This window comes from Variovorax sp. GW821-FHT10C12 (genome assembly GCF_059415405.1).
On sequence record NZ_JBWKNE010000001.1, the window covers coordinates 1,100,315 to 1,212,271 of the forward strand.

At 67.9% G+C, this 111,957-nt stretch carries 110 protein-coding genes and 1 tRNA gene (1 of these 111 running past the window's edge); 75 read left to right on the forward strand and 36 right to left on the reverse strand.

The features are described 5' to 3' along the window. Window positions 1-349: 349 nt before the first annotated feature. Window positions 350-434: transfer RNA gene (locus tag AC07OH_RS05290), tRNA-Leu, on the reverse strand. A gap of 81 nt (window positions 435-515) precedes the next feature. Between AC07OH_RS05290 and rnr the strand changes: the two genes are divergently transcribed. Both rnr and AC07OH_RS05300 read left to right on the forward strand, forming a co-directional pair. Then, window positions 516-2,783 (forward strand): ribonuclease R, encoded by a 2,268-nt coding sequence (gene rnr, locus AC07OH_RS05295; protein WP_489056915.1) that lies wholly within the window; start codon window positions 516-518, stop codon window positions 2,781-2,783. A gap of 63 nt (window positions 2,784-2,846) precedes the next feature. After that, on the forward strand, window positions 2,847-3,611 hold the full coding sequence (locus tag AC07OH_RS05300) for an SDR family oxidoreductase (RefSeq protein WP_495299846.1): 765 nt from the start codon (window positions 2,847-2,849) through the stop codon (window positions 3,609-3,611). A 9-nt stretch (window positions 3,612-3,620) separates the two neighbouring features. Here the strand turns inward: AC07OH_RS05300 and AC07OH_RS05305 are convergent, their stop codons facing one another. Continuing rightward, window positions 3,621-5,084, reverse strand: coding sequence for an NAD(P)H-hydrate dehydratase (locus AC07OH_RS05305; protein WP_495299847.1), 1,464 nt, complete (start codon window positions 5,082-5,084; stop codon window positions 3,621-3,623). A 43-nt stretch (window positions 5,085-5,127) separates the two neighbouring features. On the opposite strand from AC07OH_RS05305, the gene AC07OH_RS05310 reads away from it, so the two are divergent. After that, on the forward strand, window positions 5,128-5,547 hold the full coding sequence (locus AC07OH_RS05310; protein ID WP_495299848.1) for a hypothetical protein: 420 nt from the start codon (window positions 5,128-5,130) through the stop codon (window positions 5,545-5,547). On the opposite strand, the gene AC07OH_RS05315 is transcribed toward AC07OH_RS05310, so the two are convergent. Together AC07OH_RS05315 and AC07OH_RS05320 are read right to left on the reverse strand one after the other, a co-directional pair. Continuing rightward, window positions 5,537-6,790, reverse strand: a complete 1,254-nt coding sequence (locus AC07OH_RS05315; RefSeq protein WP_495299849.1) for a D-amino acid dehydrogenase — start codon at window positions 6,788-6,790, stop codon at window positions 5,537-5,539. The two genes, AC07OH_RS05310 and AC07OH_RS05315, sit on opposite strands and share 11 nt — an antisense overlap. Window positions 6,791-6,847: 57 nt before the next feature. After that, complete coding sequence (locus AC07OH_RS05320; protein WP_495299850.1) at window positions 6,848-8,170, reverse strand: amidase; 1,323 nt, start codon at window positions 8,168-8,170, stop codon at window positions 6,848-6,850. A gap of 205 nt (window positions 8,171-8,375) precedes the next feature. On the opposite strand from AC07OH_RS05320, the gene rpsB reads away from it, so the two are divergent. From rpsB to AC07OH_RS05425, 21 genes are all read left to right on the forward strand, one after another. Further along, on the forward strand, window positions 8,376-9,131 hold the full coding sequence (rpsB, locus tag AC07OH_RS05325; RefSeq protein WP_095745188.1) for a 30S ribosomal protein S2: 756 nt from the start codon (window positions 8,376-8,378) through the stop codon (window positions 9,129-9,131). Between the two features lie 81 nt (window positions 9,132-9,212). Continuing rightward, the gene (gene tsf / locus AC07OH_RS05330) at window positions 9,213-10,136 is read left to right on the forward strand and encodes a translation elongation factor Ts (RefSeq protein WP_489056909.1); all 924 of its coding nucleotides are present in this window, start codon (window positions 9,213-9,215) and stop codon (window positions 10,134-10,136) included. Window positions 10,137-10,235: 99 nt separating this feature from the next. Beyond that, window positions 10,236-10,958, forward strand: coding sequence for a UMP kinase (gene pyrH / locus AC07OH_RS05335; protein WP_307693738.1), 723 nt, complete (start codon window positions 10,236-10,238; stop codon window positions 10,956-10,958). An 11-nt stretch (window positions 10,959-10,969) separates the two neighbouring features. Beyond that, complete coding sequence (frr, locus tag AC07OH_RS05340) at window positions 10,970-11,530, forward strand: ribosome recycling factor (RefSeq protein ID WP_062471609.1); 561 nt, start codon at window positions 10,970-10,972, stop codon at window positions 11,528-11,530. Window positions 11,531-11,538: 8 nt separating this feature from the next. Next, complete coding sequence (gene uppS, locus AC07OH_RS05345) at window positions 11,539-12,264, forward strand: polyprenyl diphosphate synthase (protein ID WP_495299851.1); 726 nt, start codon at window positions 11,539-11,541, stop codon at window positions 12,262-12,264. 23 nt (window positions 12,265-12,287) lie between these two features. Continuing rightward, window positions 12,288-13,133, forward strand: a complete 846-nt coding sequence (locus AC07OH_RS05350) for a phosphatidate cytidylyltransferase (protein ID WP_495299852.1) — start codon at window positions 12,288-12,290, stop codon at window positions 13,131-13,133. Next, the gene (ispC, locus tag AC07OH_RS05355; RefSeq protein ID WP_495299853.1) at window positions 13,130-14,317 is read left to right on the forward strand and encodes a 1-deoxy-D-xylulose-5-phosphate reductoisomerase; all 1,188 of its coding nucleotides are present in this window, start codon (window positions 13,130-13,132) and stop codon (window positions 14,315-14,317) included. Before AC07OH_RS05350 ends, ispC begins: the two co-directional genes overlap by 4 nt. A 21-nt stretch (window positions 14,318-14,338) precedes the next feature. Continuing rightward, window positions 14,339-15,715 carry an RIP metalloprotease RseP gene (gene rseP / locus AC07OH_RS05360; protein WP_495300959.1) on the forward strand — a complete coding sequence of 459 codons (1,377 nt, stop codon included), beginning with the start codon at window positions 14,339-14,341 and terminating at the stop codon, window positions 15,713-15,715. A 38-nt stretch (window positions 15,716-15,753) separates the two neighbouring features. After that, window positions 15,754-18,183: an outer membrane protein assembly factor BamA gene (bamA, locus tag AC07OH_RS05365; RefSeq protein WP_495299854.1), complete on the forward strand. Its 2,430-nt coding sequence runs from the start codon at window positions 15,754-15,756 to the stop codon at window positions 18,181-18,183. Beyond that, on the forward strand, window positions 18,184-18,729 hold the full coding sequence (locus tag AC07OH_RS05370) for an OmpH/Skp family outer membrane protein (protein ID WP_489056903.1): 546 nt from the start codon (window positions 18,184-18,186) through the stop codon (window positions 18,727-18,729). Between the two features lie 14 nt (window positions 18,730-18,743). Then, window positions 18,744-19,721: a UDP-3-O-(3-hydroxymyristoyl)glucosamine N-acyltransferase gene (gene lpxD / locus AC07OH_RS05375; protein WP_495299855.1), complete on the forward strand. Its 978-nt coding sequence runs from the start codon at window positions 18,744-18,746 to the stop codon at window positions 19,719-19,721. Further along, on the forward strand, window positions 19,718-20,200 hold the full coding sequence (fabZ, locus tag AC07OH_RS05380; RefSeq protein WP_255221048.1) for a 3-hydroxyacyl-ACP dehydratase FabZ: 483 nt from the start codon (window positions 19,718-19,720) through the stop codon (window positions 20,198-20,200). Before lpxD ends, fabZ begins: the two co-directional genes overlap by 4 nt. A 25-nt stretch (window positions 20,201-20,225) precedes the next feature. Continuing rightward, window positions 20,226-21,014, forward strand: a complete 789-nt coding sequence (gene lpxA / locus AC07OH_RS05385; protein ID WP_495299856.1) for an acyl-ACP--UDP-N-acetylglucosamine O-acyltransferase — start codon at window positions 20,226-20,228, stop codon at window positions 21,012-21,014. 10 nt (window positions 21,015-21,024) lie between these two features. After that, window positions 21,025-22,173: a lipid-A-disaccharide synthase gene (gene lpxB, locus AC07OH_RS05390; protein ID WP_495299857.1), complete on the forward strand. Its 1,149-nt coding sequence runs from the start codon at window positions 21,025-21,027 to the stop codon at window positions 22,171-22,173. Beyond that, complete coding sequence (gene rnhB, locus AC07OH_RS05395; RefSeq protein WP_495299858.1) at window positions 22,145-22,876, forward strand: ribonuclease HII; 732 nt, start codon at window positions 22,145-22,147, stop codon at window positions 22,874-22,876. Before lpxB ends, rnhB begins: the two co-directional genes overlap by 29 nt. A 7-nt stretch (window positions 22,877-22,883) precedes the next feature. Beyond that, a complete protein-coding gene (locus AC07OH_RS05400; RefSeq protein WP_495299859.1) occupies window positions 22,884-23,669 on the forward strand; it encodes a TrmH family RNA methyltransferase in 786 nt (261 codons plus the stop codon). 142 nt (window positions 23,670-23,811) lie between these two features. Continuing rightward, window positions 23,812-24,996 (forward strand): glutamine-hydrolyzing carbamoyl-phosphate synthase small subunit, encoded by a 1,185-nt coding sequence (gene carA, locus AC07OH_RS05405; RefSeq protein WP_495299860.1) that lies wholly within the window; start codon window positions 23,812-23,814, stop codon window positions 24,994-24,996. Continuing rightward, the gene (carB, locus tag AC07OH_RS05410) at window positions 24,989-28,237 is read left to right on the forward strand and encodes a carbamoyl-phosphate synthase large subunit (protein ID WP_495299861.1); all 3,249 of its coding nucleotides are present in this window, start codon (window positions 24,989-24,991) and stop codon (window positions 28,235-28,237) included. The genes carA and carB overlap by 8 nt, the downstream gene beginning before the upstream one ends. Before the next feature lie 15 nt (window positions 28,238-28,252). Next, a complete protein-coding gene (gene kdoO, locus AC07OH_RS05415) occupies window positions 28,253-29,122 on the forward strand; it encodes a Kdo hydroxylase KdoO (protein WP_495299862.1) in 870 nt (289 codons plus the stop codon). A gap of 66 nt (window positions 29,123-29,188) precedes the next feature. Next, the gene (gene greA, locus AC07OH_RS05420; protein WP_489056894.1) at window positions 29,189-29,665 is read left to right on the forward strand and encodes a transcription elongation factor GreA; all 477 of its coding nucleotides are present in this window, start codon (window positions 29,189-29,191) and stop codon (window positions 29,663-29,665) included. A 5-nt stretch (window positions 29,666-29,670) separates the two neighbouring features. Further along, window positions 29,671-30,093, forward strand: coding sequence for a DUF4149 domain-containing protein (locus AC07OH_RS05425; protein WP_495299863.1), 423 nt, complete (start codon window positions 29,671-29,673; stop codon window positions 30,091-30,093). A 37-nt stretch (window positions 30,094-30,130) separates the two neighbouring features. Here the strand turns inward: AC07OH_RS05425 and AC07OH_RS05430 are convergent, their stop codons facing one another. Both AC07OH_RS05430 and AC07OH_RS05435 read right to left on the reverse strand, forming a co-directional pair. Then, window positions 30,131-30,850: a glycosyltransferase gene (locus AC07OH_RS05430; RefSeq protein WP_167395020.1), complete on the reverse strand. Its 720-nt coding sequence runs from the start codon at window positions 30,848-30,850 to the stop codon at window positions 30,131-30,133. Between the two features lie 41 nt (window positions 30,851-30,891). Further along, entirely contained in the window at window positions 30,892-31,371 is a 480-nt protein-coding gene (locus AC07OH_RS05435; protein WP_062471564.1) for a YhbY family RNA-binding protein, read from the reverse strand. A gap of 33 nt (window positions 31,372-31,404) precedes the next feature. On the opposite strand from AC07OH_RS05435, the gene AC07OH_RS05440 reads away from it, so the two are divergent. The 5 genes from AC07OH_RS05440 (at window position 31,405) to AC07OH_RS05460 (ending at window position 36,909) form a co-directional block, all read left to right on the forward strand. Next, window positions 31,405-32,073: an RlmE family RNA methyltransferase gene (locus AC07OH_RS05440; RefSeq protein ID WP_495299864.1), complete on the forward strand. Its 669-nt coding sequence runs from the start codon at window positions 31,405-31,407 to the stop codon at window positions 32,071-32,073. Window positions 32,074-32,239: 166 nt separating this feature from the next. Then, window positions 32,240-34,156 (forward strand): ATP-dependent zinc metalloprotease FtsH, encoded by a 1,917-nt coding sequence (gene ftsH / locus AC07OH_RS05445; protein WP_489056891.1) that lies wholly within the window; start codon window positions 32,240-32,242, stop codon window positions 34,154-34,156. 115 nt (window positions 34,157-34,271) lie between these two features. Then, window positions 34,272-35,084, forward strand: coding sequence for a dihydropteroate synthase (gene folP / locus AC07OH_RS05450; protein ID WP_495300960.1), 813 nt, complete (start codon window positions 34,272-34,274; stop codon window positions 35,082-35,084). Beyond that, a complete protein-coding gene (glmM, locus tag AC07OH_RS05455) occupies window positions 35,081-36,418 on the forward strand; it encodes a phosphoglucosamine mutase (RefSeq protein ID WP_492696042.1) in 1,338 nt (445 codons plus the stop codon). The genes folP and glmM overlap by 4 nt, the downstream gene beginning before the upstream one ends. Continuing rightward, window positions 36,415-36,909, forward strand: coding sequence for a GNAT family N-acetyltransferase (locus AC07OH_RS05460; RefSeq protein WP_495299865.1), 495 nt, complete (start codon window positions 36,415-36,417; stop codon window positions 36,907-36,909). The genes glmM and AC07OH_RS05460 overlap by 4 nt, the downstream gene beginning before the upstream one ends. Window positions 36,910-37,012: 103 nt before the next feature. Here AC07OH_RS05460 and AC07OH_RS05465 read toward each other — a convergent pair whose 3' ends face one another. The 9 genes from AC07OH_RS05465 to lexA all read right to left on the reverse strand — a co-directional run bounded on the left by AC07OH_RS05465 (window position 37,013) and on the right by lexA (window position 46,208). Then, window positions 37,013-38,290, reverse strand: a complete 1,278-nt coding sequence (locus AC07OH_RS05465) for an acyl-CoA dehydrogenase family protein (RefSeq protein ID WP_492678849.1) — start codon at window positions 38,288-38,290, stop codon at window positions 37,013-37,015. Window positions 38,291-38,324: 34 nt separating this feature from the next. Next, window positions 38,325-39,431 carry a phosphotransferase gene (locus AC07OH_RS05470; protein WP_495299866.1) on the reverse strand — a complete coding sequence of 369 codons (1,107 nt, stop codon included), beginning with the start codon at window positions 39,429-39,431 and terminating at the stop codon, window positions 38,325-38,327. Window positions 39,432-39,441: 10 nt separating this feature from the next. Next, window positions 39,442-40,161: a Crp/Fnr family transcriptional regulator gene (locus AC07OH_RS05475; protein ID WP_056581250.1), complete on the reverse strand. Its 720-nt coding sequence runs from the start codon at window positions 40,159-40,161 to the stop codon at window positions 39,442-39,444. Window positions 40,162-40,221: 60 nt separating this feature from the next. Continuing rightward, on the reverse strand, window positions 40,222-41,001 hold the full coding sequence (locus AC07OH_RS05480; protein WP_062471537.1) for an oxepin-CoA hydrolase, alternative type: 780 nt from the start codon (window positions 40,999-41,001) through the stop codon (window positions 40,222-40,224). Between the two features lie 11 nt (window positions 41,002-41,012). Further along, complete coding sequence (locus tag AC07OH_RS05485; protein ID WP_495299867.1) at window positions 41,013-42,533, reverse strand: 3-hydroxyacyl-CoA dehydrogenase; 1,521 nt, start codon at window positions 42,531-42,533, stop codon at window positions 41,013-41,015. A gap of 133 nt (window positions 42,534-42,666) precedes the next feature. Then, a complete protein-coding gene (locus AC07OH_RS05490) occupies window positions 42,667-43,827 on the reverse strand; it encodes an MFS transporter (RefSeq protein WP_495299868.1) in 1,161 nt (386 codons plus the stop codon). Window positions 43,828-43,831: 4 nt separating this feature from the next. Next, window positions 43,832-44,839 carry a D-2-hydroxyacid dehydrogenase family protein gene (locus AC07OH_RS05495; protein WP_489056884.1) on the reverse strand — a complete coding sequence of 336 codons (1,008 nt, stop codon included), beginning with the start codon at window positions 44,837-44,839 and terminating at the stop codon, window positions 43,832-43,834. Window positions 44,840-44,997: 158 nt separating this feature from the next. Beyond that, the gene (locus AC07OH_RS05500; protein WP_495299869.1) at window positions 44,998-45,381 is read right to left on the reverse strand and encodes a hypothetical protein; all 384 of its coding nucleotides are present in this window, start codon (window positions 45,379-45,381) and stop codon (window positions 44,998-45,000) included. Window positions 45,382-45,524: 143 nt separating this feature from the next. Beyond that, window positions 45,525-46,208: a transcriptional repressor LexA gene (gene lexA / locus AC07OH_RS05505; protein WP_056581233.1), complete on the reverse strand. Its 684-nt coding sequence runs from the start codon at window positions 46,206-46,208 to the stop codon at window positions 45,525-45,527. Window positions 46,209-46,281: 73 nt separating this feature from the next. On the opposite strand from lexA, the gene AC07OH_RS05510 reads away from it, so the two are divergent. Further along, window positions 46,282-47,268, forward strand: coding sequence for an asparaginase (locus tag AC07OH_RS05510; protein ID WP_495299870.1), 987 nt, complete (start codon window positions 46,282-46,284; stop codon window positions 47,266-47,268). Between the two features lie 13 nt (window positions 47,269-47,281). Here the strand turns inward: AC07OH_RS05510 and adk are convergent, their stop codons facing one another. The 6 genes from adk to AC07OH_RS05540 form a co-directional block, all read right to left on the reverse strand. After that, window positions 47,282-47,938, reverse strand: a complete 657-nt coding sequence (gene adk / locus AC07OH_RS05515; RefSeq protein ID WP_056581227.1) for an adenylate kinase — start codon at window positions 47,936-47,938, stop codon at window positions 47,282-47,284. Between the two features lie 135 nt (window positions 47,939-48,073). After that, window positions 48,074-48,847 carry a 3-deoxy-manno-octulosonate cytidylyltransferase gene (gene kdsB, locus AC07OH_RS05520; protein WP_495299871.1) on the reverse strand — a complete coding sequence of 258 codons (774 nt, stop codon included), beginning with the start codon at window positions 48,845-48,847 and terminating at the stop codon, window positions 48,074-48,076. Then, window positions 48,844-49,026: a Trm112 family protein gene (locus AC07OH_RS05525; protein WP_013541700.1), complete on the reverse strand. Its 183-nt coding sequence runs from the start codon at window positions 49,024-49,026 to the stop codon at window positions 48,844-48,846. The genes kdsB and AC07OH_RS05525 overlap by 4 nt, the downstream gene beginning before the upstream one ends. Next, entirely contained in the window at window positions 49,007-50,002 is a 996-nt protein-coding gene (gene lpxK, locus AC07OH_RS05530) for a tetraacyldisaccharide 4'-kinase (RefSeq protein ID WP_495299872.1), read from the reverse strand. The genes AC07OH_RS05525 and lpxK overlap by 20 nt, the downstream gene beginning before the upstream one ends. Then, window positions 50,003-50,428, reverse strand: a complete 426-nt coding sequence (locus AC07OH_RS05535) for an ExbD/TolR family protein (protein ID WP_062471507.1) — start codon at window positions 50,426-50,428, stop codon at window positions 50,003-50,005. It lies immediately after the preceding gene. Window positions 50,429-50,442: 14 nt separating this feature from the next. Then, complete coding sequence (locus tag AC07OH_RS05540) at window positions 50,443-51,075, reverse strand: MotA/TolQ/ExbB proton channel family protein (RefSeq protein WP_070060550.1); 633 nt, start codon at window positions 51,073-51,075, stop codon at window positions 50,443-50,445. 312 nt (window positions 51,076-51,387) lie between these two features. On the opposite strand from AC07OH_RS05540, the gene xseA reads away from it, so the two are divergent. Both xseA and AC07OH_RS05550 read left to right on the forward strand, forming a co-directional pair. Further along, window positions 51,388-52,701 carry an exodeoxyribonuclease VII large subunit gene (gene xseA / locus AC07OH_RS05545; protein ID WP_495299873.1) on the forward strand — a complete coding sequence of 438 codons (1,314 nt, stop codon included), beginning with the start codon at window positions 51,388-51,390 and terminating at the stop codon, window positions 52,699-52,701. Between the two features lie 50 nt (window positions 52,702-52,751). Next, the gene (locus AC07OH_RS05550) at window positions 52,752-53,333 is read left to right on the forward strand and encodes a superoxide dismutase (protein WP_095745206.1); all 582 of its coding nucleotides are present in this window, start codon (window positions 52,752-52,754) and stop codon (window positions 53,331-53,333) included. Between the two features lie 66 nt (window positions 53,334-53,399). Here AC07OH_RS05550 and AC07OH_RS05555 read toward each other — a convergent pair whose 3' ends face one another. The 3 genes from AC07OH_RS05555 to AC07OH_RS05565 form a co-directional block, all read right to left on the reverse strand. Beyond that, window positions 53,400-53,870 carry a DUF192 domain-containing protein gene (locus AC07OH_RS05555; RefSeq protein ID WP_495299874.1) on the reverse strand — a complete coding sequence of 157 codons (471 nt, stop codon included), beginning with the start codon at window positions 53,868-53,870 and terminating at the stop codon, window positions 53,400-53,402. A 91-nt stretch (window positions 53,871-53,961) separates the two neighbouring features. After that, window positions 53,962-54,147 carry a hypothetical protein gene (locus AC07OH_RS05560; protein ID WP_062471496.1) on the reverse strand — a complete coding sequence of 62 codons (186 nt, stop codon included), beginning with the start codon at window positions 54,145-54,147 and terminating at the stop codon, window positions 53,962-53,964. A gap of 153 nt (window positions 54,148-54,300) precedes the next feature. Beyond that, entirely contained in the window at window positions 54,301-54,639 is a 339-nt protein-coding gene (locus AC07OH_RS05565) for a hypothetical protein (RefSeq protein ID WP_062471494.1), read from the reverse strand. 219 nt (window positions 54,640-54,858) lie between these two features. Between AC07OH_RS05565 and icd the strand changes: the two genes are divergently transcribed. The 9 genes from icd to AC07OH_RS05610 all read left to right on the forward strand — a co-directional run bounded on the left by icd (window position 54,859) and on the right by AC07OH_RS05610 (window position 66,292). Then, window positions 54,859-56,118 carry an NADP-dependent isocitrate dehydrogenase gene (gene icd / locus AC07OH_RS05570; RefSeq protein ID WP_489056875.1) on the forward strand — a complete coding sequence of 420 codons (1,260 nt, stop codon included), beginning with the start codon at window positions 54,859-54,861 and terminating at the stop codon, window positions 56,116-56,118. 360 nt (window positions 56,119-56,478) lie between these two features. Beyond that, on the forward strand, window positions 56,479-58,839 hold the full coding sequence (locus AC07OH_RS05575; protein WP_495299875.1) for an AAA family ATPase: 2,361 nt from the start codon (window positions 56,479-56,481) through the stop codon (window positions 58,837-58,839). After that, a complete protein-coding gene (locus AC07OH_RS05580) occupies window positions 58,836-59,420 on the forward strand; it encodes a hypothetical protein (protein WP_495299876.1) in 585 nt (194 codons plus the stop codon). Before AC07OH_RS05575 ends, AC07OH_RS05580 begins: the two co-directional genes overlap by 4 nt. 140 nt (window positions 59,421-59,560) lie before the next feature. Then, window positions 59,561-59,920, forward strand: a complete 360-nt coding sequence (clpS, locus tag AC07OH_RS05585; RefSeq protein ID WP_070060554.1) for an ATP-dependent Clp protease adapter ClpS — start codon at window positions 59,561-59,563, stop codon at window positions 59,918-59,920. 67 nt (window positions 59,921-59,987) lie between these two features. Next, window positions 59,988-62,309, forward strand: a complete 2,322-nt coding sequence (gene clpA / locus AC07OH_RS05590) for an ATP-dependent Clp protease ATP-binding subunit ClpA (protein WP_070060555.1) — start codon at window positions 59,988-59,990, stop codon at window positions 62,307-62,309. Between the two features lie 101 nt (window positions 62,310-62,410). Beyond that, entirely contained in the window at window positions 62,411-63,859 is a 1,449-nt protein-coding gene (gene cls, locus AC07OH_RS05595) for a cardiolipin synthase (protein ID WP_495299877.1), read from the forward strand. Beyond that, window positions 63,860-65,299, forward strand: a complete 1,440-nt coding sequence (gene sbcB, locus AC07OH_RS05600; protein ID WP_495299878.1) for an exodeoxyribonuclease I — start codon at window positions 63,860-63,862, stop codon at window positions 65,297-65,299. 20 nt (window positions 65,300-65,319) lie between these two features. Continuing rightward, on the forward strand, window positions 65,320-65,754 hold the full coding sequence (locus tag AC07OH_RS05605; protein WP_495299879.1) for a DUF3574 domain-containing protein: 435 nt from the start codon (window positions 65,320-65,322) through the stop codon (window positions 65,752-65,754). Then, on the forward strand, window positions 65,741-66,292 hold the full coding sequence (locus tag AC07OH_RS05610; RefSeq protein WP_495299880.1) for a GNAT family N-acetyltransferase: 552 nt from the start codon (window positions 65,741-65,743) through the stop codon (window positions 66,290-66,292). The genes AC07OH_RS05605 and AC07OH_RS05610 overlap by 14 nt, the downstream gene beginning before the upstream one ends. On the opposite strand, the gene AC07OH_RS05615 is transcribed toward AC07OH_RS05610, so the two are convergent. Both AC07OH_RS05615 and AC07OH_RS05620 read right to left on the reverse strand, forming a co-directional pair. Next, window positions 66,289-66,798, reverse strand: a complete 510-nt coding sequence (locus AC07OH_RS05615) for a GNAT family N-acetyltransferase (RefSeq protein ID WP_495299881.1) — start codon at window positions 66,796-66,798, stop codon at window positions 66,289-66,291. The genes AC07OH_RS05610 and AC07OH_RS05615 overlap by 4 nt on opposite strands. A gap of 10 nt (window positions 66,799-66,808) precedes the next feature. Continuing rightward, window positions 66,809-67,873 (reverse strand): DUF72 domain-containing protein, encoded by a 1,065-nt coding sequence (locus tag AC07OH_RS05620; RefSeq protein WP_495299882.1) that lies wholly within the window; start codon window positions 67,871-67,873, stop codon window positions 66,809-66,811. Window positions 67,874-67,934: 61 nt separating this feature from the next. On the opposite strand from AC07OH_RS05620, the gene AC07OH_RS05625 reads away from it, so the two are divergent. From AC07OH_RS05625 to AC07OH_RS05660, 8 genes are all read left to right on the forward strand, one after another. Beyond that, entirely contained in the window at window positions 67,935-69,413 is a 1,479-nt protein-coding gene (locus tag AC07OH_RS05625; RefSeq protein WP_495299883.1) for a sensor histidine kinase, read from the forward strand. Next, window positions 69,410-70,063 carry a response regulator transcription factor gene (locus tag AC07OH_RS05630; protein WP_492683769.1) on the forward strand — a complete coding sequence of 218 codons (654 nt, stop codon included), beginning with the start codon at window positions 69,410-69,412 and terminating at the stop codon, window positions 70,061-70,063. The genes AC07OH_RS05625 and AC07OH_RS05630 overlap by 4 nt, the downstream gene beginning before the upstream one ends. Window positions 70,064-70,179: 116 nt before the next feature. Continuing rightward, a complete protein-coding gene (locus AC07OH_RS05635) occupies window positions 70,180-70,680 on the forward strand; it encodes a GlcG/HbpS family heme-binding protein (protein ID WP_056581174.1) in 501 nt (166 codons plus the stop codon). Continuing rightward, the gene (locus AC07OH_RS05640) at window positions 70,680-71,378 is read left to right on the forward strand and encodes an ankyrin repeat domain-containing protein (protein ID WP_070060562.1); all 699 of its coding nucleotides are present in this window, start codon (window positions 70,680-70,682) and stop codon (window positions 71,376-71,378) included. The genes AC07OH_RS05635 and AC07OH_RS05640 overlap by 1 nt, the downstream gene beginning before the upstream one ends. A 65-nt stretch (window positions 71,379-71,443) precedes the next feature. Beyond that, the gene (locus AC07OH_RS05645; protein WP_495299884.1) at window positions 71,444-72,079 is read left to right on the forward strand and encodes an FMN-binding negative transcriptional regulator; all 636 of its coding nucleotides are present in this window, start codon (window positions 71,444-71,446) and stop codon (window positions 72,077-72,079) included. A gap of 7 nt (window positions 72,080-72,086) precedes the next feature. Beyond that, window positions 72,087-72,305: a hypothetical protein gene (locus tag AC07OH_RS05650; RefSeq protein ID WP_493192396.1), complete on the forward strand. Its 219-nt coding sequence runs from the start codon at window positions 72,087-72,089 to the stop codon at window positions 72,303-72,305. Next, window positions 72,295-73,401 carry a tRNA adenosine(34) deaminase TadA gene (gene tadA, locus AC07OH_RS05655; RefSeq protein ID WP_495299885.1) on the forward strand — a complete coding sequence of 369 codons (1,107 nt, stop codon included), beginning with the start codon at window positions 72,295-72,297 and terminating at the stop codon, window positions 73,399-73,401. The genes AC07OH_RS05650 and tadA overlap by 11 nt, the downstream gene beginning before the upstream one ends. Beyond that, window positions 73,398-74,375: an LD-carboxypeptidase gene (locus AC07OH_RS05660; protein WP_495299886.1), complete on the forward strand. Its 978-nt coding sequence runs from the start codon at window positions 73,398-73,400 to the stop codon at window positions 74,373-74,375. The genes tadA and AC07OH_RS05660 overlap by 4 nt, the downstream gene beginning before the upstream one ends. 52 nt (window positions 74,376-74,427) lie before the next feature. On the opposite strand, the gene AC07OH_RS05665 is transcribed toward AC07OH_RS05660, so the two are convergent. Next, a complete protein-coding gene (locus tag AC07OH_RS05665; protein WP_489056860.1) occupies window positions 74,428-74,763 on the reverse strand; it encodes a hypothetical protein in 336 nt (111 codons plus the stop codon). 332 nt (window positions 74,764-75,095) lie between these two features. Between AC07OH_RS05665 and AC07OH_RS05670 the strand changes: the two genes are divergently transcribed. The 3 genes from AC07OH_RS05670 to AC07OH_RS05680 all read left to right on the forward strand — a co-directional run bounded on the left by AC07OH_RS05670 (window position 75,096) and on the right by AC07OH_RS05680 (window position 76,924). Further along, a complete protein-coding gene (locus tag AC07OH_RS05670; protein WP_489056859.1) occupies window positions 75,096-76,046 on the forward strand; it encodes an adenylate/guanylate cyclase domain-containing protein in 951 nt (316 codons plus the stop codon). A 111-nt stretch (window positions 76,047-76,157) separates the two neighbouring features. Beyond that, a complete protein-coding gene (locus tag AC07OH_RS05675) occupies window positions 76,158-76,508 on the forward strand; it encodes a hypothetical protein (protein WP_495299887.1) in 351 nt (116 codons plus the stop codon). Between the two features lie 185 nt (window positions 76,509-76,693). Continuing rightward, window positions 76,694-76,924, forward strand: a complete 231-nt coding sequence (locus tag AC07OH_RS05680) for a hypothetical protein (protein WP_489056857.1) — start codon at window positions 76,694-76,696, stop codon at window positions 76,922-76,924. Window positions 76,925-76,941: 17 nt separating this feature from the next. Here AC07OH_RS05680 and AC07OH_RS05685 read toward each other — a convergent pair whose 3' ends face one another. From AC07OH_RS05685 to AC07OH_RS05705, 5 genes are all read right to left on the reverse strand, one after another. After that, on the reverse strand, window positions 76,942-77,301 hold the full coding sequence (locus tag AC07OH_RS05685; RefSeq protein WP_070060569.1) for a response regulator: 360 nt from the start codon (window positions 77,299-77,301) through the stop codon (window positions 76,942-76,944). 85 nt (window positions 77,302-77,386) lie between these two features. After that, window positions 77,387-78,604: a hybrid sensor histidine kinase/response regulator gene (locus AC07OH_RS05690; protein ID WP_495299888.1), complete on the reverse strand. Its 1,218-nt coding sequence runs from the start codon at window positions 78,602-78,604 to the stop codon at window positions 77,387-77,389. After that, window positions 78,594-79,208, reverse strand: coding sequence for a chemotaxis protein CheB (locus AC07OH_RS05695; RefSeq protein WP_492683760.1), 615 nt, complete (start codon window positions 79,206-79,208; stop codon window positions 78,594-78,596). The genes AC07OH_RS05690 and AC07OH_RS05695 overlap by 11 nt, the downstream gene beginning before the upstream one ends. Then, window positions 79,205-80,035 (reverse strand): CheR family methyltransferase, encoded by an 831-nt coding sequence (locus AC07OH_RS05700; RefSeq protein ID WP_062480071.1) that lies wholly within the window; start codon window positions 80,033-80,035, stop codon window positions 79,205-79,207. Before AC07OH_RS05700 ends, AC07OH_RS05695 begins: the two co-directional genes overlap by 4 nt. A 47-nt stretch (window positions 80,036-80,082) precedes the next feature. Next, window positions 80,083-83,583: a response regulator gene (locus AC07OH_RS05705; RefSeq protein WP_495299889.1), complete on the reverse strand. Its 3,501-nt coding sequence runs from the start codon at window positions 83,581-83,583 to the stop codon at window positions 80,083-80,085. Window positions 83,584-83,724: 141 nt separating this feature from the next. On the opposite strand from AC07OH_RS05705, the gene AC07OH_RS05710 reads away from it, so the two are divergent. The 6 genes from AC07OH_RS05710 (at window position 83,725) to bioD (ending at window position 90,733) form a co-directional block, all read left to right on the forward strand. Continuing rightward, entirely contained in the window at window positions 83,725-86,067 is a 2,343-nt protein-coding gene (locus AC07OH_RS05710) for an ATP-dependent DNA helicase (RefSeq protein ID WP_495299890.1), read from the forward strand. Then, the gene (locus AC07OH_RS05715; protein WP_495299891.1) at window positions 86,045-86,665 is read left to right on the forward strand and encodes an alpha-ketoglutarate-dependent dioxygenase AlkB; all 621 of its coding nucleotides are present in this window, start codon (window positions 86,045-86,047) and stop codon (window positions 86,663-86,665) included. Before AC07OH_RS05710 ends, AC07OH_RS05715 begins: the two co-directional genes overlap by 23 nt. An 83-nt stretch (window positions 86,666-86,748) precedes the next feature. Further along, window positions 86,749-87,033 carry a plasmid stabilization protein gene (locus AC07OH_RS05720; protein WP_495299892.1) on the forward strand — a complete coding sequence of 95 codons (285 nt, stop codon included), beginning with the start codon at window positions 86,749-86,751 and terminating at the stop codon, window positions 87,031-87,033. Window positions 87,034-87,331: 298 nt separating this feature from the next. After that, the gene (bioA, locus tag AC07OH_RS05725) at window positions 87,332-88,759 is read left to right on the forward strand and encodes an adenosylmethionine--8-amino-7-oxononanoate transaminase (protein ID WP_495299893.1); all 1,428 of its coding nucleotides are present in this window, start codon (window positions 87,332-87,334) and stop codon (window positions 88,757-88,759) included. Beyond that, entirely contained in the window at window positions 88,743-89,975 is a 1,233-nt protein-coding gene (gene bioF / locus AC07OH_RS05730) for an 8-amino-7-oxononanoate synthase (protein WP_495299894.1), read from the forward strand. Before bioA ends, bioF begins: the two co-directional genes overlap by 17 nt. Next, entirely contained in the window at window positions 89,972-90,733 is a 762-nt protein-coding gene (gene bioD, locus AC07OH_RS05735; protein ID WP_495299895.1) for a dethiobiotin synthase, read from the forward strand. The genes bioF and bioD overlap by 4 nt, the downstream gene beginning before the upstream one ends. Here bioD and AC07OH_RS05740 read toward each other — a convergent pair. Continuing rightward, window positions 90,716-91,768 (reverse strand): aldo/keto reductase, encoded by a 1,053-nt coding sequence (locus AC07OH_RS05740; RefSeq protein ID WP_495299896.1) that lies wholly within the window; start codon window positions 91,766-91,768, stop codon window positions 90,716-90,718. The two genes, bioD and AC07OH_RS05740, sit on opposite strands and share 18 nt — an antisense overlap. A gap of 236 nt (window positions 91,769-92,004) precedes the next feature. Here AC07OH_RS05740 and AC07OH_RS05745 point away from each other — a divergent pair, with 236 nt between their 5' ends. Beyond that, entirely contained in the window at window positions 92,005-92,988 is a 984-nt protein-coding gene (locus tag AC07OH_RS05745; RefSeq protein ID WP_062482185.1) for an AraC family transcriptional regulator, read from the forward strand. Window positions 92,989-93,163: 175 nt separating this feature from the next. Continuing rightward, window positions 93,164-94,393: a class I SAM-dependent methyltransferase gene (locus AC07OH_RS05750; protein WP_307638263.1), complete on the forward strand. Its 1,230-nt coding sequence runs from the start codon at window positions 93,164-93,166 to the stop codon at window positions 94,391-94,393. Window positions 94,394-94,414: 21 nt separating this feature from the next. Here the strand turns inward: AC07OH_RS05750 and AC07OH_RS05755 are convergent, their stop codons facing one another. Next, entirely contained in the window at window positions 94,415-94,621 is a 207-nt protein-coding gene (locus AC07OH_RS05755) for a dodecin (RefSeq protein WP_062482179.1), read from the reverse strand. 176 nt (window positions 94,622-94,797) lie between these two features. Here AC07OH_RS05755 and AC07OH_RS05760 point away from each other — a divergent pair, with 176 nt between their 5' ends. From AC07OH_RS05760 to AC07OH_RS05810, 11 genes are all read left to right on the forward strand, one after another. Next, a complete protein-coding gene (locus AC07OH_RS05760; protein WP_062482175.1) occupies window positions 94,798-94,998 on the forward strand; it encodes a hypothetical protein in 201 nt (66 codons plus the stop codon). A gap of 115 nt (window positions 94,999-95,113) precedes the next feature. After that, the gene (locus tag AC07OH_RS05765; RefSeq protein WP_495299897.1) at window positions 95,114-96,121 is read left to right on the forward strand and encodes an LLM class flavin-dependent oxidoreductase; all 1,008 of its coding nucleotides are present in this window, start codon (window positions 95,114-95,116) and stop codon (window positions 96,119-96,121) included. Between the two features lie 34 nt (window positions 96,122-96,155). Further along, a complete protein-coding gene (locus AC07OH_RS05770; protein WP_495299898.1) occupies window positions 96,156-97,496 on the forward strand; it encodes an LLM class flavin-dependent oxidoreductase in 1,341 nt (446 codons plus the stop codon). Beyond that, a complete protein-coding gene (locus AC07OH_RS05775; protein ID WP_495299899.1) occupies window positions 97,496-98,716 on the forward strand; it encodes a M20 aminoacylase family protein in 1,221 nt (406 codons plus the stop codon). The genes AC07OH_RS05770 and AC07OH_RS05775 overlap by 1 nt, the downstream gene beginning before the upstream one ends. Continuing rightward, window positions 98,713-99,249 carry a GNAT family N-acetyltransferase gene (locus AC07OH_RS05780; protein ID WP_495299900.1) on the forward strand — a complete coding sequence of 179 codons (537 nt, stop codon included), beginning with the start codon at window positions 98,713-98,715 and terminating at the stop codon, window positions 99,247-99,249. Before AC07OH_RS05775 ends, AC07OH_RS05780 begins: the two co-directional genes overlap by 4 nt. Next, window positions 99,246-101,069: an amino acid ABC transporter permease/ATP-binding protein gene (locus AC07OH_RS05785; protein WP_495299901.1), complete on the forward strand. Its 1,824-nt coding sequence runs from the start codon at window positions 99,246-99,248 to the stop codon at window positions 101,067-101,069. The genes AC07OH_RS05780 and AC07OH_RS05785 overlap by 4 nt, the downstream gene beginning before the upstream one ends. A 39-nt stretch (window positions 101,070-101,108) precedes the next feature. After that, the gene (locus AC07OH_RS05790; protein WP_495299902.1) at window positions 101,109-102,032 is read left to right on the forward strand and encodes an ABC transporter substrate-binding protein; all 924 of its coding nucleotides are present in this window, start codon (window positions 101,109-101,111) and stop codon (window positions 102,030-102,032) included. Between the two features lie 12 nt (window positions 102,033-102,044). Further along, window positions 102,045-102,971, forward strand: coding sequence for an ABC transporter substrate-binding protein (locus AC07OH_RS05795; RefSeq protein WP_370869878.1), 927 nt, complete (start codon window positions 102,045-102,047; stop codon window positions 102,969-102,971). A 19-nt stretch (window positions 102,972-102,990) separates the two neighbouring features. Next, the gene (locus AC07OH_RS05800; protein ID WP_487847004.1) at window positions 102,991-104,034 is read left to right on the forward strand and encodes an LLM class flavin-dependent oxidoreductase; all 1,044 of its coding nucleotides are present in this window, start codon (window positions 102,991-102,993) and stop codon (window positions 104,032-104,034) included. Window positions 104,035-104,153: 119 nt separating this feature from the next. Beyond that, entirely contained in the window at window positions 104,154-105,104 is a 951-nt protein-coding gene (locus tag AC07OH_RS05805; protein WP_495299903.1) for a sulfurtransferase, read from the forward strand. A 127-nt stretch (window positions 105,105-105,231) separates the two neighbouring features. Next, entirely contained in the window at window positions 105,232-106,443 is a 1,212-nt protein-coding gene (locus AC07OH_RS05810; protein WP_495299904.1) for a YeeE/YedE thiosulfate transporter family protein, read from the forward strand. 88 nt (window positions 106,444-106,531) lie between these two features. Here the strand turns inward: AC07OH_RS05810 and AC07OH_RS05815 are convergent, their stop codons facing one another. Further along, on the reverse strand, window positions 106,532-107,332 hold the full coding sequence (locus tag AC07OH_RS05815; protein ID WP_495299905.1) for an alpha/beta fold hydrolase: 801 nt from the start codon (window positions 107,330-107,332) through the stop codon (window positions 106,532-106,534). 7 nt (window positions 107,333-107,339) lie between these two features. Beyond that, on the reverse strand, window positions 107,340-107,948 hold the full coding sequence (locus AC07OH_RS05820) for a TetR/AcrR family transcriptional regulator (protein WP_495299906.1): 609 nt from the start codon (window positions 107,946-107,948) through the stop codon (window positions 107,340-107,342). 216 nt (window positions 107,949-108,164) lie between these two features. Here AC07OH_RS05820 and AC07OH_RS05825 point away from each other — a divergent pair, with 216 nt between their 5' ends. The 4 genes in view from AC07OH_RS05825 to AC07OH_RS05840 are tightly spaced (at most 19 nt apart) and all read left to right on the forward strand, a layout consistent with a single transcriptional unit that may run on beyond the window. Beyond that, the gene (locus tag AC07OH_RS05825) at window positions 108,165-109,754 is read left to right on the forward strand and encodes an ABC transporter substrate-binding protein (protein ID WP_495299907.1); all 1,590 of its coding nucleotides are present in this window, start codon (window positions 108,165-108,167) and stop codon (window positions 109,752-109,754) included. A gap of 7 nt (window positions 109,755-109,761) precedes the next feature. Next, window positions 109,762-110,727 carry an ABC transporter permease gene (locus tag AC07OH_RS05830; protein ID WP_101491495.1) on the forward strand — a complete coding sequence of 322 codons (966 nt, stop codon included), beginning with the start codon at window positions 109,762-109,764 and terminating at the stop codon, window positions 110,725-110,727. A 19-nt stretch (window positions 110,728-110,746) separates the two neighbouring features. After that, window positions 110,747-111,688, forward strand: a complete 942-nt coding sequence (locus AC07OH_RS05835) for an ABC transporter permease (protein WP_495299908.1) — start codon at window positions 110,747-110,749, stop codon at window positions 111,686-111,688. After that, window positions 111,685-111,957, forward strand: partial view of a dipeptide ABC transporter ATP-binding protein gene (locus AC07OH_RS05840; protein ID WP_495299909.1) — the 5' portion only. Its footprint extends 1,488 nt past the window's final position; only the first 273 of its 1,761 coding nucleotides appear in the window; the start codon lies at window positions 111,685-111,687; its stop codon lies beyond the right edge, outside the window. The genes AC07OH_RS05835 and AC07OH_RS05840 overlap by 4 nt, the downstream gene beginning before the upstream one ends.

A 111,957-nucleotide genomic window follows, 5' to 3' on the forward strand; every position in this document is an offset into this window, starting at 1 on the left:
CAGAAGAGGACTCGAACCTCCACGATGTTACTCGCTAGTACCTGAAACTAGTGCGTCTACCAATTCCGCCATCTGGGCTGATTTTGCTTCTCAGCAAAGACTACGATTATATACACAAATTTGGCGCGCTCTTTTGAGCGAGTCGAAATTTCAGCTTCTGCGCGACACCGCTCGTGCGGCGGGTGTCCTGCCGAAGGCGGGTGGGTGCGATCGTGCGTGCATGGCCGGCGTCGAGGGGCGTGATCTGACGATCGCGTCGCCCGTTTGATGCAGTTTCGAGCGGCCATGAAAAAAGCCACCGGAGACCGGTGGCTTCAATCGGATGACCTGGTAAAGGTCTGTTTAAACTTGGTGCCCAGAAGAGGACTCGAACCTCCACGATGTTACTCGCTAGTACCTGAAACTAGTGCGTCTACCAATTCCGCCATCTGGGCCCACATGACTGCAGAAGCAGCCACGTTTTGAATTTCAGGAAAGAAGGAGATCATATCAAAAATAATGTCACTTCCAGCAGCTTGTTGGACGAAATCGAAGGAACTGTTCAAGGACATCGCGACGGGCACGGCTTCGTGCAGCGCGACGATGGCGAGGCAGACATCTACCTGCCGCCGAATGAGATGCGCGCGGTGTTGCACAAGGATCGCGTCAAGGCGCGCATCGTGCGACAGGACCGTCGCGGCCGCCCCGAGGGGCGCGTGGTCGAGATCGTCGAGCGACCCGAGCAGCCCATCATCGGCCGCTTGCTGCACGAAGGCGGGATCTGGCTCGTTGCACCGGAAGACAAGCGCTACGGCCAGGACGTCCTGATCCCGAAGGGCGCGACCGGCCCCGCCAAGGTGGGCCAGGTCGTGGTCGTTCAGCTCACAGAGCCGCCGGCCTTGTTCGGCCAGCCCGTGGGCCGCGTGAGAGAAGTGCTGGGCGAGATCGACGACCCCGGCATGGAAATCGAGATCGCCGTGCGCAAGTACGGCGTGCCGCATGAGTTTTCCGCGGAGTGCCTGGCGCAGGCCAAGGCGTTGCCCGAGAAGGTGCGCCCCGCCGACAAGAAGGGCCGCATTGACCTCACCGACGTGCCGCTCGTCACCATCGACGGCGAAGACGCCCGCGACTTCGACGACGCCGTGTACTGCGAGCCCGCGAAGGTGGGCCGCGGCAAAGGCTGGCGCCTGCTGGTCGCCATCGCCGACGTCAGCGCCTATGTGCAGACCGGCTCCGCCATCGACATCGATGCGTACGACCGCGCCACCAGCGTCTACTTCCCGCGCCGCGTGATTCCGATGCTGCCCGAGAAGCTGTCAAACGGCCTGTGCTCGCTCAACCCCGAGGTCGAGCGCCTGTGCATGGTGTGCGACATGCTGGTCGCGGCCGACGGCGAGATCTACGCCTACCAGTTCTACCCGGCCGTGATGTTCAGCCATGCGCGCTTCACGTACACCGAAGTCGCGGCCATCCTCGGCAACACGCGCGGCCCCGAAGCCGCCAAGCGCAAGGAGCGCGTCAAGGACCTGCTGAACCTCGCCGACGTCTACAGGGCCCTGCTCAAGCAGCGCGGCAAGCGCGGCGCGGTCGACTTCGAAACCACCGAGACGCAGATCATTTGCGACGACGCCGGCCGCATCGAGAAGATCGTGCCGCGCACGCGCAACGAGGCGCACAAGATCATCGAAGAGGCGATGCTGGCCGCCAACGTCTGCAGCGCCGACTTCATCGCCGAAGGCAAGCACCCGGGCCTGTTCCGCGTGCACGAAGGCCCGACGCCCGAGAAGAAAGAAATCCTGCGCGGCTACCTGAAGGCCATGGGCGTGGGCTTGAGCATCACCGACGATCCGCGTCCCGGTGAGTTCCAGGCGATCGCCGAAGCCACCAAGGAGCGTCCTGACTCGCAGCAGATCCACACCATGCTGCTGCGCTCGATGCAGCAGGCAATCTACACGCCGTTCAACAGCGGCCACTTCGGCCTGGCCTACGAGGCCTACACGCACTTCACGAGCCCGATCCGGCGCTACCCCGACCTGCTGGTGCATCGCGTGATCAAGGCGATCCTCGGCAAGACGCGCTACCAGTTGCCGATGCTGCCGACGCCCGGCGAGGCGCATGCCAAGCTGGCCAAGCGCCTGGCTTCGCGCGTGAAGGCGCCAACGACCAAACCGCAAAAGGCCACGATTGCGCCGACCAAGGAAGTGCTGGCATGGGAAGCGGCGGGCCTGCATTGCAGCGCCAACGAGCGCCGCGCCGACGAGGCCAGCCGCGACGTCGAGGCCTGGCTCAAGTGCAAGTACATGCGCGAGCACCTCGGTGAGGAGTACGGCGGCGTGGTCACGGCGGCCACCACCTTTGGCATCTTCGTCACGCTCGACGCGATGTACGTCGAAGGCCTGGTGCACATCACCGAGCTAGGCGGCGAATACTTCAAGTTCGACGAGATGCGCCAGGAGCTGCGCGGCGAGCGCACCGGCATCCGCTATGCCATCGGCACGCGGGTGCGGGTGCAGGTGAGTCGCGTCGATCTCGATGGCCGCAAGATCGACTTCCGCCTCGTGCGCGAAGGCGAAGACCTGACCTCGCGTGCCATGAAGGACAAGGGCAGCGCACCGGTGAAGGCGTCGGCCAAGCGAAGCGCCCGCCACAAGGCGGAGGCCGGTGGCGAGTCACGCTCGGAGCACGGTGGCGGCGCTGCCGTGGCGCCCGCCGGCCCGCAATCGGCGATGCAGGCCTTCAAGTCGGCGGTGAAGAAAGCCGCCAACAAGATGCAGGGCAAGGGGCGCAAGCCCCGCCGTGGATGAGATGCGCCGTGCACACTACGTGTTTACCGTGTGTATGGACCAGCTGAAAAGGAGACATGAAGCATGAGCGTGGAAATCAACAAGGGCCGCATCGCGATCGTCACGGGCGCGGGGTCGGGCATCGGCCGCGCGGCCGCGCTGGCCTTGCTGGCTGACGGCTGGAGCGTGGCCCTTGCGGGGCGTCGCCTCGAACCGCTGGAGCAGGTGGCGGAAGAGTCGGGCGCTGGTGCGCGCGCCTTCGCGGTGCCCACCGACGTGGCCAATGCCGAGTCGGTGCAGGCGCTGTTCGGGGCCACGGTCGAGCGCTTCGGGCGCGTCGACCTGCTGTTCAACAACGCCGGCGTGGGCAACCCGCCGGGCCCGTTCGAGGACTGGACGCCCGAGCAGTGGAAGGGCGTGGTGGACATCAACCTCACCGGCATGTTCTTCTGCATCCAGCAGGCCTTCCGCACGATGAAGGCGCAGACGCCGCGGGGCGGCCGCATCATCAACAACGGGTCGATCTCGGCGACCACGCCGCGGCCGAATTCGGCGGCCTACACCTCGACCAAGCACGCGGTCGAAGGCTTGACCAAGACCGCGTCGCTCGATGGTCGCAAGTACGACATCGCGGTGGGGCAGGTGGACGTGGGCAATGCCATGACCGAGCTGGCCGCGCGCATGGCCACCGGCGTGCCGCAGGCCAGCGGCGAGCTCGCGATCGAGCCGCTGATCGACGTCAAGATCGTCGGCCAGTCGGTGCTCTACATGGCGAACCTGCCGCTGGAAGCCAACGTGCTCTTCCACACCATCATGGCCACGAAGATGCCCTTCGTCGGGCGCGGCTGAGTCCTGCGCTCAGCGGGGTGTGCGGCGGGCCAGCGCGCTTGCCGTGAGCGGGGCCGCATCGGCCGGCCACGTGTCGGCGATGTGGCCGTGCTGCCAGACGGCCTCGCACGCTGCCTCGAAGGCGGGGCGGCCCCTCGCGAGCGCCGCGCCGATCATGCCGGCGAGCACATCGCCGGTGCCTGCGGTGGCGAGACGGGCATTGCCGGTCGGAGTGATGGCCGGCGGCTCGTTGCCCGCATCGGCAATCACCGTTCCTGAACCCTTGAGCACCGTCACTGCACCGAAGCGCGATGCCAGCGCGCGAGCCGCGGCGAGGCGGTTCGCCTGCACGCCGCCTGTCGTGTCGCCGAGCAGGCGTGCGGCTTCCAATGGATGCGGCGTGAGTACGGTGGGCGCGCCGGTCTGGCCTCGCGCGATCAATTGCGTCTGAAGTGAGGGGGCGGCGGCGATGGCGTTGAGCGCGTCGGCGTCGAGCACCAGTGCAGAGGCCGTCGACAGCACGCGCGGCAGCAGTTCGCGCACGGCATCGCCGCCCCCGCAGCCGCACACGACCGTCATGCCGGCGAGGTCCAGCGCGTGGGCGTCGCGCAGCATCAGCTCCGGCTGCGAGGTGTCGACGGGCGCTGCGCGGGGATCGAGCAATCCGACGAACACGCGTCCCGCGCCCGCATGGAGCGCGGCCGAGCCGGCCAGCAGCGCGGCCCCCGCCATGCCCGAGGCGCCGCCGATCACTGCGACGTCGCCGTAGCTGCCCTTGTGGGAGGCGTGGGTGCGCGGCTGGATATCGGGCGTGCCTGCGAGGCGGGCTGTCGGTCGCTCCTGGGCGAAGGCGCTGCAACCCAGGTCATCGAACCACACCGTGCCGGCCGCATCGCGGCCCTGGGCCGTGAACAAGCCGGGCTTCAGTGTGAGGAAGGTGAGGGTGGCGCGAACTGATCGCGATGGGTGATTGGCGCCAGGAGCTAACGTGCCGGTGTCGGCGTCAAGGCCCGAGGGCACGTCGAGACTCAGCACTGGTTGCGTGTCCTCGTGCATCCGCGCGATCCATTCGGCCATCGTTCCTGAGGGCGGGCGGGTCGATCCGATGCCGAGCAGGGCATCCATCGCCAGTTCGAAGCTCGATGGAGGCTCCGAAGCGAAGGTGACGCCCGCATCGCGCGCACGCTGCAGCGACGACTTGGCATCCGGCGGCAGCCGGGCTTCATCGCCCACGAAGGTGACGACCGGAAAGAAGCCCCGATGCCGCAATTGCGCTGCGGCTTCGAAGCCATCGCCGCCGTTGTTTCCGGGGCCGCAGGCGATCCAGATCGTTCGCGCGTGCGGCGCGAGCGCCATCGCGAGCCGTGCCGCGGCGAGGCCTGCACGCTGCATCAGCGTGTGAGGGGGCAGGGCGGAGGTCGCCGCCTGCTCGATGCGACGCGTGGCGGCGATGTCGAACAGGTCGGCGGCGCTGGCGGACGTGATGCGATGCATCGGGCCATTGTGCCGCCGACGCCGCGCCTCCTATCATCGACCGATGACGCTCAAGACCTTCGGCTGGTTGCTGGTTCTGCTGCTGGCGTGCCTAGCCGGGTTCATCGGCACGGCCGTGGCGATGACGGCCGGCGCGGCCTGGGCGGTCGGCCTGCTGGTCGTGGTGTGGGGGCTGTTCCTGTTGGTCGAGGTGTTGCGCCGGGTGCCGCTGCGCGACGTCGCCTGGGCGCTGGGCGTGGGCTATGGCATCGGCGTCATCCGGTGGCTCGACGTGCCGGTCGAAGCGGGGTCCGGCACGCAGTGGCTGATGCTGGGCGTGGACTTGGTGGTGCTGGTGTTCTTCGGACTGATTGCGCCAGCTGTCCTGGGGTTGATCGCCCAACGCTGGGCGCCCCGGCCCGAACTGTCGGCGGAAAAACCGGCCACCCCCGAGCAACTGCGCCGCTGGAGCCCTAAAGACTGAGCCGCTCGATCCCCAGGCCTTCGAGGTCGATGCCGGGGTCTTGTCCGCTGATCAGGTCGCCGAGCACGCGTGCGCTGCCGCACGACAGCGCCCAGCCGCTCGAGCCGTGGCCCAGGTTGAGCCACACGCCGGGAATGCCGCTGGCACCCAGTACCGGTGGGCCGTCGGGCAGCATCGGTCGCGCGCCTTTCCATTGCTGGATGCCCGACTGCAGCGTGGCTGCGCCCGGAAACCAGTCGTGCAGCACCTTGTAGAGCGTCTGGATCGCGGCCGGGCTCATGGCGTCGGGCGAGCCGCCGATCTCGGCGCTGCCGGCCACGCGCACGCGCTGGCCCAGGCGGGAGATCGCGACCTTGTAGCGTTCGTCCATCACCGCGCTGCGCGGCGCGTTGAGCGGCTCGCGCACCGGGGCGCTGACCGAGTGGCCGTAGACCGGCGCCAACGGAATGCGCAGTCCCAGCGGACGCAGCAGCGCGGCAGACGACAGGCCGGCGCACACCACGATGGCGTCGAACTGCAGCGCGTCCGAACCGCTGGCGAGCGTCAGCGAAGTGGGGGCCGCGCGGCTCAGCGGTGCGATATCGCAGTTGAAATGAAACTGTGCGCCCAGCGCCTCGGCCTCCCACTTGAGCAGCAGCGCGAACTGGCGGCAGTTCGCGACCTCGTCTTCCGGCAGGTAAATCGCGCCGGCCAGCGGGGTGTCGGGGTTGAGCGCGGGCTCGATCAGGCGGGCCTCGTCGGCGTCGACCTCGCGGAACACGCTGCCGGCCGAGCGCAGCACTTCCAGGCCGGGCTGAATCAGTTTTTTCTCGCGCTTGGAGCGCAGCAGCACCAGGTAGCCGTCGCTGCGTTCGTAGCTCAGCTCGCGTGCTTCGGTCACCGCGTGCAGCCGGGTGCGGCTGTAGAAGGCCAGCCGTTGCATGCGGGCGCGGTTGGCCAGGTAGGTCTCGAGCTTGCAGGCCTTCTGCCAGCGCGACATCCAGCCGAGGTCGCGCGTGCTCAGCGGCCAGCGCAGCTTGATGGCGCCGTGCGAGGACAGCAGCGAGCGCAGCACCTTGCCGCGCATGCCCGGTGCGGCCCATGGTGTGACGTAGCCGGGGGCGACTACGCCCGCGTTGGCGAAGCTGGCCTCTTCGGCGGCGGCGCCGCGGCGCTCGAACACGGTCACTTCATGGCCGTCGGAGACCAGTTCCCAGGCGGTGGTGACGCCGACGATGCCGGCGCCCACGATCGCGATTTTCATTGAAATGTTCTAGATAAAGGAGGCGGCTGACGCCCGTGAGGCGGGCGGTGACAGCGGTTATTTCTGTAGCGTGCGTTCGGCCTGGAGCGCCACCGCGAGCACGGCGTCGTCGTGCATTGCGCCGTGCCACAGCATCAGGCCGACCGGCAGTTCGCCGGCGACGTGGCAGGGCAGTGAGATGGCGCAGCCGTCGAGCATGTTGACGATCGACGGGTTGCGCAGCAGCAGCGCGTTGACGCGGAAGAACTCGTCGTCGCGCTCGGCACCCGGTGCGACGCTGGCGATGGACGGCGCGGTGATCGGCACGGTCGGCGACAGCACGGCGTCGAACGGCGCCAGCGCCTTCTCCACGCGGGCGATCCAGTCGCGGCGGGCGTGAATCAGGTCGATGTACTCGTGTGCCTTCATGCTGGCGCCGCGCAGGATGCGCTGCGCCACGCGCGGGTCGTAGCCGGCGCCGCTGCGCTCCAGCAGGAGCCGGTGCCATGCGTATGACTCGGCCGCCGAGAAACCGCCGGTGGCGTTGATGGACTGCAGGTCGGCCAGTTCGGGCAGCACGATTTCCTGGACATGGGCGCCGGTGGCGCGCAGGGTGGCGAGGGTGCGCTCGAAGGCTGTGGCCACGGCGGGCGCGAGGTCGTCGAGGAAGACGTTCTTCACGACGGCCAGCCGGTAGGCCGACAGTGGTGCCGAGCCGGGCGTCACCTGCTGCGCCGAGAGGATTTCGTGCGCGGTGATGGCATCGCGCACCGACCGGGTCATGGCGCAGACGGTGTCGAGCGTGGTCGACAGCGGCAGGGCGCCGTCGGCCGGCGTGAGGCGGGCGGTGTTCTTGAAGCCGACGATGCCGTTCAGCGCGGCCGGAATGCGGATCGAGCCGCCGGTGTCGGAGCCCAGGCCGATGAAGGCCGCGCCGCTCCCCACCGAAATCGCCGCACCGGACGACGATCCGCCCGGAATGCGCGGCGTGGCGGTGTCGCTCACGTTGGCGGGTGTTCCGTGGTGCGGGTTGACGCCGACGCCGGAAAAGGCGAACTCCGTCATATTGGTGCGCCCGGTCAGCACGCCGCCAGCGGCGCGCAGTCGCGCCACGGCGAGCGAATCGGTCGGGGCGGCCGGCGCATGCGCGAGCACGGCCGAACCGGCGGGCGTCGGCTGGCCGGCGGCATCGAACAGGTCCTTGCTGGTGAAGGCGAGCCCGGCGAGGCGGCTTTCAGGCGCCGATGCGGCGGCGGCCACGCGGGCCTCGTCGAACATCGTGCGGGTGAAAACGTGGGCGCAGGCCGAGGATTCGGAGAGGGCGATGGCGCGCTCCATTTCGGTGCGCGCATCGGAACCGCCAGCCAGAAGGGTGAGACGGGTGGCGTGAAGGTCGTTCATGGCTTCGAGGGTACCTTGGAACGGCTCGGTTCGAGGGAGGAGGGGGTGGCCGCCGTGCTATACTCTTTGGGTTTCGCTGGTTATGCGACAGTTTTGTCGCCGCCAGTCAAGCACATCCGCAAACCGGCCCAATCAAGGTGTTGCGACCCCGTCGAAGGGGTGCAAAACGGGCTGGATTTTAGACCCAACCTTTGGAGTAAATTCAATGTCGACCACCATGCGCGAAATGCTGGAAGCCGGTGTCCACTTCGGTCACCAAACCCGCTTCTGGAACCCCAAGATGGCTCCGTTCATCTTCGGTCATCGCAACAAGATTCACATCATCAACCTGGAAAAGTCGCTCCCGATGTTCCAGGATGCGATGAAGTACGCCAAGCAACTCACGGCCAACCGCGGCACGATCCTGATGGTCGGCACGAAGCGCCAAGCCCGTGAAATCGTGGCTGCAGAAGCTCGCCGCGCCGGCGTGCCTTTCGTCGACACCCGCTGGCTCGGCGGCATGCTGACCAACTTCAAGACCGTCAAGACCTCGATCAAGCGTCTGAAGGACATGAAGGCCCAGCAAGAAGCCGGTCTCGACAGCCTGAGCAAGAAAGAACAGCTCACGTTCTCGCGCGAAATCGCGAAGCTCGAGAAGGACATCGGCGGCATCCAGGACATGGCTGCGCTGCCGGACGCGATCTTCGTGATCGACGTGGGCTTCCACAAGATCGCCGTGGCCGAAGCCAAGAAGCTCGGCATTCCGCTGATCGGCGTGGTTGACTCCAACCACTCGCCCGAAGGCATCGACTACGTGATCCCCGGCAACGACGACTCGTCGAAGGCTGTTACGTTGTACGCCCGCGGCATCGCCGACGCCATCATCGAAGGCCGCAACAGCGCCGGCGGTGATGTGGTCAAGGCCGTTGCCGAAGGCAATGGCGACGAATTCGTCGAAGTCGAAGAAGGCGCTTCGGCCTGATTGGTGCTCTCGCGAGCCTGAAGAAGGGGCTTTGGTGCCCCTTTTTTTTAACCTGATTTTTGGATTTACGGAGATACACAAATGGCTGCAATCACCGCAAGCATGGTCGGCGAACTGCGCGCGAAGACCGATGCGCCCATGATGGAATGCAAGAAGGCCCTGACGGAGGCCGACGGCAACATGGAAAAGGCCGAAGAGCTGCTGCGCATCAAGCTCGGCAACAAGGCTGGCAAGGCATCGGGTCGCGTCACCGCTGAAGGCGTGGTCACGGCTTTCGTCGACGGCGCTGCCGGCGGCATGATCGAAATCAACTGCGAAACCGACTTCGTCACCAAGAACGACAGCTTCCTGGCTTTGGCCAACGCTGCCGCGATGCTGGTTGCCAAGAACAACCCTGCAGACATCGCTGCACTGGGTGCGCTGGCCTATGAGCAAGACGGTTTCGGCCCCACGCTCGAAGACGTGCGCAAGGGCCTGATCGGCAAGATCGGCGAGAACATGAGCTTCCGCCGCTTCAAGCACTTCACGGGCAACGGCAAGCTGGCGTCGTACCTCCACGGCACGCGCATCGGCGTGATGGTGGAGTTCGAGGGTGACGACACGTCGGCCAAGGACGTGGCAATGCACATCGCCGCCATGAAGCCGGTCGCCATCCAGGCATCGGACGTGCCTGCCGAGCTGATCGAAAAAGAGCGCGCCGTGGCCGCAGGCAAGGCTGAAGAAGACCGCAAGGTTGCTGAAGCCGAAGGCAAGAAGCCGCAGCCGGCCGACATCGTTGCCAAGCGCATCGAAGGCGGCGTGCAGAAGTACCTCAAGGAAGTCTCGCTGCACAACCAGCCGTTCGTGAAGAACGACAAGCAGACCGTCGAGCAGATGCTCAAGGCCGCCAACACCACGATCAAGGGCTTCACCCTGTACGTGGTCGGCGAAGGCATCGAGAAGAAGGTCGACGACTTCGCCGCAGAAGTCGCGGCCCAGGTCGCTGCTGCCAAGGCTGCCGCCTGATCCGGCTGTCCTTCAAGCGGCGGTGCGCGACAGCGTGCCGCCGCTTTTTCACCGCCACGTTTTACACTCGCCCCCGCCAACCCTCTAAGGAAAATGCCCATGTCTGATGCCCGCCCAGCCCACAAGCGAATCTTGTTGAAGCTGTCGGGTGAGGCACTGATGGGCGACGACGCCTTCGGCATCAACCGCGCCACCATCGTGCGCATGGTCGAAGAGGTGGCAGAAGTCGTGAACATGGGCGTCCAGGTGGCGGTCGTGATCGGCGGCGGCAACATCTTCCGCGGTGTCGCGGGAGGCTCCGTCGGCATGGACCGCGCCACGGCCGACTACATGGGCATGCTGGCCACTGTGATGAACTCGCTGGCCCTCGCTGACGCGATGGACAAGCAGGGCCTCGTGGCCCGCGTGATGTCCGCCATTGCCATCGAGCAGGTGGTCGAGCCCTATGTGCGCCCCAAGGCCCTGCAGTACCTCGAAGAGGGCAAGGTCGTGGTGTTCGCTGCCGGTACCGGCAACCCCTTCTTCACGACCGACACGGCCGCCGCGCTGCGCGGTGCCGAAATCGGCGCCGAGCTGGTGCTCAAGGCGACCAAGGTGGACGGCGTGTACACGGCCGATCCGAAAATCGACCCTCATGCAACCCGCTACGCCACGTTGAGTTTCGACGAGGCGATCGCCAAGAACCTCGGCATCATGGACGCCACGGCCTTCGCGCTGTGCCGCGACCAGAAGCTGCCGATCAAGGTGTTCTCGATCCTCAAGAACGGCGCCCTCAAGCGCGTCGTGATGGGCGAGGACGAGGGCACGCTGGTGCATGCCTAGGAGTAAATGAGATGACCATTGCAGACATTCGCAGTGCGACCGACGCGAAGATGAACCAGTCGCTCGCCGCCTTCCAGAACAACCTCACCAAGATCCGCACGGGCCGCGCCAATTCGGCGCTGCTCGACTCGATCCACGTCGAGTACTACGGCTCGCAGGTGCCGCTGAGCCAGGTGGCCAACGTGTCGGTGCTCGATTCGCGCACCATCAGCGTCCAGCCCTGGGAAAAGGGCATGGGCGCCAAGATCGAGAAGGCCATCCGCGAAAGCGACCTGGGCCTGAACCCGGCCTCGATGGGCGATCTGATCCGCGTGCCGCTGCCCGCCATGAGCGAAGAGCGCCGCAAGGAAATGACCAAGCTGGTCCGCAACGAAGGCGAGAGCGCCAAGATCGCCACGCGCAACCTGCGCCGTGACGCGAACGAAGCGGTCAAGAAGCTCGTGAAGGACAAGCTGGCTTCGGAAGACGACCAGAAGCGCGCCGAAGGCGACATCCAGAAGGTCACCGACAAGCACATCGCGGAAATCGACCGTCTGGTCGCCGCGAAAGAAGCGGAGATCATGGCCGTTTGAGGCTTCGCATGGCCTCCTCGCCGCAGACGACGACCCCTCCGCACCACGTTGCCATCGTCATGGATGGCAACGGCCGGTGGGCCACCAAGCGCTTCCTGCCTCGCGTGGCGGGGCACAAGCAGGGCGTGGAGTCGCTGCGGCGCTGTGTCAAGGCCTGCGCCGACCGCGGCGTGGGCGTGCTCACCGTGTTCGCGTTCTCCTCGGAGAACTGGAACCGTCCTCCTGAAGAAGTCTCCGGGCTGATGCAGCTGATGGTCGGGGCGCTGGCGCGCGAAGTGCCGCGCCTCAACGCCGACGGCGTGCGGCTGCATTTCGTGGGCGAACGCGCCGGCCTGTCCGACAAGATGGTGGCCGGCCTGGTGTCGGCCGAGCAGACCACGGCCCACAACACGCGTCTGATTCTCAACATCTGCTTCAACTACGGCGGGCGCTGGGACATCGCGCGCGCCGCGGCCAAGCTCGCCGAGCAGGGCCTGCCCATGACCGAGATGAACCTCGATCGCGCCATGGCGCTGGCCCACGTGCCCGACCCCGACCTGTTCATCCGCACGGGTGGGGAGCAGCGGCTGTCGAATTTCCTGCTTTGGCAGAGTGCCTACGCCGAGCTGTTCTTCAGCGACAAGCTGTGGCCCGAGTTCGACGAAGCCGCACTGGATGAGGCCATCGCCGCGTTCCAGGGCCGCGAGCGTCGTTTCGGCCGGACCTCGGCGCAGGTTTCGGCTTCCGCGGCCTGACACGGCCCGATACCACCTTCCGCATGCTCAAACAACGCATCCTCACGGCGATCGTGCTGCTCGCGATCCTGCTGCCAGCGCTGTTCTATCGAAACCACATTCCCTTTGCCTGCGTGATGCTGGTGCTGATCGGCGCCGCCGCGTGGGAGTGGGGGCGCCTGAACGGCTACGGGCAGGGCATGTCGCTGTTCCTCGGCGCCGAGATGGTGGCGCTGTGCGGGTTGTCGTGGGGGCTGGGCCTGCTGGAGCAGCGCCTGTTCCTGATGTGGATGTTGGCCAGCGCGGCCTGGGTGCTCGGCGGCGCGGCACTGCTGCGCGTCGCGGTGCCCGGCTGGCCCCGCATTCCGCGTGGGCTGCGGCTGGTGGGTGGCCTGCTGGCGCTGTGGGTCGCATGGCTCGCGGCGGTGCAGGCGCGCATGGTCGGCATCAACTTCCTGCTGTCGATCCTGGTGCTGGTCTGGGTGGCGGACGTGTTCGCCTATTTCGCCGGCCGCGCCTTCGGCCTGAAGTTCACGCGCGCCAAGCTGGCGCCCGCCATCAGTCCCGGCAAGAGCTGGGAAGGTGTCTGGGGCGGCATGGCCGGCGTCATCGTGCTGGCGTTCGCCTGGGTCTGGGCCGACAAGAGCCTGGGCGCCATGGTGCCCAGCCTCTACACCCGCCTGCATGAGCGCGGCTGGTGGCTGCTGTTGATCGGGGCGGTGTTCCTGGCGGCGATGAGCGTCGTCGGCGACCTCGTCGAATCGCTGATCAAGCGCAGCGCCGGCGCCAAGGACAGCAGCCGTCTGCTGCCCGGCCACGGCGGCGTGCTCGACCGCGTGGATGCCCTCTTGCCGGCACTTCCCATTGCCATGATGCTGGCTTTCCTGTGAACACTCCCAAACAACGTGTCACGGTGCTCGGCTCGACCGGTTCGGTCGGTGTCAGCACGCTCGACGTCATTGCCCGTCACCCCGAACGCTTCGAGGTGTTTGCGCTCTCGGCGGCCACCAAGGTCGACGAGCTGCTGGCCCAATGCGCGCGCTTTTCGCCGCGCTTCGCCGTCATGGCGAGTGCGCCGCATGCCGCGCTGCTGGCCGAAAAGCTCAAGCAGAACAGCCTGCCGACCCGTGTCCTGATGGGCGACGATGCTCTCGAAAGAATAGCGTCGGAGGACGAAGTCGATGCCGTGATGGCCGCCATCGTCGGTGCTGCCGGCCTCGCGCCATGCCTGGCCGCCGCGCGCGCCGGCAAGCGCCTGCTGCTGGCCAACAAGGAGGCCCTGGTCGTCGGCGGCGAGCTGTTCATGCGCACGGTGCAGGAGGGCGGCGCCACGCTGCTGCCCATCGACAGCGAGCATTCGGCCATTTTCCAGTCGCTGCCCGAAGACCCGTCCACCTGGGCGCGGCGCATCGACAAGATCATCCTGACGGCGTCGGGCGGCCCGTTCCGCACCCGTGCGCCCGACACGCTGGGCGCCGTGACGCCCGAGCAGGCCTGTGCCCACCCCAACTGGGTCATGGGCCGCAAAATTTCGGTCGACTCGGCCACGATGATGAACAAGGCGCTCGAGGTGATCGAGGCGCGCCACCTGTTCGGCGTGTCGCCGGAGCAGATCGAGGTCGTCATCCACCCGCAGAGCGTGGTCCATTCGATGGTGCAGTTCACCGACGCCTCGGTCATCGCCCAACTCGGCACGCCCGACATGCGGGTGCCGATCGCGGTTGGCCTGGCCTGGCCGGAGCGCATCGAAAGTGGGGCGGCGCGGCTCGATTTCCGCCAGATGGGCTCGCTGACCTTCGACACGCCCGATCCTGCGCTGTTCCCCGGGCTGGGGCTGGCATGGCAGGCTCTGCGTGCCGCTTCGGGCACCACGGCGGTGCTGAACGCGGCCAACGAGGTGGCGGTGGCCGCCTTCCTTGACCGGCGCCTGCGCTTCGATCGCATTCATGCGGTCAACCTGGAAACTTTGGAGGCGGTCATGCCCTCCAAGCCGGCATCGCTGGCCGACCTGCTGGCGCTCGACGCCAGCGCCCGCGAAGCGGCCAATGCCGCCGCGGCACGTTTCGCGGCCTGATTCCCTACTGCGCAGAGGACCCTGATGCTCACCGTCATAGCTTTTGTGGTCGCCCTCGGCGTCCTCATCGCGGTCCACGAATACGGCCACTACCGCGTCGCCGTGGCCTGCGGCGTCAAGGTGGAGCGCTTCTCGGTCGGCTTCGGCAAGGCGATCCTTCGATGGCAGCCCAAGCGCCAGCACCCGGGGCAGCAGACCGAGTTCGTGATCGGCGCTTTCCCGTTTGGTGGTTACGTCAAGATGCTCGACGAGCGCGAAGGCCCCGTGGCGCCCGAGGAGCGGCACCGCGCCTTCAACACCCAGCCGCTGCGCTCGCGTGCCGCCATCGTGGCCGCCGGCCCGATCGCCAACCTGTTGCTGGCGGTCGTGCTGTACACGGCGGTCAACTGGATCGGCGTCGACGAGCCCGTGGCCAAGCTGGCCCGACCGGTGGCGGCGTCGTTGGCCGAAGCGGCCGGCCTGCGCGGCGGTGAACACATCACCCAAGCCGGTTTCGACGGCGACCTGTCGCCGGTTCAGTCCTTCGAAGACCTGCGCTGGCGCATGACGCGCGGCGCGCTCGACGGCCGCGACCTCACGCTCGAAGTGGCAGGCGAGGGCGGCCGGCCCGGCCGCCAGCTGGTCCTGCCGCTGAGCCGCATGGAGGCCAAGGACGCAGATCCGCAGATGTTCCGCAAGATCGGCGTGGTCGCACCGCTGACCCGCCCTGAGATCGGCGAGGTCATGGCGGGCAGCGCGGCCGAGCGCGCGGGCCTTCGCAACGGCGACCGGGTCCTCCGCATCGGCGACACCCCGATCCTCGACGGACAGCAGCTGCGTGAAGTCATTCGCGCCTCGCTCGATGCCACCGGCCAGGCGCGCACGCAGACCTGGCAGCTCCAGCGCGACAGCCAAGCGCTGTCGCTCGAGGTCAAGCCCGAAGTGCGCGAGGAGGGCGCGGCCAAGGTCGCGCGCATCGGCGCCTACGTCGGCGCACCGCCCGAGATGGTCACGGTCCGCCAGGGGGTGGTCGATGGCATCTGGCGCGGCGTGGTGCGCACCTGGGAGGTGTCGGCACTCACGGTTCGCATGATGGGCAAGATGCTGATCGGCGAGGCTTCGATCAAGAACCTGAGCGGTCCCTTAACAATTGCTGACTACGCGGGCAAGTCCGCGAGCCTCGGTTTGACGCAGTATCTGGTCTTTCTCGCTCTCATCAGCGTGAGTCTCGGGGTGCTCAACCTGATGCCGCTGCCGGTCCTCGATGGGGGGCACCTGATGTATTATCTTTGGGAGGGCCTGACCGGGAAAAGCGTCTCCGACGCCTGGATGGAACGGCTGCAGCGCGGCGGTGTCGCCTTGCTGCTGGTGATGATGTCGGTCGCACTCTTCAACGACGTCACACGGCTCTTTGGTTAACTTTCTGCCGGCCCTTTCCGTGCCGGCTCAATTCACAGATGAACACAAACTTCAGTCGCTTTCGCCTGCGTAGCGTTGCCGCGGTGGTGGCCAGCGCGCTGGCAGCCACGGCCGCCTGGGCCGTCGAGCCTTTCACGGTGCGCGATATCCGCGTCGAAGGCTTGCAACGCGTCGAGGCCGGCACGATCTTCGGGTCGCTGCCCCTGCGTGTGGGCGACACCTACAGCGACGAACGCGGCTCGGCCGCGATCCGCGCGCTGTTCGACCTGGGGTTGTTCAAGGACGTGCGCATCGACGTCAACGGCAACGTGCTGGTGGTGATCGTCGAAGAGCGGCCCACCATCGCCGACGTCGACTTCGTCGGCGCCAAGGAATTCGACAAGGCGGCGCTGCAGAAGGCGCTGCGTGAAATCGGGCTGGCCGATGGCCGCCCGTACGACAAGGCGCTGGCCGACCGCGCGGAGCAGGAGCTCAAGCGCCAGTACGTGAGCCGCAGCCTCTACAACGCGAACGTCGTGACCACCGTCACGCCCATTGAGCGCAACCGCGTGAACCTGACGTTCACCGTGACCGAAGGCGAGTCCGCCCGCATCCGCGAAGTGCACGTGGTCGGCAACAAGGCCTTCAGCGAATCGACGCTGCTGAGCCTGTTCGACCAGGACAGCGGCGGCTTCATGAGTTGGTACACCAAGTCGAACCAGTACTCGCGCGCCAAGCTCAACGCCGACCTCGAGACGCTGAAGAGCTACTACATCACCCGCGGTTACCTCGAGTTCCGCATCGATTCGACCCAGGTCGCCATTTCGCCGGACCGCAAGGACCTGAGCGTCACGGTGAACATCACCGAAGGCGAGAAGTTCGTGGTGGCGGGCATCAAGCTCGATGGCAACTACCTCGGCCGTGACGACGAGTTCAAGTCGCTCATCACCATCAAGCCCGGCGAGCCCTACAACGGCGAGCAGGTCACCGAGACCACCAAGGCCTTCAGCGACTACTTCGGCACCTTCGGCTACGCCTTCGCCCGTGTGCAGGCGCGCCCGGATATCGACCGCGTGAACAATCGCGTCACGCTGACGCTGCAGGCCGAGCCCGCGCGCCGCGTGTACGTGCGACGCGTGTCGGTCGGTGGCAACAACAAGACCCGCGACGAAGTGATTCGCCGCGAGTTCCGTCAGTTCGAAGCCTCGTGGTACGACGGCGACAAGATCAAGGTCTCGCGCGACCGTGTGGACCGCCTGGGCTTCTTCACCGAAGTGAACGTCGAGACCCAGGAAGTGCCGGGTTCGCCCGACCAGGTCGACCTGACCGTCAACGTGGCCGAGAAGCCCACCGGCACGCTGCAGCTGGGCGCCGGCTACTCGAGCGCCGAAAAGGTCGCGCTGACCTTCGGCATCTCGCAAGAGAACGTGTTCGGCTCGGGCAACTTCCTGGGCGTGCAGGTCAACACAAGCAAGTACAACCGCACGCTGTCGCTGACCACCACCGATCCGTACTTCACGAAGGATGGCATCTCGCGCACGATCAGCGTCTACCACACCACGACGCGTCCGTACTCCACGAGCGAAGACGGCGACTACAAGCTGGTGAACCAGGGTGCAGCGATCCGTTTCGGCGTGCCGTTCAGCGAACTCGACACCGTCTTCTTCGGCGTCGGCCTGGAACGCTATGCGTTCGACCCGAACCGCTCGGCACTCGCCGGCCTCACCACGCCGCAGTCGTACCTCAACTACTTCCAGTGCGCGAGGGACGCGACCGGCTGGTTCGTCACGGGCTGCGACCAGAAGAGCGTCTGGGGGGTGCCTCTGACCGTGGGCTGGGGCCGCGACAGCCGCGACAGCGCGCTGGTCCCGACCACCGGCCGCCTGCAGCGTGCCAATCTCGAGCTGGGCGTGGGCGGGGACATGAAGTACCTCAAGAGCAGCTACCAGTACCAGCAGTTCTTCGCGATCAACAAGCAGTACACCTTCGCCATCAACGGCGAGGTTGGCTATGCCAAGGCGTTCGGCGGCAAGACGTACCCGATCTTCAAGAACTTCTACGCCGGTGGCCTGGGTTCGATCCGCGGCTTCGAGCAGAACTCGCTGGGCCCGCGCGACCAGCCGCTGCTCGGCCAGACCGAAGGCGCGGCACTGGGCGGCACCAAGAAAGCCATCTTCAACGCCGAGCTGAGTACGCCGTTCCCCGGTGCCGGCAACGACCGCACGCTGCGCCTGTACGGCTTCTTCGACGTCGGCAATGTGTTCGGTTCCCGTGCACCCAACGTGACGGACGAACAGTGGAAGGCCCAGAAGAAGCTGCGCGCCTCGGTCGGCCTTGGCATCAGCTGGATCTCGCCGCTGGGCCCGCTGCGCCTGGCGTATGCCTTCCCCGTCAAGTCCCAGAAGGAAGTGCTGAATGAACAAGGCTTCGTCGTGATCCCGAAGGATAGAATTCAGCGCCTCCAATTCCAGATCGGAACGTCTTTCTAAATGAAGCAATTGATTCGTGCCGCAGCCGGCGCGTTCCTGATTCCCGCTTTTGCCCTGGTGGCTGCGCCCGCGCAGGCCCAGGAAAGCTTTCGCATCGGTTTCGTGAACCCCGACCGCGTGCTGCGTGAAGCGCAGCCGGCCAAGGCCGCGCAAGCCAAGCTCGAGGCCGAGTTCCTCAAGCGCGAAAAGGACCTGACCGTGCAGGGCGAAGCGCTGAAGACGGCGTCTGAGAAGTTCGAGCGCGAGGCACCGACCCTGTCGGAAAGCCAGCGCGCCTCGCGCCAGCGTTCGCTGGTCGACCAGGACCGCGACTTCCAGCGCAAGCGCCGCGAGTTCCAGGAAGACCTGAACGCGCGCAAGAACGAAGAGCTTCAGCAGGTCTATGAGCGCGCCAACCGTGTGGTCAAGCAGGTCGCTGAAACCGAAAAGTACGACGCCATCCTCCAGGAAGCGATCTACATCAACCCGAAGCACGACATCACGGACAAGGTGATCAAGGCGCTGAACGCGTCGGTCGGCTCCTCTGCGCCTGCGGCCGGCAAGTAACGCCGCGAACCGGCGTGTCGCTGCAGCTCGGAGCCATCGTTGACGCCCTCGGGGGCGAGCTTCATGGAGATGCCACGCTGTCCATCGAGCGGCTCGCGCCGCTGCAGAATGCACAGCCCGATGCGCTCAGTTTCCTGAGCCATCCCAAATACCAGCAGGAACTGGCCGCCTCCAAGGCAGCCTGTGTCATCGTGTCGACCGCCATGCGCGAGGCCGCCGCGGCGCGTGGCGCCTACATCGTCACGCCCGACCCGTACTACTACTTTGCGCGCCTGACGCAGCTGTGGAAAGCGCACCATGCGCGCCCGGAAGCCGATCGCATCCATCCCTCCGCCGTGATCCATCCCGAAGCCCATGTCGACGTCACCGCGCGCATCGGTGCGCTGTGCGTGGTGGAGCGGGGCGCGCGCATCGGCGCGGACACGGTGCTGAAGTCGCGCGTCACTGTGAGCGAAGACTGCGTCATCGGCGACCGCTGCCTGCTGCATCCCGGCGTGGTGATCGGGGCCGACGGCTTCGGCCTCGCGCCGCACCAGGGCGCCTGGGTCAAGATCGAGCAGCTGGGCGCGGTGCGCATCGGCAACGACGTCGAGATCGGTGCCAACACCTGCATCGACCGCGGCGCGCTCGACGACACCGTGATCGAAGACGGCGTGAAGCTCGACAACCTGATCCAGATCGGCCACAACGTGCGCGTCGGCAAGCACACGGCGATGGCGGGCTGCGTCGGCGTGGCCGGCAGCGCCACCATCGGCGCTCACTGCACCTTTGGCGGCGGTGCCATCGTGCTGGGCCACCTCACGGTGGCCGACGGCGTGCATGTGTCGGCGGCGACCGTGGTGACACGCTCTATCCGCAAGGCCGGCCAGTACACCGGCATGTTTCCGATCGATGACAATGCGAACTGGGAAAAGAATGCGGCAACACTCAAGCAGTTGCACAGCCTGCGCGAACGACTGAAGGCGCTGGAAAAAGCCCCCTCGAAACAATGACGACGATGCAGGAACAGAACACCATGACGGACACGACGCTCGATATCCACCAAATTCTCAAGTTGCTGCCGCATCGCTACCCGTTTCTGCTGGTGGACCGGGTGTTGAGCATGGAAAAGGGCAAGCGCATCACGGCCCTCAAGAACGTGACGATGAACGAGCCTTTCTTCAACGGCCACTTCCCGCACCGTCCGGTGATGCCGGGCGTGCTGATGCTCGAAGCCATGGCGCAGGCCGCGGCGCTGCTGTCGTTCCGTTCGCTGGACATCGTGCCCGACGACAACACGGTCTACTACTTTGCGGCCATCGACGGCGCGCGCTTCAAGCGCCCCGTGGAGCCGGGCGACCAGCTCACGCTGGAAGTCGAGATCGAGCGCATGAAGGCCGGCATCTCGAAGTTCAAGGGCCGCGCGCTCGTGGGCAGCGAACTGGCGTGCGAAGCCTCGCTGATGTGCGCCATGCGCCAGATCAACAGCTGATCCGGCGCATCGTCTCTTGCAAGGCATGACCCAGGTTCATTCGACCGCGATCGTCGACCCGAAGGCCCAGCTCGACGCCTCGGTGTCGGTCGGTCCGTACACCGTGATCGGCCCGCACGTGCGGATCGGCGCGGGCACCACCATCGGCCCGCACTGCGTGATCGAGGGGCGCACCACCATCGGCCGCGACAACAGGATCTTCCAGTTCTCGTCGCTCGGTGCGATTCCCCAGGACAAGAAGTACGCGGGCGAGCCGACCGAGCTCACCATCGGCGACCGCAACGTGATCCGCGAGTTCTGCACCTTCAACCTCGGCGTGCCCGGGGCGGGGGGCATCACGCGTGTCGGCAACGACAACTGGATCATGGCGTACACGCACATCGCGCACGACTGCCGGGTCGACAACCACACCACGCTGTCCAACAACACCACGCTGGCAGGGCATGTGCACCTCGCCGACTGGGTCACCATTGGCGGCCTGACCGGCATCCACCAGTTCGTGTCCATTGGCGCCCATGCCATGGTCGGCTTCGCGAGCGCAGTGACGCAGGACGTACCGCCCTTCATGCTGGTCGACGGCAATCCACTGGCGGTTCGCGGCTTCAACGTCGTGGGCCTGCGCCGGCGCGATTTCTCGGCGCAGCGGCTCGCGGCGGTCAAGCAGATGCACCGTCTGCTGTACCGGCAGGGCAAGACGCTCGAAGAGGCACGCGCCGGCATTGCCGCGCTCACGGCGGAAATGCCCGAAGCCGCCGGCGATGTCGCGCTGATGGAGGCCTTCCTCGCTCATTCAACGCGCGGCATCGCGCGCTGACATGGGCGCGATGAGCACGAACGAACAGCGCCGCTTCGCGCTGGTCGCGGGCGAAGCGTCTGGCGACCTGCTCGCCGGCTTGCTGCTCGATGGCCTCGAGGCCCGCTGGCCTGCCTTGCAGACCGTCGGCATCGGCGGCCCGCGCATGCTGGCCCATGGCTTCCAGAGCTGGTGGCCGCAGGAAAAGCTGGCCGTACGCGGCTACATCGAGGTGCTTCGGCACTACGCCGAGATCGCCGGCATCCGCCGCCAGCTCAAGGCCCGGCTGCTGCGCGAGCGCCCCGAGCTGTTCATCGGCGTCGACGCACCCGATTTCAACCTCGACCTCGAAGCCGGCCTGCGCAGCGAGGGCATCAAGACCGTCCACTTCGTCTGCCCCTCGATCTGGGCCTGGCGCGCCGACCGCATCGACAAGATCCGCGCCGCCGCCGACCACGTGCTGTGCATCTTCCCGTTCGAGCCCGAACTGCTCGAAAAGCAGGGCGTGGCCGCGAGCTACGTGGGCCATCCGATTGCCAACGTGATCCCGATGACGCCCGACCGCGCCGCCGCCCGCGCCGCACTGGGGGTGGACCCCGAGGCGCAGGTCGTTGCGCTGCTGCCTGGCAGCCGGCGTTCCGAGATCCGTTACCTCGCGGCCCGCTTCTTCGCGGCCGCGGCGCTGATGCAGAAGGCCAAGCCGAAGCTGCAGTTCATCGCGCCGATCCTGCCGGGGTTGCGCGCCGAGGTCGAAAGCCTGCTGCAGGCCGCCGGCATGGCAGGGCGAGTGACGCTGCTCGACGGCCAGTCGCATGCCGCGCTCGCCGCCTGCGACGTCACGCTGATCGCCAGCGGCACGGCTACGCTCGAGGCTGCGCTGTTCAAGCGGCCGATGGTCATCGCCTACAACATGAACGGGCTCTCGTGGCGCCTCATGCAGCGCAAGCAGCTGCAGCCCTGGGTCGGGTTGCCGAACATCCTGTGCCGCGAGTTCGTGGTGCCCGAGTTGCTGCAGGAAGCCGCCTCGCCCGAGGCCCTGGCCAACGCCACGCTCGAATGGCTCGACGTGCCCGCGAAGACGCAGGCGCTGCAACAAAGATTTTCAGCGCTGCATGTGCAATTGCAGCGCGACACGCCCACACTGTGCGCCGATGCGATCCAGAAAGTTCTTGAAGGCTGAGCAGGCCCCGCTGGTGTGGGACGCGCCCGGCTTGATGGCGGGCGTCGACGAGGCAGGGCGCGGGCCACTGGCCGGCCCCGTGGTGGCTGCGGCCGTGATCCTTGACGACTTGCGCCCGATCCGCGGCCTGGCCGACTCCAAGACGCTCACGGCGCTGCAGCGCGAACGCCTGCACGACCAGATCCTCGCCAAGGCGCTGTGCTGCTCCATCGCCCAGGCCTCGGTCGAGGAGATCGACAGCCTCAACATCCTGCAGGCCACCATGCTCGCGATGCGTCGCGCGGTCGAAGGCCTGCGGCTCAAGCCCGTCAAGGTGCTGGTGGACGGCAACCGGCTGCCCCGGCTCGACGTGCTGGCCGAGGCCATCGTCAAGGGCGATGCGCGGGTCAAGGCGATCTCGGCCGCATCCATCCTGGCCAAGGTGCACCGCGACCGGCTCTGCACGCAACTGCACGACGAATTTCCGCACTACGGCTTCGCCGGTCACAAGGGCTACGGCACGCGCGAGCACCTTGAGGCGCTCCAGCGTCACGGCGCCTGCGTGCACCACCGCCGCTCGTTCAGCCCGGTGGCGGCGGCGCTGGCGCGCACGGCCGCTGCAACGTCAGGCGTCAACGTCATGGCCGGCGAGGTTTCGGTCGCCCACGTGATCGGCGCCGCCGAGAACCACAGCGCACGCCTCGATCCGCGCGCCGCCCTCTGAGCCTGCCATGACCACCGACACCGGCCCGAGCCACATCAGCTCGCGCGACAACCCCTTGCTCAAGGATCTGCGCAAGCTCGCGCAAGACCCGGGCGCCTATCGCAAGCTCGGCCGGCTCTGGCTCGAAGGCGATCACCTATGCCGCGCGGCGCTGGCCCGCGGCGTCCGGCCGGCAGTGGCCGTGTTTTCAGAAGCGTTTTGGCCCTCGGCGCCCGCCGAATGGGTACAGAGCGCTATCAAAACGGTAGTAGTCGCCGACGACCTGCTGCGCGCAGTGAGTGGCCTGGAGTCGCCCGCGCCGATGGGCTTCGTGCTCGAGCTGCCGCCGCGACCCGAAATCCTGCCCGACGCGCCGAGCGTGGTGCTCGACCGCCTGCAGGATGCCGGCAATGCCGGCTCGATCCTGCGCAGCGCGGCGGCTTTCGGTTTCACCCAGGTGATCGCGCTCAAGGGCACGGCCGCGCTGTGGGCGCCGAAGGTGCTGCGCGCCGGCATGGGGGCCCACTTCGGCCTGCGGTTGGTCGAAGGCGTGGACATCGACGCGCTCGATGCGCTGCGGGTGCCGCTGGTTGCCACGAGTTCACACCGGGGCGAATGGCTGCACAAGGCCGAATTGCCGCACCCTTGCGCCTGGCTGATGGGGCACGAAGGGCAGGGCGTCTCGGCCGCGCTGGAAGCCCGAGCGAGCCACCACATCCGCATCGCGCAGCCGGGCGGCGAGGAGTCGCTCAACGTGGCGGCGGCTGCCGCCATCTGCCTGCACGCAAGCGGAGCAGCCCTGCAGGCCAAATAACACACCCAGTCCGAGCTACAATCGGGGGCTTACTCGCAAATCAGCGTCGCCCGGCCGCCTTCAACGCCAAAATCCCCTTAAGCAGCAGTCCGCAGGCAACGCGCCTGGGGCTCCGGGCGACCGTAACCATCCGGAGAACCCAGTGCTTTTGTCTCTCAAGGGAAGTTTCCCGCCCGCCATCCTGGCGCTCGCAGACGGCACGGTCTTTCTCGGCAACTCGATCGGAGCCGCCGGCTCCACGACCGGTGAAGTGGTGTTCAACACCGCGATGACCGGTTACCAGGAAATCCTCACCGACCCCAGCTACTGCCAGCAGATCGTCACCCTGACGTATCCGCACATCGGCAACTACGGCGTCAACGGCGAGGACATCGAAGCCGACAAGATCCATGCCGCAGGCCTGATCATCAAGGACCTGCCCCTCGTCGCGTCCAACTTCCGCAAGACCGCCACGCTGACCGAGTACCTCGTGTCCGGCCACACGGTGGCCATTGCGAACATCGACACCCGCAAGCTCACGCGCCACCTGCGCACCCACGGCGCGCAGAACGGCTGCATCCTGGGCCTGGCCGCGGGCGAGACCGTGACGCAGGCGCTGATCGACAAAGCCATCGCCGCCGCCAAGGCCGCGCCGAGCATGGCCGGCCTCGACCTGGCCAAGGTGGTGTCGGTCACGCAGACCTACGAATGGACCGAAACCGAGTGGAAGCTCGGCGCGGGCTACGGCGTGCAGATCACGCCCAAGTTCCACGTTGTCGCCTTCGACTACGGCGTCAAGAAGAACATCCTTCGCATGATCGCGCAGCGCGGCGCACGCATCACCGTGGTGCCGGCGCAAACGCCCGCGGCCGACGTGCTCAAGCTCAAGCCCGATGGCATCTTCCTGGCCAACGGCCCCGGCGACCCGCAGCCCTGCGACTACGCCATCAGCGCCGTCAAGGAACTGATCGAGACCGGCATTCCCACCTTCGGCATCTGCCTGGGCCACCAGATCATGGCGCTCGCCTCGGGCGCCAAGACCTTCAAGATGAAGTTCGGCCACCACGGCGCGAACCATCCGGTGAAGGACCTGGACAACGGCCGCGTGAGCATCACCAGCCAGAACCACGGCTTTGCAGTCGACGAGAAGTCGCTGCCGGCCAACCTGCGTCCCACCCACATCAGCCTGTTCGACAACACGCTGCAGGGCCTGGCGCGCACCGACAAGCCCGCGTTCTGCTTCCAGGGCCACCCGGAAGCCTCGCCGGGCCCGCACGACATCGGCTACCTGTTCGATCGCTTCACGGCACTCATGGAAAAGCACAAGACGGAGCACAAGAATGCCTAAGCGCACCGACCTCAAATCGATCCTCATCATCGGCGCCGGCCCGATCATCATCGGCCAGGCCTGCGAGTTCGACTACTCCGGCGTGCAGGCCTGCAAGGCGCTGCGCGAAGAGGGCTACAAGGTCATCCTGATCAACAGCAACCCCGCGACGATCATGACCGACCCGGCCACGGCCGACGTCACCTACATCGAGCCGATCACTTGGCAGACGGTCGAGAAGATCATCGCCAAGGAACGCCCCGACGCGATCCTGCCGACCATGGGCGGCCAGACCGCGCTGAACTGCGCGCTCGACCTGTGGCGCAACGGCGTGCTCGACAAGTACACGGGCGCGGCCACCAACAAGCCGGTCGAACTCATCGGCGCCACGCCCGAAGCCATCGACAAGGCCGAAGACCGCCTGAAGTTCAAGGACGCGATGACCAAGATCGGTCTCGGTTCGGCGCGCTCGGGCATCGCGCATACGATGGACGAGGCCTGGGCCGTGCAGAAGACGCTCGGCTTCCCGACCGTGATCCGCCCCAGCTTCACGCTCGGCGGCACCGGCGGTGGCATCGCCTACAACCCGGACGAATTCGAGACCATCTGCAAGCGCGGCATCGAAGCCTCGCCGACCAACGAGCTGCTGATCGAAGAGTCGCTGCTCGGCTGGAAAGAGTACGAGATGGAAGTCGTGCGCGACAAGGCCGACAACTGCATCATCGTCTGCTCGATCGAAAACCTTGACCCGATGGGCGTGCACACCGGTGACTCGATCACCGTGGCACCCGCGCAGACGCTGTCCGACAAGGAATATCAGATCCTGCGCAACGCCTCGCTGGCCGTGCTGCGCGAGATCGGCGTCGACACCGGCGGCTCGAACGTGCAGTTCTCGATCAACCCGAAGGACGGCCGCATGGTCGTCATCGAGATGAATCCGCGCGTGTCGCGCTCCTCGGCGCTGGCCTCCAAGGCCACGGGCTTCCCGATCGCCAAGGTCGCGGCCAAGCTGGCCGTGGGCTACACGCTCGACGAGCTGCGCAACGAAATCACCGGTGGCGCCACGCCCGCGTCGTTCGAACCATCGATCGACTACGTGGTCACCAAGATTCCGCGTTTTGCCTTCGAAAAATTCCCGCAGGCCGACTCGCGTCTCACCACGCAGATGAAGTCGGTGGGCGAAGTGATGGCCATGGGCCGCACCTTCCAGGAATCGTTCCAGAAGGCCCTGCGCGGCCTCGAAGTGGGCGTCGACGGCCTGAACGAGAAGACGCAGGACCGCGAAGTGCTCGAGAAGGAACTGGGCGAGCCCGGTCCCGAGCGTATCTGGTACGTGGGCGATGCCTTCGCCATGGGCCTGAGCGTGGACGAGGTGTTCGCGCTGACCAAGATAGACCCGTGGTTCCTGGTGCAGATCGAAGAGATCGTGAAGATCGAACTCGAGCTGGAAACCAAGTCGCTGGAAGACATCGACAAGGACACGCTGCTGGCGCTGAAGAAGAAGGGCTTCTCCGACCGTCGCCTGGCCAAGCAGCTCAAGACCACCGACACGGCCATCCGCGAGAAGCGCCGCGCCCTGGGCGTGCGACCGGTCTACAAGCGCGTGGACACCTGCGCGGCTGAGTTCGCGACCAACACGGCCTACATGTACTCGACCTACGAGGACGAGTGCGAAGCCGACCCGACGGACAAGAAGAAGATCATGGTGCTCGGCGGCGGTCCCAACCGCATCGGCCAGGGCATCGAGTTCGACTACTGCTGCGTGCACGCCGCGCTCGCCATGCGCGAAGACGGCTACGAGACCATCATGGTCAACTGCAACCCCGAGACCGTGTCGACCGACTACGACACCTCCGACCGCCTGTACTTTGAGCCGCTGACGCTCGAAGACGTGCTGGAGATCGTCGATAAGGAAAAGCCGCTCGGCGTGATCGTGCAGTACGGCGGCCAGACGCCGCTCAAGCTCGCACTCGACCTCGAAGCCAACGGCGTGCCGATCATCGGCACCTCGCCCGACATGATCGACGCGGCCGAAGACCGCGAGCGCTTCCAGAAGCTGCTGCACGAGCTGGGCCTGCGCCAGCCGCCGAACGCCACCGCGCGCACCGAACCCGAAGCGCTCGAAAAGGCTGCGGCCCTGGGCTATCCGCTGGTGGTGCGCCCGAGCTACGTGTTGGGCGGCCGCGCGATGGAAATCGTGCACGAGCAACGCGACCTCGAGCGCTACATGCGCGAAGCGGTCAAGGTGAGCAATGACTCGCCGGTGCTGCTCGACCGCTTCCTGAACGACGCCGTCGAATGCGATGTCGACTGCATCCGCGACGCCGAAGGCGGCACGCTGATCGGCGGCGTGATGGAGCACATCGAACAGGCCGGCGTGCACTCGGGCGACTCCGCCTGCTCGCTGCCGCCTTACAGCCTGAACGCCGACACCATCGCCGAACTGAAGCGCCAGAGCGCCGCCATGGCCAAGGCGCTGAACGTGGTCGGCCTGATGAACGTGCAGTTCGCGATCCAGCAGAAGGATGGCAAGGACGTCATCTACGTGCTCGAAGTGAACCCGCGTGCCTCGCGCACCGTGCCGTACGTGAGCAAGGCCACGGGCATCCAGCTCGCCAAGGTGGCGGCACGCTGCATGGCAGGCCAGTCGCTGGCGTCGCAGGGCATCACGAAGGAAGTCACGCCGCCGTACTTCAGCGTGAAGGAAGCCGTGTTCCCGTTCGTCAAGTTCCCGGGCGTGGACACCATCCTCGGCCCCGAGATGAAGTCGACCGGCGAAGTGATGGGCGTGGGCAAGACCTTCGGCGAAGCCTTCGTGAAGTCGCAGCTCGGCGCGGGCACGCACCTGCCGAAGTCGGGCAAGGCCTTCATCTCGGTGAAGAACAACGACAAGGCACGTGCCGTCGAAGTGGCGCGCGGCCTGGCCAAGCTGGGCTTCGAACTGGTCGCCACCAAGGGCACCGCCGCGGCCATCAGCGCCGCCGGCATCGCCTGCGAGACGGTCAACAAGGTGACCGAAGGCCGCCCGCACATCGTGGACATGATCAAGAACAACGAGATTGCCTTGGTCATCAACACGGTGGAAGAGCGCCGCAACGCGATCACCGACTCGCGCCAGATCCGCACTTCAGCGCTGCTGGCCCGTGTGACCACCTTCACCACGATCTTCGGTGCCGAAGCCGCGGTCGAGGGCATGGGCTTCATGGACGAGCTGGGTGTGATCTCGGTGCAGGAGATGCACGCGCAGCTGGCTGCTGCCTGATCGGGCGCCGCCGTCATGGAAACGCAGCTGGTCGAACTGGACCTCGCGGACTGGAATGCGGCCACGCCCAACGAGGCGTGGATCGCGGAACTGGAAGCCGGCAAGGTGCTGTACTTCCCTCGGCTGGGCTTCGAGCTGCTGCCTGAAGAGCGCAGCCTGCTGACGCCCAGCCTGCTGTCGCCCGACGTGCGCAACATCAGCCTGGACGCCACCGGCAAGCTCAAGGGCGCCGTGGGCGACGAGGCGGTGCAGCGCGCCACGGCGGCGATGGTGGGGCGCTTTCGGGCGCAGGCGCAGCAGCTCATCCATGGCCTGCTGCCGCACTACACGCCGGCCTTGCGCCTGGCGCCGACCAGCTACCGGCCGGCCCAGGTCGAGACGCGCGTGCAGTCGTGGCGCGCCGACGATCGGCGCCTGCACGTCGATGCGTTCCCGTCGCGTCCCAACTACGGCGAGCGCATCCTGCGTGTGTTCACCAACGTCAACCCCGATGGCGCACCGCGCGTGTGGCGTGTGGGCGAGCCTTTCGAGGACATCGCCAAGCGCTTCCTGCCGCGGGCCAAGCCTTATGCGCGCTGGCAGGCCAAGCTGCTGCAGGCGCTGCACGTCACCAAGTCGTTCCGCAGCGAGTACGACCACCTGATGCTGCAGCTGCACGACGGCATGAAGTCGGACATGGCGTACCAGGAAAACTCGCCCCAGGAAACGGCCAAGTTCCCGCCCGGTTCGGTGTGGGTGTGCTTCTCGGACCAGACCTCGCACGCCGTGATGGCGGGCCAGTACATGCTCGAGCAGACCCTTCATCTGGCCGCATCGAAGCAATACAATCCAGATTCGAGCCCGCTCGCCATCCTGAGCCGGCTGACCGGACGCAATCTCGTCTGATCTGTCCCCCCAATCGACCGCCGAACGGCATCGTTCGGCGGTTTCGCTTTATGGAGAACCAACTGCATGGCCACCATTCCGATCACCAAGCGCGGCGCTGAAAAACTGCGCGCCGAACTGCACCAGCTCAAGACGGTCGACCGTCCCTGGGTCATCAACGCCATTTCCGAGGCACGTGCCCAGGGCGACCTGAGCGAAAACGCCGAGTACGAAGTCGCCAAGGACCGCCAGGGCTTCATCGAAGGCCGCATCCAGGAAGTCGAAGGCAAGCTCTCGGCCGCCCAGATCATCGATCCGAGCGAGCTGGATGCCGGCGGCAAGGTGGTGTTCGGCTCGACCGTCGAACTCGAGGAAGAAGAGTCGGGCGAAGCCGTCAAGTACCAGATCGTGGGCGAGGACGAAGCCGACCTGAAGCTCGGCCTGATCAACATTTCGAGCCCGATCGCACGCGCGCTCATCGGCAAGGAAGAGGGCGACACGGCCGAGGTGCAGGCGCCGGGCGGCCTCAAGCGGTACGAGATCGTGGCGGTCAGCTACCTCTGAACCGGATGAAAGACCGCGTCGCGCTGATGCTGGCGGCCCTGTGGTGGGGCAGCCTCACCACGATCGGCTTCCTGGTCGTGCCGATGCTGTTCGCGAAGCTCGGCAACCCGGCGGTGGCAGGCAATTTTGCCGCCCAGCTGTTCGAGGCGCAGAGCTGGATCGCCATCGGCTGCGGACTGATCCTGCTGATCCATTTCCGCCAGAAGGCCGACGACGGCATGACCCAACCGGTGTTGACCGCCATCTTCCTGGTGCTGGCAGCGTTGCTGCTGGCGCTGCTGCAGCAGTACGCCGTGGCGCCGCGCATCGTGGCGCGCGACAACCTCAAGCTGTGGCATGCCGTGGGCACGGGCATGTACTTCGTTCAGTGGGCCTGCGCCGGCACGTTGCTGTGGCGCATGGGCGGCGCCGTTCGGGCGCCACGCTGAACCGGGGCGGCGACGCGCATCGCCGCCTCCGGCCTGGTTACTCTTTCCAGTGCTTGGCGACCCAGCTCGCCGGCCGGATGTAGCGGAAGGCGCGGTTGCGCCGCCCCGCCAGCGCATCGGGCGGGTTGCACTCGCCGTGGAACACCATCACACGGGCGCCTTCGGGCACGAAGGGCTCTTCCCAGTAGTTGGTCGGCCAGGTCGGGATGCCGTGGTACTTGAAGCTCGGGCACCAGGCGGCCGGCCAGTAGGCCAGCTTGCCCTGCTTGTGCAGCACGTCCGACAGGTAGGCCTGCTCGTTGCGGTATTCGGCCTGCACCTTGTCCATGTTGGCGCGGAAGTACGCCAGCACGTCGGCGTGGGCGCCCAGCTCGAAGCGGTAGACCGATGAATTGCCCGTGATCCGCTCACGCCGCCAGGGGCGGGCGTAGTCGTGAATGATCAGGAACTCGCCGGGCTGCTCGAAGAAGGCGTCCAGGCTGCCGACGATCACCACGTCGACGTCCAGGAAGAGGGCGGTGCCGCGCAGGCCGTGCAGGTCCTGCTCGAAGGTCGTGAGCTTCTTCCAGGCGCCGTCGCGCTGGCCCGGGGCCAGCTGGAGGTTGAGCGGCGGAATGGGCAGGCACGTCACTTCGGGGCGGATGCCGTTGCCGTCGTCGGTCAGGCAGACGAACTTGAAGTCGCCGCTGAGGTGGCGGCGCACCATGGCGTAGAGCCGGTTGACGTACTCGGGGCCGTACTTGGTGCCCCACTTCATGCAGAGGATATGGCGCTGGGCGCCTTGCGCTGCCACCAAGTTCAGTCCGCCTGGTTGCGTTTCTTGGCCGACAGCGGACGCTTGGCCTTGGCGCGCTTGATGGTGCCGCCAGGGGTGAGGCGCTGGTTGCCGAGCACGCGCAGGGTCTTGATTTCGGGGCGCTGGCCGCCACGCTTGCTGTACTTGACGATCTTGACGTCGCGCGGGCCGGGCATGCGGTCTTCGTCGATGACACGCTCTTTTTCGGGCTTCGGGCGCCACAGCACGAGCAGCTTGCCGATGTGCTGGATCGGGGCGGCGTCGAGCTCGTCGGCGAGCTCCTGGAGCATGGCGTCGCGGGCGAGACGGTCGTCGGAGAAGACGCGCACCTTGATCAGGCCATGGGCCTTCAGGGCCGCGTCGGCCTCCTTTTTCACGGCAGGGGTGAGCCCGTCTCCACCGACCATGACGATCGGATCCAGGTGGTGAGCTTCGGCGCGGTGCACCTTGCGCTCGGCAGGGGTAAGTTGAATGGCGGGCATCCCCGTATTATCGACGCGTACACGAACACCCTCATGAGCACCAAAGCCAAAAGCAAAAAAGTCAACAAGGCGTGGCTTCACGACCACATCAACGACCCCTACGTGAAGCTCGCGACCAGAGAGGGCTACCGCGCCCGCGCGGCTTACAAGCTCAAGGAAATCGACGAGTCGCTCGGGCTGGTCAAGCCCGGCCAGCTGGTGGTCGACCTCGGCTCGACCCCCGGTGCCTGGAGCCAGTACCTGCGGCGGCGCATGTCGCCGGGCGGGGCGGCGGTCGGCGACCTCAACGGCACCATCATTTCGCTCGACCTGCTGCCGATGGAGCCCATCGAAGGCGTGACCTTCCTGCAGGGCGACTTCCGCGAAGACGCACTGCTGGCGCAGCTCCTGGCGGTGCTGGCTGGCCGCAAGGCCGACCTTGTGGTGTCCGACATGGCACCCAACCTGTCGGGCATCCATTCGGCCGATGCGGCCCGCGTGGCGCACCTGATCGAACTGGCCATCGACTTCGCCCAGAACCACATGAAGCCCGAAGGGGCATTGGTGGCCAAGGTATTCCATGGCAGCGGGTATGACGAATTGGTCCAGATGTTCAAGGCCAATTTCCGCGTCGTGAAGCCGCTCAAACCGAAGGCGTCGCGTGATAAATCGGCCGAAACCTTCCTCATCGGCAGGGGATTGAAGGCGCTCGATACGCATTGATACCTTGCCGCAGCGTGCCCTCCAGGGGCGCAAACCCTTGTCAGCCTATGGCTGCTATAGGGAAATGTCCGCTTTTCGCAGCTTGAAAAGCCTAAAATGGGGCGCAATTGCGTACCCTCAGCGCGTATTTCATATTCCCGTCACGCGCTTTCGACTGGAGCTTCGTTTGAACAATCAGTGGTTTTCCAAAGTTGCCGTATGGCTCGTCATTGCCATGGTGTTGTTCACTGTGTTCAAGCAGTTCGACACCCGCGGTGGCGTCGGCTCGGGAACGGTGAGCTATTCCGAGTTTTTGGACCAGGTCCGCAACAACCAGATCAAGAGCGCCATCATTCCTGAAGGCGCCGGTGGCGGCGAAATCGTCGCGGTCACCAACGACGATCGCAAGATCCGCACGACCGCCACGGTCCTCGACCGCGGCCTCGTGGGCGACCTGATCGACCACGGTGTCAAGTTTGACGTCAAGCCGCGCGAAGAAGGCTCGCTCCTCATGACCTTGCTGGTCAGCTGGGGCCCGATGCTGCTGCTGATCGGCGTCTGGATCTATTTCATGCGCCAGATGCAGGGCGGCGGCAAGGGCGGGGCGTTCAGCTTCGGCAAGAGCAAGGCCCGCATGATGGACGAGAACAACAACACGGTGACCTTCGCCGACGTCGCAGGCTGCGACGAGGCGAAAGAAGAAGTCCGTGAAGTCGTCGACTTCCTGAAAGACCCGCAGCGCTTCCAGAAGCTCGGCGGCCGCATTCCGCGCGGTTTGCTGCTGGTCGGCCCTCCGGGCACCGGCAAGACGCTGCTGGCCAAGTCGATCGCCGGCGAAGCCAAGGTGCCGTTCTTCTCGATCTCGGGTTCCGACTTCGTTGAAATGTTCGTCGGCGTGGGCGCGGCCCGTGTGCGCGACATGTTCGAGAACGCCAAGAAAAACGCACCCTGCATCATCTTCATCGACGAAATCGATGCGGTGGGCCGTCAGCGCGGCGCCGGTCTCGGCGGCGGCAACGACGAGCGTGAGCAAACCCTCAACCAGATGCTGGTCGAGATGGACGGCTTCGAAACCAACCTCGGCGTGATCGTGGTGGCTGCCACCAACCGCCCCGACATCCTGGACGCCGCGCTGCTGCGCCCCGGCCGTTTCGACCGTCAGGTGTACGTCACGCTGCCGGACATCCGCGGCCGCGAACAGATCCTCGGCGTGCACATGCGCAAGGTCCCGCTGGGCCAGGACGTCAACCCGAGCGTCATCGCCCGCGGCACGCCCGGCATGTCGGGTGCCGACCTGGCCAACCTGTGCAACGAAGCTGCCCTGATGGCCGCCCGCCGCAATGCGCGTGTGGTCGAGATGCAGGACTTCGAGAAGGCCAAGGACAAGATCTTCATGGGCCCCGAGCGCAAGAGCATGGTCATGCCCGAGGAAGAGCGCCGCAACACGGCCTACCACGAGTCCGGCCACGCCCTCATTGGCAAGCTGCTCCCCAAGTGCGACCCGGTCCACAAGGTCACGATCATTCCGCGTGGCCGCGCCCTCGGCGTGACCATGAGCCTGCCGGCACAGGACCGCTACAGCTACGACCGCGAGTACATGCTGAACCAGATCAGCATGCTGTTCGGTGGCCGCATTGCTGAAGAAGTGTTCATGCATCAGATGACCACCGGCGCCAGCAACGACTTCGAGCGCGCGACCTCCATCGCCCGCGACATGGTCACGCGCTACGGCATGACCGACGCGCTGGGCCCGATGGTCTATGCCGAGAATGAGGGCGAAGTGTTCCTGGGTCGTTCGGTCACCAAGACCACGAACATGAGCGAACAGACCATGGAAAAGGTCGACGGCGAAGTGCGCCGCATCATCGACGAGCAGTACGCCTTGGCGCGCCGCCTGATCGAAGAGAACAGCGACAAGATGCACGCGATGGCCAAGGCGCTGCTCGAATGGGAAACCATCGACAGCGAACAGCTCGACGACATCATGGCCGGCCGCGCACCGCGTCCGCCCAAGGACTGGACGCCGCGCATCCCGCCTTCGGGCAGCGGCGGCAGCGGCGGCACGCCGGCCGTCACGACCGACCCGGCGCCCACTGCGGCCTGAGGTGGGCTTGCAATCAAGCAATAACGGGGCCCCTGGCCCCGTTTTCCATGGTGAGCCAGATGGTGCGGTTTGGCAGACCTCGCGCTTCAGGATTGATCTCGCGCAGCCGCGCGTGATGGGCATCGTCAACGTCACGCCCGATTCCTTTTCCGACGGTGGCGCGCATGCGTCCACAAGCACTGCGCTGGCGCATTGCGAGCAGTTGCTGAAAGAGGGCGCCGACATCCTCGACATCGGCGGCGAATCGACCCGCCCCGGCAGCCCGGCCGTGCCGCTCGACGCCGAGCTGGCGCGCGTGCTGCCCGTGGTGCGCGAGGCCGTGAAGCTGAACGCGCCGCTGTCGATCGACACCTACAAACCCGAGGTGATGCGGGCCGTGCTCGATCTGGGCGCGGACATCGTCAACGACATCTGGGCGCTGCGCCAGCCGGGCGCGCGCGAGGCCGTGGCGGCGCACCCGACCTGCGGCATCTGCCTGATGCACATGCACCGCGACCCGCAGACCATGCAGGCGCTGCCGATGCAGGGTGACGTGATTCCCGAGGTGCTGGCTTTCTGGGACGAACAACTGGCGCCCCTGACAGCGCTGGGCATCGATCCCGCGCGCATCACGCTCGATCCGGGCGTCGGTTTCGGCAAGAGCGTGGCGCAGAACTTCGCGCTCCTCGGTCGGCAGCGGGAATTGTTGGCAACCGGTTACCCCTTGTTGCTAGGTTGGTCCCGCAAGTCCTCCATCGGGGCCGTCACCGGCATCGACAATGCATCCGGGCGTACCGTGCCCAGCGTGGCAGCCGCCGTGCTGGCCGTGGACCGGGGCGCAGCGGTCGTGCGGGTGCACGACGTGCGCGACACCGTCGCCGCCCTCGCCGTATGGCGTGCCATGCGCGCGGAAGCACCGCAAGAACACCTTCAAAGAGCAACAACATGACCCGCAAGTATTTCGGCACCGACGGCATTCGCGGCACGGTCGGCCAATCGCCCATCACCCCCGATTTCGTGCTGCGCCTCGCACACGCCGTCGGCCGCGTGCTCAAGAAAACCCAGGCCCGTCCCACGGTGCTGATCGGCAAGGACACCCGCATCTCGGGCTACATGCTCGAGTCGGCGCTCGAGTCGGGCTTCAACTCCGCCGGCGTCGATGTGGTGCTGCTCGGCCCGCTGCCCACGCCGGGCGTGGCTTACCTCACGCGCGCTCAGCGCGCCAGCCTGGGCGTGGTGATCAGCGCCAGCCACAACGCCTTTCCCGACAACGGCATCAAATTCTTCAGCGCGCAGGGCACCAAGCTCGACGACGCCTGGGAGCTGGCCGTCGAGGCCGCGCTCGAAGAAGAACCCGTCTGGGTGGATTCGGCCAATCTGGGCAAGGCCCGCCGCCTCAACGATGCGGACGGCCGCTACATCGAGTTCTGCAAGAGCACCTTCGCCAACGACCTGTCGCTGCGCGGCATGAAGCTGGTGGTCGATGCGGCCCACGGCGCGGCCTACCAGGTGGCGCCGAATGTGTTCCACGAACTGGGGGCGGACGTTACCAGCATCGGCTGCGCACCCGACGGCCTCAACATCAACAAGGGTTTCGGCGCCACGCACCCCGAGGCACTGGTCGCCACCGTGACGGCGCAGAAGGCCGACTACGGCATCGCCCTCGATGGCGACGCCGACCGGCTGCAACTGGTCGATGCCAGCGGTCGCCTGTTCAACGGCGACGAGCTGCTGTACCTGATGGTGGCCGAGCGCATCGCGCGCGGCGAGAAGCCGGCGGGCGTGGTCGGCACGCTGATGACCAACAAGGCTGTCGAGATGGCCCTGCGCGCGCAGGACATCGAGTTCGTGCGCGCCAAGGTCGGCGACCGCTACGTGCTCGAGGAGCTCGACAAGCGCGGCTGGCTGCTCGGCGGCGAAGGCTCCGGCCACCTGCTGGCGCTCGACCGCCACACCACGGGCGACGGCATCGTCAGCGCGCTGCAGGTGCTGCAGGCCTGCGTGCGCAGCGGCAAGACGGTGGCACAACTGCTCGAAGGCGTCACGCTGTTCCCGCAGACGCTCATCAACGTGCGCCTCGCGCCCGACCAGGACTGGAAGAGCAACCAGGCGCTCGCCAGCGAAACCAAGCGCATCGAAGCCGAACTGGGCGATGCGGGCCGCGTGCTGATCCGTGCGAGTGGCACCGAGCCGCTGGTGCGCGTGATGGTCGAAGCGCGTGATCCGAAGCAGTCGCAGTCTTGCGCCGAGCGCCTCGCGGCCACGCTCAAGCCCGCCGCATGACGACGGCGAGCCGCATTGAAATCCGCCTGGCCGACTACCGCGATCCGCTGCAGGCTGCGGCCGTGGTCGAACTGCTCGACAGCTACGCGCGAGACCCCGCCGGCGGTGGCACACCGCTGCCGGCATCCGTGCGCGAAGGCCTGCCCGCTGCGCTCGCCGCGCGTCCGCAGGCGTTCAGCGTACTGGCCTTCGACGGCGACACGCCCGTCGGCCTGATCAACTGCATCGAAGGTTTTTCGACCTTCGCCTGCCAGCCGCTGGTGAATGTGCACGACGTGGTCGTGCGCGCCAGCCACCGCGGCCAGCGCGTGGCGCAACAGATGTTCGCGCAGGTCGAGCAGGAAGCCCGCCGGCGCGGCGCCTGCAAGCTCACGCTCGAGGTGCTGTCGGGCAATGCGCCCGCGCTGCGCAGCTATGAGCGCGAAGGCTTCGTCAGCTACCAGCTCGATCCGGAATTCGGCCACGCCGTCTTCCTGCAGAAGAAGCTCTGACCGAACCAGGCCAATGAAAATGCCGCCGACGCGCAAGGCGTGGGCGGCATGGCCAGATGAGAAAGAGAAGGGCGCGGCAATCGCGCCCTTTCTTTTGTCTGGATCAGAAGCGCGTGACAGGCGCGTCGGCGGTGGCACCCGACTTGTCGGCGGCGTACTTGCCCAGCTCCCACTTGGCGATCGCGTTGCGGTGCACTTCGTCCGGACCGTCGGCAAAGCGCAGCGTGCGTGCGCCAGCGTAGGCCGCGGCCAGCGGGAAGTCGTCGCACATGCCGCCGCCGCCGTGGACCTGCATGGCCCAGTCGATGACCTGGCAGGCCATGGTGGGCGCCACCACCTTGATCATGGCGATCTCGGTGCGCGCGACCTTGTTGCCGGCCACGTCCATCAGCCAGGCGGCCTTCAGCGTGAGCAGGCGGGCCATGTCGATCTTGCAGCGCGCTTCAGCGATGCGTTCCTGCGTGACGGTCTGCGAGGCGACGGTCTTGCCGAAGGCCACGCGCGACGAGGCGCGCTTGCACATCAGCTCGAGCGCGCGCTCGGCCAGGCCGATCAGGCGCATGCAGTGGTGAATGCGTCCGGGGCCAAGGCGGCCTTGTGCGATCTCGAAGCCGCGGCCTTCGCCCAGCAGGATGTTGCCGACGGGCACGCGCACGTTCTCGAAGTACATCTCGACGTGGCCGTGCGGCGCGTCGTCGTAGCCCATCACGTTCAGCGGGCGCACGATGCGGATGCCCTTGGCGTCGGCCGGCACGATAACCATGCTCTGCTGCGAGTGCTTGGGCGCTTCGGGATCGGTCTTGCCCATGGTGACGAACACGGCGCAGCGCGGGTCGGCGGCGCCGGAGATCCACCACTTGTGGCCGTTGATGACGTACTCGTCGCCCTGGCGCTCGATGCGGGTGGCGATGTTGGTGGCATCGCTGGAGGCGACGTCGGGTTCAGTCATCGCGAAGGCCGAGCGGATCTGGCCTTCGAGCAGCGGCTTGAGCCAGCGCGCCTTGATCTCTTCCGAGCCGTAGCGGGCGATGGTTTCCATGTTGCCGGTGTCGGGCGCCGAGCAGTTGAAGGCTTCGGAGGCCCATGGCACGCGGCCCATGATCTCGGCCAGCGGGGCGTATTCCTGGTTGGTCAGGCCCGCGCCCTCATAGCCCGAGGCCGAGGCGCTGTCGACCGGCAGGAACAGGTTCCACAGGCCCTGGGCCTTGGCTTTGTCCTTGAGCTTCTCGACGGTCTTCAGGGCGCTCCAGCGCTTGCCGGCGACCGTGTTGGCGGCCAGTTCGGCGCTGTACTCGGCTTCGGCCGGGTAGATGTGGTCTTCCATGAAGGCGAGAACGCGCTTCTGAAGCTCCTTGGTTTTGGCCGAATATTCGAAATCCATGCTGTCTCCTAGTGGGGTTAAGGGGGAGGGCTGGCTATGCCTTTTGGGCAAATTGCCAGGCCATCTCGGCCATCGGCCGTGCGCCACGGGCGGACGCCACGGCTTGCTCGCTCGATGCGGTACCGGCTTCGACCCGTTTCGCAATGCCCTGCAGGATGGCAGCCATGCGGAACAGGTTGTAGGCCTGGTAGAAATTCCAGTCGGGCGCCAGCGCCTCGGGCGTGCTGATGCGCGTGCGCTCGCAATAGCGGGCGATGTATTCGCTCTCGGTGGGAATGCCCAGTGCCGCCACATCCACGCCGCCGATGCCGCGGCCGGTGGTGGGGGGCATGTGCCACGACATGCAGTGGTAGCTGAAGTCGGCGAGCGGATGGCCCAGCGTGGAGAGTTCCCAGTCGAGCACCGCGATGATCCGCGGCTCGGTCGCGTGGAACATCACGTTGTCCAGGCGGTAGTCGCCATGCACGATCGAGACCTTGGTCTCGTCGCGTGCGCTCGCCGGCATGTGGGCGGGGAGCCAGTCGATCAGCCGCTCCATGGCCTCGATGGGCTGCGACAGCTCGCCGGCGCCGTCGGCCGACGCCTTGTACTGCTTGCTCCAGCGGCCGATCTGGCGCTCGAAATAATTGCCGGGCTTGCCGTAGTCGCCCAGGCCGCGGGCGGCGAAGTCGACCGTGTGCAGCGCCGCGATGACGCGGTTCATCTCGTCGTAGTAGGCCGCGCGTTCGGCGTTGCTGAAGCCGGGCAGCGACTGGTCCCACAGCACGCGGCCCTGCATGAACTCCATGATGTAGAAGGCGCGGCCGATGATGGCCTCGTCTTCGCACAGGCAGTACATGCGCGGCACGGGCACATCGGTGCCCTGCAGGCCGCGCATGACCTTGTATTCGCGCTCGACCGCATGGGCCGAAGGCAGCAGCTTGGCGACCGGGCCGGGTTTGGCGCGCATCACGTAGCTCTGCGTGGGCGTGACGAGCTTGTAGGTCGGGTTGGACTGACCGCCCTTGAACATCTCGACCGTCAACGGACCCTGGAAGCCCTCGAGGTTCTTTTCGAGCCAGGCCGCGAGCGCGTCCACGTCGAAGGTGTGCTGTTGGGACACCGCACGGGTGCCGATGAAACTGGAGAAGTCCTGGCTCATGTCGATTCTTTTAGTTGTCTGCTACGGAGATTTGCATCAGCGCCGAGCGGTCCAGCACGACCAGTCCGGCCGGCTCGATGCGGATGGTGCCCTCGCGCTCCATCGTCTTGAGTTCCTGGTTGACCCGCTGGCGCGAAGCGCCGAGCAGTTGCGCGAGTTCTTCCTGCGCCAGTTGCAGGCCGATGCGCGTCTGGCTGCCGTCGTCCAGGCTCGGCACGCCGTAGCTGCGCACCAGATGAATGAGTTGCTTGGCCAGGCGTGCGCGCAAGGGCAGGGTGTTGAGGTCTTCCACCAGCCCGAACAGCGTGCGGATGCGGCGCGCCTGCAGCCGCATCAGCGCTTCGTACAGCTCGACGTGCGTGGCCAGGATCTTCTGGAAATCGGCCCGCGCCACGCACAGCACGGTGGTGTCGCCATGCGAGTACGTGTCGTGCGTGCGACGTTCCCCGTCGAACATCGCCACATCGCCGAACCAGATGCCCGGCTCGACGTAGGTCAGCGTCACCTGCTTGCCCGACACCGCGGTCGAGCTCACGCGCAACGCCCCCTTGGCACAGGCGATCCAGTGCTCGGGCGGGTCGCCGCGCGCGGCGAGCAGGTCGCCGTCCTTGTAGCGTTTGACAAAGGCGCATCGGAGGATGTCGTGCCGTAGCGATGGAGATAGGGAAGAAAACCAGCGACCACTGTTGATCGCTTCACGTTCTTCGATGGTAAGAATGGGGTCGTCCATGGTCTGTCCTCTCGGCGACTGAAAAGCTGTGGGGTGTCTCGGGAGCGACGCCGTCAGGCGTCACTCGTAGCGAGGCGGTGTCTTGTCGAGGAACGCGGCAATGCCGATGCCCGCGTTCGCGTGGTGCAGGTTGCGCACGAAATGATCGCGCTCCTGCGATAGCTGCGACGCCAGTGTGGCGCCGCGCGCGTCGCTCAGCAGCTCCTTGATGCTGGCCAGCGAGTTCGGCGCGCGAGCGTTCAGGCGGGTGGCCAGGGCCAGCGCGCCGGCCAGCGCCTGCCCGCTGTCGGTGAGCTCGTTGACGAGGCCGAAGGCATGCAGGCGCGCGGCCTCGATGCGCTCGCCGTTCATCAGCCATTCGCTTGCCAGCTGGCGCGGCAGTGCCTGCCCGAGGTGCCAGCTGAGGCCGCCGTCGGGCGAGAGCGCCACGTTGCTGTACGAGGCCGCGAACACGGCGTCGCGCGCGGCCACGACGAAGTCGCAGGCCAGCGCGAGCGAGAAGCCGGCGCCGGCTGCCGCACCTTCGACGGCCGCGATGACCGGCTTGGGGAAGGTGCGGATCGAATCGATCCAGTTGTGCAGGCCCTCGATGCTCTCGGCCTGCACGGAGCGGTCGAGCTGGCGGTTGGCCAGCAGCCGCTGCAGCGAGCCACCGGCGCAGAACCAGGCGCCTTCGCCCACGATGACGACGCTGCGGATCTCGTCGCTGCTCTCGGCGCCGTTCAGCGCCTCGATGCCGGCGGCGTAGATCTCGGGGCCCAGCGCATTGCGCTGGGTCGGGTTGACGATGGTCAGCACCATGGTGCTGCCTTCGCTGGTGCTCTTGAGTTCGGCGGTCATGGTGTGCGTGCTTATTCTTCTTCGTGCAGCAGGCTCAGGCCCAGCGCGCCGCGGCGGCGCAGCCACGGGCTCGGGCGATAGCGCGGGTCGCCATACACGGTCTGCAGGTTGAACAGCACCTCGAGCATGTTGGTCGGTCCGTACAGGTTGCCCATGGCGAGCGGGCCGCGCGGGTAGCCCAGCCCCAGCTGCACGGCGGTCTCGAGGTCGGCCGGCGTGCACACGCGCTGCTGGCACATGTCGGCGGCGATGTTGACGATGGCGCCGATCACGCGCTGCGTGACGAAGCCGCCGCTGTCGCGGATCACGCTCACGGCCTTGCCGTCGCGCGCGAAGAGGGCGTGCGCGGCGTCGCGCACGTCGCGGCGCGTGGCCGGGTTGGTGGCCAGCACGCGGCGCTTGGTGGCGACGTCGTCGATGAGCATGTCGATGCCGACGGTGCGCGTGGCGTCCAGCCGCTCGACGGCCGCGACCGTCGTCACGTCGAAGCCCAGCGGCGCGACCAGGATGATCGACTGCGGTGCGGGAGCGCTGCCGCTGTCGATCTGCGCGCCCAGCGTGTTCACCAGGCGCAGCAGCTCGGCGCGGCGCGCGGCGCGCGGCGACACCCAGACCGCGGGCGTGCCTTCGATCACCGGCGCCGGTGCTTCGGGTGTCTGCTGCATCACGCCGTTGTCGTAGCGGTAGAAGCCCTCGCCGGTCTTGCGGCCCAGCGCGCCGGCGGCCAGGCGCTGCGCGGTGATCACGCTCGGGCGGAAGCGCGGCTCTTCGAAGTACTGGTGGTAGATCGACTCCATCACCGGGTGCGACACGTCGAGCGCCGTGAGGTCGAGCAGCTCGAACGGGCCGAGGCGAAAGCCCGCCTGGTCCTTGAGGATGCGGTCGATGGTGGCGAAGTCGGCCACGCCTTCGCCGACGATGCGCAGCGCCTCGGTGCCGTAGCCGCGGCCCGCGTGGTTGACGATGAAGCCGGGCGTGTCCTGCGCCTGCACGGCGCTGTGGCCCATCTGCGCCGCGTAGCCGGCCAGTTTCTGGCAGACCTCGGGCGAGGTCTTGAAGCCCGCCACCACCTCGACCACCTTCATCAGCGGCACCGGGTTGAAGAAGTGAAAGCCCGCAAAGCGCGCGGGGTGCTGCAGGCCGGCCGCGATGGCCGTGACCGACAGCGACGAGGTGTTGGTGACCAGCGTGGCGGTGGGCGCGACCACGTCCTCGAGCTCGCGGAACAGCGTGCGCTTGACCTCGAGGTTCTCGACCACGGCCTCGACCACGAGGTCGCAGCCTGCGAGCGCCTGCATGCCGTCGACTGCCTTCACGCGGGCGACGTAGGCGTCGCGCGTGGGGGCGTCGATCTTGCCCTTCTCGTGCAGCTTGTTCCATTGGGCGGCGAGGGCTTCGCGGCCACGCTCGGCGGCGCCGGCGAAGCTGTCGAGCAGCAGCACTTCGCTGCCCGCCTGGGCGGCGATCTGCGCGATGCCGCGCCCCATGGCGCCGGCGCCGATCACGCCGATTCGGGGGTAGTTCACTGTCATGGGATCAAGGTTCTCATGGGTTGGTGGGTGTCCGGGGCGGCCGCGCCGGCGCGGGTGCGCGGCGCGGACGAAAGCTCCGATTTTGCAATCTCGCGGGAGGCCCGCGCCCCGGGTGTTACGCGGGGCATCGGAATCAGGCCGGGCGGCGGCTGCGGTCGATGGCGATGCTCAGGCCCATCGCCAGCAGCATCAGTGCAAAACCGACCCGGCTCATCCACTCGGTGGCGTCGTTCGCCAGCAGCCAGCCGCCCAGTGCCGCACCCAGGGCCTGGCCGATGTAGATGCCCGAGCTGTTGAGCGCCACCGAGCCCGGCGCCAGGGCGGGCGCCAGCCCCACGAGGCGCGCCTGCTGCGAGGAATTGGTGGCAAAGCAGCCCAGGCCCCAGGGCACGAGCACCACCGCGAGCCATGCGAGCGTGCTGGCCAGCGGCCACAGCAGCAGGCTCAGCGCGATCAGCCCGGTCGTCAGCAACACCATGCGCCCGGCGCCGACGCGGTCGATGTAGCGGCTGACCACCATGTTGCCCAGCAGGCCGAAAGCGCCGAACAGCGCCCACATCAGGCTCAGCGTGTTGGCGTCGGCGCCGAAGCCCTGCTTGAGCAGCGGGCCGAAATAGCTGAACAGCACGAACTGGCCGACACCCTGCAGCGCCGTGACCGACACGATGCCCATCAGCACCGGGCTGCGCAGCACGCGCGACCAGGCGGCGGCCGTGAGCGCGGCGGGCCGGATGCCGTTGGGCAGCGTGAACCACACCGAGGCGGCGCTCACGACACTGAGCGCAGCGATGGCCATGAAGGCCATGCGCCAGCCCAGGTGGCCGCCGATCAGCGCGCCGATCGGCAGGCCCAGCACCGAGGCCACCGACCAGCCGAGAAAGACGAAGGTCACGGCGCGCCCGCGCTGCTCGGGCGGCACCAGCATGCCGGCGCAGGCCGCGGCCTGGGGCGTGAAGATGGCGGGGGCGATCACCGTCAGCATGCGCACCGGCAGCAGTGCGCCGAAGCTGGGCATGAGCGCCGCAACCACGTGCCACGCGGCGTACCAGAGCAGGGTGAGGGCGAGCAGCTTGCGGCGGTCCCAGCCGGCGACCGCAGCGGCCAGCAGCGGGGCGCCCAGGCACATCACGAAGGCGGCTGCAGTGATCAGCTGGCCCGCCGTGGCGACCTGGATCGCCAGCGAGACGCTGATTTCATTGAGGGTGCCGGGCACGACCATCACGCCCGTGCCGATCACGAAATTGCCGGCCAGCAGCGCCCAGAGCGCGCCTCGCTGCGGCGCGGGCCGGCTCATGAACTCACCGGCGAACCTGCAGCGCGCCGGGATTCACGATGTTCGTGGGGTTGCCGTTGATGTAGCTCACGACGTTGTCGAACGCCTGGCCGAAGTAGCTCTCGTAGCTTTCCTGCTCCACGTAGCCGATGTGCGGCGTGCAGATACAGTTTTCGAGGCGCAGCAGCGCATGGCCCTGCAGCGGCGGCTCGCTCTCGAACACGTCGATGGCGGCCAGTCCGGGGCGCCCGCGGTTGAGTGCGGCCAGCAGGGCATCGGCCTCCACCAGCTCGGCGCGCGACGTGTTGACGAACAGCGCCGTCGGCTTCATGCGGGAGAGGTCTTCGAGCTTGACGAGGCCCTGGGTGTCCTCGTTGAGCCGCAGGTGCACCGACAACACGTCGGCCGCGGCAAAGAATTCGTGACGGCTCTGTGCCACCTGGAAGCCGTCGGAGCGCGCCTTGGCGCAGCTGGCCTCGCGGCCCCAGATCACGACCTGCATGCCGAAGGCCTGCCCGTAGCGGGCCACCAGCTGGCCGATGCGGCCGTAGCCCCAGATGCACAGCGTCTTGCCCTTGAGCACCGAGCCCACGCCGAAATTCGGCGGCATCGACGCCGACTTGAGGCCCGACTGCTGCCAGGCCCCGTGCTTGAGGTTGCTGATGTACTGCGGCAGGCGGCGCATGGCCGCCATGATCAGCGCCCAGGTGAGTTCGGCGGGCGCCTGCGGCGAGCCCGAGCCTTCGGCCACCGCCACACCGCGTTCGGTGCAGGCCGTGACGTCGATGTGGCCGCCGACGCGGCCGGTTTGGGAAATCAGCTTGAGCTTGGGCAGCTTCTCGATCAGTTGGCGAGAGATCTGGCTGCGCTCGCGGATGAGCACGATGACGTCCGCATCCTTGAGGCGAACCGACAGTTGGCCGATGCCCTTGACCGTGTTGGTGTAGACCTTGGCGGCATAGGCGTCCAGTTTGGCGGCGCACTGCAGCTTGCGCACGGCGTCCTGGTAATCGTCGAGGATCACAATGTTCATGGCATGCCATTGTGCCTCGCAGCATCGGCACGTCGCACGTGTGAACGTTTGGATACCCCGTGCCAGATGGCGCCCGGGAGGCCTGTTTCAGGCCGTTGGGGGTGAATCCGCCATGCGCGTGCGGGGCGCGCAGGCACGGCGGGCTCGTTCGCACCTTCTCAGTGCAGGTGGCTGGGGCGGGGCGTGCCGCTCCCGGTTTCCGCAGCTTCCAGAGCGGCGAGCCGGTCGAGTTCGGCGCACACGTCGGCCATGCGGCCGGAAATCACGACCCGGTTGGCGCAGCCGCGCTGCGAGCCTTGCCGATCGACCACACGGACCACGCGCAGCGGGCGGGCGGGTGTCGCGGCGGCGGATGGCGATGTGGCCGGCGCCGGGCCGCCGGCGGTGCGTGCCGTGCAGGCCGGGCGAATGGCCACGTAGCGCAGACCGGCTGCAGCGTCGCTGCTGTCACCGTGCGACGGGCGGCGGGCGGGCATCCAGCGGGTCGCCAGCGATTGCAGGGGCGACCAGAGGTCGGCGATGGCGAGGAGGGCGATTCCCATGTGAACTCCAAAAAAGTATGAGGTTGAACACAGGCAGGATTTCTTGAATCGGCCGCAACAGGGTGATGGCGACTTCACGCCATACGCCCGCCACCTGTCGCGGCCGGATGAGGTGCTGCTGCCGTTGGCAGCAGGCCCGAGACCTACATCAGCATGGTGTTGCGGATGAGGCCGACCGCGAGGCCTTCGATTTCGAAGGGCTCGCCGGGCTGGACGATGATGGTCGGGTAGTCGGGGTTTTCGGCGTGCAGCTCGATCACCTGTTTGTTGCGCTTCAGGCGCTTCACGGTGACTTCTTCGCCGAGGCGGGCCACCACGATCTGGCCGTTGCGTGCTTCCTTGGTGGCCTGCACGGCGAGCAGGTCGCCGTCCATGATGCCGGCGTCGCGCATGGACATGCCGCGCACCTTGAGCAGGTAGTCGGGCTGGCGCTGGAACAGCGTGTTCTCGACGTAGTAGGTCTGGTCGACGTGCTCTTGCGCGAGGATGGGCGAACCCGCCGCCACACGGCCGATGAGCGGCAGCGCGAGCTGGGCCATGCCGGGCAGCGAGAGCGAGAACTGGTTGCCTTCGCGGTGGCGCGTTTCGTGTAGCGAGCGCAGCGCATCGCCCTTGAGGCGGATGCCGCGCGAGGTGCCGCTGACGAGCTCGATGACGCCCTTGCGGGCCAGCGCCTGCAGGTGCTCTTCGGCGGCGTTGGCCGACTTGAAGCCCAGCTCGTTGGCGATTTCGGCGCGCGTGGGTGGCGCGCCGGTGCGTGCGATGGCGGCCTGGATCAGGTCCAGGATCTGCTGCTGGCGGGCGGTAAGCTTCACTGCGAACTGCATAGTGGTTTCCTTGCGGCACTGGCTAGATATCCAGTACCTGTATTTTTAACCAGTTTTCAAAAGTTGACAAGCCATGACTCATTCCTCTTCGTCCGAGACGCGCCGCGTGGTGGTGCTGGGCACCGGCGGCACCATTGCCGGCAAGGCTGCCAGCAGCGGCGACAACATCGGCTACACCGCCGGGCAGGTGGGGGTGGCGGACCTGCTGGGCGGCATCGAGGCGCCGGCCGGCGTGACGCTGGTGGCGGAGCAGGTCGCGCAGCTCGACAGCAAGGACATGGACGCCGACACCTGGCGCCAGCTGGCCGCGCGCTGTGCGCACTGGCTGGCGCAGCCCGACGTGGCGGGCATCGTGGTCACGCACGGCACCGACACGCTGGAGGAAACCGCCTTCTTCCTGCACGCCGTGCTGGCGCCCGCCAAGCCGGTGGTGCTGACGTGTGCGATGCGTCCGGCGACGGCCCTGTCGCCTGATGGTCCGCAGAACGTGCGCGACGCGCTCGTGCTGGCTTCGACGCCTGGCGCGCGGGGCGTGACGGTGGTCTGCGCGGGCACGGTCCACAGCGGCCTCGATGTGCAGAAGGTGCACACCTATCGCCTCGATGCCTTCGCGTCGGGCGATGCGGGGCCTGTCGGGTATGTGGAAGAGGGTGAGGTGCGGCGCGTTCGCGCGTGGCCGCAGGGGGCGCCGTTCGATGCGGCGCGGCTGGCGGCCGTGGCGAAGCCGTGGCCCTGCGTCGAGATCGTCATGAGCCACGCGGGTGCGAGCGGTGCGATCGTCGAGGCGCTCCTGCTTCCGTCGGCTGAACCCTTGCGCGGACTGGTCGTGGCCGCGACCGGCAACGGCACGGTGCACCACGCGCTGGAAGCTGCGGCGCTGAAGGCGCAGGCCGCCGGCGTGGCGGTGCTGCGCGCCACGCGCTGCACGAACGGACGCATCCTGCCGAAACCCGGGGATGGGCTGCGGGATGCGGGTGCACTCACGCCGGTGAAGGCGCGGGTCGCGCTGGTGCTGGAACTGTTGGGAGTGGCTGCCCTGCCAGAGTCGGAGGGCGGCTAAGAAGGCTGACGGATCAGCTGTTCAATGCGGCAAGCGCGCGCTGCGTGATCTCGTCGACCGTGCCCACGCCCTGGATGGCGCGGTACTTCGGCGCGGCGGCCGGATCGGCCTTGGCCCAGGCCGAGTAGTAGTCGACCAGCGGACGGGTCTGCTGGCTATAGACGTCGAGCCGCTTGCGCACGGTCTCTTCCTTGTCGTCTTCGCGCTGGATCAGCTCTTCACCGGTCACGTCGTCCTTGCCTTCCACCTTCGGCGGATTGAACTTGACGTGGTAGGTGCGGCCCGATGCCGGGTGCGAGCGACGACCGCTCATGCGTTCGATGATGTCGCCGAAGGGCACATCGATCTCGAGCACGTAGTCGAGCTTGACGCCGGCCGCCTTCATGGCGTCGGCTTGCGGAATGGTGCGCGGGAAGCCATCGAACAGGAAGCCGCCGTTGCAGTCGGGCTGCGCGATGCGTTCCTTCACGAGGTTGATGATCAGGTCGTCGCTGACCAGTGCACCCGAATCCATGATCGTCTTGGCCTGCAGCCCGAGGGGGGTGCCTGCCTTGACGGCGGCGCGCAACATGTCGCCGGTCGAAATTTGGGGAATGCCGTATTTCTGGCAGATGAAGGTCGCTTGCGTGCCTTTGCCTGCTCCGGGCGCGCCCAGCAAAATAAGTCTCATGGTGTCCTCGGAAGGTTCTTAGATTTTGTGTCGCGCCCCATGCGCGCCCTCAGGCGCGCCGAGGCGGAATTGCGTCGAGGATAGCATGCGTGCCCGTGACAAATTGCCGCCGTTCCCTCGGGGACGGCGGGCAGTTCACGCAGGCGAGCCGGCTGCGAAGACCGCGCGCACGCGCGCCAGGTCTTCGGGCGTGTCGATCCCGGGGCCCGGGGCGACATCGCTCACATGCACCGCGATGCGGTGCCCGTGCCACAGCGCGCGCAGCTGTTCGAGCGCTTCGGTGGCTTCGACGGGTGCTGGCGACAGCAACGGAAATTGCCGCACGAAGCCCGCGCGATAGCCGTAGATGCCGATATGGCGCAGCGGTGCGGGGCTGGGCAGCACCGTGGGCGCCGCACCGCCCGAAGAACCGTCGCGCCACCAGGGGATCGGTGCGCGGCTGAAATAGAGCGCATGACCTTGTGCGTCGAGCACGGCCTTCACGACGTTCGGGTTCATGAAGTCGGCCAGCGAATCGATCGCGTGGACGGCGGTGCTCATGGCGGCCTGCGGGCGCGCGGCCAGCGTGGCGGCGACGGCGTCGATCAGCGCGGGGTCGATCAGCGGCTCGTCGCCCTGCACGTTGACGACGATCGCGTCGCCATCGAGCCCGAGTTGTTCGCAGGCTTCGGCCAAGCGGTCGGTGCCGCTGGCGTGGTCCTGGCGGGTCAGCAGGGCCTCGACACCGTGCGCCTTGCAGGCTTCGATGATGGCGGCGTCGTCGCCGGCCACCACCACGCGAAGGGCGCCGGACTGGCGGGCGCGTTGCGCCACGCGCACGACCATCGGCAGGCCGGCGATGTCGGCCAGCGGTTTGTTGGGAAGTCGCGTCGAAGCCAGCCGGGCCGGCACCAGAACGGTGAAGCTCACAGGCCCAGCTCTTCGTCGGACAGCGTGCGGGCCTCGTTCTCGAGCAGCACCGGGATGCCGTCGCGCACCGGGTAGGCGAGTCGCGCACTGCGCGAGCAGAGTTCCTGCTTCTCGGCGTTCCAGGTCAGCGGGCCCTTGGTGACGGGGCAGACGAGCAGTTCAAGCAGCTTGGTATCCATCGAGCGATGATAGCTTCGCGTCGAGGGCGGCGAAGAACGCCGGCGAGGGTTCGAAGTGCAGCGGCACGGCGAGCGCGTCGGGCGCCTGATGCCAGAGCTTGACGGCGTCTTTCTCCGTGCAGACAAGCGGCAGGGCGGAGCCGGCCGGGCGTTGCCAGCCGGTGAAGTCGTGGTGGTCGGGCAGCGCGAGGGTGTCTGCGAGCGTCAGGCCACGTGCGTGCAGCATCGTGAAGAAGGCTTGCGGCCGGGCGATGGCAGCAAGCGCGATCACGGGCTGGCCGGCGAGCGTGTCGAGCGGGATGCGGCGGCCATCCTTCGCGAGGGCGTACGGCGCCAGTTCGCGGGTGGCGGTGTAGCCATCGGCGAAGGCGGGCCGCTCGCCGCTGTGCAGCAGCAGGTCGCAATGGCGCGGCCACGGCTCGCGCAGGGGGCCGGCGGGCAACAGCCAGCCGTTGCCGATACCGCGGTCGTCGAACACGCAGATCTCGATGTCGCGCGCCAGCGCCAGGTGCTGAAGGCCGTCGTCGCTGACGATGATTTGGGTGGCCGGGTGCTGTTCGAGCAGGGCGCGTGCGGCCTCGATGCGCTGCCGGGCCACGAAGACGGGCGCGCCGGTGGCATGGTGGATCAGCGCGGGCTCGTCGCCGATGTCCTGCGGATCGCTGTCGGGCAGGACTTCGCGGCAGTCGTCTGTACGCCGGCCATAGCCCCGCGACACCACGCCCACGCGCAGCCCGCGCGCCTGAAGATGGCACACGACGGCCATCACGACCGGTGTCTTGCCGGCCCCGCCTGCGATCACGTTGCCGACCACGATTACAGGAACCGGCACGCGTCCGGTCTTCTGCCAGCCCCATCGGTAAAAGGCGCGCCGCAGCGCGAAGAGGGCGCCATAGACCAGCGACAGTGGCCACAGCAGGCAGGCCAGCGCACCGCGGCGCAGCCAGGCATCCTGCAGCCGCGCGCCGGTCGACACTCAGTGACCGGCCTGGGCCGTCGACTGGGCGGCGAAGGTGATCTGCATCAGGCCGGCGCGGCGCGCAGCCTCCATCACCGTCACCACGGCCTGGTGCGGGCTGGCGGCATCGGCGCTGATGATCACGACGCTGTCCTTGCCACCGGTGGCGGCAGCACCGAGCGCGGCGGCCACGGTGTCGACGCTGCGGTCCGCCAGCGGCGACTTGTTGATCACGTAGCGGCCGTCGGCCGACACCGCCACGATCACCTCTTTCGGGTAGTCGCGCTGGGCGTCGACGTCCGCGGTCGGCAGCCGCAGCTGCATCTCGGTGAACTTGCTGTAGGTGGTCGACAGCATCAGGAAGATCAGCACGACCAGCAGCACGTCGATGAACGGGATCAGGTTGATCTCCGGCTCGTCGCGCGCGCCGTGGCGAAACTGCATGCGGCCACGCGAGCTCATTTGCGCAGGGCGTTCAGGTGGCGTGCGAAGCGCTCACCCGAGAGTTCGAGGTTCAGCAGGTACTCGTCGACGCGGCTGCGGAAGTAGCGCCAGAAGATCAGCGTCGGAATGGCCACGATCAGGCCGAAGGCGGTGTTGTACAGCGCGATCGAGATGCCGTGCGCCAGCTGCGCCGGGTTGCCCGAACCGACGGCACCGCTGCCGGGCGACTGCGAGCCGAAGATCTCGATCATGCCGATCACCGTGCCCAGCAGGCCGAGCAGCGGCGCGGCCGAGGCGATGGTGGCCAGCGCCGGCAGATAGCGCTCCAGCTTGTGCGCCACGGTGCGGCCCGAGGCCTCCATGGCGGCGCGCAGGTCTTCTTCGGTGCAGCGCGGGTTGGCGTTCAGCGCGCGCAGGCCGGCGGCCAGCACCTGGCCGAGCATCGAGTTGCTTTCCAGTTTGGTCACGACGTCGGGGCCGGGAACCGCGCCGCGCGACACGGTGATGGTCTCGTCCAGCAGCTTCGGCGGCAGGACCTTGACGGTCTTGAGGCTGGTGAAACGTTCAATGACCAGCGCGAGTGCGATGACCGAACAGGCGAGCAATGGCCAGATTGGCCAGCCCGCGGCAACAATGATGGAAAACAAGAAAATCCTCCGGCCCGTAGACTGCAAATGCGCGGCGATTATCCACCGAGCCACCATCGGCTCGCGGCTTGTTTGCGTGTCGGCAAGGACGCACAGATTCTGTGGATAACTTTGTGATTAACCCGTGGCGCAATGTCTCCGAACCCGCATGGGACGGGCTTTTCGTTAGATCGATTGAATTTTGAGCAGCACTTTTTTTAATGAAATCAACAGCTTGCACGAGAACTCGTGCATCTGTTCCACCATACCCCTCCAAAGTGGGGGGCGCAGCGCCCGTTGTGGAAGAGTGGCCGTCGGTGGCGGAGGGACGCGATGAGCTTCATGGAGCCGAATGCAGCGCCCGGGCCGCGCGTGTGGGCCGTGGGCGCGCTGTGCCGCGCGGTGGCCGATGCGCTCGACGCGCGTTTCAACCCGGTCTCGGTGCGCGGAGAAATTTCGGGTTTCTCGCGTGCGTCGAGCGGTCATTGCTATTTCTCGCTCAAGGACGAATCCGGCCAGCTGCGCTGCGCGATGTTCCGCCGGGCGGCCGGCCTGCTCGACTTCACACCGCGTGACGGCGACCAGGTCGAGGTGCGTGGTCGGCTGGCGGTGTACGAGCCGCGCGGCGACCTGCAATTGGTGGTCGAAAGCCTGCGGCGCGCGGGGCAGGGCGCGCTGTTCGAGCAGTTCCTGCAGCGCAAGGCGCGCCTCGAAGCCGAGGGCTTGTTCGATCCGGCGCGCAAGCGGGCGCTGCCGTCCATGCCGCGTGCAGTGGGCGTCGTCACCTCGCTGGGCGCCGCGGCGTTGCATGACGTCGTGACCGCGCTGCGGCGGCGCGTCCCACATATTCCCGTGGTGCTGGCGCCGGCGGCAGTGCAGGGCACCAGCGCGCCGGGCGAGCTGGTGCGCGCCTTGCAGTCGCTCTACACGCTGGAGCCGGCCGTCGACGTGATCCTGCTGGTGCGCGGCGGTGGCTCGATCGAGGACCTCTGGGCCTTCAACGACGAAACGCTGGCGCGCACCATCGTGCAAAGTCCCGTGCCTGTGATCAGCGGCGTGGGGCACGAAACCGATTTCACGATTGCCGACTTCTGCGCCGACCTGCGCGCGCCGACACCCACGGCCGCCGCCGAACTCGTCAGCGCGCCGCGCGACCTGTGGCTCGGGGCGCTCGACCTGCTCGACGAACGGCTCGGCGATGCGCTGGGCGGACGGCTCGACGTGCTCGGCCAACGGCTGGATCAGGCAGCGGCGCGGCTGGGCCGTCCTTCGGGCTTGGTGGCGCGCCAGCAGCTGCGGCTGGCGCATCACGCGCAGCGGCTGCACTACGCGGTGCTGTCGCGCCGCGAGCGTCTGGGGCAGGTGCCACAGGCCATCGCCACCGATTTCTCCGCGAAGTTCTCGCGTTCGCTGACGCAGCGGCGCGAGCGGCTCGAGCGCGTGGCCCTGCGCCTGCGGCTGCTCGACCCGGCCCTGGTGCTGCAGCGCGGCTATGCCTTGCTGACCGACGGCGAAGGCCGCGCGATCGTCAGTGCAGGCAGCCTGCAGGCCGGCGATGCTGTCGTCGCACGCCTTTCGGATGGCTCGGTCGACCTGACCGTGATGCCCGGCGGTGCGACGGGAACACGTCCGACGCCGGCCCCCTGATTACTTCCTAGAATCCTTCATTCTCCACAACCAACCCACGAGAAAAAACCATGGAACATGTGCTCCCACCCCTGCCATACGCCATCGACGCACTGGCCCCTGAGTATTCGAAGGAAACGCTCGAGTATCACCACGGCAAGCACCACAACGCCTACGTGGTGAACCTGAACAACTTGCAAAAGGGCACCGAGTTCGAAGCGATGACGCTCGAAGAGATCGTCAAGAAGTCCAGCGGCGGCATCTACAACAACGCCGCCCAGATCTGGAACCACACCTTCTTCTGGAACTGCATGAAGCCCCAGGGCGGCGGCGCACCCACCGGCGCGCTGGCCAAGGCCATCGACGCCAAGTGGGGCAGCTACGACGCCTTCAAGGAAGCCTTCGTGAAGTCGGCCGTGGGCAACTTCGGCTCGGGCTGGACCTGGCTGGTGAAGAAGGCCGACGGCTCGGTGGACATCGTGAACACCGGCGCCGCCGGCACGCCGCTGACCACCGCCGACACCGCGCTGCTGACGGTGGACGTGTGGGAACACGCGTACTACATCGACTACCGCAACCTGCGCCCGAAGTTCGTCGAGACCTTCCTGGCCAAGCTGGCCAACTGGGACTTCGCTGCGAAGAACTTCGGCTGAAGCCGGACCCGGCGCTCGCCATGAAAAAAGCCGACCTGCGGGTCGGCTTTTTTACGGGCGCTGATTTCAGCGTTTGGCGGCGAAGAACAGCTCTCCGCCGAGCTTGGCGCCCTTCTTGATGTTCTTCTTGGCGAACCAGCCCTGGTTCATTTCGAGCACGTAGCGCACCGGCTCCTCGGAGCAATGCGAGTTCTCGGTCATCGGCTGCATGTCGACCAGATTGACGATGCGGCCGTCGTCGGCCACGAAGGCGGCGGTCAGCGGCAGCAGCGTGTTGCGCATCCAGAAGCATTGCGTGGCCGGCTGCTCGAACACGAAGATCATGCCCTCGGCCTGCGGCATCGTCTTGCGGAACATCAGGCCGATCTCGCGTTCGCGGGGCGATTGCGCCACCTGCGCATCGATCTTGTAGAGGCCGACCGACAACTGCGTGCGTGCCAGATCGGTTTGGGGTTGCGGTTGGATTTGCTGCTGCGCGTGGGCCGGCGCCAGGAAGGACGCGGACACCAGAAGCAGCGCGGCGAGACGCTGAAACATCGGATGACTCTTTCGGGGCCGGGACCCAGAAGGTCGGCCCGTGACCAATAAAAATGCCCGCTGAAGCGGGCATTGCCGGGAGCTCGAAAGCTTACACCTTCTTGGCGGCGGCGTGGGCCTTGGAGACGTGGCGCACCTTGTGCTTCTTGACCGTGTGCTTGGCCTTGGCCTTGTGGACGGCGGGAGCGGCCGGCGCTGCGGGAGCGGGTTCGGCGGCTTGGGCGAATGCACCGGCTGCGAAGAGGCCGGCGACCAGGGCTGCGATCAGCTTGTTCATGAGAAATCCTTTGAGATTGTTGATATGGATCACCTCCCTGCGGAAGGTCTTCATTCAACGGACCTCAAGAACCCCGGTTGACAGTGGTTGAACAAAACTGCGAACGAAAAAAAGCGCTCCGGAGAGCGCTTCTTTCAGGGGGGACAGTCCGGCTTACTTGGCGCCGGGCATGTCAGGCGTGCCGCCTTGGGTGGCCTTGCGCTTCACGCTGCCGTCCTTGTTGCGACGACGATCGTCGCGGGTCTTGGCGCGCTTTTCGCCAGCAACGCCAGCCTTGTCGGCACCGAAGGCGCCGCCTTCAGGCGTCTTGGCGATGTCGCCAGCAGCGGGAGCCACTTGGCCAGCGGGCTTGGCTTCCTTCTTGGCTTCAGCGCGAGCTTGCGGCTTGCTGTTGGTCGCGTTGCCTTGTTCGGGCGTGGTGCCGGCCGGGTTCTGGGCGTACGCGCCAGCGGCGAACAGGCCAGCGATCATGACTGCGAGAAGTTTGCTCATTGATGATTCCTCTATCGAGAATTGGTTGGAAACGCCTCCCGGCGAGCAGAAGGTCAGCCAGTAACGGGCGCTATCGCCCTACGGTTGACAATTGCTCGCTGATGGGTTGCGTCTAAAATGTACAGCGATTTGTTAGCTCGCTGTACAGCGATTCTCCCTCGCTGTCTGTATTCGCAGACAGTCGTTCGAATTACGTCACTCCCGGAGTCAAGTCCCCTCATGTCCAGCTATCAGCACATCAAAGTCCCGACCGAAGGCCAGAAGATCACGGTCAACGCTGACAATTCGCTCAATGTGCCCGATCAGCCCATCATTCCGTTCATCGAAGGCGACGGCACCGGGCTGGACATCACGCCGGTGATGCTCAAGGTGGTGGACGCTGCCGTGGCCAAGGCCTACGGCGGCAAGAAGAAGATCCACTGGATGGAGGTCTACGCGGGCGAGAAATCGACCAAGGTCTACGGCCCCGATGTCTGGCTCCCCGAGGAAACCCTGCACGCGGTGCGTGACTATGTGGTGTCCATCAAGGGCCCGCTGACCACGCCCGTCGGCGGCGGCATCCGCTCGCTGAACGTGGCACTGCGCCAGGAGCTCGACCTGTACGTCTGCCTGCGACCCATCCAGTATTTCGAGGGCGTGCCCAGCCCGGTGCGCGAGCCGCACAAGACCAACATGGTCATCTTCCGCGAGAACTCGGAGGACATCTACGCCGGCATCGAGTTCGAAGCCGAGAGCGAGAAGGCCAAGAAGCTCATCAAGTTCCTGCAGGACGAGATGGGCGTCAAGAAGATCCGCTTCCCGAACACCTCGGGCATCGGCGTCAAGCCCGTCTCGCGCGAAGGCACCGAGCGCTTGGTGCGTAAGGCCTTCCAGTACGCCATCGACAACGACAAGCCCAGCGTCACTCTGGTCCACAAGGGCAACATCATGAAGTTCACCGAAGGTGGATTCCGTGATTGGGGCTACAACCTGGCCGCCAAGGAGTTCGGCGCCGAGCTGATCGACGGCGGCCCGTGGATGAAGTTCAAGAACCCCCGAACGGGCAAGGAAATCACCGTCAAGGACAGCATCGCCGACGCGTTCCTGCAGCAGATCCTGCTGCGTCCCGCCGAATACAGCGTGATCGCCACGCTGAACCTCAACGGCGACTACGTGTCCGACGCGCTGGCCGCACAGGTCGGCGGCATCGGCATCGCACCGGGCGCGAACCTGAGCGACACCGTCGCCATGTTCGAAGCCACCCACGGCACGGCCCCAAAGTACGCCGGCAAGGACTATGTGAACCCGGGTTCCGAGATCCTGTCCGCCGAAATGATGCTGCGCCACATGGGCTGGACCGAAGCGGCCGACCTGATCATCAGTTCGATGGAAAAGTCGATCGCCAGCAAGAAGGTCACCTACGACTTCGCACGCCTGATGGACGGCGCGACGCAAGTGAGCTGCTCTGGCTTCGGTCAGGTCATGATCGACAACATGTAATTGCAGGCGCTGACACCGACAAGCGTCAGGCCCACGCCAAGCCCTCGAGCTTCCGAAAGGACTCGAGGGTTTTTTCTTGCCTGTCGCATCCTCGATATCGTTATTGAAATACCTCCTTTGTCTTGCGAACGTAAGGAGCCGTGGGCAAACATCACGGATCAAGAGGCCGCTTCCTACGTTTAACTATTGGTAGAAACTGTGCTGTGTTTGCCTCGCAGCAAGCCGCCAGAATCGCGCCCATTCCAAGAAGCATAGGGGGCGCAAAGTGAGGGAAAAGAACGCAAGAGTCGGCGCGACGACATCGAGTGTCTCAGATGGTCCGATCGAACAAGGCGTGCATGCTGCACGGCAGATCGCCCAATGACGATCTCTCGGCGGGCGCTGTTCGGCAAGCTCAATCTCACCTTGTTTCGCGGCATCGAATCCGCCACCGCATTTGCCAAGCTGCGCGGCAATCCGTACGTTGAGCTGACGCACTGGATTCACCAGCTCTGGCAGCTCAACGACAGCGATCTGCACCGCATCTGCCGGCACTACCAGATCGACGCGCAAGCCATCGAGAAAGACTTCGCATCGGCGTTGTCCAGCCTGCCATCCGGTGCAACGTCACTGACCGATTTTTCCAGCCACATCGAAGCTGCCATCGAGCGCGCGTGGGTGCTGTCCAGCCTCGAGTTCGGCGCGCATTGCGTGCGCGGTGCCTGGCTGCTTGCCGCGCTGCTTCAGACGCCGGAACTGAGGCGCGTGCTTCTTGGTATCTCGCCTGCATTCCTGCGAATCCCCGCAGATCAACTGACAGAGGTCGTCAGCGCCATCGTGGTCGGCTCTCCCGAAGGCCAAGAAGGACCGCACGATGGCTCCGGTCTGCCGTCGGCGCTGCCTGGCGAGGCCAGCGGGGCGCTCGCGGATGCGACGTCGGACGGCAAGTCGGCGTTGCGGCGCTACTGCACGGATCTGACCGAGCGCGCGTCTCAAGGGCAGATCGATCCGGTCATCGGGCGCGGACACGAGATCCGCACGATGGTCGACATCCTGCTGCGTCGCCGTCAGAACAATCCCTTGCTCACAGGAGATGCGGGCGTCGGCAAGACGGCGGTGGTCGAGGGGCTCGCGTTGGCCATCGCGCAAGGCGAGGTTCCTCCCGATCTGAAGAACTGCCGCCTGTGGAGCCTCGATGTCGGAGCGTTGTTGGCCGGCGCAAGCATGCGCGGGGAGTTCGAGTCCCGCCTCAAGGCCTTGCTGGAAGAGGCGGGCAAGTCGGTGCAGCCCGTCATCCTCTTCATCGACGAGGTGCACACCTTGGTCGGTGCGGGCGGGCAATCCGGAACCGGCGATGCCGCCAACCTGCTCAAGCCAGCGCTTGCACGAGGAACCTTGCGCACGATCGGTGCCACCACCTGGAGCGAATACAAGCGCCACATCGAGAAGGACCCGGCGCTGACGCGGCGCTTTCAGACGCTTCAGGTCGCAGAGCCCGACGAAGTTGCCGCGATCGAGATGGTGCGCGGCCTTGTCGCCACCTTCGCCGAGCACCACGGCGTGCTCGTGCTCGATGAAGCTGTGCGTGCCGCTGTGACCCTGTCGCTTCGCTATATCCCGGCACGTCAGCTGCCTGACAAGGCCATCAGTCTGCTGGACACTGCATGCGCGCGTGTCGCCATGTCGCTTCATGCGCCGCCGCCTGAAGTCGCGCAATGGCGGCACCGCATCACAGCGCTTGAGGTCGAACTTGAGCTGCTTGCTCAAGAGGGCGTTGTCATTCACGGCAGCGAGGAAAGAGTGCTGCGCCTTGATGCTGCCAGAACGCAACTCGACGCCGCGCAGCGCACGTTGTCCCAGCACGAGGCGCGATGGCAAGACGAGCTTGCACTGGTTCGCACGATTCATGGATTGAGAACAAAGAAGAGGGAGGAGGCGGGAGGGCCGAGCTGCGCCGAGGGGGATGCGCCCTCGGCGCAGCTGGTGACCCTGGAGCGAGAGCTTGTCGCACACCAGAAGGAGCTGCCTCTGATTTTTCCCCAGGTCGATGAGGCCGTGGTTGCGAGCATCGTGGCCGACTGGACGGGAATTCCCGTGGGGCGAATGGTGACGGACGAAGTTGCAGCTGTCGTCGCACTTCAATCCAGGCTGGAGGGCCTGTTGAGCGATGTGCGAGAAGTCGTCATTGCCGCCAACGCCGCGCGGCACCTGACGGTGCGTGAAGTCGAGCGCGCCTTCGCTATGCCCCGGGCGCTGGACGCAGCCAGTCCGGAGGCCATGGCCCAGCAGTTGGCAGACCTGGCGGCCGCCGCTTCGGGCAACGACCAGGCGCCGCTGCGCCTGTTGGCGCAAGCCGCTGAGGCGGCGGCGCAGATCGTCGCCTGGGCTGCCCAGCACCTGGGGCCGGACGCGCCTCCGCTGCATGCGCTGGTGCGATTGCTGGCCCCGTTCCAGCGAAACGGATCGTCGGCGCCGCCTGTCGCGGCCGCAACAAGACCTGATCCGCTTCCGTCGTGGCCGGCAAGCACGCCAACCGGTGAGGGCCTGGCGACACGCGACGACATCCTGCGTGACATCCGCAAGGCCCGTCGATGGTTCGAGAACCACGAACCGAGCAGTCCTGTCGCCGTGTTGCTCAAGCAGGCCGAACGCATGACCGGCCTGCGGTTTTCCCAGGTGGCCGATGCCATTCCACTCGACTTGCTGCGCAAATGGGATGCCGACGAGGAGGCTTCGCTGTGACGCTGATCCAGGCCAATTTCCTTGTCGTCTGCTTCGCGGTCGGCGCCGCGGGCGCTTTGCTGGGCCTCTGGGCGTTCTCGTACAGGCTTGGCAGGCAACTCGACGCGCAGCACCGTGCCTGGGATGCGGAGCGCGAACAGACGCGGCAGGCGATCCGCGCCGAGTTGGCGTTGCTCGGGCAGCAACAGGCCATGCACCAGGAAGCGCAACGCTTGGCGCTGGCGCACTGGCAGGCAGAGCAGGACGCGCGACGGCTGGTCGAATGGCGGGCGTTGTCGCCAGCGCCCCCTACCTTGCCGGGCAGAAGAGGAGGGCCGGTTGTGTCGCCCGCTGCACCTTCACCCCCGCAGCGGCCGAGAGCATCGCCACCAGCACCCGTCTTGCATGAGGATTCGGAGCCGCAAACCGCACCGGTTCCGCTCGCGCTGCCCGCCGCTGTTCACCGGGAGGCAGAGCCGGCACCCGAGCGCGAACTCACCGATGAAGAAATCGACGCCTTGCCGCCCGATCTGCCGGTTCCGACCCGGGTGCCGGGCCGGAAATTGCCGGCACCCAAGGGGCCCGTTCTGCGCAATCTGTAAAAAAGACCGGCAATCTGCCGGTTTTTTTACGTCTGTCTTCGTGCTGTCGTACACGACGCATGCCTCTTGATTTGTCGAATAGGCGTCACCAAGTCTGTTGGCGTCGGCACGGTGCTTGCACGCTCTATAGAATCTTTTTCATGGCAACGAGAATTCCCAAAACTCCCAACACCCCACCGGCGCAGAAACCGGCGGGCGACGACGGAGATTCGGTCGTTCTGGAGCGCCGCCCGCAAAAAACGGCACCGCCCCAGATGTACCAGGTCGTCATGCTGAACGACGACTACACGCCGATGGAGTTCGTGATCGTCGTCCTGCAGGAATATTTCAGCAAGGACCGAGAAACGGCGACCCAGATCATGCTCAAGATCCACCTCGATGGCCGGGGTGTCTGTGGGGTTTATTCCCGCGACATGGCGGCCACCAAGGTCAACCAGGTGATGGAGGCCGCGCAGCAGGCAGGGCACCCGCTGCAATGTGTCAGCGAACCGGTGGCGTGAACCAGTTGAATTGCACGCGCTCCAACCCATCTGAGAACTTATTTACAGCAAGGCAAAAGGAAATCACATGATTGCCCAGGAACTGGAAGTCAGCTTGCACATGGCCTTCGTCGAGGCCCGGCAGCAACGCCACGAGTTCATCACCGTGGAACATCTGCTGCTCGCTTTGCTGGACAACCCGAGCGCCGCGGAAGTTCTGCGCGCCTGCTCGGCGAACGTCGACGACCTGCGGGCGTCGCTCACCAACTTCATCAAGGACAACACGCCGCAAGTGGCGGGTACCGACGATGTAGACACCCAGCCCACCCTGGGTTTCCAGCGCGTGATCCAGCGCGCCATCATGCATGTGCAGTCCACCGGCAACGGCAAGAAGGAAGTCACCGGCGCCAACGTGCTGGTTGCGATCTTCGGTGAGAAGGACTCGCACGCCGTGTACTACCTGCACCAGCAGGGCGTCACCCGCCTGGACGTGGTCAATTTCATTGCCCACGGCATCAAGAAGAGCGATCCGCCGGAAGCCGTCAAGGGCAGCGGCGAAGCGCCTCAAGGTGAAGGCGAGGAGGGCGGTGGCGAACGCAACGAGAAGGCCTCGCCCCTCGAGCAGTTCACCCAGAACCTCAACCAGATGGCCAAGGACGGCAAGATCGATCCGCTGATCGGCCGCGAGTACGAGGTCGAGCGCGTCATCCAGATCCTGTGCCGCCGGCGCAAGAACAACCCGCTGCTGGTGGGTGAGGCCGGCGTGGGCAAGACGGCGATTGCCGAGGGCCTCGCGTGGCGCATCACCCAGGGCGACGTGCCGGAAATCCTGGCCGAGTCGCAGGTGTTCTCGCTCGACATGGGCGCGTTGCTGGCAGGCACCAAGTACCGCGGTGACTTCGAACAGCGCCTGAAGGGCGTGATCAAGTCGCTCAAGGACAAGCCGAACGCCATCCTGTTCATCGACGAAATCCACACCCTGATCGGTGCGGGCGCAGCCTCGGGCGGCACGCTCGACGCGTCGAACCTGCTCAAGCCGGCGCTCTCCAGCGGCCAGCTCAAGTGCATCGGCGCCACCACCTTCACGGAATACCGCGGCATCTTCGAGAAGGACGCGGCCCTGTCGCGTCGTTTCCAGAAGGTCGACGTGGTCGAGCCGTCGGTGCAGGAAACCGTCGACATCCTCAAGGGCCTGAAGTCGCGCTTCGAGGAACACCATGGCGTGAAGTACGCCGTGGCGGCCCTGCAGGCTGCGGCCGAGCTCAGCGCCAAGTACATCAATGACCGTCACCTGCCCGACAAGGCGATCGACGTCATCGACGAAGCCGGCGCCGCCCAGCGCATCCTGCCGCCGAGCAAGCGCAAGAAGACCATCAGCAAGACCGAAGTCGAGGAAATCGTGGCGAAGATCGCGCGCATTCCCCCGGCCAACGTCAGCAACGACGACCGCAGCAAGCTGCAGACGATCGAGCGCGACCTCAAGAGCGTGGTGTTCGGCCAGGACAAGGCACTCGAAGTGCTGGCCTCCGCGGTCAAGATGGCGCGTTCGGGCCTGGGCAAGGGCGACAAGCCGATCGGCTCGTTCCTGTTCTCCGGCCCCACGGGCGTCGGCAAGACCGAAGCGGCCAAGCAGCTGGCCTACATCATGGGCATCGAGCTGATCCGCTTCGACATGTCGGAGTACATGGAGCGTCACGCGGTGAGCCGCCTGATCGGCGCGCCTCCGGGCTACGTCGGTTTCGACCAGGGCGGTCTGCTGACCGAAGCTGTCACGAAGAAGCCGCACGCGGTGCTGCTGCTCGACGAAATCGAGAAGGCGCACCCGGACATCTTCAACGTGCTGCTGCAGGTCATGGACCACGGCACGCTGACCGACAACAACGGGCGCAAGGCCGACTTCCGCAACGTCATCATCATCATGACGACGAACGCGGGTGCCGAGACCATGAACAAGGCGACCATCGGCTTCACGAACGCGCGGCAGGCCGGCGACGAAATGGGCGACATCAAGCGCCTGTTCACGCCCGAGTTCCGCAACCGTCTGGACGCCATCGTCAACTTCAAGGCGCTCGACGAACAGGTCATCCTGCGCGTGGTCGACAAGTTCCTGCTGCAACTGGAAACCCAGCTCAGCGAGAAGAAGGTCGAGGTCACCTTCACCGACAAGCTGCGCAAGCACCTGGCGAAGAAGGGCTTCGATCCGCTGATGGGTGCACGTCCGATGCAGCGCCTGATCCAGGACACGATCCGTCGTGCGCTGGCCGACGAGCTGCTGTTCGGTCGCCTGACCGACGGCGGTCGCCTCGAAGTCGACCTCGACGAGAAGGACGAAGTGCTGCTCGACATCCAGCCGATCCCGAAGAAGGAAGGCAAGTCGAAGCCCGAAGCCGAGGAAGCAGCCACGGGCTGATCGAGCCTCCGCAAGGAACGAAGTCAAAGGCCGGTAGCATTCGCTGCTGGCCTTTTTCTTTGGGCCCAGCCGAAAACACGCCGCCTTCAACCGCTTTTGCCTTGATCCTCCCCGAACTCAGCCACGAATGGAAAACCGGCCTCTCCCTGGCGTGGAGCGGCTACATCGCCGTGCTGTCGATCTGGATCGTGATGCAAAAGCGCGCGCCGGTGTCCACCATGAGCTGGATCCTGTCGCTGGCGCTGCTGCCGTTCGCGGGCTTCATCGTCTATTACTTCCTGGGGCCGCAGCGGCTGCGCAAGCAGCGGCTCAAGCGCCTGCGCATCCGGGCGAGCGCGCATGCACAGGCCGACCTGGCGCGGCTGCGAGACGCCTCGCAGCACGCGCCGCCGGCGCTGCAGCAGATGGCCCGGCTGGGCACGGCCGCCTGCGGCCTGCCGGTGTCGAGTGCCACGGGTGTCGAGCTGCTGTCGGGCGGTGCGCGCACCTTCGATGCGATCTTCGAAGCCGTGCGCGCGGCGCGCGACCACGTCCATCTCGAGTACTACATCTTCGAGCCTGACCGGATCGGCACCGCGCTGCGCGACCTGCTGATCGAGCGCGCGCAGGCCGGCGTGCGGGTGCGCCTGCTGCTCGATGCGCTCGGCTCCAAGCGCATCGGCCGCAAGTTCATGGCGCCGATGCATGCGGCGGGCGTGGAAGTGGCGCTGTTCCACGACACCAAGATCGGCCGGCGCCTGCGTCCCGTGACCAACTACCGCACCCACCGCAAGATCGTGGTGTGCGATGGCCGCGTGGGCTTCACGGGCGGCGTGAACATCACCGACGAGGAAGACAAGCGCACCAACCCCAAGGACGCGTACCACGACGTGCATGTGCGCATTGAAGGCAGCGCCGTGCGCTGGCTGCAGACCACCTTCCTCGAGGACTGGAGCTACGCCACCGGCGAAAAGCAGCACCGCTCGGACGCCGTGTTGGATGCGCTGCTGCCCCAGGTGCAGGCAGGCGACATCCCGGTGCAGATCGTCACCAGCGGCCCCGACAACGCTTTCGAGGCCATCCACCGCATGCACGTCGAGGCGATCCATTCGGCCACACGCCGGGCCTGGCTCACCACGCCGTACTTCGTGCCGGGCGAGCCCGCGCTGATGGCGTTGACCAGCGCGGCGCTGCGCGGTGTCGACGTGCGGCTGCTCGTGCCGCGCCGCAGCGATTCGGCCATCGTGAGCGCCGCGGCGCGTTCGTACTTCGACGAGCTGATCGCCGCAGGCGTCAAGGTCTGGGAGTACAAGGAGCGCATGCTGCACTCCAAGACACTGGTGGTCGACGACCATTGCGCGATGATCGGCACCGCCAATTTCGACAACCGCAGCTTCCGGCTCAACTTCGAGGTCTGTGCCGTGGTCTACGGACCCGCGCTGACCCAGCCGCTGGCGGCGCAGTTCGAAACCGACCTGCACAGCTCCGGCGCCGTGCGCGCCCACCGCCCGCAGACTTTCTGGCGCCGCCTCGGCGACGCCATTGCGCGACTGTTTTCTCCCTTGCTCTGAATGAACCACACCTTTCTCTGGCACGACTACGAAACCTTTGGCGCCGTGCCGCGCCGCGACCGTCCCTCGCAGTTCGCGGCCATCCGCACCGATGCCGAACTCAACGAGGTCGGCGAGCCGCTGATGATCTATTGCAAGCCCGCGCCGGACTACCTGCCCAGCCCCGAGGCCTGCCTGATCACCGGCATCACGCCGCAGATCTGCCTGGAGCGCGGCATTCCCGAGCACGAGTTCGCGGCCCACATCGAGCAGGCCTTCTCGCAGCCCGGCACCATCGGCGTGGGCTACAACACCATCCGCTTCGACGACGAGGTCACGCGCTTCCTGTTCTGGCGCAACCTCATCGACCCGTATGCGCGCGAATGGCAGAACGACTGCGGCCGCTGGGACCTGCTCGACGTGGTGCGCCTGACCTATGCACTGCGCCCCGACGGCATCGAATGGCCGAAGAAGGAAGACGGCAAGCCCAGCTTCAAGCTCGAAGACCTGGCGCGCGCCAACGGCCTGTTGCACGAGTCGGCGCACGATGCGTTGTCCGACGTGCGCGCCACCATCGCGCTGGCACGGCTCATTCGCGACAAGCAGCCCAAGCTCTTCGACTTCGCCTTCGGCCTGCACAAGAAGGACCGCGTGGCGATCGAGCTCAGCCTGCCCGCGATGCGCGAGACCGCGAAGCCCTTCCTGCACGTGTCGGGCATGTTCCCGGTCGAGCGCGGTTGCCTGGCCGTGATGTGGCCGCTGGCCAGCCACCCGACCAACAAGAACGAACTGCTTGCTTGGGACCTGTCGCAAGACCCGAGCGAACTGCACGACCTCGACGCCGAGACGCTGCGCCTGCGCCTGTTCACGCGCACCGCCGACCTGCCCGAAGGCATGACGCGGCTGCCAATGAAGAGCGTGCACCTGAACAAATCGCCGATGGTGGTCGGCAACCTGCGCACGCTGGCACCGGCCATGGCCGAGCGCTGGGGCGTCGACATGGACACCGCCCTGCGCCACGCCGCCATCGCCCGCGACCTGCCCGACATGAGCGCCATCTGGTCGCAGGTCTTTTCCCGCCCGAAGGAGGCAACGCCCGATGTCGATGAAGACCTCTACGGCGGCTTCGTCGGCAACGGCGACCGCCGTCGCCTGAACCAGCTGCGCGGGCTGTCGCCCGAGGGGCTCGCCAAGGAACGTGTGGCCTTCGACGACGGGCGGCTCGACGAAATCCTCTTCCGCTACCGCGCACGCAACTGGCCCGAGTCGCTGAACGAGGAAGAAGCCGAGCGCTGGGAAGCGCTGCGCGTGGCGCGCCTGTTCAAGGGCGAGGGCGGGGCGCGCACCATCGAGGCGCTGTTCAGCGAAGTCGATGCGCTGTCCGAGAACGCCGACGAGCGCGGCGAGGAAATCCTCGGCGCGCTGTACGAGTACGCCGAATCGATCGCGCCCGAGGCCTGAGCCAAGACCGAGATTCCGGCATGAAGAACGTCGCACGCCACAGGCTGTCTCGCGCAGGCATGGCGGGCGCGCTGGCCGCTGCGGTGCTTGCAGGCTGCGCTGGAGGGCCGCCAGGCCACTGCGCCGCGGGCTTCGACGCCTTCGAGCGCGACACCCTCTATTTCGGCCGCGCCATCCCCACGGGCGGCCAGGTGTCCGACGCCGACTGGGCCGACTTTCTCGACACCCTCGCCACGCCGGCCTTTCCGCAGGGCTTCACCGTGCTCGACGCCGCCGGCCAGTGGCGCGGCACGTCGGGGCAGGTGGTGCGCGAGCCCTCGAAGCTGGTCGTGCTGCTGCACCCGCGCGACGCGAAGGCCGACGCGGCCATCGCCGCATTGATCGACACCTACCGCCAGCGCTTCGCGCAAGAGGCGGTGTTGCAGGAAAGGCAGTCCGTCTGTGCCCGTTTCTGAAGCCGCTTCCACCGTTCGCCGCCTGGTTCCCGCCGACGCGCCGGCCTACCGCGCGCTGATGCTCGACGCCTACGCGCGGCACCCCGAGGCGTTCACGTCCACGGTCGAGGAGCGCGCCAGCCTGCCGCCGGCCTGGTGGGAGACGCGCCTGCGCACGGACGCCGATGCCGCCGAGGTGGTGTACGGCGCCTTCGATGCCGCCGGCGCGCTGATCGGCGCGGCGGGGCTGGGTCGCGAATCGCGGCAGCGCACGCGCCACAAGGCGACCTTGTTCGGCATGGTGGTGGCGGAATCGGCACGGCGCGCGGGCGGCGGCCGGCAGCTGGTGGAAGCCTTGCTCGCGCATGCACGCTCGCTCGATGGCGTGCGCGTGGTGCAGCTGACCGTGACCGAAGGCAACCGCCCGGCGCAGGCGCTGTACGGGCGCTGCGGCTTCCAGGTCTTCGGCGTCGAGCCGATGGCCACCGTGCTCGATGGCGTGTTCTCGTCGAAGGTCCACATGTGGTGCGACCTCGGCGCCGCACCGCCTGTGGCCTAAACGCCGCGCTCGCGCACCATCAGCAGCGCGGGCCCGTCGGGCGTGACCACTTCGCCGAGCGCGCGAAAGCCGGCCTTGGCATAGCTGCGGATCGCGCGGGCGTTGCGGGGCGACGGATCGGTCTGCACGCGCGTCACCGCCGGGTCGGCGAACAGCTGGTCGGTGAAGGCGCGCACCATCGCGCTGCCGAGCCCGCGATTCAATTGGTCCGCCTGGGCCAGGAACTGGTCGATGCCGCGCGCGCCCGGATCGCGCTCGTCTTCCCACCAGCCGTCGCCCGAACCCATCACGACGTACGACTGGATGAAGCCCAGCGGCTGCCCGTCGCGCAGTGCGATGTAGCCGCGGTCGGGCGAGTCGTGCGCCAGCATCGGCGTGAAGTCGGCCTCGACCTCGGCGAGCGTCGGCACCGGCGTCCACCACTCGGCCACGTGCGGGCGGCACAGCCAGGCGTGGAGCATCGCGAAATCCGTGGATTGCAGCGGCCGGAACGAGATCGAAGGCATGGCGGGCGCTCTAGCGGGAGATCCGGTCCACGATGTCCTGCGCCAGTGAGGCGATGGTCAGCGGCGCGCAGCCTTCGGCGTTGTTGCTCACGGTGACGAAGGCGTTCTGCCCGGCGCCCGTGGTGCCGGCGATCACCTTGGCCAGCGCGGCGCGGGTTTCGGGGTCGGGGTCGAGCACCTTGTCGAAGGGGCCGTAGAGTTTTTCGGCTTCTTCATAACCGAAGCGGCCGTGGCGGCGGTGCAGGTTCCAGCGGCACACCAGCGGCCCGGGCCACAGGGCGCGCAGCATCGGCAGCTGGTCTTCGATGGGCGGCATCTTCGCGTGCAGGCCCATGCAGAAGGTCGCGCCCACGCTGCGCAGCATGTCGGCGAAGGCGGGGCACAGCAGCTGCGGGTCGCGCACCTCGACGGCAAGCACGGCATCGGGCGCGGTCGGCTTCAGGTCGGGCATCGCCGCCAGCATCGCGCCGATGCGGGCGATCAGCGCGGGCTGGTCGGCCAGCAGATGCGCGGGGATCGGGCTCAGCTGGAACACCAGCGCGCCGATGCGGTGGCCCAGCCCGTCGAGCGCCGGCTGCACGAACTCCTGCAGCGCGATCTCGTGGCTCAGGAACACCGGGTTGGCCTGCGTGCCGCGGCCGCTTTCGTCGCGCACGGTGGCGTCGGTCACGAGGCTCGGGGCCTTCACGACGAAGCGGAAGTCGTCGGGCACCATGGCCGCGTAGCGCGCGTACTGACTGGCCGTGAGGGCGCGGTAGAAGTTGCGGTCCAGGCTCACGGTGCGCAGCAGCGGGTGCTGCGCGAGCGCCGACAGGCCGTTCTTCGACAGCACGGTTTCGGCGTAGTCGCCGTCCCAGACCAGGCCGGCCCAGCCCGGGTAGCTCCACGACGAGGTGCCCAGGCGCAGTGGCGTCGGCAACTCCGCGGCGAGGGCGACCAGCGCCGCGTCGGGGGCCACCGGCTTCACGGTGGCACCGCGCGATTTCTTCGGCGAAGGCGTCGGCACGTCGGCCGCTTCGGCCGGGTGCGGAAGTTCGGGGAGGTCGGAAAAGAGGGAGTCCTGCACGTCAGCCATGTCTGGGTCGGCATTTTCGGCCAAGCGGGGAGACCCGTCGGCGCCGGGCACAATCCGCGCCATGACACAGTGGTTGCGTACGCGGGGCGGTTGGTGGCTGGCTTGGGTGGTGCTCACGGCCGCCGGCGCCGTGTGGTTCGCGCGCGCCGAGCTGACCCGACTCCAGCAGGATTTCGAGACCGACGCGCGCATCGCGCACCGCCTCATGAGTCAGCAGGTGGTGCAGTACGACGCCGTGCTGGCCACGCTCGCCTTGCTGGAGCCCAACGCCGGCGCCGACTACCCCGAGCGGCGCCTGCCGTCGGTGTACTCGTCGATCCTGCGCGTGCAGCGGCGCGCGGCCGACGAGCCCTGGCCCGATGCCGAACACGCCGACGCGCTGGCCGCCGCCGAGGCCCGCTCGCGCGCCGAACGCCGCGCCGACCTGGCCGTGCTCGACCTGGCGCACGGCCGCTACCAGCTCGTGATCGGCTCGGAGCCGTTGAGCTACGCGCTCGAGATCGACCTCGTCGGCTCGGTGCCCTGGCGCGACTGGCCGATGAACCCGCAGCGCAGTCCCGTGCGCCTGGTCCTGCAGCGCGACGGCCAGCAACTGGTGCTGCAGCACGGCCAAGCGGCCGAACATGGCTGGCGCTACAGCCTGAGCAAGGAACTGGCGTCGCCGAGCCAGCCTTTCGAGCTGGTGGCCGAACGCCAGGTCGGCTGGGCCGAGCTGCCGTGGCGCACCATCGGCGGCTGGGCGGTGGCGATGGCGCTGCTGCTGGCGGGCCTGTGGGCCGCGCAGCGCCAGCGCATCGCGCGGCGTCGCGCCGAGGAGCTGCTGCGCCTGGGCCAGGTGGCGCGGCTCAATGCGCTGGGCGAGCTGTCGGCCGGGCTGGCGCACGAACTCAACCAGCCGCTCACGGCCGTGCTGGCCAACGCCCAGGCCGCGCGCCGCCTGCTCGACGACGACCCGCCCGACCTCGCCACCGCGCGCGACGCGATGGGGCAGGCCGTCGAGCAGGCCCGCCGTGCCTCGGGCGTGGTCGGCCGACTGCGCCGCGTCATCGAGCGCCCCGAGGCCGGCGGCGATGTGAAGCCGCTGGTGCTGCAGGAGGTGGTGCGCAGCGCCATGCATCTGCTGGCGCCCGAGTTCGCGCGCCACGGCGTGGCGGCCCAGTTCGATGCCAGCGCGCAGGCGCCCGTGCGCGTGCAGGCCGAGGCGGTGGCGCTGGAGCAGATCGTGCACAACCTGCTGATGAACGCGATGCAGGCACTGGACCTCGTGCCCGCCGCCGAGCGGCGCCTCGTGGTCTCGGTCGGTCGCAACGGCGAGGAGGGCGTGCTGACCGTCACCGACAACGGCCGCGGCATCGCGCCCGAGGCGCTGCCGCGCCTGTTCGAACCCTTCTTCAGCACGCGCGAAGGCGGCCTGGGCCTCGGCCTGAGCCTGAGCGAAACGCTGGCCAGCGGCATGGGCGGCAGCCTGAGCGCCGCCAACGCCTCGCCGCGCGGTGCGCGCTTCACCTTGCTGCTGCCGCTGGTGGCACCTTCGACATGACCACGTTGACCGCCGACCAGCCCCAATCGCCCCTGATCCACCTGATCGACGACGACCAGGCCGTGCGCGACAGCCTGTCGCTGCTGATCGGCACGGTCGGCCTGCGCGTGCAGGGCTGGGCCGATCCGCAGGCCTTCATCGACGGCTTCGATCGCGCGAGCGTCGGCGCCATCGTGCTGGACGTGCGCATGCCCGGCATCAGCGGCCTCACGGTGCTCGACCGGCTGGTGGCGCAAGGCGTCGACCAGCCCGTGATCATGCTGACCGGTCACGGCACGGTCGAGATGTGCCGCCGCGCCTTCAAGGCCGGCGCGGCCGAGTTCCTGGAGAAGCCGGTGGACGACGAGCAGCTGCTCGAAGCCCTGCAGCAGGCCGTGCGCCAGCATGTGCGCACGCGCGAGCGCTCGCAGGCCGACAACGCCGCGCGCGAACGGGTGGCGCAGCTGTCGGAGCGCGAGCGCGAGGTGCTGGCCTTCATCGTGCAGGGGCTCACCAACAAGGAGATCGCGCGCGTGCTGGCGCTGTCGCCGCGCACCGTCGAGACCCACCGCGCCAACCTGTTCGCCAAGCTTGACTGCGACTCGCTGGCGCAGCTGATCCGGCGCTATGCCGTGCTGGCGTCGGATGCGGGAGAAGAGGGCGCTCCGTAGTTCTACGGAGTGCCGGGCGTAGCCGTACGAATGGTTGCAGCGGACCGTATTTTTTACAGTGACACCGTGGTCGGCACAGGCCGGCACGAACCCTCTCATCACTGGAGAAACAACACATGCAATCGATCATCCGCGTTGGCGGCCTCGCCGTTCTGCTCGCTGCTTCCGTCGCCCAGGCCCAGACGCCGGCCCCCGCTGTTCGCACCGAGAAGAACATCTCGCTCGCGCTGGCCAACCAGATCGCCGCAGAAACTGTCGCCGCCTGCGCTGCCAACGGCTACAACGTGGCCGCCACCGTGGTCGACCGCGCCGGCACCGTGCGCGCCGTGCAGCGCGCCGACAACGCCGGCCCGCACACGCTGTCGTCGAGCGAACGCAAGGCCTGGACCTCGGCCTCGGCCAAGAGCCCCACGCAAGCCATGATGGAAGGCGCCCAGAAGAACCCCGGCGCCGCCAACCTCGTGTACCTGCCGGGCTTCCTGCTGCTGGGCGGCGGCGTGCCGATCAAGTCGGGCAACGAAGTGATCGGTGCCGTGGGCGTGGGCGGTGCGCCCGGCGGCCACCTCGACGAGCAGTGCGCCAACGCCGCGCTCGAGAAGGTCAAGGGCCAGCTCTGATGACAGCGCGCGGTCTCTGGTCGGCGGTGCTCGCCGCCGCGATCGGCTGGAGCGCCGCGCCCGGCGCGGCGGCCCAGGTGCCGCCGCTGGCCGCCGAAGTGCTGGCCTATGAGGGCCTGCATCGCGCCGCCTGGCACGGCGACCTGCCCAAGCTCAAGAGCCTGATCGCTTCCGGCGCCAGCCTCGACGTGCGCGACGCGCGCGGCCGCACGCCGCTGCAGGTCGCCACCTACGCGCGCCAACGCGATGCCGTGACGCTGCTCGCCAAGGCGGGCGCGAACATCGACCTGCTCGAAGACGACCGCTACGACGCCGTGACCATCGCGTCCGTGGCCGACGACGTGACCACGCTCACGCTGCTGCTGCAACTGGGCGCCAAGCCCGGGCAGGTCACCAGCCGCTACGACGGCACCGCATTGATTGCCGCCGCGCACCTGGGGCACGACGAGGTCGTGCGACGGCTGGTCGCGGCCGGTGCGCCGCTGGACCATGTCAACAACCTGCACTGGACGGCGGTGATCGAGTCGATCGTGCTCGGCGACGGTGGCGCGCGCCACCAGCGCACGCTGGCCGCGCTGATCGCCGGCGGCGCCAACCTGCAACTGGCCGACCGCCAGGGCCTCACGCCGCTGCAGCTCGCCAAGGCGCGCGGCTACACGGCGATGGTGAAGCAGCTCGAAGCGGCACGCGCCAAGTAGCCTGCTGCCCCGCAAGCCGGGGGCGACTCGGGGACAATCGGACCTCCCCACGAGGAACCCGCCCCATGTACATGCCTCCGCAGTTCAACGCCAAGGACCCGGCCGTCGCGCTGGGCCTGATGCGCGACCACCCCTTTGCCAACCTGATCTCGAACGACGACGAGGGCCTGCCTTTCGTCACGCACCTGCCCATCGTGGCCGAGCAGCGCGAGGGCGATGCGCTGGTGCTGCTGGGACATTGCGCCAAGCCCAACCCGCACTGGCGCTACCTGCAGGCGCGGCCACGCGCGGTGGTGGTGTTCCAGGGGCCGCACGCCTACCTGTCGCCCTCGGTCTATCCCGACCTGGCGCGGGTGCCGACGTGGAACTACCTCGCGGTCCATTGCACCGTCGAAGCCCGGCTCGTCGAGGCGCCCGAGGCCAAGGACGCGCTGCTCAAGAAGCTCATCGGCGACCACGAGCCGGCCTACGCCCAGCAGTGGAAGGACCTCGGCGAGGAGTTCCAGCGCAAGATGCTGGCCGGCATCATGGGCTTCGAGCTGCACGTGACGGCGCTGCAATGCAAGATCAAGCTCAACCAGCACCGGCCCGAATCGCATGTGGCGATGCGCGAGGTCTACCGCGCCGGCTCGGCCGACGAGCAGGCGCTGGCCGTGTGGATGGACCGGCTCGGCATGGCCGTCGCACCGGAGGCACGCTGAGATGCGGATGTTCGGTTTGATCGGCCTCGTGCTCGCGCTGGTGGTTGTCGGGCTGCTGGCGAAGCAGCAGCTGTCCCGCACCGCCATTGCCAAACAACCGGCCGCGCCTGGCGTGTCGGCCCCTGCGGCTGTCGATGCGCGCACGCAAGCGCAGCAGGTCCAGCAACAGGTCAAGGACGCCCTCGACGCCGCGGCCCAGGCCCGCAAGATGCCCGATGACAACTGAGCCAGCGAACGACGCGCACTGGATGGTGCTCGCGCTGCAGGAAGCGCAGCGCGCGGCCGATGCAGGCGAGGTGCCGGTGGGCGCGGTGCTGGTGAAGGACGGGCAGGTCATCGCGACCGGCCGCAACACGCCGGTGGCGCAGCACGACCCGAGCGCACACGCCGAGATCAACGCATTGCGCGCTGGCGCCGCCGCGCTCGGCAACTACCGGCTCGACGGCTGCGAGCTGTTCGTCACGCTCGAGCCCTGCGCGATGTGCGCGGGCGCCATGCTGCATTCGCGGCTGGCACGCGTGGTGTTCGGCGCCGCCGACCCCAAGACCGGCGCCGCGGGCTCGGTGCTCGATCTGTTCGCCGAGCCGAAGCTGAACCACCACACGCGGGTGCAGGGCGGCGTGCTGGCCGACGACTGCAGCGCGGTGCTGCAGCGCTTCTTTCAGCAACGCCGCAGCGTCGCGCGCGCGCTGGCCGAGCCGTTGCGCGACGATGCCTTGCGCACGCCCGCGGAACGCTTTGCGGCGCTCACCGATTTCGGCTTCGCGCCGCATCACGTCCAGGACCTGCCAATCTTGCAGGGCTGGCGCCTGCACTGGATCGACGAGACCGGCTCGGTCGGCGGCGACGGCCGCGTGGCCGATGCCCTGTGCCTGCACGGCCCGGGCGAGTGGGGCTACTTCTTCCGCCACCTCGTCGGCACGCCCGGCCTGCGCACGCTGGTGCCTGACCTGATCGGCTTCGGCAAGAGCGACAAGCCCAAGCGCGAGGCCACGCACCGGCTCGAATGGCACCGCGACGTGCTGCTGGCGTGGCTCGACCAAGTCCATCCCGAACCGCTCGCGCTGGTGTACAGCGCGGCGGGCGGCGAATTGGCCGCGCTGCTGCAAACGGCGGCGCCGGGCCGTTTCACCGCGACGTTCGCCACACCCGACTGCGGCGTGCGCGCCAAGGACGCCTGGCGCGCGCCGTTCCCCGACCGGGGCTACGAAGCCGCGCTGCGGGCGCTCGGTCCGCGTGCCGCATCGGGCGGGCCAACGGCGGCGCAGGCCCCCCCCCTGGCCCGGCAGATCCGGGACGCAATGGGATACTCGACGACGTGACGTCCAAACATATCTACATCTATTCCCCCTCCAGTGCCATCCGTGACAAGGCCGCCTTCCGGCGCGGCGTGGCGCGGCTGAAGGCTCTGGGCCATGAAGTCGAAGTCGATGAAGCCGCGCTCTCGGCGCACCAGCGTTTCGCAGGCGACGACGCCACCCGGCTCGCCGCCGTCTCGCGCGCAGCCGCGAGCGGCGCCGACGTGGCGCTGATCGCGCGCGGCGGCTACGGCCTCACGCGCATCCTCGACGCGCTGCCGTACAAGGCGCTGGCCAAGGCCATCGACAAGGGCACCGAGTTCGTCGGCTGCAGCGACTTCACGGCCCTGCAGAACGCACTGCTGGCCAAGAACGGCGCCGTCACCTGGTCGGGCCCTGCGGTCGGCGAAGACTTCGGCGCCGAAGGCGGTGCCGATGACATCATGGAAGCCTGCTTCGACGACCTGTTGAGCGGGCAGGGCGAAGGCACCGGCTGGCGCATGCCGGCGCGCGATGCCGAGCTCAAGGTCAAGCCGATCGAAGACGCCGTGCTCTGGGGCGGCAACCTCTGCGTGCTGACCAGCCTGCTGGGCACGCCGTACTTCCCGGTGGTCGACAAGGGCGTGCTCTTCATCGAGGACACCAACGAACACCCGTACCGCATCGAACGCATGCTCGACCAGCTGAAGCTCTCGGGCGTGCTGGCGCGCCAGAAGGCCGTCGTGTTCGGCCAGTTCACGGGTGTGCGCAACATCGCCGGCTACGACCGCGGCTTCGGCATGAACACGGTGATCGACCGGCTGCGCGCCAGCCTGAGGAAGGTGCAGGTCATTGCCGGCCTGCCGTTCGGGCACGTGCAGACCAAGGTGCTGCTGCCGGTAGGTGCGAAGGTGGCGCTGGCCGCCGAGGGACGCGACGTGTTCCTGGTGTGGGGCCATCGGCATGGCCACCATGACCATGATCACCACAGTCACGACCATCACGGCCACGAGCATTGAGCCAGCACGCAGGCGGCCACCGGTGCCGCTGCGATGCCGGCCGATCAGGACATCACTGGTTGGTGAAACGCTGATGGACGCGCGGGCCCATCGAGCCGGGCAGGCCGCCCTTGAACATGCTGTTGATGTCTTTCATCTGGCGTCGCGCGGCCGATTCGCCGTCGATGGCGCTGAGCGCAACCATCACGTCCTGACGCAGATACCAGAGGGTCTCGACATCGCCGGCGAAGCGCACGCGTTGGCTGATGCGCTGGATCGATTGGCCGCCGCGTCCTTGAAGCACCGACAGCATCGCCATGCGAATGCGGCCAAGCTGACTTTCCGCAACCTGCCGCGATCCCAGGCCGGGTACGTTCAGGAGCTGAAAAAGGCGGCGAAAGAGCAGCATGTCACGAAAAGCGTATTGCCGGGAGCTGAGACGGTCGCTACCTTAAGCCTCAGTTGGCCGAGACACAAGATGTGAAACACCGTTTCTTGTTTGCAAACAACAAGCTTTAGCGGTCTCTTTTGTTGTCATTTGAGTTTTGAGTCCAAAAGTATTAAAAAACTTTAGAACTCACCGGCACGATGCGGCAGTGGGCCCGGGTCGTGCAGCGTCAACACGAAGCTTCTGCGGATCGTTCCTTGCATGTGATGGCGCATGTCGGGGAAACTTCTCGCAGGAGCGGCGAAAGGTCCAGAGCAACATAACCAGCGCTTGCTGCCACAAGAAAAAACAGTATGGGTGTCAATTCCACAGTCGTTTTCGCGGACTTGACCGGAAGTACCAGGGTCTTCGAGGCCATGGGGAATGCACGTGCCACCGAGACAGTGACGCGGCTGACCCAATGGATCGGGCGTGTGTGCGAGGCCCACGGCGGCCGGGTCGTGAAGTCGTTGGGCGATGGCGTGTTCGCCATCTTCACGAGCGGCGCTGCCGCGACGCACGCGGTGATCGAGCTGCAGCGCTACCACCAGAAGCGCCTGGCCGGCTGGCCCGTGCCGCTGCGCATGGCGCTGCAGATCGGCGTGGCCAGCGGTGACGTGGTCGAGGTGGAGGGCGACTGCTTCGGCGACGCCGTCAACCTGGCTTCGCGCCTGAGCGACCTGGCCGGCCCCGGCCAGATCTGGGTCACCGAGACGGTGATCATGCAATTGCACGAAGGTGCCGTGCAGCACCGCGACCTCGGGCCCATCAGCATCCGCGGGCGCAGCGAGATGTCGATCGTCCACCGCATCGACTGGCAGGAAGACCTCACCAGCTTCCTCACCGTGCCGGCCGCGCTGCTGCCGGCGCGGCTGCCACCCGATTCCACCTTCGGCCACATCGAGCTCGCGTGGCTCGACGTGCGCTCGATGTTCCGCATCGACCAGTTGCCCATTCACCTGGGCCGCGTGGGCGACGCGCAGTTCGTGGTCAACGACCCGCGCGTGTCGCGGCTGCATGCGCGCATCGAGGTGCGGCAGGGCAGTTGCGTGCTGATCGACGTCAGCACCTACGGCACCTGGGTGCGCTTCCATGGCAACGGCGGGCCGAGCAACGAGATCGCGCTGCGGCGCGACGAGTGCGTGCTGCACGGCCGCGGCGAGATCGGCCTGGGCGCGCCGCTGAGCGACTTCAGCGCGCCGACCATCGCCTTCAACACGACCGGCGACGACGTGATGCTGTCGCGCCGCGCGATCGTCGACTGAAAATTCCGTTCACGTTTGGCAACCAGCTGGTGCGCTTCGAGGTGCACCACGCGGGGGCGTGTGGCGTTGCAGGACCACGCCGGCGCCGTTCGCGCCAGGCCTGGAGCCACCATGCATTCCCCAAGTGATTCTTCCGTTTTCAGATGGGCCGCACTGGCCGCGATGGCGGCCGGCGCGCTGCTCGCCACGGGCGCCGCCAGCGCGCGCACGAACTGGTCGGTGCAGATCGGCACGCCCGGTGCGGTCTATGCGCCGCCGTACTACGTGCCGCCGCCCGTCTATGCGTACCCGGCCCCGATCTACTACGAGCCGCCACCGCCGCGGGCCTACTACCGCCCGCCGCCGCCCGTGTACTACCGGCCGGCCCCGATCTACGTCCCACCGCGCGGGCGCCTCTACTACGGCCCCGGCTATCCCTACCGTGCGCCGAACGACGACGACGAGGATGACGACCGCGATTGACCCGCCACCCGCAAGCGTGCGGGCATGCCAATTCTTGGCGTGAACTCTGACGAAAACGTCACATTCAGTCACATTTGTAAGGTCAAAGAATTCATTTCATGCCCGGAAGACTCTTTCGGTCCGGGGCATGACACTTGCCTTGGATCGTTCAACCGGCGCGGAGGGCGTCGAAGGAGCGACAAAAAATGCAGACCAGCGTTCGGCCTTTCACCGATGTCGAGGCCGCCATGGCGGCGGTCGAGGCCCTGGACGGCGAACTCCGAAAGTTCGAACTGGCCGTGGGGGACAACCTCCAGGACAGCATCGGTCTGCAGATGGCGCAGATCACCGACCGTGCGCTCGCACGCGGCTGGGAACCCAGCGGCTTCATCCAGAAAGACGGCTTTCGCCTCTACCGCTACCGCGCGATGCGCTGAAAGGCGAGGGGGCTTGCTCAGCCCGGCGCGAGGATGCGCTCGAGCGCCCCGATGTCGATGGGCTTTTGCAGGTGGTGGTCGAACAGCACCTCGCCCGGCGCCGCATTCGCAGCGTCCCGTTCCGAAAAACCAGAAATCGCCACCAGCAACCGCGGCGTGCCTTCAGCCGCGGTGGCACGCAGCCGGCGCGCCACTTCGGTGCCCGGGAAGTCGGGCAGGGTGAGGTCGATCAGCGCCGCATCGAAGCGCTCGCCGGCCGCAGCGTCCAGCGCCTGTTGCGCCGTGTAGGTGCAGCGGGCGGTGTGATCCTGCAGCGTCAGCAGCTCCCGCAGCAGGTCGGCTGCGGCCTCGTTGTCGTCGACGATCAGCACATTCACAGTTGTTTTCTCTCGGCATCCATTGATTGCGATCCCGCAGTATCGACGCAGCGCCTACGGGAAACCGTAACAGGGGCCTCGTTTGTTACTTCTCGGCGTCCGGCGCGGCAGCGGGCGTCTGCAGCGGCAGCTCGACGAAAAAGCGCGCGCCGTGGCCCGGCGTGCTCTCCACGCCGATGCGCCCCGCATGCAGGCTCACGATCTTGTGCGTGATGTACAGGCCCAGGCCCAGGCCGGCCGCATGCTTGCGGCTGACGTCGGTGCGCTCGAACTGCTCGAAGATGCGCTGGTGGTCCTCGGGCGAGATGCCGATGCCCTGGTCGCGCACGCTCACGACCGCCTGGTCGCCGTCCTGGCGCACCGTCATCTCGACCGGCTTGCCGCCGCCGTAGCGCAGCGCGTTGGTCAGCAGGTTGGTCAGCACCTGTTCGATGCGGAACTCGTCCCACACGCCGCGCAGCGCCGGGGGCGCGTCCAGGCTGATGGTGCAGCCCGCGGCCTCGGCCTGGTGGCGCAGGTTGTCGACCACGGCGCGGGCCAGCTCGGCCAGGTCGACCGGCTTGGTCTGGATCGACAGCGCATCGCGCCGCAACCGCGTCACGTCGAGCATGTCGTCGATGAGCCGCACCATGTTGCGGATCTGCCGCTGGTCGCGCTCGATCATGGTGGGCAGCTTCTCGGGCGAGAAGCTGTCGAGCTTGCCCTTGGACAGGTGCAGCTGCCGCAGCTGCGCCTCCAGGTAGAGCGTGTTCAGCGGCGTGCGCAGCTCGTGCGACACCATCGACATGAAGTCGTCGCGCATGCGCACCGCGCGTTCCAGCTCGCGCTGCGTGTGCTGCAGCTGCTGCACCAGCTCTTCCTGCTTGCGATGCGCGGCGGCCAGCGATTCCATTTCGTGGCGCAGCGCCTTGCGGTGCTGGTGCAGGTCGACGAACACGCTCACCTTGCTGACCACCGCATGCGGATCGAGCGGCTTGTGCAGGAAGTCGACCGCGCCGCTTTCGTAGCCCTGGAAGGCGTAGTTCATCTCGCGCCCGGCGGCGCTCACGAAGATGATCGGGATGTGCCGCGTGCGCTCGGTGCCGCGCATCAGCTCGGCCAGCTCGAAGCCGTTCATGCCGGGCATCTGCACGTCGACGATGGCGAGCGCGAATTCATGCTCCAGCAGCAGCGCCAGTGCGGCCTCGGCCGAACCAGCGCGGTACACCAGCCGCCCGGGCGCGCGAATCAGCGCCTCGAGCGCCAGCAGGTTCTCGGGCAGGTCGTCGACGATCAGCAGCTTGCTTTCGACCTCAATGGGCATGGGCGGGCTCCAGTAGCTGCAGCAGGATGCGCAGGTCGCGCAGCCGAAGCACGTGGTCGGGGGTGTGGCGCGCAATGGCGGCGAGGGGCATGGTGGGAACCAGGGCTTCTTTCGGGTCTTGCACGGCGGTGAGCCCGCCGGCGCGGTGGATGCGCAGCAGGCCTTCGGCGCCGTCCTCGTTGGCGCCGGTCATGAGAAAACCGGCCACCGACGACCCGTAGGCGTCGGCGGCGGAGGCCATGAGCACGTCGATGGACGGGCGCGAGAACAGCACCGGCGGCTCGCAGCTCAATGAAAAGCGGCGCCCGCGCTCGATCGACAGGTGGTAGCCCGGCGGCGCGAAGTACAGGCAGCCGTCCACCAGCGGCATCTTGTCGAGCGCCTCGTGCACGGGAATCGGCAGGCGCTGCGCAAAGATCTCGGCCAGGTGGCTCTCGTGCGATTCGGGCAGGTGCAGCACCACCGCCATCGGAATTCGCCAGTTGGCCGGCAGGCCGTCGAGCACCGCGCTGAGCGCGTCGATGCCGCCCGCCGAGGCGCCGAGCACCACGGCCTCGACGCGGCGAACCGGAAACGGACGGTGCTGCGTGCCGGCGCGCTTCATGCGACCTTGCGGTAGATGCGCTCGGCGCGCGCGTGGGCGTCGAAGCGGTCGGCGTAGCCCGAGAAGTCGATGCTCTCCTTCGAACCCAGACCGAGAAAACCGCGGTGCGACAGCGACTCGTGGAACAGCCCGAGCGCGCGGTCCTGCAGCTGGCGGTTGAAGTAGATCAGCACGTTGCGACACGACACCAGCTGCGTCTCGGCGAACACGCTGTCGGTGGCCAGGCTGTGGTCGGCAAAGATCACGTCGGCGCACAGCGAGGGGTCGAAGCGCGCGGCCTCGTAGGCGGCGGTGTAGTAGTCGGAGAACGCGCTCAGGCCGCCCGCGCGCTGGTAGTTGGCCGTGTAGCCGCGGATCGCCTCGAGCGGAAAGATGCCCTGGCGCGCCTTCTCGAGCGAGGCCGGGTTGATGTCGGTGGCGTAGATCTGCGTGCGCTCGAGCAGGCCTTCCTCGCGCAGCAGGATGGCCAGCGAGAACACCTCTTCGCCCGTGCTGCAGCCCGCCACCCACACCTTGACCGACGGGTAGGTGTGCAGGATCGGCACCACGTGCCGGCGCAGCGCCAGGAAGTAGGCCGGGTCGCGGAACATCTCGCTCACCGGGATGGTCAGGAACTGCAGCAGCTGGCCGAACAGCGCCGCGTCGCGCAGCACGCGGTCCTGCAGCGCCGAGATGCTGGGCAGCTCGAGCTGCTCCAGCGCATACAGCACGCGGCGCTTCTGCGAGGCCGTGGTGTAGTTGCGGAAGTCGTAGCTGTACTTGAGGTAGATGGCCTCCATCAGCAGGCGCAGCTCGATCTCGGTGTCGCTCAGCGGCTGGGGCTGCATGGGGGCGGTGGCCGGGTCCTGCAGCGCGGCGGGAAGGGGCTTGCGGGTCACAGGCGCTCCATCTTCGGCATCCACACGCGCAGCAGCGAGAACAGGCGCTCCAGGTCCACCGGCTTGGCCAGGTAGTCGCTGGCGCCGGCGGCCAGGCACTGGTCGCGGTCGTCTTTCATGGCCTTGGCGGTGATGGCGATCACCGGCATCTTCACGAAGCGCGGGTCGGCGCGCAGGCGGCGCGTGGCTTCCAGGCCGTCCATCTCCGGCATCATCACGTCCATCAGCACGAGGTCGATCTCGCTGACCTGGTCCAGCCGCTCCAGCGCTTCGCGGCCGTTGCGGCCGATCTCGACCGTGGCGCCGCGCTGCTCCAGCGCGCTGGTGAGCGCGAAGATGTTGCGCACGTCGTCGTCCACGAGGAGGATGGTGCGGCCCTCGAAGATGCGGTCGCGCCCGCGCGCCGTCTTCAGCATGCCCTGGCGCTCGCTGGACAGCGAAGCCTCCACCTTGTGCAGGAACAGCGTCACCTCGTCGAGCAGCCGTTCGGGCGAGCGCGCGCCCTTGATGATGATCGAGCGCGAGTAGCGTTGCAGCTCGGTTTCTTCGTCGCGCGTGAGGTTGCGCCCGGTGTAGACGATGACCGGTGGGAACGACACGATCTCTTCCGCCGCCATGGCCTTGAGCAGCTCGCTGCCCTGCATGTCGGGCAGCCGCAGGTCGGTGATCATGCAGTCGAACACGCGCGTGCGCAGCAGCGCCAGCGCCTCCTCGCCGGAGCCGACGGCGACGATCTCGATGTCGTCGTCGCCGATCAACTTGATCACGCTCTCGCGCTGCAAGGCGTCGTCTTCCACCAGCAGCACGACCTTGACCTTCTGCGTGAGCTTTTCTTCCAGCCGGCCGAACACCTTGGTCAGCTCCTCGCGCGTGGCCGGCTTCAGCGCGAAGCCGATGGCGCCCATGTGCAGCGCCGCGGCCTGTGCGTTGTCGGCGGCCGAGACCACGTGGATCGGGATGTGGCGCGTGTGCGGCGAGTCCTTGAGCTTTTGCAGCACGTCCAGGCCGGTGCTGTCGGGCAGGCGCATGTCCAGCAGGATCGCGTCGGGCACGAACTGCGTGGCCAGCTCGAAGCCGTCGGCCGCACCGTGCGCCACCAGGCAGCGGTAGCCCAGCTCGTGCGCCAGGTCGTACAGGATGTGGGCGAACTGCGGCTCGTCCTCGATGACCAGCACGCGGCGCACCTGGTCGCGCGGGATCGAGCGGTCGTCCGCGAAGCGCGGGGCCGGCACCACGGGCGCGGGGGCAGGGGGTGCGAGCGGCGGCGGCGACAGCACGGCGGGCGCATGCGAGGGCGAGGCGCTCGACACCGACCGCAGCGTGCCCACCGGCACGGCCGGCGCCGGCATCGTCTGCGGCGCGCGCGGCGGCAGCTGCAGCGTGAAGGTGCTGCCCTGGCCGGCTTCGCTCTTCACCGTCAGCGAGCCGCCCAGCAGCTGCGTGAGGTCGCGCGAGATCGACAGGCCCAGCCCTGTGCCGCCGTAGCGCCGGCTGGTGGTGCCGTCGGCCTGGCGGAAGGCCTCGAAGATCAGCTCGTGCTGCTGCGGGTCGATGCCGATGCCCGAGTCGTGCACCGCAAAGGCCGCGCCGCCGTCGGCCGTGGCCGACACCGTGAGCGCCACCTCGCCGCGCTCGGTGAACTTGATCGCGTTCGACAGCAGGTTCTTCAGGATCTGCTCCACGCGCTGCCGGTCGGTGACCAGCAGGGCCGGCGCGTCGGGCCGCAGCTCCAGACGGAACTCCAGGTTCTTGTCGGTCGCGAGCGGGCGGAAGGTGCTTTCCAGGCTCTGGGCCAGCTTGTCGAGCGGCACCTCCTCGGGCACCAGTTCGAGCTTGCCGGCCTCGACCTTGGCGATGTCCAGGATGTCGTTGATCAGCACCAGCAGGTCGTTGCCCGAGGCGTAGATCGATTCCGCGAACTTCACCTGTTCGAGCGACAGGTTGCCCTGCGGGTTGTCGCCCAGCAGCTTGGCCAGGATGAGTGCACTGTTGAGCGGCGTGCGCAGCTCGTGCGACATGTTCGCCAAAAACTCCGACTTGTAGCGGCTGGCGCGCTGCAGCTCGTCGGCGCGGTCTTCCAGGTCGCGCTGCACGCGGCGCAGCGCGGTGTTGCGCTGGTCGAGTGCTTCGGTGCGTTCCGACAGCTGGCTGTTGGTCTGCTCCAGCTCGGCCTGCTGGTTCTCCAGCATGGCCTGCGAGGCGCGCAGGGCGCGCGACTGTTCTTCGAGCTCTTCGTTGGCGGTGCGCAGCTCTTCCTGCTGCACCTGCAGTTCCTCGTTGAGCTGCTGGGTCTCGGCCAGCACGTCCTGCAATTGCTCGCGGTAGCGCGCCGCCGCCAGCGAGGTGCCGATGTCGTCGGCCACCAGGTCGAGCAGTTCGCCGCTGCGCGCGTCGGGCGTGCCGGGCAGGCCCAGCTCGACCACGCCGTTGACGGCGCCGTCGCTCGCCACCGGCAGCAGCAGCACGGCCTTGGGCGCCATCTCGCCGAGGCCGGAGTTGACCTTCAGGTAATCGGCCTGCACCGGGTCGATCAGCATGCGGCGCTGCTCGGCCGCCGCCTGGCCGACCAGGCTTTCGGTGGGCGAGAACACCTGCGGCGAGGCCTCGGCTTCGCTGGAGAAGCCGTAGCTCGCGGCGCGGCGCAGCGGGCCGTGGCGTTCGCGCACATAGAGCGCGCCCACCGAGCTGCCCAGGTGGCGCGAGAAAAACGCGAGGATCTTGCGGCCCATGTCCGGCGCGCTGAGTTCGCCGACCAGCTCGCCCACCAGCTCGGTCTGCGCGTTGCGCAGCCAGGCCTCCTGCGACAGGCGCTCGGCATGCGCCGCCTGCTCGGCCAGCACCACGTCGTAGCTGTCGGACAGCCGCATCAGCTGGCGCCGCCCGAAGTACGACACCAGCCCCGAATACACCAGCGTGAACAGCAGGAACAGGCCGACCACCCACCAGCTCGTGCGGTTGGCCTCGTTGTTGCGCTGGAAGCGCAGCGTCTGCTCGGTGTCCATGAAGGCCGTGAACTCGGCGCGCATCTCGTCGGTCAGGTGCTTGCCGCGGCCCAGCCGGACGGTGGCCTGCGTGTCCTGGCCCGCACGGCGCGCTTCGATCATCTCGCGCGAGAACGCCAGCCACGACTCCTGCAGGCCCGCGATGCGCTCGAGGCGCTCCACCTGCCGGCGGTTGTCCGACACCAGCTGGCGCAGCGCGTCCGTGTCGGACTTCAGGCGCGGCTCGGCGTTCTGGTAGGGCTCCAGGAAGGTCTCTTCGCCGGTGAGCAGGTAGCCGCGCATGCCGGTTTCCATGTCGATGGAGCGGCGCTGCAGTTCGCTGGCGGCGCGCGTGACCTGGTCGGTGTGCTCCACCCAGCTGATGGTCGACAGCAGATACAGGATCAGCACGACGAACGCCACGGCGCCGACCAGGCCGCCCAGCAGCGGCAGCTTGAGGTTGCGCCCCAGCAGGCGGTCGAATTCGACAGGGTCGATCGCGGAGGGAGTTTTCATGAATGCATTTGTAAGCAAAACTTGCCAAGTCTTGCCGAAAAACAGGGCCGAACCTGTCGGAGAAGGCCCCGATACGGCTGTATGTCACGCTTTGCTACGGGTCGCTCTCGCTATACTGTTGTTTCATACAGTATCGGCAGCATGCCTTCCGAAGCCCGCTTTCTCCCGCCGTCCGCCGCCGTCCTGGCGGCGCACGTCGTGTCCGTCAAGGCCTTGTGCGCCTTCGGCGCCAAGGCGGGCGATCTCGACCTGCGCTTCGTGCCCGCGCCCAGCGCGCTCGAAGGCATGGCCGGCCACGCGCTGGTGCAGGCCCGGCGCGGCGGCGACTACCAGAGCGAGGTGCCGCTGGCCACCACCTGCGGCACGCTGCGCGTGCGCGGCCGGGCCGACGGCTACGACCCCGCGCAGGCGCGGGTGGAAGAAATCAAGACCTTCCGCGGCGACTTCGACGCCATCCGCGCCAACCACCGCGCGCTGCATTGGGCGCAGGTGCGCTGCTACGGCTGGATGCTGTGCGAACAGGAAGGGCACGAGCACCTGACCGTCGCGCTGGTCTACCTCGACCTGGCCAGCGGCGACGAAACCGTGCTCGAAGAACAGCACACGCGCGACACCCTGCGCACGCACTTCGAGACCCTGTGCGCCTGCTACAGCGACTGGGCACAGCGCGAGGCCGCGCACCGCGGCGCGCTCGACGACGCACTGACGCAACTCGAGTTTCCCCACGCCGACTTCCGCACCGGCCAGCGCGAACTGGCCGAGGCGGTCTACCGCGCCGCCGTGGGCGGGCGCTGCCTGCTGGCGCAGGCGCCCACCGGCATCGGCAAGACGCTGGCCACGCTCTTTCCGCTGCTCAAGGCGCGCGCGGCGCACAAGCTCGACAAGGTGTTCTTCCTCACCGCCAAGACCTCCGGGCGGCCCGTGGCGCTGGATGCCTTGCGCGTGCTGGGGCAGGGCGGCGCCCACCGGCCGCGCGTGCTCGAACTCGCGGCCCGCGAGAAGGTCTGCGAGTACCCCGACCGCGCCTGCCACGGCGAGGCCTGCCCGCTGGCGCGCGGCTTCTACGACCGCCTGCCGGCCGCGCGCGCCGAGGCCGCGCAGGTGGGCTGGCTCGACCGCGAGGCGCTGCGGCGGGTCGCGCTCGCGCACGAGGTGTGCCCCTATTTCCTGGCGCAGGAAATGACGCACTGGAGCGACGTCGTCGTGGGCGACTACAACTACTACTTCGACGGCAGCGCCTTCCTGTTCGCCAGCATGAAGGACGCCGGCTGGCGCGTCGCCGTGCTGGTCGACGAGGCGCACAACCTGCTGGAGCGTGCGCGTGGCATGTACACCGCGAAGCTCGAAGGCGCCGCGCTGGAGGAAGCCCACCGCGCTGCGCCCGCCGCCGTGCGCGGCCCGCTGGCGCGGCTGTTCCGCGAATGGGACACGTTGCAGCAGGCGCAGACCGCGGACTACGACACGGCCGACGAGATCCCCGAGCGCTTCCTGCGCACCCTGCAGGCCGCCAACACCGTGATGGCCGAGCACTTCGCCGCCACGCCCGATGCGGCGCAGGGGCCGCTGCAGCGCTTCTTCTTCGATGCACTGCACTTCGCGCGGCTGGCCGAGGTCTTCGACGACCACTCGGTGTTCGAACGCACGCTGGGCGCCACGCAGGAGCAGCGCGGCCTGGCCATCCGCAACCTCGTGCCCGGGCCCTTCCTCGAAGGCCGCTTCGCCGACGCGGTGTCGGTCACCTGCTTCTCGGGCACGCTCGCGCCGTTCGCGTTCTACCGCGACGCGCTCGGCCTGCCCGAAGACACGGCGCTGCTGGACGTCGAATCGCCGTTTCGCGGCCAGCAGCTGCGCGTCGAGGTGGCGACCGGCGTTTCCACGCGCTTTCGCGACCGCGCCGGCTCGCTGCGCCATGTGACGGACATCATCGGCGCGCAGTTCGAGCGCCTGCCCGGCAACTACCTGGCCTTCTTCAGCAGCTTCGACTACCTGGACAAGGCCTGCGCCGCGTTCTCGCTGCGCCACCCCGGCGTGCCCGTGTGGACGCAGACGCGCGGCATGCGCGAAACCGACCGCCACGATTTCGTCGCGCGCTTCGAAGAAGGCGGGCAGGGCATCGGCTTCGCCGTGCTCGGCGGCGCCTTCGGCGAGGGCATCGACCTGCCGGGCAGCCGGCTCATCGGCGCCTTCGTCGCCAGCCTGGGGCTGCCCCAGTACAACGAACTCAACGAGATCACGCGCGAGCGCATGCAGTCGCGCTTCGGCAAGGGCTACGAGTACACCTACCTCTACCCGGGCCTGCAGAAGGTGGTGCAGGCCGCCGGCCGCGTGATCCGCACCGAGGCCGACACCGGCGTGCTGCACCTGCTCGACGACCGCTTTGCGCGCGCCGAGATCCGCGAGCTGCTGCCGCGCTGGTGGCATGTGCAGCTGGCCGGGGAGGCCGGGCAGGCCGGGGAAGACGATGCGCGCCACCCGACGCCTTGAACACGCCGGCCAGCCCGACCTGTTCGGCGAGGCGCCCGCGGCGGCCATCGAGGGCCTGCGCTACGAACCCGGGCTCCTGTCGCACGACGAGGAGGCCGGTCTGCTGCGCATCGTGCAGGGTCTGCCGCTCAAGGAGATGCGCTACAAGGAATACACGGCGCGCCGGCGCGGCACCAGCTTCGGCGGCAGCTACGACTTCGACACCAACCGCCTCAAGCCCGGCGCGCCGCTGCCCGAGGCGCTGCACCCGCTGCGCGCAAAGGCCGCCGCCTGGGCGGGCCTGGCGCCCGAAGACCTCACCCACATGCTGATCGCCGAGTACCGCCCTGGCACGCCGCTGGGCTGGCACCGCGACGTGCCCGACTTCGAGGACATCGTGGGTGTCTCGCTGTGCGGCGACGCGGTGATGCAGTTCCGGCCCTACGTGCCCGGCGCGCCCGCGTCGGGGCCAGCCGCGCTCGACGTCCTCGTCGAGCCGCGCTCCGTGTACCTGCTGCGCGGGCCGGCGCGCTGGGCCTGGCAGCACGCGATCGCGCCGACCGAGGCGCTGCGCTACTCGATCACCTTGCGCACCCGCTCGCGCGCCAGACTGCGCTGACGCGCAGCGCCTGCCTCTTCCGACCCACGGCGCGGGGCGACGGGCCAGCATGGGAAGCGTCTCAACCTGAAGGAGCGATGCACATGCCACGAGGCGACAAGTCGTCCTACACGGACAAGCAGAAACGCAAGGCCGAGCACATCGAGGCAGGCTACGAGCACCGCGGCGTGGCCAAGGGCGAGGCCGAGCGCCGCGCCTGGGCCACGGTGAATGCCGAGAGCGGCGGCAAGGCCGAGAAGCACGGACCTTCGCGCAAGGGCGGGCGCCTCGGTGGCGCCGCCGCGGCGAACCGCACCGCCGCCGAACGCTCGGCCTCCGCGAAGAAGGGCGCCGTCACGCGCAAGCGCAACGCTGAGAAGCGCGGCTGAGGATGGTTGCGAATACCAGCCATATCGTCTGTCCGAAAATCGAAGTCCACCCATCGCGCACCCTGAAAAGCGGACATTCCTTCGCCATCTGTGACGGCAGCCGGACAACTTGCATCGGCCCTGCGTCGGCGCGCCTCCGCACGAAGTCGCCAGCTTGCGCGACGTTGCCCTGAACGCACGCGCTACACCGCCCAACCTCGGTCATTCCGCCTTCTTTTTGCACGCGTTCCGGGCGTTTGCCGGGGCGCGTTCGCGTCGATACGATCCGCCGCCTTGCCCTCCAGAAAGGAACGCGCGGGTGCATCCCTCGAACGTTTTCTCCCCCACGACCGCGCCAGCCGCCGCAGGTGCCGATGCCGCCAATGCCAACGCCGACTGGCAACAGCGCAGCCGCCGCCATGTCTGGCACCCCTGCACCCAGAGCATCCGCCTCGACGTGGCGCCGCCGCTGCCCATCGCGCGCGGCGAGGGCGTCTGGCTGACCGACCACGAAGGCCGGCGCTACCTAGACGCCACCAGCTCGTGGTGGGTCAACCTGTTCGGCCACGCGCACCCGGCGATCAACGCCGCGCTGAAGGCGCAGCTGGACACGCTGCCGCACGTGATGCTCGCCGGCTGCACGCACGCGCCGGCGGTCGAGCTGGCCGAGCGGCTGGCGGCGCTCACGGGCCATGCGCTGGGCTATTGCTTCTATGCCTCCGACGGCGCCTCGGCCGTGGAGATCGCGCTCAAGATGAGCTTCCACGCCTGGCGCAATGCGGGCCGCGCCGGCAAGCGCCGCTTCGTCGCGCTGCGCGGGGGCTACCACGGCGAGACGCTGGGCGCGCTGCACGTCACCGACGTGCCCGTGTTCCGCGACGCCTATGCGCCGCTGCTCGCCAGCGCGCACCTCGTGGCCTCGCCCGATGCGCGCGCCGCGCGGCCCGGCGAAGACGCCGCTGCGGTGGCGAACCGCGCCGCCGACGAGCTCGAGGCGCTCCTGGCCGCGCAGCACGACAGCATCGCCGCCGTGATCGTCGAGCCGCTGGTGCAGTGCGCCACCGGCATGGCGATGCACGATCCGGCCTACCTGCGCCGCGTGCGTGCGCTGTGCGACTGCTTCGGCGTGCACCTGATCGCCGACGAGATCGCGGTCGGCTGCGGGCGCACCGGCACCTTCTTCGCGTGCGAGCAGGCCGGCATCTGGCCCGACTTCCTGTGCCTGTCGAAGGGCATCAGCGGCGGCTACCTGCCGCTGGCGCTGGTGATGACGCGCGAGGCCATCTACCAGGGCTTCGTCGACGACGACGCCGCGCGCAGCTTCCTGCATTCGCATTCCTACACCGGCAACGCGCTGGCCTGCCGCGCGGCGCTCGCCACGCTCGATCTGTTCGAGCAGGAAGACGCGCTGAACCGCAACCAGGACCGCGCCGCACGCCTGTTCGCCCGCCTGCGCGAAGGGCTGGCCGGACACGCAATCGATCACCTGCGCCAGCGCGGAATGATCACGGCCTTCGACGTGCGCGAGCCCGGCGCGCGCTTCGCCGAGCGCTTCCACCTCGCGGCGCGCGACCACGGCCTGCTGATGCGGCCCATCGGCGCCACCGTGTACCTGATGCCGCCGTATGCCATCGCCGACCACGAGATCGACCAGCTCGTGGACGGCACGCTCGCCACGCTCAAAGCCGTCACTACCGCACCCGGCGCCCGCGCCGACGAAGGAGCCCGCGATGCTGCGCTTGCTTGAACGACTGCAGGACGAGATCACCGCGCTCGACGCGCGCTCGCTGCGCCGCCGCCGGCAGATCGCCGAGACCGCCTGCGCGCCCGAGCAGATCCTCACGCTGGCCGGCGCCAACGCGCCGCGCACCATGCTCGGCTTCAGCAGCAACGACTACCTGGGCCTGGCCGCGCACCCCGCGCTGGCCGAGGCGCTGGCCGAAGGCGCGGCGCGCTACGGCACGGGCAGCGGCGGCTCGCACCTGATCCTGGGCCACTCGCGCGCCCATGCGCAGCTCGAGGAGCGGCTGGGCGAATGGATGGCGCCGCACATTCCCGAGGCGCGCAGCCTGTTCTTCTGCACCGGCTACATGGCCAACCTGGCGGTGCTGTCGGCGCTGGGCGACGGCGAGGCGGTGATCTTCTCGGAGACGCTGAACCACGCCTCGCTGATCGACGGCGCGCGGCTGGCCCGTGCCCGCGTGGAACGCTACCCGCACTGCGACCTGCAGGCGCTCGACGCGCAGCTGGCCGCCTGCGACGCGCCGGTCAAGATCATCGTGAGCGACGCCGTCTTCAGCATGGACGGCCACATCGCGCCCGTGGCGGGTCTGCTGGCGCTGGCCGAGCAGCATGACGCCTGGCTGGTGATCGACGACGCGCACGGCTTCGGCGTGCTCGGCGCCACCGGGCGCGGCGCGCTGCAGGCGCTGGCGCTGCGCTCCGAGCGGCTGGTGCTGATCGGCACGCTGGGCAAGGCGGCCGGCGTGTCGGGCGCCTTCGTGGCGGCGCACCGCACGGTGATCGACTTCCTGGTGCAGCGCGCGCGGCCCTACATCTTCACCACGGCCGCGCCGCCGGCGGTGGCGCATGCGCTGCTCACCAGCCTGGCACTCATCGAGGGCGAGGAGGGCATGCGCCGCCGCGCGCAACTGCGCGCCCGCATCACCCAGCTGCGCAACGGCCTCAAGCAGGTGCTGCCGGCCGACGGCAGCGCCTGGCTGGCCGATTCGCCGACCGCGATCCAGCCGCTCATCGTGGGCGACAACGCGCGCGCCATGCAGACCATGGAACGGCTCGATGCGCACGGCCTGCGCGTGGGCGCGATCCGTCCGCCCACGGTGCCTGCCGGCACCGCGCGGCTGCGCATCGCGCTGTCGGCCAGCCACACCGAGGCCGACGTGGCGCGGCTCATCGGCGCGCTGGGCGAGGCCCTGGCCGAACCATGGCCGGAGGCCGCATGACGACGGCAGCAGCTGCGGCGACACAGCGCCGCTGGTTCGTCACCGGCACCGACACCGGCGTGGGCAAGACGCTGGTGAGCAGCGCCATGCTCGCGCTGCTGGCCGCCTCGGGCCTGCGTGCGGTCGGCATGAAGCCGGTGGCAGCGGGGCTCGATGCCATCGACGGCGAATGGCGCAACGAAGACGTCGAGCGCCTGCAGGCGGCCGGCAACGTCGACGCGCCACTGGCCTGGCGCTGCCCCTACGTGCTGAAGGCGCCGATGTCGCCGCACCTGGCGGCGCGGGAAGAGGGCGTGCAGGTCGCGCTGCCCGTGCTGCTCGATGCCTTCGAGCGGCTGTCGGCGCAGGCCGATGCGGTGGTGGTGGAAGGCGTGGGCGGCTTTTGCGTGCCGCTGGGCGACGACCTGGACACGGCCGACCTCGCGGTGGCGCTGGGCCTGCCCGTGATCCTCGTGGTCGGGCTGCGGCTGGGCTGCCTCAACCACGCGCTGCTCACCGCCGAGGCGATCCGTGCGCGCGGGCTGGTGCTGGCCGGCTGGGTCGCGAGCGTGGTCGAGCCGCAGATGCTCTCGCCCGAAGGCAACCTGCAGACGCTGCGCGCCCGGCTCGGTGCGCCGCTGCTGGGCGTGGTGCCGCACCTGGCAGAGCCCTTGGCGGCGCGCGCCGCCGAACACCTCGACCTGCGCGCGCTGCGGGCGAGCGCGGCGCATGCCGCGCGTCGCACCGAGGCCCCGCTCGTGTCAGCCGCGACGGCCTGAATCGGCCAGCCGCTGGGCGCGCACGCCGCCCTGGCGCGCGAGCATCCAGCCCGGGTACTCGGGCGCCAGCGCGCTGGCCCTGTCGATCGCCGCGAGTTCGTCGGCCGTGAGCCGCACCTCGGTGGCGGCGATGTTGTCGTCGAGCTGGTCGATGCGCTTGGCGCCGACGATCACGCTGGTCACCACCGGCTGGTGCAGCAGCCAGGCCAGCGCGATCTGCGCCACCGACACGCCGCGCGGCTCGGCGAACTGGCGCATGAGGTCGATGCAGTCGTAGGCGCGCGCCACGTTCACCGGCGGAAAGTCGAAGCTCGCGCGGCGGCTGCCTTGCGCGGTGGCGGTGTGGCGGTCGACCTTGCCGCTGAGCAGGCCACCGGCCAGCGGGCTCCAGACCATCAGGCCGAGCTGCTCGCTGCGCAGCATCGGCACCAGCTCGCGCTCCAGGTCGCGTCCGGCCACGGTGTAGTAGGCCTGCAGCGACTCGAAGCGCGCCAGCCGGTCGCGCTCGGCGATGCCCAGCGCCTTGGCGATCTGCCAGGCGGCCCAGTTCGACACGCCCACGTAGCGCACGTGGCCCTGGCGCACGAGGTCGTCGAGCGCGCGCACCGTTTCCTCGATGGGGGTGATCGGGTCGATGCCGTGGATCTGGTACAGGTCGATGTGGTCCAGCTGCAGCCGCTTCAGGCTGGCCTTCACGCCGTCCATGATGTGGTAGCGCGAGGCTCCGGCCGAGTTCACGCCCTTGCTGCCGGTTTCGCCCAGCACCTTGGTCGCGACCACCACGCGGTCGCGCGGCACCTTCAGGTTCTTCAGCGCCTGGCCGGTGATGGTTTCGGACAGGCCCTCGGAGTACACGTCGGCCGTGTCGATGAAGTTGATGCCGGCGTCGAGCGAGCGGGCGATGAGGCCTTCGGCCTCGCCTTGCTGCAGCTGGCCGATGTGGTCCCAGATGCCCGGCGCGCCGCCGAAGGTCATCGTGCCGAGGCAGAGTTCGGAAACCAGGAGGCCGGTGCGGCCGAATTGGCGGTATTGCATCGAAAGTTGTCCTTTGCGGGTGGAGGGGCCGTCCGGCTTGACGAATGGCCGGCGGTTGCGAAAAAGTATCCCGCCGGCGCGCCCCCGCGGGCGAGCGCGTTTCTGCAAAGTCTTTGCCTATTTCTCCAGACCTCGTGCGCAGGCCGTGCGAAGGAGAGGATGCGACGCTAAGCTGCGGGCAGCCCAATCCTCCATGGCCGCCACCGCGGCCGCTCCCCTTTGTCAGAGGCCTACCCATGTCTGATGAAACCCCCGACACCGCCACCGTCCTCGCCATGCCGATGCCGCTGGAACCCGAACTCGATGCCGCCCGCGAAGAGCTGGTGCAGCTCATCCGCCACATCACGCGCGGGCAGGACGGCACGGTCGAATGCGCCGTGCCCGGCCTGCAGGTGCACTGCATCAGCAAGCCCGACGGCCCCAAGCACGGCTTCGCCACGCCGGCGCTGGGCCTCATCGCGCAGGGCTCCAAGCGGATCATCGTGGGCGACGACATCTACGTGTACGACCCCATGAACTACCTCGTCACCTCGGTCGACCTGCCGGTGTGCGGCCAGGTGTGCGTGACCAGCGAGAACGAGCCCTACCTGGGCGTGCGGCTGGAGCTGGCGCTCGACGAGATCGGCGACCTCATCGGCGACGAAAAGCTGCCGGCCAAGGCCAACGCGCCGGCCTCGCGCGGCATGTACGTCAACCGCATCGCCATGCCGGTGCTGGAGCCCGTGCTGCGCTTGCTGCGGCTGCTCGACACGCCCGAAGACATTCCGATCATGGCGCCGCTCATCAAGCGCGAGATCATGTACCGCCTGCTGGTGAACGGCGAGGGCGCGCGGCTGCGCCAGATCGCGCTGCACGACAGCCACACGCAGCGCATCGCGAAAGCCATCAGCGCGCTGCGCACGAACTACGCGCAGTCGCTGCGCGTGGAAGACATGGCGCGCGCGGTGCACATGAGCGTGTCGTCGTTCCACCACCACTTCAAGGCCGTGACCGCGATGAGCCCGCTGCAGTACCAGAAGCAGCTGCGCCTGCAGGAGGCGCGCCGCCAGATGCTGATCGCCGGCACCGACGTGGCCAGCGCCGCGCACAACGTAGGCTACGAAAGCCCTTCGCAGTTCGCGCGCGAGTACGGCCGCATGTTCGGTGCGCCGCCGCTGCGCGACAAGCGCCGCTGGCTCGGCGAGGCCGGCAACGACGCGACCTCGATGGAAGCCGCGTAGGCATTGCATCGGTCGCATTGCATCGGTCGCATCGCGCCCGTGCGCCTATAGCACCTGCCGCGATTTCTTGCGTCGTCGCGGCCATGCAGGTTTCGCAAATTCTCGCTATCGTTTTGTTCGCTGCAGCACCCGTCCGCCCGTGGAGGCGGGACTACTCAACAACTCGGAGAGATGCATGCTTTGGGAAAAGAAGCTGGCGCAGTGGAGCGCCGCGGTTCGCGCACGGGCCAACCTGCCCGCGCGGCTCACCTTGTGGGACGGCCAGTCCTACGACTTCGGTGACTTCAGCGGACCGGCGGTCACGCTGCACGTGAAATCGCCCGCGGCGCTGTCGCTGATGCTGCAGCCCACGCTCGACAACCTGGGCGAGGCCTACGTCAAGAGCAAGATCGACATCGAAGGCAAGCTCAGCGACGTGATCGACATCGCCTACGGCCTGGCGAAGACCTCGCTCGACAAGCCCGGCGGCGCGCTGCAAAGCATGGCCCGCTACTTCGCGCACACCAAGTCGTCGGACAAGAAATCCATCGAGTACCACTACGACGTGTCCAACGCGTTCTACCAACTCTGGCTGGACGCGAACATGGTCTATTCGTGCGCCTACTTCGAGAACGGCGACGAAGACCTGGCCACCGCGCAGCTGAAGAAGATCGACCACATCCTCACCAAGATCGAACTCCAGCCCGGGCAGACGCTGCTCGACATCGGCTGCGGCTGGGGCGCGCTGGTGATCCGCGCGGCGCAGAAGTTCGGCGCGCGCTGCGTCGGCGTCACGCTGTCGCAGAACCAGTTCGACCTCGCGACCGAACGCGTGAAGGCCGCAGGCCTCGCAGACCGCATCGAGATCCGCCTGCAGGACTACCGCGACGTGACCGGCCAGTTCGACCGCATCACCAGCGTCGGCATGTTCGAGCACGTGGGCCGCAAGAACCTGCCCGAGTACTTCAAGCGCGTGCAGCAGCTGCTGGCCGACGACGGCATCGTCATGAACCACGGCATCACCTCGTCCGACCCCGAGGGCGGCGGTGTGTCGTACGGCGGCGGCGACTTCATCGACCGCTACGTGTTTCCCAACGGCGAGCTGCCGCACATCAGCCTGGCGCTGCAGGCCATGCAGCAGGGCGGGCTCGAAGCCTTCGACGTGGAGAACCTGCGCCGCCACTACGCGCAGACGCTGCGCCACTGGAGCGACGCCTACGAGGCCCATGCCGACGAGGCGCGCGCGCTCGTCGACGAAGAGAAGTTCCGCATCTGGCGCATCTACCTTGCGGGCTGCGCCTATGCCTTCGAGAACGATGACGTGGCGATCTACCAGATCGTCGGGCGCAAGGCGGGCAGGGCGGCAAGCACGCTCCCGTGGTCGCGCCGCTATATCTACGACGGCACCTCGGCGCTGCGCGCCTGACCCGTCAAGGCCGCGTTGCGGCTACTCGAGCGTGAAGCCGATCTTCACCGTCACCTGCCAGTGCGCGACCTTGCCGTCGACCACGTGGCCGCGCGTCTCGGTGACGGTGAACCACTGGATGTTGCGCACCGTCTCGTGCGCCTTCGCGATGGCGGTCTGCACCGCGTCCTCGATGCTGGTCTTGGACGAGCCCGTCAGCTCGAGCGACTTGTAGACATGGTTCGACATGGCGGCTGCTCCTTGGGTGGTTGCGTGCCCATCGTAGCCATCGCATGGGGGGCGGGGCAACACCTTTGGGCGCGCGGATGCGATGCAAACCGCATCAGGACATTCGCAATCCGTCGTTGGCAACGGCGGGTGCGCTTCGCAGAATCGGCGGCATCGAACCAGGGAAACCGCCCGCCATGCCACTGCACACCGTCGCCTCTTCATCCCCGGCCGCACAGGCCCGCCACGTCCTCGCGCTGACCGCCATCGCCTGGTGCATCGCGCCGGCGTCGCCGCATGAAGTGGCACGCCGCGCACCGCACGGCCATGTGCCGCTGCGCGTGCGCAGGCGGCTGCACGCCACGGCGGTGGCGGCCCTTTTGCCCTATGCATGGTGAGCCGCGCGACCCCGCAAATTCCAGATATCGATAGAGGAATTCAGCGCAAACGGCCCGTGCGATGGCTCGCAGAATTTGAAGCACACCCGCTTCCACTGCGCCATCGCCGAACACCGTGTCCTACTCGCTCTCCCTGCTCGACAAGAGCCTGATCCCCGAAGGTGCCGACGCCACGCAGGCGTTCCAGCACACCATCGCGCTGGCCCGGCGCGCCGAACGGCTGGGCTACCGGCGCTACTGGCTGGCCGAGCACCACGGCAACCGCACCTACGCGGGTTCGGCGCCCGAGGTGCTGGCCTCGCACCTGCTGGCCAAGACCTCGCGCATCCGCATCGGCACCGGCGGCGTCATGCTGCAGCACTACAGCCCGTTCAAGGTGGCGGAGACCTTCAAGGTGCTGGCCTCGCTGGCGCCGGGCCGTGTCGACCTGGGCATCGGCAAGGCGCCGGGCGGCCTGCCGCTGACCAGCAAGGCGTTGCAGTCGCTGCATGACCCGGTGAAGGCAAAGGCCCTCGATTTCGAAGCGCGCCTGCGCGAGCTCGATGCCTTCCTGCACGACGGCGTGCCCGCCGACCATGCGCTGGCCGGCGCGGTGGCCACGCCGTTCCCGCCGGTGGCGCCGCAGCGCGTGCTGCTCGGCGGCAGCCCCGAGAGCGCGCTGCTCGCGGCACGGCTGGGCTGGCAGTTCGTCTACGCGGGCCACTTCAACGGCGACCCCGTGAACATCGGGCAATCGATCGACGCCTACCGCGGCGCGACCGGCCGCGCGCCGCTGCTCGCGCTGTTCGCCTTCGCAGCGGAGACGCACGACGAGGCTGCCGAGCGCGTGGGCGCGCTGCGCAGCTTCCGCGTGACCTTGCCCACGGGCCAGAGCGTGAACCTGCCCAGCCTCGAAGCCGCCGCCGAGTTCGCGCGGCAGGCCGGCGCGAGCGACTACCGCACCGAGGAACGGCGCCCGCACGTCATCGCCGGCACCGGCGACGAGGTGCGCGACGCGCTCGAAGCCCTCAGCGCGCGCCATGGCATCGAGGAGTTCGTGATCGACATCCCGGTGGCGGACTTCGGCGCGCGCGCCACGGCGGTCGAGCTGCTGGCGCAGGCCCGCGAGCCCGCACTGGCCTGAGTTTTTTCCTTTTCCCACCACAAGAACGATCGTCATGAGCAACATCCAGTTCGGCGTCATGCTGCAAGGGGCCGGCAGCCACATGAATGCCTGGAAGCACCCGGGCGGCCCGGCCGATGCCAGCGTCAACCTCGACTTCTTCATCCGCAGCGCGCAGAAGGCAGAGGCCGCGGGCATCGCCTTCGCGTTCGTGGCCGACGGGCTCTACATCAACGAGAAGTCGATCCCGCACTTCCTCAATCGCTTCGAGCCGATCTCGATCCTGTCGGCGCTGGCCGCCGTCACCACGAAGATCGGCCTGGCGGGCACCATCTCCAGTTCGTACAGCGACCCATTCACGGTGGCGCGGCAGTTCGCCTCGCTGGACCTCATCAGCGGCGGGCGCGCGGGCTGGAACGTGGTGACCACGCCGCTGGAAGGCAGCGCCAAGAACTACAGCCGCGCCCACCCCGAGCACGCGCTGCGCTACGAGATCGCCGACGAGTACCTGGCCGTGACGCAGGGCCTGTGGGACAGCTGGGACGACGACGCCTTCGTGCGCGACCGCGAGAGCGGCCGCTTCTTCGACCGCGACAAGCTGCACACGCTGGACCACAAGGGCCGCTTCTTCCAGGTGGCCGGGCCGCTGAACATCCAGCGCTCGCCGCAGGGCCAGCCCGTGATCTTCCAGGCCGGCTCGTCGGACGCGGGCATCGGCCTGGCAGGCAAGTACGCCGACGCGGTGTTCACGCATTCGCCCTCGCTCGAAGACACGCGCACCTTCCTCAAGCAGGTCAAGGCCAGCGCCGTGGCGCAGGGGCGGCAGGCCGGCGACGTGAAGATCTTCCCGGGCATCGGCCCGGTGGTCGCGGCCACCGAGGCGGAAGCCGAGGCCAAGTACCTCGCCATCCGCGCGCTGCTGACGGTCGAGGAGGCGCTGGCCTACCTGGGCCGCTTCTTCGACCACCACGACTTCAGCCAGTACCCGCTCGATGCGCCGTTCCCCGAGCTGGGCGAGATCGGTCGCAACAGCTTCCGCTCGACCACCGACCGCATCAAGGCGAATGCCAAGGCCAAGGGCCAGACGCTGCGCGAGGTGGCACTCGAAGTCGCCACGCCGCGCACGCAGTTCGTGGGCACGGGCGAGCGCATCGCCGACGAGATCATCCGCTGGGTGGACGAGGGCGCGGCCGACGGCTTCATCCTCGGTTTTCCGGTGCTGGGGCAGGGCCTCGATGACTTCATCGCGTTCGTGATTCCCGCGCTGGAGGCGCGCGGTCGCTACCAGCGCACGCTGCCCGGCCAGACCCTGCGCGACCACCTGGGCCTGCCGCGCAAGGCGAGCCGCCATGCCGCGCCGCAAGCCGGCGCCACCGTCGAGCGCAAGGCCGCCTGATGGGCGCCGCGCTGCCACGACCGGCCCTGAAGGACATCCACCGCGTCGAATCCACCATTGCCGGCTACGGTGACGAGTTCATCGCGCTGCGGCGCGACATCCATCAGCACCCCGAGCTGTCGTTCAAGGAGCACCGCACCTCGGCGCTCGTGGCCGAGCGGCTCGCGGCCTGGGGCTACGAGGTCACGACCGGCCTGGCCGGCACCGGCGTGGTGGGCACGCTGCGGCGCGGGCCGGGGCGCAGCCTCGGCATCCGCGCCGACATGGACGCGCTGCCGATCCAGGAAGCCACGGGCCTGCCGTACGCGAGCGAGAACGCGGGCGTGATGCACGCCTGCGGCCACGACGGCCACACGGCAATCCTGCTCGCGGCGGCCCGCTTCCTGGCCGAGGCGGGCAGCTTTCACGGCACCTTGCACCTGATCTTCCAGCCCGCCGAAGAACTCGGTGCGGGCGCCAAGAAGATGATCGACGAGGGCCTGTTCACGCGCTTCCCGTGCGACGCCGTCTTCGGCCTGCACAACTGGCCCGGCGTGGGGGCAGGGCACGTGGGCTGCGTTACCGGGCCCGCGATGGCGGCCATCGACCAGGCCCACATCACGGTGCGCGGCAAGGGCGGCCACGGCGCGCAGCCGCACGAGACGGTCGACCCCGTGGTCGCGAGCGCGCACCTGATCGCGGCGCTGCAGACCGTGGTGTCGCGCAACGTCGATCCGCTGGACATGGGCGTGGTCACGGTGGGCTCCATCCACGGCGGCGAGGCCTCCAACGTGATTCCGAACACCGTCGAGCTCAAGCTCACGGCGCGTTCGTTCAAGCCCGAGGTGCGCGCGCTGCTGGCACAGCGCATTCCCGCGCTGGCGCGGGCGCAGGCCGAGAGCTTCGGCGCGCAGGCCGAGGTGGACTACCGGCCGGGCTTTCCGCCGGTGGTCAATCACGTGGAAGAAACCGCCTTCGCGCGCGCCGTGGCGGTCGACACCTTCGGCGCGCAGCGCGTCGATCCGGCCTTCCGCCCGCGCACCGCCAGCGAAGACTTCGCCTACATGCTGCAGGCGCGCCCCGGCAGCTACGTGTTCTTCGGCAACGGCGAGAGCGCCTCGCTGCACAGCCCGCGCTACGACTTCAACGACGCGATCCTCGCGCCCGCGGCCGTGTACTGGGCCCGGCTGGCCGAGCGCTTTCTTTCCGCCGACGGCGACACCCAGGAAACCACCCCATGAGCGAACAGTTTCTCTACACCACGCCGCTGGACCCGCTGGCCCGGCCGTTGATCGAAGGGCTCACCTTCGAGTACGACAGCCGCTACGGCGACGTGCTGCGCGAGCCCGGCGCGCCGCGCGAGATCGACCGCTACGCGCCCGAAGTGTTCGCACCGCCGCACGGCAACTTCGTGCTGCTGCTGCGCGACGGCGTGGCGATCGGCGGCGGCGCCTTCATGCGCCACGACGAACGCACCGCCGAGCTCAAGCGCGTGTGGACGCACGGCGCGCTGCGCCGCCAGGGCCTGGCCAGCCGCGTGCTGGCCGAGCTGGAGGCGCAGGTGCTGCGCCAGGGCTACGAGCGCATCTACCTCACGACGGGCTTTCGCCAGCCCGAGGCCGTGGGCCTGTACCGCAGCCATGGCTACACGGCGCTGTTCACGGACGACGCCGACCCCGAGACGCCGCGCAAGCTGCCGTTCGAGAAGCACCTGGCGCAATGGGCCACGCAAGGCCGTGCCGGTGTGGCACTGAGCGGGGCGGTGTCGCGATGAACACGACCACCGTGCTCGACGCCGGTCCGGAGCCTCGTACCCCCACGGCACCCCTGCGCCGCAGCGACGCGGCACCGCCCGCCAAGGGCGACTACTCGCACTTTCGCATCGTCCCCGCGACCTACCCGGCGCGCACCGTCGGCACCGTCTTCGCGGTGGCGGTGATCGGCCTCGTGCTGCATTCGGTGCTCACCAACCCCCGCTGGGGCTGGCCGGTGTTCGCGCAGTGGTTCTTCTCGGAGCCGGTGCTGGCCGGGCTGGGCCGCACGCTGCTGCTCACGGCGCTGGGGGCGGTGCTGGGCTTCTTCTTCGGCACGGGGCTGGCGCTGGCGCGGGTGTCGCGCTCGCCGCTGCTGGCACGGCTGGCCTGGGTGTTCACCTGGCTCTTCCGTTCGGTGCCGGTGATCGTGCTGCTCTTGATCATCAACAACCTGGGCTACCTGTACGAGACCGTGTCGCTGGGCGTGCCGTTCACCGACCTGACATTCTTCTCGTACCCGACCACGCAGCTCATCAGCCCCTTCGTGGCGGCGCTGCTGGGCCTCACGCTGAACCAGGCGGCCTTCGCCTCGGAGATCGTGCGCGGGGGCATCCTGTCGGTGGACCAGGGGCAGCTCGAGGCTGCAGCGGCGCTGGGCCTTTCGCGCCGGCGCCAGGCCTCGCGCATCGTGCTGCCGCAGGCCATGCGCAGCATCCTGCCGACGGCCTTCAACGACATCATCGGGCTGGCCAAGGGCACCTCGAACCTCTACATCCTGGCGCTGCCCGAGCTGTTCTACACGATCCAGATCATCTACCGGCGCAACCTGGAAGTGATTCCGCTGCTCATGGTGGCGACCGTGTGGTACCTCGTGATCCTCACGGTGCTGTCGGTGGCGCAGCACTACATCGAGCGGCATTTCTCGCGCGGGGCGCTGCGCCATGCGCCGCGCTCGTGGCTGGGCGGCGTGGTGCACGGGCTGTGGGCGCGGGGCAGGGCGCCGGCCGTGGTGCCCGTGTCGGCACCGGCGCCGGCGCCGGCGCCCGCACAGGTGCCGCGCTGGAACGGCTCGCGCGCGCCGGGCGGCGAGGTGACGATCCACGGCGTGTCCAAGCGCTTCGGCGCGCTGCAGGTGCTCGACGACGTGACCTTCACCGCGCCGCGTGGCAGCGTCACCGTGATCCTCGGCCCCTCGGGCTCGGGCAAGTCGACGCTGCTGCGCACCATCAACCACCTGGAGCGCGTGGACGACGGCTTCATTGCCATCGACGGCGAACTCATCGGCTACCGGCGCGACGCCGACACGCTGTACGAGCTGCACGAGAAGGACATCCTCGCGCGCCGCGTCGACGTGGGCATGGTGTTCCAGAACTTCAACCTGTTCCCGCACCTCACGGTGCTGGAGAACATCGTCGAGGCGCCGCAGTCGGTGCGCGGCCTGCCGCGCGCCGAGGCCGAGGCGCTGGCCACCGACCTGCTGGCGCGCGTCGGCCTGGCCGACCGCAAGGACGCCTACCCGCGCCAGCTCTCGGGCGGCCAGCAGCAGCGCGTGGCGATCGCGCGGGCACTGGCGCTCAAGCCCAAGGTGCTGCTGTTCGACGAGCCCACCTCGGCGCTCGACCCCGAGCTGGTGGGCGAGGTGCTCGCGGTGATCGAGGAACTCGCGAGCTCCGGCACCACGCTGGTCATCGTGACGCACGAGATCGGTTTTGCCCGCGAGGTGGCCGACACCGTGGTCTTCATGGAGCAGGGCCGCATCCTCGAGACCGGCACGCCCGAGCAGGTGTTCAACGCACCGCGGCACCCACGCACGGCCGAGTTCCTGGCCAAGGTGCTCTGAGTTTTTTCCCTTCCCCGTTTTTCAAACCGACCGCCTTTCATGACCCATCGACGCCTTCTCCTGTCCGTTCTCCTGGCGGCCTTGCTGCCGATCGCCGCCACGGCCCAGACCGCCCCGGCGCCCGACCTGAGCCCCGAGCAGCCAGGCCGCCCGCGCGCGCAGAAGATCGACGAGGCCGTGCGGCTCGCGAAGGACTTCAAGTTCCAGAAGGAAGGCGTGCTCGTCGTGGGCACCACCACCGGCCGGCTGCCGTTCGCGGCCTACGCCACCGACACGAAGACGCCCGTGGGCAACGCGCCCGACATCGCACAGCTCGTGGCCGACAGCCTGGGGCGCAAGCTGGAGCTGGTGTCCACCGCCTGGGCCGACTGGCCGCTGGGCCTGCAGTCGGGCAAGTTCGACGTGGTGGTGTCCAACGTGACCGTGACCGAGGAGCGCAAGGAGAAGTTCGACTTCTCGACCTACCGCAACGACCAGCTGGGCATCTACGTGAAGTCGGACAGCAAGCTCGGCCCCATCAAGGAACCCAAGGACATCGCGGGCCTGAAGCTCATCGTGACGGCCAGCACGAACCAGGAGCAGATCCTGCTGCGCTGGAACAAGCAGAACCTGGCCGCCGGCCTCAAGCCCATCGAGATCCAGTACTACGACGACGATGTGGTGCAGCGCCTGGCCATCCAGTCGGGCCGCGCCGACGCCTACGTGGGCCCCAACGCCATCGCGGCCTACGAGGCGCGCGACGGCAAGACGCGGCTCGCGGGCCTGGTGTCGGGCGGCTGGCCGCTCAACGCCGAGATCGCCGTCACCTCGCGCAAGGGCTCGGGCATTGCCGAAGCCGTGACGCTGGCGCTGAACACGCAGATCAGGAACGGCAACTACGGCAAGGCGCTGTCGCGCTGGAACCTGGCATCCGAAGCGATCGAGGTGGCGCGCACCAACCCACCCGGCCTGCCGAAGAACTGAGGGGAGGGGATCATGTCGCTCAAGAAGACACTGGGGGCGCTGGCCGCCCTCGGGCTGATGGCGTTCGCGCCGGCGCATGCCGCCGACACCTTCGACTTCAGCCCCGAGCAGAAGGGCCGCCTGCACACCGGCAAGGACGCCGAGGCCGTCAACGCCATTCCGCCCAGCTTCAAGTTCGTGAAGGAGGGCGTGCTGACCATCGCCATCGCGCCGTTCGCGCCGCCGATCTCCACCTATGCCACCGACGCGAAGACGGTGGTGGGCTTCGACCCCGACTTTGCCCACCTCATCGCCGAGGCGCTGGGCCTGAAGCTGGAGCTGCGGCCCGTCGCCTGGGCCGACTGGCCGCTGGGCCTGAGCTCGGGCAAGTACGATGCCGTGATCTCCAACGTGGGCGTGACCGAGCAGCGCAAGGAGAAGTTCGACTTCTCGACCTACCGGCTCGGCCTGCACGGCTTCTACGTGCGCACCGACAGCGCCATCCAGTCGATCAAGGAGCCGAAGGACGTGGCGGGCCTGAAGCTCACGACCGGCGCCGGCACGAACCAGGAGCGCATCCTGCTCGAATGGGACCGGCAGAACGTGGCCGCAGGCCTGAAGCCGGTGTCGATCCAGTACTACGACGACGATGTGACGCGCTGGCTGGCGGTGACGACGAAGCGCGTCGACGCCAACTTCAACCCCAACGCGCCGCAGGCCTACGAGGCCGCGAAGAACGGGCAACTGCGGCTGGCCGGCACGGTGAACGCGGGCTGGCCGTTGAAGTCGGACGTGGCCGTGGCCACGCGCAAGGGCAGCGGCCTGGCGGTGGCGCTCACCACCGCGGCCAACAACCTGATCCGCAACGGCACCTACGCCAAGGCGCTCGCGCGCTGGCGCCTGGCCGAAGAGGCGCTGCCGAAATCGGAGGTCAACCCGCCGGGGTTGCCGAAGTTCTGACCCTGCGAGCGACACGACCATGACCATCCATCACATCGGTTTCCTCACGCCCGGCAACTACGACGAGGCCGACCCGCACGCGGGCCTCGAAGCCGCGCTGCGGCTGTTCGAGTTCGGCGAGCGGCGCGGCTTCGACAGCGCCTGGGTGCGCCAGCGCCACCTGGAGCGCGCCGTGTCGTCGGCGCCGACCTTCCTGGCCGCCGCCACGCAGCGCACGCGCCGCATCGAACTCGGCGCGGCCGTGATCCAGATGGGCTACGAAAACCCGTTCCGGCTCGCCGAAGACCTGGCCACCGTCGACGTGCTCTCGCGCGGGCGCCTGCAGGTGGGCCTGAGCGCGGGTGCGCCGCCGCACGGCGCCTTGCTGGGCGGGCGCTTCCAGGACGCACCGCCGGCCACGGTCGACTTCACGCACAAGCGCGTGGCGCGGCTGCGCGCCAACCTCGAAGACGTGCTGCTGGGCGACGAGGACACGGTGGTCGAATCCGCCGGCGGGCGCGTGCGTCCGCGCGTGCAGCCCTATGCGCCCGGCCTGGTCGGGCGGCTCTGGTACGGCGGCGGGTCGCTGCGCTCGGCCGAATGGGCGGGGCGCAACGGCTTTCACCTGCTGCTGGGCAACGTGCTCACGGGCGAGACCACCGACGACTTCCTCGAGGCGCAGACCGGCCTGGTCGAGCGCTACCGCGCCAGCGAAGTGCCGGGCGCGCGGCGCGGGCGGATCGCGCTGGGCCGCGTGATCGTGCCGCTCGACGGCGCCGATGCCGCCACGCGGCGCCGCTACCGCGCGTTCGCCGCGGGCCGCGTCGAACGCACGCTGTCGCCGCAGGGCGAGCGCCGCACGCTGTTCGCCGGCGACCTCGTGGGCAGCGCCGACGAGATCCTCGAGCGCCTGCACCGCGACCCCGTGCTGCCGCTGGTGAGCGAGCTGCGCGTGGAGCTGCCCTACAACTTCGACAGCGAGGCCTACGAGCAGATCCTGGACGACCTGGCGGTGCGCATCGCGCCCGAATTGGGCTGGCGCGTGCGCGCCGAGCTGCCACACAAGGAAGTCGCTCTCGCCTGAGCCTCAGACGCTTTGCGCATGCGCTTATCGCAAACGCTTCGTTGGTGATCGCGGGTGGCCTGCCTAGAGTTCGCTCTGATCTGTTTCAGATGTCTTCCATTCAACACAAGGAGTCCCGCATGTCGATCTTCAGCAGATGGTGGCGCGCCGCGTCCCTCGCCACGCTGACCTTCCTGGCCACCGCACCGTCGGCCTTCGCGCAGGCTTCGGCCGACGGCAGCGGCCCACTGGTCTCCACCGACTGGCTCGAGAAGAACCTGCGCAACTCGAAGCTGCGCGTGATCGAGGTCAGCGTGAACCCGGGCCTGTACGAGCGCGGCCACATTCCGGGCGCGGTGAACTTCTCGTGGCACAACGACCTCAACGACCGCGTGCGCCGCGACATCGTGAGCCAGGCCGAGTTCGAGAAGCTGCTGTCGGCGGCCGGTGTCGACAAGGACACCACCGTGATCCTCTACGGCGACACCAACAACTGGTTCGCCGCCTGGGGTGCCTGGGTGTTCGACCAGTACGGCGTGCAGAACGTGAAGCTGCTCGACGGCGGGCGCAAGAAGTGGGAGGCCGAGAACCGGGTGCTCGACAACCGCGCGCCCGAGCACGTCGCCACGCGCTTCAAGGTGACGCAGCCCAACCCGCAGCTGCGCGCGCGGCTGGCCGACGTGCTGGCCGTAGCCGAGGGCCGCTCCGACGCGAAGCTGGTCGACATCCGCTCGGCCGATGAGTACAGCGGCAAGATCTTCGCGCCGGCCGGCGCCGCCGAACTGGCGGTGCGCGCGGGCCACGTGCCCGGCGCGGCCAACGTGCCCTGGGGCCGCGCGGTGAACGAAGACGGCACCTTCAAGTCGGCCGCCGAGCTGAAGGCGATCTACGCGGCCGTTGGCATCGACGGCAGCAAGCCGGCCATCACCTACTGCCGCATCGGCGAGCGCTCGAGCCACACCTGGTTCGCGCTGCACAAGATCCTGGGCTACAAGAACGTGCGCAACTACGACGGCTCGTGGACCGAGTACGGCAACGCCGTCGGCGTGCCGGTCAACAACCCGGCTGGCACGGTTTGGGCGTCCAAATGAATGAGTTGAGGTGAGATGAGTTCGAGGTGAGTCGGCGTTGGAGGGACCTCGCGGCCTCTCTGATGAGCGACATTGGGCGAGCCCTCGGGCTCGCTTTTTTTTGGACCCAAAAAAGAGGGACCGGGGCATGTCCGCTTCGTCAATCCATGCGGCGCCTGCGCCGCTTTCTCGCACAGGCCTGGCCGCTGCGGTCGTGGTGTTGCTGCTGATCGCCGCCGGCGTGCACCTGCTGGGCGAGCGCAGCGGCGGCCGCGCGCTGGCCTTCGCGCTCGGGCTGGGCGCGGTGCTCGGCGTGGTGCTGCAGCGCTCGCGCTTCTGCTTCTATTGCCATGCGCGCGACTACTTCGAAGGCGGCGACGCACGCGGCCTGCTGGCCATCGTGGCCGCGCTCGCGGTCGGCACCGTGGGCATGCATGTCGTGATGACGGGCTGGTTGCCGGTACCGCAGCCGGGGCGGCTGCCGCCCGATGCGCACATCGGGCCGGTCAGCGGCGCCCTGGTGCTCGCGGGGCTGGCCTTCGGCGCGGGCATGGTGGTGTCGGGCTCGTGCATCAGCGCGCACTGGTACCGGCTGGGCGAAGGCTCGCCGACCGCGCCGTTCGCACTGCTCGGTGCGGGCGCGGGATTCCTGCTCGGCTTTGCGAGCTGGAACTGGCTCTACAGCGCCACCATCGCCACCGCGCCCGTGGTGTGGCTGCCGCATCACCTGGGCTATGCGGGTTCGGCGGCGCTGCAGCTGGCGGTGCTCGCAGCGCTCGCGGCCTGGCTCTGGCGGAAGCTGCCGGTGGGTGAGGGTGCGTCGCCTGCACCGCGCCGCTTCATCGACGCCGCGCGCCGCCTGCTGCATGGGCGCTGGCCGTATGCGTGGGGTGGCCTCGCGGTCGGCGCGATCGCCGTGATCGTGGTGCTGCGGCTGCGTCCCCTCGGCGTCACCGCCGCGTTGGGCAGCGCCGCGCGCGACTTCGGCAACGCGCACAGCCTGCTGCCTCAGCGCTTGGACGGGCTCGACGGTTTCGGCGGCTGCGTGACGGCGGTGGTCGAAAGCCTCTGGCAGACGCCCAATGCGCTGCTGGTCGGTGGCCTCGTGGCGGGCGCGCTGGCCGCGGCGCTCGCGAGCGGGCAGTTCAAGCCCGCATGGCCGAGCGTGGGGCAGGTCGTGCGCGGCCTCGGCGGCGGCGTGCTGTTGGGGTGGGGCGCGATGACCGGGCTGGGCTGCACGGTCGGCAACCTGCTGTCGGGCACGATGGCCGGTGCGCTGTCGGGCTGGGTGTTCGGCGCGAGCGTGCTGCTGGCGGTGTGGGGTGGATTGCGGTTGAAGCGCTTGGCGGCGAGGGCGTGATGGCCTGTTACGCAAACAGGTCGGCCGTGGCTGTCGGCACCTCGTCGGTGATCGACAAGTGACTGCAAGGGTGCGGGCAGGCGATCCGTCAGCCCGGCGAGGCAAGGAATTTCTCGAGTTCCGCCCCCACGCGTTCCGTGGCTTCCAGGGGCAGCCAGTGTCCGTAGCCGCGGTACCGGTGCACCACCGCCTGCGCGCCGAAGCGGTCGGCGAATTCCGGGGCGATGTAGGGATCGTCGTCGCTCCAGAGCACCTGCACCGGCAGGCGCGCGGCGAGGGCGCGCAGCTGCGTGTCCCATCCTTCGAAGTGCGCCAGCTCGGTGGCGCGGAAGCAGCGCAACGCGGTCTGCTTCATGGATGGGGTGATGCGGTCGTAGATCCGGTCGATCTGCTCGGTGGTGAGGCGGCTCGCGCCTTTCTTCATTTCGCGCGAGAACGCGCGCCGGCTGGTGAGGAACTGCGCCAGTTCGCCCAGCAGCGGCGTGCGCCAGATGCGGTGCAGGCGGGTCCATCGGTAGCCGGGCGAGAAGGCCGTGTTGAAGATGCTGAGGCGCCGGACTTTCTGCGGATGCCGGATGGCCCAGGGCAGGCCGAACTGTCCGCCGATGTCGTGGACCACGAGGCTGAGCGGTTCCTGCAGGTCGAGCTGGCGCACGAGCTCGTCGACGAATGCCGCCAGGTCTTCCAGCGCGAAGCTGAAGCCGGGTGCGGCGACGGACTGTCCGTAGCCCGGCAGATCGGGCGCGAGGCAGCGATGGTGCGAATGCAACCGGTCGATGAGGCCACGCCACACATCGGCGGTGTCCGGATTGCCGTGCAGGAACAGCACGGGCGATCCTTCTCCCTTGTCGAGCAGGTGAACCTGCGAACCCTTCACGGTCAGCAGCATGGCCGTCCTACTTTCCGTGGGTGGCGTTCGCGCCCGCGACGATGAAGCGCAGCGTGTGGTCGAGCACGGTGTCGAAGCCGGGCGATGCCTCGAGCTTGCCGGCCAGTTGCAGGGACACGGCCCCATGCATCGCGCTCCAGAACACCCGGCCGAGCAGGCGCGGATCGCCCGCGATGGCGCCTTCGGCGACGAGCTGCTCCAACGGCACCGTCATGATCTGTTCGGCACGCTGTGCGGCGCGCTTCAGCTCCGGGAACTCCGACATGCCCGGATGCGGCAGGTTGAAGAGGAGCTTGTAGGCCCCAGGGTTGTCGAAAGCAAAGCGCAGGTAGGCGCCGCGCACGGCCGCCGATCTTTCGGGCGCGCTGCCGGGGGCCTCGAACGCGGCCTCCAGCGACGCCGAGAAACGGTCCAGCGCCGCCGCCGTCACCGCCGCCAGTATTTCCGTCTTGTCCCGGAAGTAGCGGTAGGGCGTCATCGCGCTGCAACCCAGTTGCTGTGCCAGCTGGCGGACCGTGACGCCGTCGACGCCATGCTCGGCGAAGGACTGTTCGGCAATCGCGAGCAGGCGGCGGCGGAAGTCTTGGACGTCCTCTTCTGACAAGGCTTTGGGCATCTCTCCTCCTTTTTATTTACGCTGTAAATGTACATCGTAAAACATCCAAGGGAAATCAGGTTTTCAACGTCGCAGACACCGTATTTCCATATGCGGACTCCTTCGTTGGGGAAGGCGCGGGGGCAGGGCACAGTCCCGCCACGCATCGACAGGCGCGTGTGCACGCACAGCGGCCATCTGCCTGTTTCAACTTCACAAGAACACCCGAGGGATTCCATGCTCCGACCACTCCTGACCGCGGCCCTGCTGGCCGCCGGCCTGCTGCAGGCGCCTGTTGCTGCCGCCGAAACCGTGCGATGGGCGCGCAGCGCCGACCCCGCCACGCTCGACCCGCATGCGGTCAACACCGGCACCAACTTCGGGTTGCTGCACCAGATCTACGAGCCGCTGATCCTGCGCGGCGCCGACAGCAAGCTGCAGCCCGCGCTCGCCACCTCGTGGAGGCTCACGGCCGACCCGACCGTGTGGGAGTTCAAGCTGCGCCCCGGCGTCAAGTTCCATGACGGCGCGCTGCTCACGGCCGACGACGTGGTGTTCTCGTTGCAGCGCGCGCAGGCGCCGAGCTCGGCGCTCAAGTCGCTGCTGTCGTCGGTGGCCGAGGTGAAGAAGGTCGATGCGCTCACGGTGCAGGTCAAGACCAAGGGCCCGAACCTGATCTTCCCGAACAACCTCACGAACCTCTTTATCCTCAACGAGGCCTGGGCCAAGGCGAACAAGGCCGAGCAGTCGCAGGACGTGGCCAGCAAGACCGAGAACTTCGCCACCCGCAACGAGAACGGCACCGGCCCCTACGTGCTGGCCTCGCGCGAGGTCGATGCACGCACGGTGCTCAAGCAGTTTCCGCAGTACTGGGGCCGCGGCCAGTTTCCGCTGGACGTGACCGAGCTGGTCTATGTGCCGATCAAGTCGCCCGCCACGCGCGTGGCCGCGCTGCTGTCGGGCGAGGTCGATTTCGTGCAGGACCTGCCGGCGCAGGACGTGGGCCGGCTCAAGGCCGACAAGCGCCTGCGCGTGACCGAAGGGCCCGAGAACCGCTCGATCTTCCTGGGCCTGAACGTGGGCGCGAAGGAACTCAAGTACGCCGACGTGAAGGGCAAGAACCCGCTGGCCGACCCCAAGGTGCGCGAGGCCATCGGCCTGGCCATCGACCGCGACGCGATCAAGGCGGCGGTGATGCGCGGGCTGTCGAACCCCTCGGGCATCATCGCGCCGCCGTTCGTGCACGGCTACGAGAAGGGCTTCGCGGCCTACCCGAAGGCCAACGCCGCGCAGGCGAAGAAGCTATTGGCCGAGGCCGGCTACCCGAACGGCTTTGCGATCACGCTGCACACGCCGAACGACCGCTACGTGAACGACGAGGCCATCAGCACGGCGGTGTCGGGCTTCCTCGGGCGCATCGGCATCAAGACCACGGTGGCGGCGCGCCCGATTGCGCTGCACAGCACCGCCATCAACTCGGCCGACACCGACTTCTACCTGTTCGGCTGGGGCGTGCCGACCTACGACTCGGCCTACATCTTCGATTACCTGGTGCACACGCGCGGCAAGGACGGCCGCGGCCCGACCAACGCCACCGGCTACAGCAATGCCGAGGTCGACGCGCAGATCGCGTCGCTCGCGGCCGAGAGCGACAAGGCCAAGCGCGACGCCACCATCAAGCGCATCTGGCAGACGGTGCAGAAGGAACGCATCTACATCGCGCTGCACGACCAGGTGCTCAACTTCGCCTCGACCCCGAAGCTGGACATTCCCGTGAGCCCCGACGGCAGCGTGTTCTTCAAGAACGTGAAGGTGGCGAAGCCCTGAGAACACCATGTGGGTTCATCTCTTGCGCCGGCTCGGCCAGTCCGTGCTGGTGCTGCTGGCGGTGTCGTTCGTGTCCTTCCTGGTGTTCCGCCACATCGGCGACCCGACCATCAGCCTGCTCGGCGAAGACGCCACGATCGAAGAACGCGCCGCTCTGACGGCCGAACTGGGCTTCGACCGCCCGGTGCCGGTGCAGTACCTGCGCTACGTGGGCCATGCGCTGCAGGGCGACCTGGGTGTGTCGTACCGGCTGAAGCGGCCGGTGGTCGAGCTCATCGCCGAGCGGCTGCCGGCCACGCTGGAGCTGGCGCTTGTGGCGGCCGTGCTGGCGGTGGCGGGCGGCGTGGCGCTGGGCGTCTACACCGCGATCCGGCGCGACAGCGTGGCCAGCCGCGCGGTCATGGCGGTGTCGCTGGTCGGCGTGTCGTTGCCGACCTTCCTGATCGGCATCGGACTCATCTACCTGTTCGCGGTCGAGCTGCGCTGGCTGCCCTCGTTCGGACGCGGCGACACGGTGCAGCTGGGCGGCTGGAGCACCGGGCTGCTCACGGCCTCGGGCTGGGCCTCGCTGCTGATGCCCGCGCTGACGCTGGGCCTGTACAAGCTGACGCTGATCATGCGGCTGGTGCGCGCCGAGATGCTGGAGGTGCTGCGCGCCGACTACATCCGCTTCGGCCGCGCGCGCGGGCTGCGCGAACGCGACCTGAACTACGGCCACGCGCTGCGCAACACGCTGATCCCGGTCATCACCATCACGGGGCTGCAGATCGGCTCGCTGGTGGCCTTTGCCATCGTCACCGAGACGGTGTTCCAGTGGCCGGGCGTGGGCCTGCTGTTCATCACGTCGATCCAGGGGGTGGACGTGCCGGTGGTGGCGGCCTACCTGCTGCTGATCGCGCTGCTGTACGTGGCGATCAATTTCATCGTCGACCTGCTGTACGTGCTGGTCGATCCGCGCCTGCGGCGCGCCTGACTCCTTCTTTCTTTTCCGAATGACGCTTCCTTCTCCGACCGGCGCCCCCGCACCGCGCCGCTGGCGCAACGCCGAGTCGCCCGTGCTGCGCGCCTTCGCACGCTCGCGCACCGTGCAACTGGCCGCCTTCGTGCTGCTGCTGGTTGCCCTGGCCTCGCTGTTCGCGCCGTGGATCGCGCGGCAAGACCCGTTCGACCCGGCCGTGCTTGACCTGATCGACGCCTTCACGCCGCCGGGGCAGCAGGGCGCTTCGGGCGCGTTCTTCCCGCTGGGCGCCGACGACCAGGGGCGCGACGTGTTCTCGGCCATCCTCTACGGGCTGCGCATGTCGCTGCTGGTGGGCGTGAGCGCGGTGGGGCTGTCGCTGGCCATCGGCGTGCCGCTCGGGCTGGCGGCGGGCTATGCGGGCGGCTGGTTCGACACGCTGGTGATGCGTGTGGCGGATGTGCAGCTGACCTTTCCGGTGCTGCTGGTGGCGCTCTTGATCTTCGGCATTGCGCGCGGCCTGCTGCCCGAGGGCTACCGCGACGACATGGCGGTGTACGTGATCGTGGCTGCCATCGGGCTGTCGGAATGGGTGCAGTACGCGCGCACGGTGCGCGGCGCCGTGATGCTCGAGAAGCACAAGGACTACGTGGCCGCCGCGCAGATCATCGGCCGCTCGCGCACCGGCATCCTGGTGCGGCACATCCTGCCGAACCTGCTGGCGCCGGTGCTGGTGATTGCCACCATCAGCTTCGCGCTGGCCATCGTGGCGGAGTCGACGCTGTCGTACCTGGGCGTGGGGCTGCCGCCCACGCAACCGTCGCTGGGCACGCTGATCCGCATCGGGCAGGGCTTCCTGTTCTCGGGCGAGTGGTGGATCCTGCTGTTTCCGGCGCTGGTGCTGCTGGCGCTGGCGCTGTCGGTCAACCTGGCGGGCGACTGGCTGCGCGACGCCCTGAATCCGAGGCTGCAATGAGCGCGCGCGACCCCTCGCCATCGCCTCGCGGCGAAACGCCCGTGCTGCGCGTGCGCGGGCTCGACGTGGCCTTCGACACGCACCGGGGCACGGTGCAGGTGCTCGATGGCGTCTCGTTCGAGATCGCGCCGGGAGAAATCCTGGGCGTGGTCGGCGAATCGGGCGCGGGCAAGTCGATGGTCGGCGCGGCCGTCATCGGCCTGGTGCCGCCGCCGGGGCGCATCGCGGGCGGCACGGTCGAGCTGCACGGCGAGCGCATCGACACGCTG

Bases quoted from the DNA above. Each gene is read 5' to 3' on its own strand.
- AC07OH_RS05300 (WP_495299846.1), top strand. From the start codon at position 2,847: ATGAGCGTGGAAATCAACAAGGGCCGCATCGCGATCGTCACGGGCGCG.
- AC07OH_RS05305 (WP_495299847.1), bottom strand. From the start codon at position 5,084: ATGCATCGCATCACGTCCGCCAGCGCCGCCGACCTGTTCGACATCGCC.
- AC07OH_RS05310 (WP_495299848.1), top strand. From the start codon at position 5,128: ATGACGCTCAAGACCTTCGGCTGGTTGCTGGTTCTGCTGCTGGCGTGC.
- AC07OH_RS05315 (WP_495299849.1), bottom strand. From the start codon at position 6,790: ATGAAAATCGCGATCGTGGGCGCCGGCATCGTCGGCGTCACCACCGCC.
- AC07OH_RS05320 (WP_495299850.1), bottom strand. From the start codon at position 8,170: ATGAACGACCTTCACGCCACCCGTCTCACCCTTCTGGCTGGCGGTTCC.
- rpsB (WP_095745188.1), top strand. From the start codon at position 8,376: ATGTCGACCACCATGCGCGAAATGCTGGAAGCCGGTGTCCACTTCGGT.
- tsf (WP_489056909.1), top strand. From the start codon at position 9,213: ATGGCTGCAATCACCGCAAGCATGGTCGGCGAACTGCGCGCGAAGACC.
- pyrH (WP_307693738.1), top strand. From the start codon at position 10,236: ATGTCTGATGCCCGCCCAGCCCACAAGCGAATCTTGTTGAAGCTGTCG.
- frr (WP_062471609.1), top strand. From the start codon at position 10,970: ATGACCATTGCAGACATTCGCAGTGCGACCGACGCGAAGATGAACCAG.
- uppS (WP_495299851.1), top strand. From the start codon at position 11,539: ATGGCCTCCTCGCCGCAGACGACGACCCCTCCGCACCACGTTGCCATC.
- AC07OH_RS05350 (WP_495299852.1), top strand. From the start codon at position 12,288: ATGCTCAAACAACGCATCCTCACGGCGATCGTGCTGCTCGCGATCCTG.
- bamA (WP_495299854.1), top strand. From the start codon at position 15,754: ATGAACACAAACTTCAGTCGCTTTCGCCTGCGTAGCGTTGCCGCGGTG.
- AC07OH_RS05370 (WP_489056903.1), top strand. From the start codon at position 18,184: ATGAAGCAATTGATTCGTGCCGCAGCCGGCGCGTTCCTGATTCCCGCT.
- fabZ (WP_255221048.1), top strand. From the start codon at position 19,718: ATGACGACGATGCAGGAACAGAACACCATGACGGACACGACGCTCGAT.
- lpxA (WP_495299856.1), top strand. From the start codon at position 20,226: ATGACCCAGGTTCATTCGACCGCGATCGTCGACCCGAAGGCCCAGCTC.
- lpxB (WP_495299857.1), top strand. From the start codon at position 21,025: ATGAGCACGAACGAACAGCGCCGCTTCGCGCTGGTCGCGGGCGAAGCG.
- rnhB (WP_495299858.1), top strand. From the start codon at position 22,145: ATGCGATCCAGAAAGTTCTTGAAGGCTGAGCAGGCCCCGCTGGTGTGG.
- AC07OH_RS05400 (WP_495299859.1), top strand. From the start codon at position 22,884: ATGACCACCGACACCGGCCCGAGCCACATCAGCTCGCGCGACAACCCC.
- carB (WP_495299861.1), top strand. From the start codon at position 24,989: ATGCCTAAGCGCACCGACCTCAAATCGATCCTCATCATCGGCGCCGGC.
- kdoO (WP_495299862.1), top strand. From the start codon at position 28,253: ATGGAAACGCAGCTGGTCGAACTGGACCTCGCGGACTGGAATGCGGCC.
- greA (WP_489056894.1), top strand. From the start codon at position 29,189: ATGGCCACCATTCCGATCACCAAGCGCGGCGCTGAAAAACTGCGCGCC.
- AC07OH_RS05425 (WP_495299863.1), top strand. From the start codon at position 29,671: ATGAAAGACCGCGTCGCGCTGATGCTGGCGGCCCTGTGGTGGGGCAGC.
- AC07OH_RS05430 (WP_167395020.1), bottom strand. From the start codon at position 30,850: ATGAAGTGGGGCACCAAGTACGGCCCCGAGTACGTCAACCGGCTCTAC.
- AC07OH_RS05435 (WP_062471564.1), bottom strand. From the start codon at position 31,371: ATGCCCGCCATTCAACTTACCCCTGCCGAGCGCAAGGTGCACCGCGCC.
- AC07OH_RS05440 (WP_495299864.1), top strand. From the start codon at position 31,405: ATGAGCACCAAAGCCAAAAGCAAAAAAGTCAACAAGGCGTGGCTTCAC.
- folP (WP_495300960.1), top strand. From the start codon at position 34,272: ATGGGCATCGTCAACGTCACGCCCGATTCCTTTTCCGACGGTGGCGCG.
- glmM (WP_492696042.1), top strand. From the start codon at position 35,081: ATGACCCGCAAGTATTTCGGCACCGACGGCATTCGCGGCACGGTCGGC.
- AC07OH_RS05460 (WP_495299865.1), top strand. From the start codon at position 36,415: ATGACGACGGCGAGCCGCATTGAAATCCGCCTGGCCGACTACCGCGAT.
- AC07OH_RS05465 (WP_492678849.1), bottom strand. From the start codon at position 38,290: ATGGATTTCGAATATTCGGCCAAAACCAAGGAGCTTCAGAAGCGCGTT.
- AC07OH_RS05470 (WP_495299866.1), bottom strand. From the start codon at position 39,431: ATGAGCCAGGACTTCTCCAGTTTCATCGGCACCCGTGCGGTGTCCCAA.
- AC07OH_RS05475 (WP_056581250.1), bottom strand. From the start codon at position 40,161: ATGGACGACCCCATTCTTACCATCGAAGAACGTGAAGCGATCAACAGT.
- AC07OH_RS05480 (WP_062471537.1), bottom strand. From the start codon at position 41,001: ATGACCGCCGAACTCAAGAGCACCAGCGAAGGCAGCACCATGGTGCTG.
- AC07OH_RS05485 (WP_495299867.1), bottom strand. From the start codon at position 42,533: ATGACAGTGAACTACCCCCGAATCGGCGTGATCGGCGCCGGCGCCATG.
- AC07OH_RS05490 (WP_495299868.1), bottom strand. From the start codon at position 43,827: ATGAGCCGGCCCGCGCCGCAGCGAGGCGCGCTCTGGGCGCTGCTGGCC.
- AC07OH_RS05495 (WP_489056884.1), bottom strand. From the start codon at position 44,839: ATGAACATTGTGATCCTCGACGATTACCAGGACGCCGTGCGCAAGCTG.
- AC07OH_RS05500 (WP_495299869.1), bottom strand. From the start codon at position 45,381: ATGGGAATCGCCCTCCTCGCCATCGCCGACCTCTGGTCGCCCCTGCAA.
- lexA (WP_056581233.1), bottom strand. From the start codon at position 46,208: ATGCAGTTCGCAGTGAAGCTTACCGCCCGCCAGCAGCAGATCCTGGAC.
- AC07OH_RS05510 (WP_495299870.1), top strand. From the start codon at position 46,282: ATGACTCATTCCTCTTCGTCCGAGACGCGCCGCGTGGTGGTGCTGGGC.
- adk (WP_056581227.1), bottom strand. From the start codon at position 47,938: ATGAGACTTATTTTGCTGGGCGCGCCCGGAGCAGGCAAAGGCACGCAA.
- AC07OH_RS05525 (WP_013541700.1), bottom strand. From the start codon at position 49,026: ATGGATACCAAGCTGCTTGAACTGCTCGTCTGCCCCGTCACCAAGGGC.
- AC07OH_RS05535 (WP_062471507.1), bottom strand. From the start codon at position 50,428: ATGCAGTTTCGCCACGGCGCGCGCGACGAGCCGGAGATCAACCTGATC.
- xseA (WP_495299873.1), top strand. From the start codon at position 51,388: ATGAGCTTCATGGAGCCGAATGCAGCGCCCGGGCCGCGCGTGTGGGCC.
- AC07OH_RS05550 (WP_095745206.1), top strand. From the start codon at position 52,752: ATGGAACATGTGCTCCCACCCCTGCCATACGCCATCGACGCACTGGCC.
- AC07OH_RS05555 (WP_495299874.1), bottom strand. From the start codon at position 53,870: ATGTTTCAGCGTCTCGCCGCGCTGCTTCTGGTGTCCGCGTCCTTCCTG.
- AC07OH_RS05560 (WP_062471496.1), bottom strand. From the start codon at position 54,147: ATGAACAAGCTGATCGCAGCCCTGGTCGCCGGCCTCTTCGCAGCCGGT.
- AC07OH_RS05565 (WP_062471494.1), bottom strand. From the start codon at position 54,639: ATGAGCAAACTTCTCGCAGTCATGATCGCTGGCCTGTTCGCCGCTGGC.
- icd (WP_489056875.1), top strand. From the start codon at position 54,859: ATGTCCAGCTATCAGCACATCAAAGTCCCGACCGAAGGCCAGAAGATC.
- AC07OH_RS05575 (WP_495299875.1), top strand. From the start codon at position 56,479: ATGACGATCTCTCGGCGGGCGCTGTTCGGCAAGCTCAATCTCACCTTG.
- clpS (WP_070060554.1), top strand. From the start codon at position 59,561: ATGGCAACGAGAATTCCCAAAACTCCCAACACCCCACCGGCGCAGAAA.
- clpA (WP_070060555.1), top strand. From the start codon at position 59,988: ATGATTGCCCAGGAACTGGAAGTCAGCTTGCACATGGCCTTCGTCGAG.
- sbcB (WP_495299878.1), top strand. From the start codon at position 63,860: ATGAACCACACCTTTCTCTGGCACGACTACGAAACCTTTGGCGCCGTG.
- AC07OH_RS05605 (WP_495299879.1), top strand. From the start codon at position 65,320: ATGAAGAACGTCGCACGCCACAGGCTGTCTCGCGCAGGCATGGCGGGC.
- AC07OH_RS05615 (WP_495299881.1), bottom strand. From the start codon at position 66,798: ATGCCTTCGATCTCGTTCCGGCCGCTGCAATCCACGGATTTCGCGATG.
- AC07OH_RS05620 (WP_495299882.1), bottom strand. From the start codon at position 67,873: ATGGCTGACGTGCAGGACTCCCTCTTTTCCGACCTCCCCGAACTTCCG.
- AC07OH_RS05625 (WP_495299883.1), top strand. From the start codon at position 67,935: ATGACACAGTGGTTGCGTACGCGGGGCGGTTGGTGGCTGGCTTGGGTG.
- AC07OH_RS05630 (WP_492683769.1), top strand. From the start codon at position 69,410: ATGACCACGTTGACCGCCGACCAGCCCCAATCGCCCCTGATCCACCTG.
- AC07OH_RS05635 (WP_056581174.1), top strand. From the start codon at position 70,180: ATGCAATCGATCATCCGCGTTGGCGGCCTCGCCGTTCTGCTCGCTGCT.
- AC07OH_RS05640 (WP_070060562.1), top strand. From the start codon at position 70,680: ATGACAGCGCGCGGTCTCTGGTCGGCGGTGCTCGCCGCCGCGATCGGC.
- AC07OH_RS05645 (WP_495299884.1), top strand. From the start codon at position 71,444: ATGTACATGCCTCCGCAGTTCAACGCCAAGGACCCGGCCGTCGCGCTG.
- AC07OH_RS05650 (WP_493192396.1), top strand. From the start codon at position 72,087: ATGTTCGGTTTGATCGGCCTCGTGCTCGCGCTGGTGGTTGTCGGGCTG.
- tadA (WP_495299885.1), top strand. From the start codon at position 72,295: ATGACAACTGAGCCAGCGAACGACGCGCACTGGATGGTGCTCGCGCTG.
- AC07OH_RS05665 (WP_489056860.1), bottom strand. From the start codon at position 74,763: ATGCTGCTCTTTCGCCGCCTTTTTCAGCTCCTGAACGTACCCGGCCTG.
- AC07OH_RS05670 (WP_489056859.1), top strand. From the start codon at position 75,096: ATGGGTGTCAATTCCACAGTCGTTTTCGCGGACTTGACCGGAAGTACC.
- AC07OH_RS05675 (WP_495299887.1), top strand. From the start codon at position 76,158: ATGCATTCCCCAAGTGATTCTTCCGTTTTCAGATGGGCCGCACTGGCC.
- AC07OH_RS05680 (WP_489056857.1), top strand. From the start codon at position 76,694: ATGCAGACCAGCGTTCGGCCTTTCACCGATGTCGAGGCCGCCATGGCG.
- AC07OH_RS05690 (WP_495299888.1), bottom strand. From the start codon at position 78,604: ATGCCCATTGAGGTCGAAAGCAAGCTGCTGATCGTCGACGACCTGCCC.
- AC07OH_RS05695 (WP_492683760.1), bottom strand. From the start codon at position 79,208: ATGAAGCGCGCCGGCACGCAGCACCGTCCGTTTCCGGTTCGCCGCGTC.
- AC07OH_RS05700 (WP_062480071.1), bottom strand. From the start codon at position 80,035: ATGCAGCCCCAGCCGCTGAGCGACACCGAGATCGAGCTGCGCCTGCTG.
- AC07OH_RS05705 (WP_495299889.1), bottom strand. From the start codon at position 83,583: ATGAAAACTCCCTCCGCGATCGACCCTGTCGAATTCGACCGCCTGCTG.
- AC07OH_RS05710 (WP_495299890.1), top strand. From the start codon at position 83,725: ATGCCTTCCGAAGCCCGCTTTCTCCCGCCGTCCGCCGCCGTCCTGGCG.
- AC07OH_RS05715 (WP_495299891.1), top strand. From the start codon at position 86,045: ATGCGCGCCACCCGACGCCTTGAACACGCCGGCCAGCCCGACCTGTTC.
- AC07OH_RS05720 (WP_495299892.1), top strand. From the start codon at position 86,749: ATGCCACGAGGCGACAAGTCGTCCTACACGGACAAGCAGAAACGCAAG.
- bioF (WP_495299894.1), top strand. From the start codon at position 88,743: ATGCTGCGCTTGCTTGAACGACTGCAGGACGAGATCACCGCGCTCGAC.
- bioD (WP_495299895.1), top strand. From the start codon at position 89,972: ATGACGACGGCAGCAGCTGCGGCGACACAGCGCCGCTGGTTCGTCACC.
- AC07OH_RS05740 (WP_495299896.1), bottom strand. From the start codon at position 91,768: ATGCAATACCGCCAATTCGGCCGCACCGGCCTCCTGGTTTCCGAACTC.
- AC07OH_RS05745 (WP_062482185.1), top strand. From the start codon at position 92,005: ATGTCTGATGAAACCCCCGACACCGCCACCGTCCTCGCCATGCCGATG.
- AC07OH_RS05750 (WP_307638263.1), top strand. From the start codon at position 93,164: ATGCTTTGGGAAAAGAAGCTGGCGCAGTGGAGCGCCGCGGTTCGCGCA.
- AC07OH_RS05755 (WP_062482179.1), bottom strand. From the start codon at position 94,621: ATGTCGAACCATGTCTACAAGTCGCTCGAGCTGACGGGCTCGTCCAAG.
- AC07OH_RS05760 (WP_062482175.1), top strand. From the start codon at position 94,798: ATGCCACTGCACACCGTCGCCTCTTCATCCCCGGCCGCACAGGCCCGC.
- AC07OH_RS05770 (WP_495299898.1), top strand. From the start codon at position 96,156: ATGAGCAACATCCAGTTCGGCGTCATGCTGCAAGGGGCCGGCAGCCAC.
- AC07OH_RS05775 (WP_495299899.1), top strand. From the start codon at position 97,496: ATGGGCGCCGCGCTGCCACGACCGGCCCTGAAGGACATCCACCGCGTC.
- AC07OH_RS05780 (WP_495299900.1), top strand. From the start codon at position 98,713: ATGAGCGAACAGTTTCTCTACACCACGCCGCTGGACCCGCTGGCCCGG.
- AC07OH_RS05785 (WP_495299901.1), top strand. From the start codon at position 99,246: ATGAACACGACCACCGTGCTCGACGCCGGTCCGGAGCCTCGTACCCCC.
- AC07OH_RS05790 (WP_495299902.1), top strand. From the start codon at position 101,109: ATGACCCATCGACGCCTTCTCCTGTCCGTTCTCCTGGCGGCCTTGCTG.
- AC07OH_RS05795 (WP_370869878.1), top strand. From the start codon at position 102,045: ATGTCGCTCAAGAAGACACTGGGGGCGCTGGCCGCCCTCGGGCTGATG.
- AC07OH_RS05800 (WP_487847004.1), top strand. From the start codon at position 102,991: ATGACCATCCATCACATCGGTTTCCTCACGCCCGGCAACTACGACGAG.
- AC07OH_RS05805 (WP_495299903.1), top strand. From the start codon at position 104,154: ATGTCGATCTTCAGCAGATGGTGGCGCGCCGCGTCCCTCGCCACGCTG.
- AC07OH_RS05810 (WP_495299904.1), top strand. From the start codon at position 105,232: ATGTCCGCTTCGTCAATCCATGCGGCGCCTGCGCCGCTTTCTCGCACA.
- AC07OH_RS05815 (WP_495299905.1), bottom strand. From the start codon at position 107,332: ATGCTGCTGACCGTGAAGGGTTCGCAGGTTCACCTGCTCGACAAGGGA.
- AC07OH_RS05820 (WP_495299906.1), bottom strand. From the start codon at position 107,948: ATGCCCAAAGCCTTGTCAGAAGAGGACGTCCAAGACTTCCGCCGCCGC.
- AC07OH_RS05825 (WP_495299907.1), top strand. From the start codon at position 108,165: ATGCTCCGACCACTCCTGACCGCGGCCCTGCTGGCCGCCGGCCTGCTG.
- AC07OH_RS05830 (WP_101491495.1), top strand. From the start codon at position 109,762: ATGTGGGTTCATCTCTTGCGCCGGCTCGGCCAGTCCGTGCTGGTGCTG.
- AC07OH_RS05835 (WP_495299908.1), top strand. From the start codon at position 110,747: ATGACGCTTCCTTCTCCGACCGGCGCCCCCGCACCGCGCCGCTGGCGC.